Source organism: Micromonospora sp. NPDC093244, from assembly GCF_040683695.1.
GTDB lineage: Bacteria > Actinomycetota > Actinomycetes > Mycobacteriales > Micromonosporaceae > Micromonospora.
The window spans coordinates 452099-565421 of sequence record NZ_JBFBEO010000002.1 but is presented as its reverse complement, the minus strand read 5'-3'; the positions used below and the strand labels follow the sequence as shown (position 1 = coordinate 565421).

Here is a 113323-nt window from a genome sequence, read left to right as displayed (position 1 = left end):
GTCAGCGGCCTCAACGGCGTGCTCGCGGTCGATCCGACCGGGCGCACCGCCGACGTGCAGGGCATGTGCACGTACGAGGACCTGGTCGACGCGACCCTGCCGCACGGGCTGATGCCGCTGGTGGTGCCGCAGTTGCGCACCATCACGCTTGGCGGCGCGGTGACCGGCCTCGGGATCGAGTCGACCTCGTTCCGCAACGGCCTGCCGCACGAGTCGGTACGGGAGATGGACATCCTCACCGGCACCGGTGAGGTCGTCACCGCCCGTCCCGACGGGGAGCACGCCGACCTGTTCACCGCGTTCCCCAACTCGCTGGGCAGCCTCGGCTACGCCACCCGGCTGCGCATCGAGCTGCAACCCGTCGGCCGGTACGTGGCGTTGCGCAACATCCGGTTCACCCGGCTGGAGGCGCTCACCGACGCGATCGCCGAGGTGACCGCGTCCCGCTCCTGGGCCGGCGAGCCTGTCGACGCCATGGACGGGGTGATGTTCAGCCCCGGCGAGGCGTACCTGGTGCTCGCCACGTTCACCGACGCGGCCGGCCCGCCCAGCGACTACACCGGCCAGGCGATCTACTACCGGTCGCTGCGCCGGCGCACCCGCGACGTGCTCACGGCGTACGACTATCTCTGGCGCTGGGACACCGACTGGTTCTGGTGTTCGGCGGCGTTCGGCGCGCAGCACCCGGTGGTGCGCCGGTTCTGGCCGTCGCGGTACCGGCGCAGCGACTTCTACCACCGCCTGGTCCGGCTGGAGCACCGGCACCAGGTGGCGGCGCGGATCGACAGGCTGCGCGGCCAGCCGGCCCGGGAACGGGTCGTGCAGGACGTGGAGATCCCGCTGGAACGTACTGCCGACTTCCTGCGCTGGTTCGCGGGCAGCGTGGGGATGAACCCGGTGTGGCTGTGTCCGTTGCGGTTGCGCGAACCGGCGGGTCCCGGTTCCGCGCGGTCCTGGCCGCTGTATCCGCTCCGGCCGGGGCAGGACTACGTCAACATTGGGTTCTGGGGGAGCGTGCCGATCGCGCCGGGCGCCGCCGACGGCGACGTCAACCGCACGATCGAACGCATGGTGTCGGAGTCGGGGGGCCACAAGTCGCTCTACTCCGACGCGTACTACGACCGGGACGCCTTCTATCGCCTGTACGGCGGCGACACGTGGCGGGCGGTGAAGGACCGCTACGACCCGGACCACCGGCTGACGGGACTGTACGAAAAGGCGGTAGCACGAGCATGAGCCTGACCGACAGAGATCAGGGGGCGGCGAGCGTCCCCGCCACCCCGCCGGCGGGGGGCCGGCAGACGGGTCCGACCGTCGCCGACGTCGTCCGCGCGGTCACCGCCGGGCCGCTTCCGGTGCGGATCACGGGGTACGACGGCAGCGCCGTCGGCCCGTCCGACGCCGGCATCACCCTGGCGATCCGTTCCGAGCGGGGACTGTCGTACCTGCTCACCGCCCCCGGCGACCTGGGCATGGCCCGGGCGTACGTCAGCGGTGACCTGGCGTTGCAGGGGGTGCACCCGGGCGACCCGTACGAGGCGTTGCGGGTGCTCAAGGACGAGCTGCGGTTGCGGCCACCGTCGCTTACCGACGGGCTGGCGCTGGTCCGTGGGCTGGGCTGGGAGCGGCTGATGCCGCCGCCGGCTCCGCCGCAGGAGGCGCTGCCGCGCTGGAAGCGTGTGGTGAACGGGCTGCGGCACTCCCGGGTGCGGGACAGCACTGCCATCTCGCACCACTACGACGTCTCGAACGCCTTCTACGAGAAGGTGCTCGGCCCGTCGATGACGTACACCTGCGCGGTGTACAGGTCTCCGGACGACACGCTTGAGCAGGCCCAGGCGGCGAAGTACGACCTGGTCGCCGGCAAGTTGGCGCTCAAGCAGGGGATGCGGCTGCTGGACGTGGGTTGCGGCTGGGGTGGGATGGTGCGCCACGCCGCCCGCGAGTACGGGGTGAAGGCGCTCGGGGTGACCCTGTCGAAGGCGCAGGCGCAGTGGGCGCAGGCCGCGATCGAGCGGGAGGGGCTGACCGGGCTGGCCGAGGTGCGGCACCTGGACTACCGGGACGCGCCGGCGGAGCAGTTCGACGCGGTCTCGTCGATCGGGTTGACCGAGCACATCGGAGTGCGCAACTACCCGACGTACTTCGGGGCGCTGCGGGACCGGCTGCGACCGGGTGGGCGGCTGCTCAACCACTGCATCACCAGGGCGGACAATCGGGCGCCGCACCGCTCCGGGGCGTTCATCGACAGGTACGTCTTCCCGGACGGGGAGCTGGCCGGCCCGGGTCGGCTGATCAGCGAGGTGCACGACGCCGGGCTGGAGGTGCACCACGAGGAGAACCTGCGCCAGCACTACGCGCTGACGCTTGCCGCCTGGTGTCGCAACCTGGTCGAGCACTGGGACTTCTGCGTCTCCGAGGTGGGCGCGGGCACCGCCCGGGTGTGGGGGCTCTACATGGCCGGGTCGCGGATGGCGTTCGAGCGCAACGGCATCCAACTGCACCAGGTGCTGGCGACCCACAACGGCCCGGAAGGTGTGAACGGCTACCCGTTGCGGCCTGACTGGTTGCCCTGACCATCTACTGAACGCCGCCTGAAGCCGCGTCGAGAAAGTCGGCGCGGCTTCTCGCGAACCGATTGACAAACAAGTTTTGTACGTACAAACTGATTTTGCCATGAGAGACGTCCTGTACCTGGAGCAGATCGAGCAGGCCGAAGCCCTGCTCAAGCCGCAGCGCGTCGAGGTGCTGCGGCAACTTGCCGAACCGCGCACCTGCACCGAGGTCGCGGCCCGACTCGACCAGACGCCACAACGCGTCTACTACCACGTCAAGCAGCTCGTCGCGGCCGGTCTGGCCGAGCTGGTCAACGAGCGCAAGGTCCGCGGGATCACCGAGGGCATCTACCAGGCGGCCGCCCGGTCGTACTGGCTGTCCCCCCGGCTGGTCGGTCGGATCGGGCTGCGCAAGGCCCGCGACGAGCTGAGCCTGGGCTACCTGCTCGACCTGATGGAGGAGGTCCAGGCGGACATCGCCGCCCTGGACCGGGCCGCTCCCGAGCTGCCCTCGATCGGGGTCTCCGGCGAGATCCGGGTGCCCGCCGAGCAACGCCCCCAGTTCCTGCACGACCTGCAAACGGCACTTCAGGACCTGTTCACCCGCTACGGCGGCAGCGAAGGCGACGCCTTCAAGCTGGCCGTCGCCTGCTATCCGAAAGGGAACGACGATGAGTGAACCGTTGAAGCTGCAGGCCCGCCTGTCCGCGCCCGTCGGACGCGTCCGCGCGGCCCTGACCGACCCGGCTGAGCTGCGCGTCTGGCTGGCCGAACACGTCGAGGTCGAGCTGCCCCAGCGGTACGAGTTCTGGGGCCGCTACACGCCCGAGGGCGACGCCCCGCACCAGCGGCTGCTGCACGCCGACGACGACACGCTGCGCTTCAGCTGGCTGCTCGACGGGGTGGAGACCACCACCGAGTTCCAGCTGACCGCCGACGGCCCGGACAGCACAGTGCTGACCCTGACCCAGAGCCACTTCGACTTCGCCGAGGCGATGAGCGGCTCCAGCATCCGGGGTGTGCTCCAGACGTACTGGTCGCTGGGCATCGCCAACCTGGCCGCCCACCTGGAGGGCGCGCCGCTGCTGCCCCGCACCGACTTCACCTCCGCCGACCTGCGCGGTCAGCTGGTCATCGCCGCCCCCGCCGACAAGGTGTGGGAGTCGTTGACCGACTCCGAGCAGGCAAGCGCCTGGTTCGGCTACCCGATCGGCATCGAGCCCTGGGTCGGCGGCCGGTACGCCATGGGCGGCTTCGAGAACGGGTACGCCGCCAAGATCGTCGACCTGGAGCCGGGTCGCCGGATGTCCGTCGACTGGGGCCCCACCGGCGTCACGAACTGGGAGCTTGCCGAGTCCGGCGGCAAGACCACGCTGACCTTCGTGCAGAGCGGCTTCGACGAGACCAACCCCCCGTACGCGGCCTGGAGCGGGTCGGTGGCCGGGCTCGCCGAGCTGCGCCGCTTCCACGAGGTGCCGGCCTGGCAGCCGATCTGGCTCCCCTCCGAGGTGCCCGGTCTGGAGCCCGCCGGCTGATCCATCCCCACCGATCGCACCCGGCAGTCCGGCCTGATCCACACGATCTCGCCGGGCTGCGGGTGTGATCGGTGGGGCTGAACCTGTGACTTTTCGCTGTGGAATGGGTAATGGCGGGCGATGTTCTTCATCTTCGGTCTGCGTACCAAGGTCGACCGGTCCGGCGTCGTGCAGCAGGTCTGCCGACACTGCGGCAACCACGCCGCGCAGGTGATCACCCGCCGTTCGACGAAATTCTCCCTCTTCTTCATCCCGCTCATCCCGATCCGCACCAGGTACGCCCAGCAGTGCACGTTCTGCGGGGCGCAGTACGAGATCTCCCGGTCCGACGCCGAACGTCTCCCGGTCGGCTGAGCGTCGAATGGAGCGCTTCCTCTGCTGGCTGATCCGTCGGCCGCCGCCGTCCTCCGTCCCGCCGGTGCACACCGCCATACGCCCGCCCTGCACCCCCGGCCGGCGCAGGCGCCGTCGTGCCCGGCGTCCCCTGGCCGGCACCAGCCTGCCCCGCTCACCGTGGAACCGCTCCGCCGGCCGCTGACCACATCCGTCGCACATCCACGCCCACCGGTCCGGGCCATTCCCTTGTGGCCGGATCGGCCCGACGCGCGCGGCCTTCCGGACCTTGGCGGGCGCCGGGGAGCTGGCTAGGCTTTCGGGGTTTGCCGTGGACGGGTCCGCCGAGGGTGCACGCACGACGAAGAGCCGGAGCGGCCGTGTCGCGACAGGACGTGAAGCAGGCGGCGGGGGAGCCGACCCCTGCCGAGCCGACCCTTCCGGCACCGGCCCTGGGCGCGCCGGCCGTCGGGCAGCCCGGCGGCGGGCGGGCGGTCACCGCCGTCGCGCCGGCCAGACTGGGCCGCGCCGGGCCGGTCGCCGCGGGGTCGGTTGTTCTCCTGGAGGCGTTCTGGCTGGTCGCGGCGCTGCCCGGGGCCGCGCTTGTCAGCGACGTGGGCGGAATGCTTGTCGCCGGGTGGGCCACGGTCGCGTGCGCCCGGGTGGCCCGCCGGCATCCGGCCCCGCTGCGCCGGTTCTGGACGCTGCTCGCCGTCACCATGGCGCTCGCCGCGTGCGGCCGGGCGATCTGGACGGCGCAGCGACTCGTCGGCGGCGACCTGCCGCACACCCCGCTGGTCGGGGCGGTCTTCACCCTCGGCATCCTCACCGGCACCGCCGCGCTGCTCAGCTCCCCCTCCGCGCCGCGGACCGGGGTCGGGCGGGCCCGGACTTTGCTGGACGGGGTGATCGTCGCGCTGGCCCTGGTGCCGGTCGGCTGGGTGCTGGTGTTCCGGGGGGTGGCCGCCGCCGAACTGGCCGACCCGGCGCGCACATTGGGGCTGCTCTACCCGATGTTCGACCTGATGCAGCTCACCATCCTGGTGGCGGTCTCCGGCCCGGCCCGGCCGATGTGGCGTCCCATGAGCGTGCTCGCGGCGAGCCTCACCCTCCGGGTGGTCGCCGACGTCGTGTACGTCTCCCTGGTCGCCCGCGCCGACTACACCGCAGGGCATCCGATCGACCTGTGCTGGCCGTTGAGCTACCTGCTGATCGGTCTGGCCAGCAGGTACCCGCCGCCGCCGGACTGCGACGGCACGGACGAGACCGCCGAGTCACCGCCTCCGCCCTGGTGGCGGGTCGCCCTGCCGTACCTGCCTGTGGGCGGGGCGATCATCGCGGTGCTGCTGGCCCGGCGACCCACCGGGCAGACCCCCCAGCTGATCTTCGTGACGATGATGGTGCTGCTCGCCGCCCTCGCCGTACGGCAGGGTTTGGCCGCCAACGAGAACCTGCGTCTGGTGGTCCGGCTGCGCCGCCTCGCGTACGGCGACCAGCTCACCGGGCTGCCCAACCGCCTGCTGTTCAACCGGCTGCTGCGGCTGGCCCTGCGCGACAGGCGGCAGGTGGCCGTGCTGCTGCTCGACCTGGACGGGTTCAAGCAGGTCAACGACCGTTTCGGGCATGCCACAGGCGACACTCTGCTGACCGGGCTGGCGGCCCGGATGCGCGCCGCCGTGGACGACGACGGCACCATCGCCCGGCTGGGCGGGGACGAGTTCGCGGTGCTCGTGGACCGCGACCGGGGGGTGTCGCCGGAGCGGCTCGCGGAACGACTGCTGGACGCCCTGCGCCCCGTGGACGGCGCCGACGACGTGGGCGTGCACCCGTCGGCGAGCATCGGCATCGCCGAGTACGGCCCGCAGCACACCTCCCACACCGACCTGCTGCGGGACGCCGACATCGCCATGTACGCGGCGAAGGCGGCAGGCAAGTCGTCGTACCGGACGTGCACGTCGGGGCTGCGCGAGTCGGCCGTCTCCCGCGCCGAGCTGATCGCCGACCTGCGTCGGGCGGTGGACGAGGAGCAGTTGCACCTGGAGTTCCAGCCCATCGTCGACCTGTGCACCGGGGCGGTCCGCAGCGCTGAGGCGTTGGTGCGCTGGCGGCATCCGCGGCTCGGGATGCTGCCGCCGGCGAGGTTCCTGCCGCTGGCCGAGGAGACCGGGTTGATCCTGCCGATCGACAGGTGGGTGATCCACGAGGCGTGTCGGGCGGCGGCGACGTGGCGGGTACGTGCGCCGGAGGCCACGGTGGCGGTGAACATCGCCGCCGCGCACCTGCGCCGGCCGGATCTGATCGCCACAGTCACCGCGGCCACCGCGGGTGCCGGGCTGGCGCCGCGCGCGTTGACCCTGGAGTTGACCGAGTCGGCGCTGATCGAGGGCACCGACGCGGTGCTGGAGCGGCTGCACCAGCTCCGGGAGCTGGGCATGGCCATCGCCATCGACGACTTCGGCACCGGCTACTCGTCGCTGAGCTACCTGCACCGCATCCCGGCCACCGAGTTGAAGATCGACCGCTCGTTCGTGGCCCGGCTGGGGTCGGACGACCGGGCGTACGCCACGGTGGAGATGATCACCCGGCTGGCCGGCGCGTTCGACCTGACTGTGGTCGCCGAGGGGGTGGAGACCGAACGCCAGCACGAGGCGGTCACCGCGATCGGCTGCCCGCGCGGTCAGGGCTATCTGTACGGGCGGCCGGACGGCGCCGCGACTGTGGGTCAGAATCGGGCTTGACCCTCACGCGACGGCAGGCGGAAGCCTGGTTCCCGGAAGGGACGGGAACCATGGCGTACACGGTGGGTCAGGTGGCGAGGGTGGCCGGCGTCACGGTGCGGACGTTGCACCACTACGACGAGATCGGTCTGCTCTCGCCCAGCGGACGGACCGCGGCCGGTTACCGCCGCTACGACGACGCGGACCTGCAACGGCTGCAACTCGTTCTGTACTACCGGGAGCTGGGTTTCCCGCTTGAGGAGATCGCCTCGATCATCGACGACCCGGCGGCCGATCCGGCCGCGCACCTGCGCCGCCAGCACGAGCTGCTGACGGTACGGATCAAGCGGTTGCAGGAGATGGTGACGGCGATCGAGTTCGCGATGGAGGCGAGCAAGTTGAACATCCAACTCACTCCCGAGGAGCGGTTCGAGGTCTTCGGTGACTTCAGGCCGGAGGAGCACGAGGCCGAGGCGGAGCGGCGCTGGGGCGACACCGACGCGTACCGGGAGTCGAGCCGGCGGGCCTCGCGCTACAGCAGGGACGACTGGCTGCGGATCAAGGCGGAGAACGAGGACTGGGGCCGACGGATCGTCGCGGTGCTGGGCTCGAACGCTCCGGCGGACAGCCCGGAGGCCATGGAGCTGGCCGAGGAGCATCGGCAGATCATCGGTCGCTGGTTCTACGACTGCTCGTACGAGATGCACACCGGCCTGGCCGACATGTACCTGGCCGACGAGCGGTTCACCGCGCACTACGAGAGCATCGCCCCTGGGCTGGCGGCGTACCTGAACGAGGCGATCCACGCCAACGCGATCAGCCGCGCGTGACGCGGTGCGGTCCGGCTAGTCTGGCCGGACCGCACCCGCCCCCGGGGAGATGACAGTGCAGAAACCGAAGCTGATCGCCGCCGGTGCCGTCCTCGCCGTGGCGGCCGCCGCCGGGGTGTGGGCGCTTGTGGCGATGGGGGACGAACCCGGTGAGAGTCGCCCTGCGGCGTCGGCGGGCCCGACCGACCCGGTCGGTGTGCTCAGGGCCGCCGCCGGGAAGGTCGACCAGCAGACCTACAAGCTGGCGTTGAGCAGCGGCGGGACGACGGGCGCGGACGGCACAGTGGTGCTCTGGGACCCGAAGGCGAAGCGTGGTCTGGAGACCACGTCCCTGAAGGTGCCCACCGGCGAGGTGAAGATCGAACGACTCACCACCGGGCCGGATGTCTATGTGCGGGTCAGCGCCCCGGACCGGCGCATTCCGGTCTGGGACGGCAAGACCTGGTGGCATGTCGGTGCTCCGGGCTCACCCCCCGCCAAGCAGGGCCTGGACAACACCAAGTTGGCAGGCACGCTCAGCACGGCGACAGTCGTCCGGCAGACCGGCGCGCGGGAGTACGCGGGCACGTTGGACCTGCGTCAGAGCGGTGCGGTGCTGGGCGAAGGGGTCGGCGGTGTGCTCGGTGACCGGGCCGGTGCGGTGCCGTTCACCGCTGCCGTCGACGAGCAGGGGCGGCTGGTCCGCTACCGCATCGAGCTGGCCAGCGAGCAGTCGCAGACGGCCCAGCTCGACCTGACGTACTCGGACTTCGGGTTGTCGGTGACTGCCGACCCGCCGCCCGCGGACGTGGTCGGCGAGGACCCGCCGGCGAACATCCCCGGGGCCTGACGGTCCGTCATTCCTCGACGGCGCCCTCGGTGGGTGTGACCAGGAAGTCGTAGACGGTGCGGGCCATCCGGCGGACCGTCTCGTCGCCCGTGGCCATCGGGCCGGCGGTGAGGAACGCGACGGCGGTCTCGGTGCCGGGGATCAGGTAGTAGCCGACGTCGTGGGAGGCGTCGGGCAGGTCGCCGGTCTTGTGGGCGACAGGCACGCCGGGTGGCAGCGCCGCCGGGATCTTGGTGTTCAGGGTCTGCTCCCGCATGAAGCCGATCATCAGGTCGCGGGAGGCGGGAGTGAGGATCTCGCCGTCCCAGACCGCGCCGAGCAGGGACACCACGTCGTCCGGGCTCGTGTAGTTCTCCTCGCCGCGCTGGGCGGCGGCGCTGTCGAGCATCCGGCGGGCCAGGATGGTGGACCGCTGGTTCATCGAGTCGATCAGCGCGTTGACCGGGGCGAACCCGCCCAGGTAGGTGATCAGCACGTTCGCTGCGATGTTGTCGCTGTACTTGATCAGATATTTCGCGAGTCGGTGCAGGGTCACCACCTGCGGGAACGTCTCGTACTGGAGCTGGCCGGTGCCCCCGACCACATCGGCCGGGGTGACCAGCACGCCCTCGCCGAGCGACACCTGTCCACAGTCGACACGGCGGAGCAGCTCGACGAGGATCCACAGCTTGATGACGCTCGCGGCCTTGGGGCGAAGCGATCCGTTGACCGCGATCTGCTGGTCGCCGTACCGGCCGGACAGGTCGCGTACCGTCGCCCCGGCCGGGTTGAGGTTCGCGTCGCCGACCACCCGGGCGAGTTGCCCGCTGAGTGGGAACAGCCGGGCTCCGGCCACCGGGTCGGTGGGCGGCTGTGGGCTGGTGACCACCACGCCTGTCAGCTCCACCGGCTGTGCCTGCGGTCCGGAGACGATGAGCGCGCCCTCGGTGCGCCCGACCAGGGGCACCCGGTAGCGGAACCGTCGGCCGTCGACTGTCACCTCGCCGCTGGCCACGCCGGCGGCCACCCGCATGGTCGGGTCGGCGACCCGGCCGGTGTCGCCGTCGCAGGCGCGGTAGCGCACGGTGCGCCCGAGCGGATCCACCGCGAACGCCCCGCCGGGGAACGACAACCACGACACCTCGCTGGTCGGCGCCCGCTCCGGCGTCGGGTCCACACCGGGCTCGTCGCCCTGGTCGTCGCCGGGCTCACCGCCGTACCCCGGCTCGGTCTGCTGCGCCGGGTCCGTGCCGGGCCCGCGACCCGGGTCGTCGGCGGTGGCCGGCCCGGTCGTCGCGACGACAGCGAGCGCGATCGCCGCCGTCAGCAGCTTCAGCCGTACGCCGGAACTTTTGTCGCTTTTCCTCACGTTTGCACGATAAGAAGCGCGAGAGGCCGCTGAGGCCAGCGGGAACGCCGTCACCCGTCCGGGCGGCGATGTCCTCTCGGTGACATACCTCAGCGGTATAAATATGACTCCGCGGTATCAGGCGCATCAGCAATCACCCGACCCGAGGGACGCCCATGTTGATCATTGCCGGCAGTCTGCGTGTCGAGCCGGGCGCGCGCGACGACTACCTGGCCGGGTGTCACCAGGTCATCGCGCAGGCTCGGGCGACCCCCGGCTGTCTGGACTTCCTGCTCGCGGCCGACCCGCTCGACCCGGGCCGGATCCACGTCTACGAACGCTGGGAGTCGGCCGAGCAGTTGGCGGCGTTCCGGGGCTCCGGGCCGAGCGACCCGCAGACGGCGGCCATCCTCGACGCCGCCGTCAATCGCTACCTGATCTCCGGCGTCGAGGCGGCCTGACCCGGGCGCTACAACAGCAGGTCGAGCAGGAGTACGCCCAGGAAGCCGACCACGGAGATGATCGTCTCCATCACCGACCAGCTCTTGATGGTCTGCCCCACGGTCAGTCCGAAGTACTCCTTGACCAGCCAGAAACCGGCGTCGTTGACGTGCGAGAAGAACAGCGAGCCGCAGCCGATCGCCAGTGCCAGCAGGGCAACAGCCGGCCGGTCCATGCTCGCCGCGAGCGGCGCCACGATGCCCGCCGCCGTGATCGTGGCGACTGTCGCCGAGCCGGTGGCGACGCGGATGCCGACCGCGACGAGCCAGCCCAGCAGCAGCGGGGAGAGACTCGCGTCCTTGGCGGCGTCGGCGACCAGGTTGCCGACCCCGGCGTCCACAAGCACCTGCTTGAACCCGCCGCCGGCCGCCACGATCAGCAGGATGCCGGCGATCGGCGGCAGGGAACCGCCGATCACCGACGAGACCTGGGACCTGTTGAACCCCGCCTGGTAGCCGAGCGTGAACATCGCCAGGATCACCCCGGCGAGCAGCGCGACGATCGGCGTACCGACGATGTCCAGCGTCTTGCGCCCCGCCGTGTCCTCGCCAAGCGTCAGCTCGCCTATCGCCCGCAGCAGCATCAGCACCACCGGCAGCAGCACGGTGATCACCGCTGGCCAGAACGCAGGGGTGCGCCGGGCCGTCTCGGTGCCGCTGTCGTCCACCGGCGCGCCCGGCCGGCCCCCACCCGGGTTGACCAGGTCGTCGTCGGTGAGCAGGTCACCGTCCACATCGCGCTGCTCCGCCCCCGTCGCCGACCCGGATGTCCGGCCGGCGTCGCGGCGGGTCGGCAGCAGGGCGGCTGGCGCGGTCGCCGGCACGTACCGGGCGATGACGGAGCCGAACACCGGCCCGGCGATGATCACCGTGGGGATCGCCACGAGCAGGCCCAGCCCGAGCGTCAGACCCAGGTCGGCGTCGAGCGAGGAGATCGCCACAAGCGGGCCGGGGTGCGGCGGCACGAGGCCGTGCAGCACCGACAGGCCGGCCAGCGCCGGAATGCCGATCTTCATGAGTGGTACGTCGGTGCGCATCGACACGAGCAGCACGATCGGCACCAGCAGCACCACGCCGACCTCGAAGAAGAGCGGCAACCCGATGAGCGCGGCCACCCCGGCCATCGCCCAGGGCAGCGCCCGGCCGGAGACCCGGTTGACGATCCGGCCGACGATGCCGTCCGCGCCGCCGGACTCGGCGAGGAGGCCGCCGATCATCGCGCCGAGGGCGATCAGCAACCCCACACCGCCGACAGTCGAACCCACCCCGGCGGTGAACGAGGTGATCATCTTGTCGGGCGCGACGCTGGCGACCACGCCGAGCACCGCCGCGCCGAGGATCAGCGACAGGAACGGGTGCACCTTCGCCCAGGCGATCAGCAGCACCACTGCCGCGATACCGAGCAGGGCGGCGACGACGAGTTGGGCGTCACCGGCGGTGGTCACCGGTTCGGCAGGCGCGGCGAGGGTGGTCAACGGTGCGGCGAGGGCGGGGGCTGGGGGCACGGGGATCACGACCTTCGGGACGGGGTCGGCCCGAGGCGGGCCGGCCGAAGGATCACATCGGGGGGCCAGCTGAGGGTTCGGGCTCCGCGGGCAGGCCGGGTGCCAGCCGGCGCATCGAGGTGAAGGTGGGCACCAGCGCGTCGTACAGCTCGGCGAAGAGCGGCAGCAGCGACGCGTACGTGGCCGAGGCGGCGGGGTCGGGGTGGACCGTCTCCTCGATCCGGACGAGGTCGGCGGCGACGTCGATGCTGGGGATCAGGCCCAGCGCCTGCATGCCGAGCAGCGCCGCGCCGAAACTCGACCCCTCGTGGGCGGCCGGGAAGCTCACCGGAAGGCCGAGCACGTCGGTGAGGATCTGCCGCCACAGGCCGCTGCGGGCGAAGCCGCCACCGGCGCGGATCTCGCGAACCTCGTTGCCGGCCGCGCGTACCGAGGCGAGCACAAGCGCGAGCTGTTGGCAGACCCCCTCCAGTGCGGCCCGGATCAGGTGCTCGCGGCGGTGCCCGTGGGTCAACCCGACGTACGCGCCGCGCGGCAGCGCACTCCAGTGCGGCGCCCGCTCGCTGTGCAGGTACGGAAGCATGATGAGCCCACCCGAGCCCGCTGGCGCCCGGGCGGCGAGGGCGACCAGCTCTTCCTCGGAATGCTCGCCGAGGTCCGGGGCGAGCGCCTCGCCTGCCCACTTGAGCACGATGCCGCCGTTGTTGATGGCACCGCCGACCGCCCACCTGTCCTCGGTCAGCGCGTAGCAGAACACCCCGCCGAGCGGATCCACGCTCGGCTGCTCGACCATCACCCGCATCGCCCCGCTGGTGCCGATCGAGCAGGCCACCATGCCGGGGTGGACCGCGCCGAGGCCCAGGTTCGCGAGGGGCCCGTCGCCGGCGCCGACGACCACCGGGGTGCGTTGCGGCAGGCCGGTCACCGCCGCGGCCTGCGCGGTGAGACCGGGCAGGACCGCCGTGGTGCCGACCAGCTGGGGGAGTTGCTCCTCGGTGATGCCGGCGATGGTGAGCGCCTCGCTGTCCCACTCCAGCCGGTGGATGTCCATGAGGCCGGTGGCCGAGGCGACCGAGTGGTCGACGACAAGCGCCTCGCAGAGCCGCAGCAGCACCCAGTCCTTGATGCCGACCCAGTGCGCGACGCGTTCGAAGAGCTTCGGCTCCTGCTCGGCGAACCACAGCAGCTTGGGCAGCGGCGACATCGGGTGGATCGGGGTGCCGGTACGCCTGTGCAGCGCCAGACCGGACGGCACCGCCCGCAGTCGCTCGGCCTGTCGGGTCGACCGGGAGTCGGCCCAGGTGACCGACGGGGTGAGCGGGTTGCCGTCCGCGTCCAGGCCGATGAGGCTGTGCATCGCGGAGCTGAACGACAGCCCGGCCACCGGTTCGACCAGTTCCGCCACGACCATGCTTGTCGACTTGAGCACCGCGTCGAGGATGAGCTGCGGGTCCTGTTCGGCGTACCCGGGCTGCGGGTCGTTCAGGGGGTAGCCGACCGAGTGGCTGCCGAGCTCCCGGCCCTCGGTGTCGTACGCGACCGCCTTGGTGCTTGTAGTGCCGATGTCCACGCCTATGACAACGGCGGGCCGGGTGTCGTCAGGCACGACCCTCACCCCCTCGGTACGGCGGTGCGGCGGCGTCGCCACCCGGCTGCGGCTGACGTTACCGAGACGGGGACCGCTCCGCACGGCACGGCGAATCGACGCAGCAGTATCGGCCTATCGTGCTGGTTGCTCCACCGATCGGATATTTCGTCCGTTCTGGCGTGTCCGGGCGGCGCGCCGTTCCTGTTAACACTGTGACACCCCAGATTGGTGGCCTACGCGGCGAAGGAGTCGGCGTGGCAAAGACTGATTCGACGGGTTCCACGTGGCGGTACCGGTGGGCGCACCGGCAGAACGTGCGGCGGGTCAGCACGTACCGCGGCGCCGAGGCGGCCTGGCGCCGCCGGGACGACGAGTTACGGCGACTACGCGCCCTTGCCGCCGACTTCCAGGGCTCCGCCGCGGCCGGCGAGGGCCTGCCCCTGGAGCTGGCCGCCGACGAGGTGGTGCTGTGGGCGTTGCCCGCCGCGCAACTCGTCGAGGTGCGGCACACCACGGTCCTGCCCGCGCCGGATCTCACCGTCGCCCCACCGGACGCGCCGCTGCGTCCACGCCGGCCGGACGGCGTACGCGTCACCGACGCCGGCATGGCGGTCATCACCAGCCGCCGCCTGGTGCTGCTCGGCGGACGCGGAAGGCGTGACTGGGCGTACGGCCGGATGACCGGCCTGGCCCACGACCCGACGGCGCCTGTCACCCTGATCCAGGTGCTCGACCGGCGGCGCACCTCCGGGTTGCTGCTGCCCACCGACGCCGCGCCGGACTTCCGGTTCAAGCTGACGCTGGCGTTCGCCGACGCGATCGAACAGCGCGCCGCGGTGCTCGCCCAACTCGACGAGCTGATCGCGGAGCACGCCCAGCTCAAGCCGTTCCGGCCGGCCGTGGCCACGCCCGCGCAGGCCCGGCTGACCGCGCGGGTGCCAGGTGGGCGGCGGACCGTCGCGGTGGCCGCGGCCGTCGCGTTGCTGGTGCCGGCGGCGCTTATCGAGTCGGACCCGTCCGACCCGACCGGCGGCGCGGAGGTGGCCGCCGCCGCCACCCCGGCGCCCACGCCCAGCCTGGCCCCCGCGCTGATCCACCCGGCGACACCCAGGCGCAGCACCGCGCCGAAGCCGACGAAGTCACCACGCCCGTCGCCGAGCACCAGCCGCGACGCGCGCTGCGGAGCACCGGAGAACCCTCCGGGGTACGACTTCTGCGGCGGCACCCGGATCCGCCGGCCCGCCGCCGAGGTCTGCGACTGGTTCGACTGCGTGCCTGAGTTCTGGGCCGGTCGCGGCTACCTCGTGCAGTGCCGGGACGGTTCGGTGAGCCTGACCGGCGGCCGGTCCGACGCCTGCGCCGACCATCGAGGTGTACGCCGTACCATCTCGAAGTGATCGATTTGGGGACGAATGTCCCCTTCGGTCGGCGAGAATGATCGGGTGGAGATCCGGTCCGACGACGGTGCCCGGGTGAGGATCCGCCCGGTCGGCTACCAGCCCGGCATCGACCCGCCCGACGAGCCCGACCGGGCCGCGCCGGGCTGGCGGGACTGGCTGCTCATCGAGGTCGACGCGCGCACCGCCGACGGCCAGACCTGGTCGCACCACTACCCGAGCCTCATGGTCGAGGAGGCCCGGGCGCTCGGCGGCTGGCTGCACGGGCAGGCGTCGGCGGCGCTCGGGCCGGACTGTCCGCCGGCCACGGTCCGCTTCACCGAACCCAACCTGGCCCTGCGGACCCGGATGATCCGCCGCCGGCGGCTGGAGCTGACTGTCGAGTTCTCCGCCGAGTCGCTGCCGCCGTGGATGCGCCGCCCGGTCACAGCCGTCTACCCGCTGGTCCTCACCGTCTCCGCGGACGCCCTCGCCGTGGCCGCCGAGCAGTGGGTGGCGCACTGCGAGGCGTACCCGCCGCGCGTCCGGTCGCGGTTCCCGGCCCGGGGTCGGCTCCCCGACCGACTGAGCTAGAGTGATCGTCGTCAGCCGCAGAGGAGGTGAGCCCGATGACCACCGATCGTCATTCCCGGGCGCTCCTCTCCGCCGTCCCCCTCAGCTGACCTTCCGCGTCGGGGAGCGCCCTCCTTATCGGAGGACCAATGTCTCACTCCCCGTTCCGCATCAATGTGTCCGATGCGGTCCTCGACGACCTGCGTGCCCGTCTGGCCCGTACCCGTTTCACCCCCCGCGTCGGCGACCGGCCGTGGCAGGGCGGCGTCGACCCCGACTACCTGCGGGACCTGGTGTCGTACTGGCACGACGAATTCGACTGGCGAGCCCGCGAGGCCGAACTGAACGCGTACCCCCAGCACCTGGCCGTCGTCGGCGGCCGGAAGCTGCACTTCCTGCACGTCCGTGCCGACCGCCCGGCCGGTACGCCCGCACCGCCGCCGGTGCTCCTCAGCCATGGCTGGCCCAGCAGCTTCGTCGAGATGCTGCCCCTGGTCGACCGGCTGACCAGCCCTGCCGGCGGCGGGTTCGACGTGGTGGTGCCCTCGCTGCCCGGCTTCGGCTTCTCGGAGCTGCCCGACGGACCGGTGACCCGGGCGGTTCTCGCTCGGACGCTGCACGAGCTGATGACCGAGGTGCTCGGCTACGAGCGGTACGGCGCCTTCGGCGGCGACGTCGGTGGGGTGGTCACCGGCTGGCTCGGTGCCCTGTACCCGGACCAGGTGGCCGGCATCCACATGATCCATCCACCGTTCCCGGCGAGCTTCGACGCCCGTCCGCTGTCGCCGGCCGAGCGGGCGTTCCTGGACGCCGAGGCCGTGTACGACGAGACCGACGGCGGTTACAGCGCCATCATGGGAACCCGCCCGGACACCATCGCGGCGGCGCTCGCCGACTCGCCGGCGGGCCTGGCGGCCTGGCTCGTCGACAAGTACCGCGACTGGAGCGACAACCACGGCGACCTGGCGAACAGCTTCGACGCCGACACCCTGCTCACCATCATCACGCTGTACTGGGTCACCGGCACGATCGGCTCGTCGTTCCGGCAGTACGCCGACTTCGCGCACAACACCCCGCGGCCCGACATCACCGTGCCCGCCGCGTTCACGGTGAGCACCGAACCGGCGATGGCCAACTTCCCGCGCGAGATCGCCGAGCGGGCCTGCACCGACATCCGGCACTGGAGTGAGCCCGGCCGGGGCGGGCACTTCATGCCGCTGGAGGAGCCGGATCTGTTGGCCGGTGAGCTGAGGCAGTTCTTCACCTCGCTGTAGAGGTGATGTCCGGCGGCGGAGCCGATCCCGAGGTGGTCGGCTCCGCCGCCCGGCCCTGGTCGTCCCTCGATCCCTATTGCATCAAATCAATTTGATGTAATCTGCGACGGTGACGACAGAGGCACCCGGCACCATCGCGCCGCCCGGGTTCGTGACCGCCCTCGGGCACCCGGTGCGGTGGCGGCTGGTCAGCGAGCTGGCCCACAGTGACCTCGCCGTGCATGAGCTGGCGGCACTGCTCGGCCAACCTCAGAACCTCGTCTCGTATCACCTCGGCAAACTCCGCAAGGCCGAGCTGGTGACCGCGCGGCGCAGCAGCGCCGACGGCCGCGACACCTACTACTCGCTGGCCCTGGCCCACTGCGGCGACCTGCTGTCCGGCACCGGCGCCGCCCTGCATCCCGGGCTACGGCTCACCCCGCCCGCGCTGGTCACCCCGGTGACCGGACGAGTGCTGTTCCTGTGCACGGGCAACAGTTCCCGTTCGCAGATGGCCGAAGCGCTGCTGCGGGAACGCACCGCCGGTGCCGTGGCGGCCTACAGTGCCGGAAGCCGACCCAAGCCGATCCATCCCCACGCGATAACGACAATGGCGGCGCGCGGCATCGACCTGGTCACCGCGCGGCCCAAACACCAGGATGAGTTCACCGGTCAGCGGTTCGACGCCGTGATCACCTTGTGTGACCGGGTCAAGGAAGTCTGCCCCGACTTCCTCGGACATCCGCGGCTCATGCACTGGAGCATCGTGGACCCGGCGGCAGATCCCGACGGGCTGCCCGCCTTCGAGCGGGTCGCTGACGACCTCGCCCAGCGCATCGATTTCCTGCTGCACACGCTCTCCGCCAACGAGAGAAGGCATCATGACCAGCCCCATCGATGACAACACCGTCAGCGTGCGCTACCTCGTCGACGACGTCGCCGCCGCGATCGACTTCTACACCACCCACCTCGGGTTCACCTCGGCCAGCGCGTACCTGCCCGCGTTCGCCGACGTCCGACGCGGCAACCTGCGGCTGCTGCTGTCCGGCCCGGACAGCTCCGCGGGCCGGTCCATGCCCGACGGACGCCGTCCGCACCCCGGCGGCTGGAACCGCATCCATCTGATCGTCGCCGACATCGACGCGGAAGTCGCCCGGCTGCGCGCAGTCGGCGTCACCTTCCGCAGCGACGTCATCACAGGTCCGGGCGGCCAGCAGATCGTCTTGGACGACCCGGCCGGCAATCCCGTCGAGCTCTTCGCGCCCGCCCTCGCCTGACCCGCCCGTCAATTCTCTCCTTTCGGGACTAAAGGGGAGCATCGATCGCGTCCGCGTTGCCTGTCACGTACGTGAGCGGTTGTACCGCGTGTGACCGTGACCTCACTGGCATCGTCCCCATGGCGCATCGCGTGGGCCGAGCGCGAGAACGACAGGCGTCGGCGCGCGTACCGCGACGCCACCGACGCCTGGCTGCGCCGCCACGACCACCTGGTCCGGCTCCGCATCGAAGCCGCCGGCTTCCTCGGGTGTACGCGGCCCCGCGCCGGCCTCCCGGTCGACCTCGACCACGACGAACTCGTCTTCCGCGTCGTCCCCGTCGCCGAGCTGGTCGAGGCCGAGGCGCGGCACGTTCCTGGGCTGCCCACGCCCGGCCCGTGCTCCTTCACCGAGACGCCCGACGGCTCGCTGCCGGTGGGCCTGCGGGTCGTCGACGCCGGCATGGCCGTCGTGACCAGCCGCCGGGTGGCCTTCGCCGGCCGCGAGCACCGGCGCGAGTGGCGGTACGCCGACCTGGTCGGCGTGGCCCATCATCCCGACGTGCCGGTCACCCTGCTGCCCGACCACAGTCGACTGTCCGGGCTGCTGGTCCCGGCGAGTGCGGTGGTGAACTTCCGCTTCTACCTCACCCTCGCCGCCACCGACGATCGCGCCGCCCTCACCGCCCACGTCGACGCGCTGCTCGCCGCTCATCAGGTCGCGCGGCCCACACCGCTGCCGCTGGCGGGTCCGGAGGAGGCGCCGCCCACGGCGGTACGTCCCGACCGCCGGTTGACCGCCGCCGCCGCCGTCACGGCAGTGGTCATCGCGACACTGGGACCGGGTGCCTTCGGGCCGGGCGGGCGTTCTGCGGAGGCGATCGCGGTGGTGGGCGTGCCGGCGGCCGTGCATGTCGAGGTGCCGGCGCGCCCCATCGGCCCGGTCCTGCCCGGCGGGCCCGTTCTGCCCGGCGGGCCGGCCTCTCCTCTCGGGCCAGCCGTGCCGGTGGCACCGGTGCGGCCTTCGGCAGGGGTGGTGGGGCGTGCGGCACCGAGTGCGCCGGCCCGGCCGGTCGTCAGGGCGTCTCGCCCGGCGACTCCCGCTCCATCCGCCGTACCGCCGGCCCCACCGGTGCCGACCCCCGACCCGGCTCGGACGGCCTCGCCCTCACCGGCGCCCCCAACGCCCAGCGCATCGGTTACGCCGAGCCCGACGCCGTCCCCATCCGACTCCGCGATGTTGACGGTCTGCCTGGACCCCCGTCAGCTCCCGCTGGTGGCTGGGCTGCTGTGCCCGTCCGTGGAGCCGTGAGTCTGCTCGGTCCGCTGGACTCCCGTCAGGTGGTGGCGTTGAAGTCGGGGAGGGTCAGGGTGCCGTCCGGGCCGAGCTGGAAGCCCGGATTCCAGGCGATCTCCCACAGGTGGCCGTCCGGGTCGGTGAAGTAGCCGGCGTAGCCGCCGTAGAACGTCTCCCGCGCCGGTTGGGTCACCTCGGCCCCGGCCTTGCTCGCGGTGGCGATCACCTCGTCGACCTCCTCCCGCGAACGGACATTCTGGGCCAGGCTGATCGCGCCCGTACCCGGGCCCTGAATGCCGGCGTCGTCGGCCAGCTTGTCCCGGCCCCACAACACCACGGCCAGCCCTCCGGCCTGGAAGAAGACCGTCTCCTCGATCTCCTGGCCCCGCCAGCCGAGCTGCTCGTAGAACGCCTTCGCCCGTGCCACGTCCGTGACGCCCAGGGTGACCAGACTGATTCGCTGCTCCATGGTCGCAACCTAACGCGCGATCACTCGGGGGCGTGGCAGACGGCCTGGGACGTTGTTGCCGTCGACGTCACGGACGAACGCGGCGAAGTGCGTCGGGTGGTATTCCAGCCAGACCCGAGGCGCGTGCATCACCTCCGCGCCGACCCGCACGGAGGGGCGGTCAAACATCGTTAACTCCTCCTGGCCTGCTGACTGACGCCAAGTTAGCGACGGAGTGCGACAAGGTGTCTTGATTGCTGCGACACGCGTAGAAACGAAGACCGCCGGGAACGTGGCAACTCATAGCATCGATGCTATGAGTTGGGGTAGCGTGGAGCTGGAACCAGAGGTTCGAGAATGGCTGGAGGAACTACCTACTGCGGACTTCGCCCGAGCTGCGTTCTACATCGATCTGCTGGCCAGTCGAGGTGTGCTGCTTGGCGAGCCGCACAGCAGGCAGCTCGACGGCAAGTTGCGAGAGCTGCGATTTTATCTAGAGCGCGACGCGGTTCGTGTGACGTACTGGATAGCCTCCGACCGGAGGATCATCCTGCTCACGGTGTTTCGCAAGACGAGGATGCGGGAGGACCGGGAAGTCGAGCGTGCTCGCCGCGCATTCGAGCGATGCGTGACTGAGCGGCACATCGTGAACGAGGGGGCAGAGCGATGAGTGATCGCCTGGACTGGAACGACCTGCGTGAGCGTCGGATGGCGGAGCCAGGTGCGGCCGAGACTTACGAGGCCACCCGGATCGCCTTCGAGCTTGGTCAGGAGGTGCGTCACCTGCGGGAGGGGCACGGCTGGAGCCAGAGCCAGTTGGCGCGAGCCGCAGGGATGACCCAGTCCGCGGTGGCCCGCTTCGAGGCGGGCGGCACCGTGCCGACCCTGCCGGTCTTGGAACGCCTCGCGCGTGCACTCGACCAGAGGCTGGATGTCAGGTTCACGCCGAACGCAGACGCGGCCTGAACAGCCGAGGCTAGGCGGCGATCGTCCGGGCGGTGGCGTACACGTCGGCGGGTAGGGCGTGGTGGAGTCGCCACAGGATTCGCATGGGCCTGTCGCCGGTGTGCGACTCGTACGTCATGGTGCCGGCGTAGAGGTACGGCGGTGCGCCCAGGTCGCGGTCAGCGATGCGGGTTTCCCGAACGAAGAGATGGACTGTCGAGCCGCCCGATGTGTAGCGCTGCCCGGTCGCCGACGCCGCCGAGGTGGTGCTCTGCGACTCCCACTGGAACAGCGTGTCGGTGATGGCCCGGTCGGCGTACATGGTGGTGGGGGAGTAGTGCGCCTCGGACTTGACGAGGGTGACGAAGAACAGGTCGGCCCGGGCGTCGGGTAGCCATTTCACCCCCTCGCGCAGCGAGCCTGGGTTGACCATCCCGAAGGCGGCGCACGCCTCGTTACGGCTGTACCTGGCGTGCACCCGCAACGGCACCCCACCCGCTGCCACGGTCGGTGTGACCCGATGGATGCGGTCCCGCAACACCTCGGCGACCTGCCGCAACTCGGTGCAGCGCGCCGGCTCCTTCCACAGCCGCGCCAGCCGTTCGTCGCGTGTGGCCAGGGGTGCGTTCGGTCCCCAGAGGCTGAAGTGCAGCATGTCCAGGAGTCGGCTGTTGCCCGCGTACACCTGCTGACCTGGCGCGGGCGGTCCGGCCGCGACCCGGGTCAGCAGCTCCAGCCGGTCGGAATCGTCGGTGTGCAGCATGCGCCCGATGGCCCGGCCCAACTCCCGGTCGTCCGGGCCGGGCGCGGACGTCTCGATGCCGGCGAGCCGACGTAATCCCGTCCAGCCGCCGACGCTCGCCGACCGGTACACGTCCTCGATTTCCAGACCCGTCTCCCGCAGGAACGTCGTCAGGCTGACGTCGCCGAGTTGTCGGAGTTCGGAAACCAGGCCGGCCTTCGAGGTGGGGAGAGCCGACTTCAGGTTGGCGAGCACCACCTCCTTCGCCACCCGATCGAGCTCGACGTGGCAACCGCTGGGCAGGGTCGGGAAGTCGTCCCGGACGGCCTCGGTGATCGCCCGCCGGCTCACCCCGGTCAGGGCACGCCAGCGCAGGTCGAAGCGGAAGTTGGCGTTCTGCCCGCCGATGAAGTCGAGCACCGTGAGGCAGGGCTTGTCGTCGTCCAGGCGCAGGCCACGACCGAGCTGTTGGAGGAAGATCGTGGCGCTCTCGGTGGGCCGCAGCATCAGGATCGTGTCGACCATCGGCAGGTCGACCCCCTCGTTGAACAGGTCCACGGTGAAGAGCACCCGCAGGTTGCCCGCCTTGAACTCCCGCAACAGCCTGGCCCGGTCGGTGCCGGCCCGCGAAGTCACCGCCGCAGCCGGCACACCGTGCTCGTTGAACCAGTTGGCCATGAACTCGGCGTGCCCGATGCTCACGCAGAACCCGAGCGCTCGCATCCGCCCGACGTCCACCTTGTCGCTTACCGCGCGCAGCACCGACCGCGCCCGCGCGTGGTTGCCGGTGTAGACGACGTCCAGGTCCGCCGGGTCGTAGCCCTGGCCGCGCTTCCAGGCGAGGTGCGACAGATCCACGTCGTCGTGCAGCCCGAAATACTGGAACGGCGCCAACAACTGCCGCTCCAACGCGTCCCATAGATGCAGCTCAACGGCCGCCCGGCCGTCGAACCATCGCCGCACGTCGCCGCCGTCGGCCCGGTCGGGGGTCGCCGTCAGCCCCAGGAGTACGCGGGGACGCAGCCGCTCCAACAGCCGCGTGTACGTGGGTGCCTCCGCATGGTGGAACTCGTCGACGATCACCATGTCGTACGCCTCCGGGTCGACCTCCCGCCTGTGCAGCGACTGGATGGAGGCGAAGACGTGCTTCCAGCCGTTCGGCTTCTCGCCTGCCACGAGTGTTTCGCCGAAGCTACCGTCGCCCATCACCTGCCGGAACGTCGACAGGCTCTGCCGCAGGATCTGCTCCTGGTGGGCCACGAAGAGCAGGGAGTCTGCTCGTCCCGCCCTATTCAGCCGGCGATAGTCGAGGGCGGCCACCACGGTCTTGCCGGTGCCGGTCGCCATCACCACCAGGTTGCGCCAACGGCCGTGCACCAGACGCTCGGCGTCCAGGTCGGCCAGGATTTCCGCCTGATACGGGTACGGGCGCACGTCCAGGTTCGAAATCTCGGTCGGCGACTGATCGCGGCGCTCTCCGCTGAGTGCCTGCCGTAGCCGCTCGGCGTCTCTCGCCGTGTCGTACGTCTCGAACGCCGGATCGTTCCAGTAGTCCTCGAACGTCGCAGTGAACGTGTCGATGACGTGCGGCTGCTCGATGTTCGAGATGCGTACGTTCCACTCCACGCCGTCCACAAGCGCGGTCCTCGACAGATTCGACGAGCCGACGTACGCGGTGGTGGTGCCGTTGGACCGGCGGAACAGCCATGCCTTCGCGTGCAGCCGGGTGGTCCTCGTTTCGTACGACACCTTGATCTCGGCGCCCAGTTCGGCGAGCCGGTCAAGCGCTCGCTGGTCGGTCGCCCCGAGGTACGTGGTGGTGATGATCCGGATTTTGCCGCCTCGGGCGATCAGCTCGCGGATGGCCGACTCGACGACTCGCAGGCCGTACCACTTGATGAACGCGCAGAGCAGATCGACGCTCTCGGCCGACGCCATCTCGTGGTTGACCTCGTGGCCGATGCGGGGCTGGTGACGGCCGTTGACCAGCAGGGCGCCGGTGGAGAGCGGAGTGGTGGGGCGGTCGGGGAAGGCTGGCAACGCGGGTGGGGTCGGCGGGGCGGCGATGGCGTGCAGCAGGTGCCTGGCATCAGTCACCTGATCCTGCTCCGTCGCCGCCTTCGGGCTTAGGGCCGCGATGGCATCGGCGATCCGATTCGCCATCTCGACCTGCTGGTGCAGCCTGTCGTCGCCGTTCGGGACCGACCCGAGGGCGCGGGCCGTGAGGGTGGCGATATGGCGGGCGAGGGCCTTGTGCGCGTCAGCGGGGTCGAGCTTGTGATGTTGGATCAGGGCGGGGTCGACGTGTTGGAGGCGGGTGGCCAGCTCACCGGTGATCAGGTGCTCGTAGACGCCGCGCGCAAGATCCGTCATTCCGCAACCTAACTACACGACCCGCCTACCCGCGGGGCATGGCGTCCGGTCACATGGGCGGAAGTCGCCGCGCAACTGTCAAGGTCACCTCACCCGAATGGCGGCTCACGCAACGGGGAGTGCGGGTAGAAGTGTGACCGAGTGCAGACGCTCGTAGGCCAACTCGATATGCGCGGCCGTGAAGAGTCGAGCTTTGCGGCCACTCCACGAACGCACCCGCTCGATCAGCTCACTAAGGTCGTCGGTGGGCGGATGCGAGGCGGCCGCGTAATGCACTGTGGCTAGCAGCTCCAGGCTGTACGGTGCCTCGAACCCATCGGTCAGCCTGGCAAGGTGTTCCAAGGTCTCGGTCGCTGCCTCGCCATGCGCTTGAGACCAGTTCGCGACGGCTTCGGCTGTGCCCGGCGTCAGCCTGATGGGCTGCAACTCCTCGACTCGTGCCGAACGGTCGCCGAAGCCGGTTAGGTAGTGCCCCTCGAGACGGTCTAGTACGTGGTTGAGGCTTTCGGCGTACGGGCCGTATCTGCCGCGCGTGAACTCTAGGCGCAGTGGCTGCCCCAGCGCCTGGAGAAAATAAGCGATCTTCTGAATCTCCAGGAGGGTGACACCGTCGCGTGGCTCGAGTCGTCGAGCTCGGTTCAGGTAGCCGTCGATGGCCTGCATGAGGGTGACGCGCCCAGGGGTCAGCGCCGGTCGTTCTGTCGCAACCAGCATGTCGGCCGGGTCGGGTGCCCCTTCCGGGGGAAAGAGCAAGACCCGTACCTCGGGGGTCTCGGCGAAGGCACCCTCGATGAGGGGCCGGACGATGTCCCAGCTGAGTCCACCGTTGCCGCAACCTAAAGCGGGCACTGCCACAGAAGTGATCTCGCGCTCGTGGATCACGCGGACGAGGTCGGCCAGCCCGGCCTGAATGTCCTCAAGCCTCGAGTTGGCCCGCCAGTGACCCTTGGTAGGAAAGTTGATCACGTACCTGCGTGGCCCGAGACGTGCAGAGTCGAAAACAAACATTCGTCCCAGTTCGACACGGTTCTCGCGGCACGCAGTGCGGTAGGCAGCGTAGTTCGCCGGGTAGGCGCGCTTGAACTGAAGAGCGATGCCCTTGCCCATGACTCCGACTGTGTTGACTGTGTTGACAAGCGCGTCCGCTTCGGCGGTCAGCAGGTTGCCCTGGCTGATGATGATCATTCGCGCACCTCCCCCCGTGTATACCCGTAGTACCAGCTCGGTCTGACGGCAACGTACGGCTCGATCATGCCAGCGTCGCGGAACACCTGCCTCACCTGCTCCTGCCGGTCCGTCGTTCGTACGGCGTAACCGGTGAGCAGGCCAAGAGGGAACTCGCGGTGCACGAGGAACTCGGCCGCACGTCGACGCATGCGGTCCATGTCGTCGGGGACGTCTTTCCAAATCTTGGCACGCAGCAGGGGCCAGTCCACCAGCGTGGTGAGCTCGGACAGTTCGGCCGAGAACCGGGTAAGGCCGACTGCGCAATTCCCGTCGCTCGCCACCCAGTCGACTCGGGCCTCGTGCACCCGCTCGACAGAGCTCACCAGGTACACGAGGGGGTCGTCTCCTCCCGGATAGCAACCCGGCTTCCCTACGAGGTGGTCGCAGGCTATCCGGAACATCATGGGTGAACGTGGAGCGAAATAGAACGGCACGTAATCCGCTACTACGCCGCCAGGTTGGCACGGGATGACCCGCTCTCGCCGCCGTGCCTTGATCTCGACCGAACCCACGTTTGTGGCGAGTTGGGCTCCTACGCCGTTGTCCGCGAGCAGCCGGCCCGCCTTGACAACCCTCGGCAGATTGTCGATATGAGTGAAATGCATGATCAGCGTAGGTATCGGCCGTGCGATTGGATCCATCACAGATCAGTCACTCCGATGGGCGGGTGCGGATCAGGACGCCGAAGATCGATGCATTCTCCAGCTCGGCCTAAGCCTAACCACCGTGGTCGATCCTCAGGGGTGGCACGGCCCGCGTGAGCGGCAGCATTCTCGGGTGGATCAATAGCGTGGTTGCGGCCTTCGACGGCTCCGTCCAATTCGCATCGTGAGCCTATCCCTCGGACCGCCGCGTGGGAGTGCGGCAGACGACGCCCAGATACCGGTGAGATCGACTGGGCGTCAGTTCCGTCGGACCGAGCGCAGAGCCTCAATGACCACGGCCCACCGTTGCGGCCCAGGCGGCGGACTCAGCGGCTTCCCGTCCGCCACCACGACACCGGCCGCGCGCAGCACCGCCACATGCCCCGCATACGCCGGGTGCCCCGCCAACTCCGTCTTGACGTGCGGGAACGCGAGGATCGGCAGGCCCGCGCCCAGCGACTCGTTGAGCACGCCGAGCGCCAAAGTGTCGTTGATGCCCAGCGCCCACTTCGCCATCGTGTTGAACGTGACGGGCGCGGCCACCACCACATCGGCCGGCGGGTGCGGTTCCGGGTCGCCGGGCATGCGCCACTCGACGCGTACGAGATAACCGGTCTTGTCTTGCAACGCGGCCCGGTCGAGCCAGGTCGCGGCGGTCGGGCTGACGATCAGGCATACCCGCCACCCGTCGGCGATCAGCAGGTCGACCAGCTCGTGAATGTGTTCCGCCGGACCTGCGGCGCAGACGACCAGATAGAGCACCCGACGTTCCGTCATGCCCGCAGTCTGCCCGACTCGGCGATCTCGCAGTCGAGCCTTGCCCGGCGACGGATGCGCGCGGACGGGATCCCGTCCGCGCGCATCCGTCTGCCCGAGGGCTGTGCCGCAGGACTAGCCGAGAGTCACCTTGAGGATCTTCTCGTTGCTGTTGTTCGGGGTGCTGTCCTTGTCTCCGCCGGTGCTGGTGGTGAGCCACAGGTTGCCGTCGAGGGTCGGCTCGACGGTGCGCAGCCGGAAGTACGTGCCGACGAAGTACTGCTGGACGTCGGTGAGGGTGGTGCCGCTGATCACCGCGCGGTACATCCGGTTGCCGCGCAGGCAGGCGGTGTAGAGCACGTCCCGCACGATCGCGATGCCACTGCACGAGGCCTCGGCGACCGGGTACGTGTGGATCGGGGCCGTGAAGGTCGGGTTCGCGCAGTCGCCGACGGTGCCCTCGCAGGCGGGCCAGCCGTAGTTGCCGCCCCGGACGATGATGTTCGTCTCGTCCTGGACGTTGTTGCCGAACTCCTGCTCGAAGAGCCGGCCCTGGGAGTCGAACGCCAGCCCCTGCGGGTTGCGGTGGCCGTAGCTCCACACGTGGTTGCCGAAGGGGTTGTCCGGCGGCACCGTGCCGTCCGGGTTGAGGCGCAGCACCTTGCCGCCCAGGTCGTTGACGTCCTGTGCCCGGTCCGGGCTCTGACCGTCGCCGGTGGCGGCGTAGAGCTTGCCGTCGGGGCCGAAGCGCAGCCGGCCGCCGTTGTGGTACTTGTTGCGCGGGATGCCTGTGACGAGCACCTGCGTGGTTTCGGTGCGCAGCGTGGTGTCGTAGCGGATGCGCACGATCCGGTTGTCGGTGGTGGTGGTGTGGTAGATGTACAGCCACCTGTCGGCGGCGAAGTCCTGCGACACGGCGAGCCCGAGTACGCCACCTTCACCGTTGGTGCCGGCGACGTTCGGCACGGCGCCGATGCTGTGCTTGCCTGTGCCGTCGGGATTCATGGCGACGATGTCGAACAGGTCGCGCCGCCCGTACAGCACGCTGCCGTCCGGTAGCTGTACGAGCCCCCAGGGCAGGTCCCGTTCGGTGGTGACCACTGTGGTGCCGCAGACGGCGCTCGTGCAGGCAGCTCCGGTCCGTACGGTCACCGCGGTGCTCGCCGCCGAGCTGTTGTTCTGGGCGTCGCGGGCGACGACCGTGTACCGGAAGCTCGTGTTGGCGGCCAGCCCGGTGTCGGTGAACGAGGTGGCTGGTGGCTTCGTGGCCGTGCCGGCGGTGGAGCCGACAGCCGTACCGTCGCGCAGGATGGTGTAGCCGGTGACCGCGACGTTGTCGCTCGCGGCCGACCAGGTGAGGGTCACGTCCGTGCCGTTCACGGTGGCGGCGAGATTGGTGGGCGTGGTGGGCCGCTGGGTGTCGCGCTGGCAGAACGGCGGCGTGATGGTCAGGGTGGCGCTGGCCTGGGACACGTTGCCGGCGGCGTCGCGGGCGTTGACGTACCAGCCCCAGGTGCTGCCCTGCACGGCAGTGAGGGTGGCGGTCAGGGTGCTGCCGCTGACCGAGGTGACCAGCTGACCGTCGTGGTAGATGTCGTAGAACGCGACGCCCACGTTGTCCCGGGACGCGTACCAGGCCAGCGTGACGGACTGGCATGTCGTCCGGGTGCTGCGCAGGTTGGTAGGTGGGGTGGGTGGCGTGGTGTCCGCGGCGAGCCGGGCGAGCCCCGGGCTCGCGGTGGCGGGCCCGGCGGCGTTGGCGGGGGCGCCGGCCAGGAGGGTGCCGGCGCACGCCAGCAGGGTGAGTGACGCCAGATGTCTGAACTGGCGAGATCTGGTCCGCACGGGAGATGTCCCTTTCCGAAAGTCCTGATCAGTACGGGTAGCCGGGGATGTTGAGCCGCACGCTGTACAGGCCTGAGTCGTTCCTCGGGCCCGAGGTGACGAAGAGGGTCTGCCGGTCGGGGCCGCCGAACGCCACGTTCGTCGTACCGGTGGTGCCGGAGCGGATCGTGCCGAGCTGGGTGCCGGTGGGGGAGTAGACGTGGATCAGGGAATCCGAGCCCGACGCCCAGTACACGTTGCCGGCGCAGTCGATCGTGCCGCCGTCCGGGCCGCCGATGTAGTTCACGAAGACGCTGCGCGCGCCGGTGCTGCCGTCCGGCTGGACGGCGTACTTGTAGATCTTGTTCTCGGAGTAGGCGCCCACGTACAGGGTGGTCCCGTCCGGCGACAGCGAGATGCCGTTGGGCTGACGCAACCGGTCGTCCACGAGCGACACCTGGCCGCCCGCGACGCGGAAGACGCTGGTACGTCCGCTCATCTGGTCCGGGCGGTTGCCGCGCTGGAAGTTGGGGTCGGTGAAGTAGACGACCCCGTCCGAGCGGACCGCGACGTCGTTTGGTGAGTTGAACGCCCGGCCCTGGTAGTTCGCCGCGACGGTGTCGCGGGCCCGGTCGCTGAGCCGGTACGACGACACGTTGCGCTGGTCGTGGGTGGCCGCGACGATCTGCTGGCCGTCGGCGCTGAGCGCCAGGCCGTTGCTGCCGGCGTTGGCGATGAAGGTGTCGAACGTCGCCGGTGGAATGAAGCGGCGGATCGTGGACGGCTGGACGTTGTACGGCCCGGTGCCGGCGGCCATGTCGGAGAAGAGCAGATAGCCGCCGTCGGCAATCCAGACCGGCCCTTCGAGGAACGAGAATCCACCCTGGATCTTCGTGGCCGTCACGGAACTGGCCGGCAGCGGTGGGCCGTAGCCGGTCCCCGTCGGGCAGGCCCCGGGCGGTGTGCCGGGCGGGTTGGCGGCCGCAGCGTGAGCGCTAACATCCGCAGCGCGCGGCGGTGCGTCGGCGGCGGCGGGCAGGGGTGCGGTGCTGAGCGCGAGGCACAGTCCGGCCAGGGCGGCGGTGGTGGTGGGACGCCAGGTCATCGAATGCTCCAATCGGCGTCGGCGGTTGCGTGGGCCGGCGGAGGCGCGTGGTCGCGAGGCCGGCACGGCGTGGGGGCAGCCGTCGATGTGGTCGTTCGGGAGCCTAGGTGACCCACCGTCGACACGCATTGTTTTCCGGAACATTTCGCAAAGACTCTGGTCAATGCAAATCAGCGCGGTGGAATGTGTTTCGAGGGTGCCCGGTGGGCGCGTCAGGCGTACGTGTCGCCGAACTCGCGCATCCCGTCGACATCCAGCGTGATCTTGTCGTTCCCGGTCCACTGGCCGGTGGCGGCGAGCCAGCTCGGGTCGTCGCGTTCGTCGATGTCACTCCAGCCGTGCCGATGGTGGCGGAGCTGGATCGGCCCGGTCGACGCGCCGGGTGCGAGCACCCCGTCGGTGAAGGTCAGCTCGACCCAGCCGGGGACGGGCGTGCCCGGCGGCGGATAGGGCGGCGCTGGCGTCGACAACGCCGATGGCGCGCCCGGCGGGATGAAGAACTGCACGGTCTGCCGGATCGTGCCGCAGCCCAGTGCGGCCCAGTCGCAGTTCGGCACCAGCGACGTGTTGCCGCCCTCGAACCGCAGGTGGTAGCGCACCCGTACCGTCGTCAGGTCGAGCGGCCCGGTGCCGGTGTTGGTGACCCGCAGGACGTGCTGGATCTGGTTGTTCGTCGGGGACCAGTCGAGGTTGAGGTAGCTGACCGTCGCGCGGCCGTCGGCGGTCCGCACGGTGGCGGCGGGCGAGGTGTCGGAATAGCCGCCGAGCGCGCGGGCGGCAACAGCGATCCGGTACGTCGTGCCGGGCGCCAGGTCGGTGAGGGTGATCGTGGTGTCGGTAGTGGTACCGAGCCAGCGGTACGTGTTCGGGCCCAGCGGGACCTGTACCTCGTAGTTGATCGGCTGCTCGGCGGCCGGATCGCCGATCCAGGTGGAGGGCGTCCAGGCGAGCGTGAGCCGGTGTGGCTCGTTGGCCACCACCGCCGGGCTGCCAGGGGTGCTGATCGCCGGGCCGTCGGCGCGGGCGGCGGTGATCGCGAGCAGGCTCGCCAGCGCGGCGACGGTGACAGCGGCGGTGACGCGACGAGCGGACATACGCGAATGCTAGGGCGACGCGGACCACAGCCATAGGGAGGTGTCAATATGTGGTCAATGCGAACAGGCCCGCGTCACCGCGCGTTCGCCAGACGACTACACCCCCTGACCGGTCGGCTCAGGAGCTGCCCTGGCGCTGGATCCGCCCGTCCCCCGAGACCTTGGCGCGGCCCTGGTCCCTTTCGGTGCCGGCCGGGCCGGTCGCGGTACGGCGGTGCCGTTGGTCGGGCGAGTGCTCCACGGGCGAACCCTGGCGCCCCCGGGCGCCGCTGCCCGGATGTCGCCGGCCTCGCGCCGACTCGCCTCCGCTGTCGTGCTTGTTCGGCTTGTGACTACCCATGCGTCGGGCATACCCGGTCGCCGGGCGGCTAGTCCTGAGCACCACTCCGGCTCGATACCGCGATATGGCGTCGGCGGACGGTGCGGGGGAGCGCCCGTCCGTAGCGTCCGAACCGCAGGCACGCGACTGAGGAGGGCGACCGTGGTGTTGTCGGAGGAGGAGGCGCCGGTCACCGTGCGCGTCGACCGCTGGCGGGCAGGGCTGCCACCGGACGCGTGGCCTGACACGCTTCCGGCGAGCGGCGTCATCGCGCGCCGGGACGTCTTCGCGGTGGCCGACGCGTACCGGGCCGGATCGGCGAGCGCGCGGCAACTGCTGACCGCCGTGCTGGTCTGGGCTTACGGCCCCATCGGGTACGGCCCGTGGCGCGCCGCCAGGTCGCTCGACGCCGACCCGGCCGGCAACCGCCTGGCGTACGCGCTCGAGGAGTCAGCGTCCAACGAGGACGCGCTGCGTACGGCGTACCGCCGTTTGCGCGACCCCGACCAGGCGCGGCTGCCGTGGTTGGGGCCGGGCCTGTTCACGAAGGTCCTCTACTTCGCCGGCTATCGGCGCGGGGCCGGTGGTGTGCAGCCACTGATCCTCGACCGCGTGGTCGCCAGCCGCCTCCCCGCGGAGGCCGGCGTCCGCCGCCGCAACGGTTGGTCGGTCGAGGAGTGGCTGGCGTACCTGCGTTGGGCGTCCGAGCGGGCGCGCGCCGAGGGTGTCGAACCGGACGCGGTGGAGATGGCGTTACGACGCGGCCCGCAGGCGGTCGTCGAGCGCGTCGAGGTCGCTGACGAACCAGATGTGTCCGGCCTTGTTCGACTCGTGCACCAGGGCGCGTAGCGCCGAACTCTCCGACAGCTGCGCCGAGATGTCGCCGACGACGGCGAGTCGCAGCCGGTAGTTGACGAACTTCTGCATGACATCGCCGGCGAAGCGGGTGCCCAGCGAGAAGAAGCGTTCGTCGAGCCGGTTGGCAGGTACGGCGACCACCTGGGCGCCGAGAAAGGCCGCGCCGATCAGGTCCAGCGCGTCCTGTTCGGTGGCGACGGTCGGGCCGGCCGGGTCGCAGACCAGCACCTGCACGCCCGCGCGTTCCTGGATCTCGTCAGACATCGTGGACCTCCCGGTCGATCAGGCCGTTGTCGGCGTTGAGGACGGCGTCGAGCAGGTGCAGCAGCTCGGCGGTGGCAGCCGGATCACCCAGGATGATGATCTTCATGCGGTGGCGTTCCTCGTCGTGCACCGTCTGCACCCGCAACGGGTTGGCCTGGTCGTGGCCGGTGTTGGCGCTGGTGAGGACGAGCGTGCCGAGCCGGTCGGCGGCGGCCCGGTCGACGCCGTCGATCTGCACGATGCTCGACACCTCCGCCTGCCCGACGACGCTGGTCGCCGTCCGGGTCCGCCCGGTGAACGCGTCGAGATCATTGGCGGCGATCCGGTACTGCTTGCCGATCCGCACCGCCCGCAACCGGCCGGAGCGGATGTAGCCGCGCACCGTGCGTACGTGCAGGCCGAGCTGGTCGGCGACCTGCTCGACCGAGTACATGTCATCCTTCATCGTTCCCTACCGTACCTCAAGTAGGGAAGTTTAGATAACGATGCGACCCTGGTGCTTCTGCGGTATCGGTGCCCCTGGCGCGATAACCGATCCGCGCTGTCGGACGGGTCCAGTAGCGTCTGGAAACCATGGACGCGCGGCTCGGCGACGCCATCATCGGGCGGGATCACCCCGCGGGTCTGTTGCGCGCCGAGCTCGACCGGGCGGCCACCAGCCACGGCGGCCTCGTCCTGGTCACCGGCGAGCCGGGCATCGGCAAGACGACACTCGTCACGTCGGCGGCCCGGGAGGCCCGCCAGCGCGGGGCGCTCATCCTCGGTGCCGCCTGCTGGGATTCCGACAGCGCCCCCGGCTACTGGCCGTGGGTGCAGGTGCTACGCGCCCTGCGCCGCTCCGCCGACGACTGGGCGGTCGCCCGGCCGGACGCCGAACCCGCCCTCGCGGCCCTGCTCGGTGAGAGTGGCACCGGTGACGTGCCCAGCCTCGCCGCCGCCTGGACGGCCGAGGGTGGCGGCCGGGACGTCGCCGACCAGGAGGCGTTCGCCCTGTACGACAGGGTGACCGCCGCGCTTGTCGCCGTCTCCCAACGCCGGCCGGTAGTGGTCGTGCTCGACGACCTGCACTGGGCCGACCCGGCGTCGCTGCGGCTGCTCGGGTTCGCCGCCCAACACACCTGGTTCGAGCGGCTGTTGCTGATCGGCACCTACCGCGACGCGGAGGTCGAGTCGGGCGAGCACCCGCTGCGCCCCCTGCTGATGCCGCTTGTCGCGAAATCCTCGATGATCACCCTCACCGGCCTGACCCGCGACGACGTGGCCGCGCTGATGACCCGGACCGCCGGGCGGCAGCCCGACGCCGACCTCGTCGACGAGGTGCACCGACGCACCGGCGGCAACCCGTTCTTCGTCGAGCAGACCGCCCGCCTGTGGCACGCCGACGGGACCACCGGCACCATCGCGCCCGGCGTACGCGAGGCGGTGCGGCGCCGGCTGGCCCAACTGCCCGCCGCGGTCGTCGAGACGCTTACCGTCGCCGCGGTGCTGGGCCGCGAGTTCCACAGGCAGGTCCTCGCGGCCAGCGCCAGCGCCCCGGCGGCACAGGTCGACCGGCTGCTCGACCGTGCGGTTGCCGCCCGGCTGGTGACCGCCCGCGGTGGCGGCCGGTTCGCGTTCGCCCACGACCTGGTGCGGGAGACCCTGTACGACGGGCTCACCGACGACGACCGGCAGGCCCGGCACGCAGCGATCGTCCGGGCGGTCGACGACCTACGGGAACTCACCGACCGGCTGATCCCGGCCGACCTGGCCAGGCACGCCTACCTGGCCGGCCCGGCGCTCGGCCGGGCACGGGTCGCCGAGCTGCTTGTCGCCGCCGGGCGGCACGCGTTCGGCCGGATGGCCATCGACGAGGCGGCTGTGCACTTCCGCCGGGCGCTGGAGGTCGTCGAGGACCGGACGCAGCGGGTGCGGATCCTGGTCGAGTTCGGTGAGGTGCAGTACCACCACGCCGGACGGGACGACGCCGCGCAACTGCTCACCGAGGCCGCGACGCTGGCCCGCACGCTCGACGACCCGCTGCCGCTGGCCCGGGTCGCGCTCATCGCGTACCGCTCCCGCCAGGTGGAGACCGTGCGCTCGGTGGAGTCGACGGAACTGGTGCGCGAGGCGTACCGGCGGCTCATCGGCGAGCCCGACGCCGACGCGTCGGTCGGCACCCTGATCGCCGACCTGATCACCGCCACCGAGACGATCGCCCGTCGCGGTCGGGACGACGAGGCGCTCACCTTCAGCCTCTGGGCCCGCCACGACACCACCTGGGGTCTGGGTACCGCCGCCGCCCGCGCCGAGCTGACCACCGAGATCCGAGCCGTGGCCCGGCGAACGGGCGACCGGGAAACCGAGCTGTGGGCCACCTCGCTGCGTTGGGTGGCGTTGCTGGAGCTGGGCGACCCCCGATTCGTCGAGGAGTTCCGCGCCTTCGTGGCCGCCAACGAGCAGGGCGACCTCGCCCGGCACCGGATGGCAGCCACCGTCGACAGCGGAATCATCGCGGCCTTCCGGGGTGACTTCGCCGAGGCCGATGCGCAGTTCGTCGTCCTCACCGACGTCGCCGACCCGAGCCACGCCGAGTTCGCCTTCATGGGCCACCACCTGTTCTGGTCCCGACTGCTGCTCCAGGGCCGGTTCGCCGAGGTCGACGCGCTGCTGGACAAGCTGGCCCCCAGCGACTACCCCTACCGGGAGCTGCTGCTGGCGATCAGCGCGGCCGAACGCGGCGACGACGAGACCGCCGTCCGGTTGACCGCCGGCATCGAGGCTTCCGGCATCCGCTATCCGCGTCCGGTGTCGTCGCTCTGGGCGCGGCTGAGCGCGCAGGCCGCCGCCGCGTCCGGCGACCCGGACCGCTGTGACGCCGCGCGGGCCGCGCTCGCCCCGCACCGTGGCCAGTGGGCGGTGGGCCTCTTCGGCTGCGACATCAGCGGCCCTATCGACCACTGGCTCGCGGTGATCGACGCCGCCCAGGGCCGCTGGGACGACGCCGTCGCCGGTTTCACGGCCGCCCGGGACAGCGCCGCCCGGCTGGGCTCGCGCCCCTGGTCGCTCCTCGCCAGCGCCGGCCTCGCGAACGCCCTGGCCGGTCGAGGCCACCCCGACGACGCCGCGACCCTCGCCGCGCTGCACGGCGCAACGGCCCGGGAGGCGACAACCCTGGGCATGACGCAGGTGCTCGACAGGCTCCCGGCCGCACCGCCGGCCGACGTCGGCAAGCCGGTTCAGGCCGTCCCGCCCGCCACCGACGGGTACGAGTTCCGCCGCGACGGCCCGGTCTGGCAGCTCGCGTACGCCGGAACCGTGGTGCACCTGCCCGATGCGAAAGGGCTGCACGACCTGTACCTGCTGCTCAGCCGCCCGGGCCGCGACGTGCCGGCGGTGGAACTGCTCGACCCGGCGGCCGGTCCGGAGCTGGTGGCCGCCCGTCGGATGGGTGGCGACCAGCTCCTCGACGACGAGGCCAAGGTCCGCTACCGGCGGCACCTGGCACGCCTCGACGAGGAGATCGACCGGGCCGCCGCCCGCGACGACGACCGGAAGGTGGCAGCGCTGGACGCCGAGCGGGGGGCGCTGCTGGACGAGCTGCGGGCCGCGGCGGGGCTGGCCGGCCGGAGCCGCCGCCTCGGCGACGAGGGCGAGCGCGCCCGTAAGACGGTGACCGCGCGGATCCGGGACACGCTGCGCAAGCTCGACGAGCGGCACCCGGCCCTCGCCAACCACCTTCGCGACTCCGTCTCGACCGGCAGCACGTGCCGATACCTGCCGACCGAGCCGCTGCCCTGGCGGCTCTGAACCAACGGCCGCCGTGGGCCCCGCTTCAGCCCTTGAGGTCGGGCGTGGGATCCAGGACCCGGGCGAGCCAGCCCGCCTGCGCGCGCCGGGCCGCGTCCGAGACGCGGACCTGCGGAAACAGCGCCGAGAAGCCGTGGAAGCCGCCCGCCCAGAGGTGCAACTCCGCCTGGCCGCCGGCGGCCCAGATGCCTGTCGCGTAGGCCACGTCCTCGTCGCGGAAGACCTCGGCCGTCCCGGCGTCGATGTAGGTGGTCGGAAGGCCGGACAGGTCGTCCGCCAGCGCGGGTGAGACGTACGGGGAGACGTTCTCGTCGGGGTGCCCGCCGAGGACGCTGCGCCACCCGAACTCGTTCATCTCGCGGGTCCACACGCCGTCCGGCCCGCCGTACTGGTGGCTGGAGACGGTGTCGTTGCGGTGGTCGAGCATCGGGCACGACAGCAACTGGGCGGCGATGGCCGGGGTGCCGAGGTCGCGGGCCATGAGCGTGACCCCTGCCGCGAGGCCACCTCCGGCGCTGGCGCCGGCCACGACGATCCGGTCCGGGTCGATGCCGAGGTCTGCGGCGTTCTCGGCCACCCAGAGCAGGCCCCGGTAGCAGTCGTCCACAAGTGTCGTGCCTGTTGCTTCCGGCGCGAGCCGGTAGTCCACCGTGATCACGACGGCACCGAACCGGTCGAGCCATTCCAGCGGGACGTCGATGTTCGAGAAGCGATCACCCCACATCATTCCGCCGCCGTGGATCCAGTAGATGCCTGGCGCTCCTGCGGCGCTGTCGGTGGGGCTGAAGATGGACAGCGGGATCGGGGTTCCGTCGTTGGCCGGGACGGTGACCTCGCGTCGCTCGACCGCGCGGCCCTCCAGGTGACTCTCGATCGGCGGCTGGGGAAAGTGGCGCAGCAGTTCGATCACTTCGGGGCCGAGGGGCGGCAGGGGCGGCAACTCGGCCAGGGGCGCGAGCAGCTCGGGGTCGATGGCAGGTCGGGCGAGGTTCATCGGGATCCTTTCGGGGTGATGGGCCGGGGATGGCTGGTTCAGAAACTCGCCTTGCCGCCGACCGGCACCGCGTCGGTGTACGCGGACTCGCCGGCCAGCAGCGGCTGAAGCTTCGCGACAAGGGCCTGGGCCTGTTCGCCTGCGAAGAACGCGCGGTGCGCCTCGGCGCTGGTCCAGCCTTCGACGATGTGGACGACGTCGGGGTCGGAGGCCGAGCGGGACACCAGGAAGACGACGCAGTCGTCGTGGGGCATCGAGGGCGCGTCGAGCAGCAGCTGGATCAGCTCGTCCGCCCGGCCCGGGTGGGCGGTCATGGTGGCCTGGAATCCGTGCTGAACAGTCATCGAGGAGGCTCCTGGTCGTTTGGGTGGCGCTTCACCGCCGGGAAACTGACACTCCAATGGAAGCATCGCCACCAGCAGAATCGTTAGAAGGATGCTCGCGGCTTCTTGCCTGATCCTCTCGCTGGCAGGAGAATCGTCCCTGTGCTTCAATCGGGGCCGTGGACCTCGACGAGTTGCGGGCGCTGCTGGCCCGGCACGCCCGGCCGGACATGAGCACCGCCATCGACGGGGTGCTGATCTCGAAGGTCGAGCAGCGGACCCCACCGACCACGTCGATGTCGGGCACGGTGCTGGCACTCATCGCCCAGGGCGCCAAGCGGATGGCATTGGGCGACCGCGTGTACGAGTACCGCGCCGGCCAGTACCTCGTCGCGTCGGTCGACCTGCCGGTCACCGGCTACTTCACCCAGGCCAGCGCTGACACTCCGGCTCTCGGGTTCGGGCTGGTGCTGCACCCGGCCACCGTCGCGGAGCTGCTGTTGCAGGCGGCACCTGGCGATCTGCCGCCCCTCGCCGGGCCGACACCGTCCGGGATGGTGGTAAGCGACGCCCCCGACGAGCTCGGTGACGCGGTGATCCGGCTGCTCCGGCTCCTGGACCGGCCCCGGGACGTCACGGTGCTCGCGCCCCTGATCAAGAAGGAGATCCTGTGGCTGCTGCTCACCGGGGAGCAGGGCGCGGCCGTCCGGCAGCTCGGTCTGGCCGACAGCAGCCTCAGTCACATCGCCCGGGCGGTGCGGTGGATCCGCGACCACTACGCGCAGCCGTTCCGGGTGGAGGATCTGGCGCGACTGTCCGGGATGAGCGTGTCGGCGTTCTACCGCAACTTCCAGGCGGTGACCGCGATGAGCCCGATCCAGTTCCAGAAGCAGATCCGGTTGCAGGAGGCGCGGCTCCTTCTCGCCACCCACCCCAACGACGTGACGGGGGTGGGGATCCGCGTCGGCTACGAGAGCCCGTCGCAGTTCAGCCGCGAATACCGTCGCCAGTTCGGCGTGCCGCCCAGCCAGGACGCCACCCGCCTGCGCGGCGTCACCCGGGCCGAGGTGCCGGCGGTCGTCTGACCGCCGACGGACACGCCAACGACGGACGGGCGCCGCCACGGTCGTGGCGGCGCCCGTCGCAGGGGTCAGCGGCGGTTGTACCTGTACATGGTCAGGGTGCCGAAGACGAGCACGAACCCGGCGCTCCACACCAGCAGCCACATCGTGGCCGACGGGTCCGACTCGCCGCTCATCGTTCCGCGGATCGCCGCCACCAGCTGGGTCACCGGGTTGACCTTCACGAACGCCTGGAGCCAGCCCGGCATGGTGCTCGGGTCGACGAAGACGTTGCTGAGGAACGTCAGCGGGAACAGCACCATCATGCTGACGCCCATCACGGACTTCTCGCTGCGCAGGATCAGCCCGAAGAACGTCCACACCCAGGAGAAGGCGAACGAGAAGACGACCAGCAGCCCGATCCCGGCGGCGACACCTACCACCCCGCCTGCGGGCCGGAACCCGAGCACCAGCCCGAGGCTGAGGATGACCAGGGCGGCGAGGATGTAGCGCAGCACGTCGCCGAAAATCATGCCGACCAGGGCGGACGGGCGCCACACCGGCAGCGTCCGGAACCGGTCGAAGATGCCCTTCTCGATGTCGGTGTTGAGGCCGACACCTGTGTACATCGTGATCATCACGACGCTCGTCACCATGATGCCCGGCAGGAAGAACTGGAGGTATTCGCGCGGGCTGCCGGCGAGGGCCCCGCCGAACAGGTACGTGAACATCAGCACCATGATCACCGGGAACGCGGTCACGTCGAAGAGCTGCTCCGGCACATGCTTGATCTTCAGCAGGGCCCGCCAGCCGAAGGTGAGCGACGCGCCCAGCGCGGTCGGCCGGGGCGGTCGGGCGCCTGGCGCGAGGACCGTCGCCAGCGCCTCGGCGGAGGGGACGTAGACCGACGGGGCCCGTTCGGTGGTGGTGGTCGTGGTGTCGGTCATCGGGCTGCCTCCAGCTCGTCGTCGCGCTCGTCCGCCGGCACGGCGGGATGGTCGGTCAGAGCCAGGAAGACCTCGTCGAGGCTTGGCTGGCCGAGGGAGAAGTTGTCCACCACGATGCCGGCCCGGGCCAGCTCGCCGAGCGCCCGAGAGGCCTGGGCGCTGGCGTCGAGGTCGGTGCCGGCCTCGCCGACCCGGGCGGTCAACGCCACCGGATCGGCGGCGAGCTGCACCGGCACGTTCAGCGCCTCACGCAGCACCTTCTCCGCCTGGGGCCGCTGCCCGGGGTCGCGCAGTCGCAGGTGGACGGTGCCGGAGCCGACCGACGACTTCAACTCGCCAGGGGTGCCCTCCGCGATCACCCGGCCGTGGTCGACGACAGCAATCCGCCCGGCGAGCTGGTCGGCCTCGTCGAGGTACTGGGTGGTCAGCAGCACAGTCGTGCCGTGCGACACCACTGCCCGGACGATCTCCCACACCTGGTTGCGGCTGCGCGGATCGAGACCTGTGGTCGGTTCGTCGAGGAAGAGCAGATCGGGCGTGTTGAGGATGCTCGCGGCGATGTCGATGCGCCGCCGCATCCCGCCCGAGTACTTCTTCACCTGGCGGTCACTCGCCTCGGTCAGGCCGAACGCGGCGAGCAGGGCCGCCGCGCGGTCCCGCGCGGCAGGCTTGCGCAGGCCGAGCAGGCGGGCCAGGAGCACCAGGTTCTCCGTACCCGTCAGATCCTCATCGACAGACGCGTACTGGCCGGTGAGGCTGACCCGGCTGCGGACCTTGTCGGCCTCGGTGACCACGTCGTGGCCGAAGACCCGCGCGGTGCCCCCGTCGGGGCGCAGCAGGGTGGCGAGCACCCGGACCGCTGTGGTCTTGCCCGCCCCGTTCGGGCCGAGCAGGCCGTAGACGGTGCCGGCGGGCACCTGGAGGTCCATCCCCGCCAGCGCGCGGGTCTCCCCGAACGAGCGGGTGAGCCCTTCGGCCTCGATGGCCAGGCCGGTGGTGCGTCTACTCATGATCCTTACCTTTCGTCTGTCGTGTTCAGGAGACGTAGGGGCGTGCCGCGCGACCGTCGCGCAACGCCAGGCCCCACCAGCGGAGCTGGTCGAGCAGGACGTCGCTGTCGTGGCGCAGCTCGTCGGTGCGTAACGGTGTCGGCTCGCCGGCGAGCAGGTCGATGCCGACGACGTCGCGCACGGTCATGGCGTGCAGGGCGGTGAAGACCGTGCGCAGGTGATCGACCGCGTGCAGTCCGGTGGACCGGCAGCCGTACGACACGAAGCCGACCGGCTTGGCCTGCCACTCGTCGTACGCATAGTCGATCGCCTGTTTCAGGGGTGCCGGGAAGCTGTGGTTGTACTCGGGGGTGACCACGACGAACGCGTCCGCCCGGCCCACCTCACGCGCGAAGGCCTGGATGGACGCGGTAGACGCGGCCGGGTAGCTGGCCGGGAAGTCGTACTCGCTGAGGTCAACGACCGTCACCGCCAGGTCGTCGTGCCGCCTCGCCCGCTCGACGAACCACTCGGCGACCCGGTCGCCGGCCCGCCCCTCCCGGGTGCTGCCGACGATCACGGCGATCCGTAACTGTGTCATCGCCACCCCCTCCCATTCTCAGGGCGCGAGGTGACGACGGGCGCCCGCTAGATCGGATCTAGCGGGCGGTGTTCCGGGGCGGAATGTCGGTGCGATCGGTTTGACTGGGGTCGACGAACGAAGGAGTCGGATGGCACAGGTACGCATCGAGCCGTGGAGCGAGGACGACCTCGACCTGCTGCGGCAGCTCAACTCACCTGACACACGCAGGCACACAGGCGGTCCGGAGACCGACGAGCAGGTGCTGGCCCGGCACGACAGGTACGTGCACTTCGCCGACACCGGGCAGGGGTGCATGTTCACGGTGGCGCTGCCGGACGGCGCGCGGGTGGGCAGCGTCGGCTACTGGGCCCGCGAGTGGCGCGACCAACAGGTGTACGAGCTGGGCTGGGCGGTGCTGCCCGCGTACCGGGGGCAGGGGCTGGCGAGCGCCGCGGTGCGCGCGGCGCTGGACGTGGTGCGCGCCCGGCGGGACCGGCGCTATGCGCACGCGTACCCGTCGGTCGACAACCCCGCCTCGAACGCGGTCTGCCGCAAGGTGGGCTTCACGCTGCTGGGCGAGACTGGTTTCGAATATCCGCCGGGGCAGATGATGCGTGCCAACGACTGGCAGCTCGACCTGACCGCCCCGCCGACCGAAAGCTGAGGTCGGCGGGGCGGCCCGTGCCAGGTCACCAGGTGGTGTCGAGACGGTGCCGCTGCTCGGCGGTCAACTCCAGGTCCACCGCGGCGAGGCTCTCGTCCAGTTGGGCCACCGAGGAGGCGCCCACCAGCGGGATCGACGGCAGGTCACCGCCCAGCAACCAGGCGAGCACCACCTGGTTGACAGTCGCGCCGGTCTGCCCCGCGACCTCGCGCAGCGCGGCCAGCCGCCGTGGCGCGCTCGGCAGGTCGTACGCGGCGCTGAGCGGTTTGTCCGCCCGGGTGAACGCCCCCTTGAGCAGCGGCGAGTACGCCACCAGGGTCAGCGTGGGCTCGGCGCGCAGGTAGCTGAGCAGGTCGCCGCCGACACCGCCCGGCTCGCCGTCCGGGTCCAGCGAGGTGGCCAGGTCGGTGCGGTTGGGCAGGTAGCTGCGGTGGTACTGGAGCACCTCGTACCCCGGCAGGCCGGAGGCGGCGGCCAGCGCGCGGGCTCGCTCCACCCGCCACGCGCGGTGGTTGCTCGCGCCCAGCAGGCCCACCGTGCCCTCGGCGACCAGCTCGGCGAAGCCCTCCACGGTCTCCGCGAGTGGCACCGTGCGGTCCTCGATGTGCGCGTAGAGCAGGTCCAGCCGATCCACGCCGAGGCGGTCGCGGCTGCGCTGCGCCGACTCGCGGATCACCTTCGCCGACAGTCCCTCGGCGTTGTCCAGGTAGCTGGTGCCCGGGGCCAGCGGCCGGGCGCCCAGTTTCGTGGCGATGACGATCTCGGGACCGACGCCCCGGCTGCGCTGCCACCGCCCGAGCAGCTCCTCACTCTGCCCGCCCTGTGAGCCGTCGACCCAGAACGCGTAGTTGTCCGAGGTGTCGATGAACGTGCCGCCCGCCTCGACGTACCTGTCGAGGATCGCGTACGAGGTGGCCTCGTCGGTGGCGCTGCCGAACAGCATGGCGCCGAGGCTGAGCACGCTTACCTCGCGCCGGGTCGCCGGGTCGGCGCCGATCGTGCGGTACCGCATGAGGGCTCTCCTTCCGTGCGCCCTACCGGTGGGCGCCCACCGGTCACCCTGCCGGTTGGAGCGCACTCCAGGTCAAGCGTCGGTCACCAGGGCAGCACTCCGTACCCGGCGGCGACGTTCTCCTGGAAACCCCAGAGCAGCCCGCTCGGCCCGTCGGCCGGCAGCGTCGCCAGGTGCACGCTCACCTCGGCGCCCTGCTCGGGCGTGCGGAAGCCGTTGTTGCCGTTCAGGTCGGTGGCGCAGTACCCCGGGTTCGCCGCGTTCACCTTGATCGGGGTGTCCCGCAGTTCCTTGGCGTACATGGCGGTGACCATGTTCAGCGCTGCCTTCGACGACGGGTACGGCACGGAGACCAGGCCGGCCAGGGCACCTGTCGGGTCGGTCATCGCGGTGATCGAGCCGACCTCACTGGAGACGTTGACGATCCGCGCCGCAGGCGCCCGGCGCAGCAGCGGCAGCAGCGCGTTGGTCACCGCCACCGGTCCGAAGACGTTCGTCTCGTACACCCGGCGCAACGTGGCCAGAGTGGTCTCGCTGGGCAGCGCTCCCGGCCCGTCGCCGAGCACGATGCCGGCGTTGTTGACAAGTACGTCCAGCCTGCCGTGTTCGGCCTCCACCCGTTTCGCGGCGGCGGCCACCGACTCGGCGTCCGTCACGTCCAGGGGTACGAACGCCGCGTCCACGCCGCCGTCGCGCAGCTCCCGTTCCGCGGCCCGTCCCCGCTCGGCGTCCCGCGCGCCCACCAGCACGGTCATGCCGAGGCTGCCGAGCTGTCGGGCGGTGGCGAAGCCGATGCCCTTGTTGGCCCCGGTGATCAGGGCGGTCTTGTTCGTCATGCCGTCGAGCCTGTCCCCGCCGGCTGCCCCCGGGGAGGGACCGGCCGAGGCTGGGACCGGTGGTGCCACCCTGGCCGGTCCGGCCCGGGGCATGCTGGAGGGCATGACGAGCAGCGGCCTGCGGCGCGACGAACTGGCGGCGTTCCTGCGTACCCGCCGCGCCCGCCTGAGTCCCGCCGAGGTCGGGCTCCCCGAGGGTGAACGCCGACGCACGCCCGGGCTGCGCCGGCAGGAGGTCGCCCAGCTCGCCGGGATGTCGATCGACTACTACATCCGGCTGGAGCAGGGTCGCGGGCCGCACCCGTCGCGGCAGGTGCTCGCGTCGATGGCCCGGGCACTGATGTTGAGCCGGGATGAGCGGGAGTACCTGTTCCGGCTCGCCGGGGAGAATGCACCGCCGACCCGTGGGCCGAGCCGGGAGGTGTCGCCCGGCCTGCGGCACCTGCTCGACGCGATGACCGACACTCCGGCGTACCTGGTCGACGCCGCGTACCACGTGCTTGCCTGGAACCACCTGGCCACGCAATTCGTGGGGGACCTCGCGGCCGTGCCGGACGCGGACCGCAACATGATCCGCTGGACGTTCCGGCAGCCGATGACGAGCGGCCACTGGAACGACGCCGAGGTACGTCGGTTCGTCAGCAGCACCGTCGCGGATCTGCGGGCCGCCTACGGCCGTTTCCCGGACGATCCGGCGATCCGCGAGCTGGTCACCGAGCTGCTCGGCACCTCGCCCTGGTTCGCCCGGCTCTGGGCCGAGCACGACGTCGAGGAGCGCCGTCCCGTCGTCAAACGGGTGTCGCACCCTGAGCTGGGGCCGTTGGAGTTCGAGTGCCGGGTGTTGCTGGTGCCGGAGACCGAGCAGCGGTTGATCGTCTACGTCCCCGAGCCCGACTCGGCGACCCAGGCGGTGTTCCGCCGGATCGCCGAGCGGGTCGGTTCCTGAACCGGCACCGGGACGGGTTAGGTCAGCGGGGGACGTAGTCGAAGGTGTCCGGGTTCGCGCCCTGCCGCCCCGCCTCGCCCCTGTCCAGGCCGGTGATCCGCTCCATCGCCGTGTCGTCCAGCTCGAAGTCGAAGATCCGGGTGTTCTCCTCGATCCGCTTCGGGGTGGTCGACTTCGGGAAGATGATGTCGCCGCGCTGCACGTGCCAGCGCAGCACCACCTGGGCGGGGGTGCGGTCGAGCTGTTCGGCGATGTCCACCACCGTCGGGTCGTCGAGCACCTTGCCCTGCGCGATCGGCGACCACGCCTCGGTGAGGATGTTGTGCTCGCGGCCGTACGCGCGCACCTCCTCGTTGCCGAAGTACGGGTGCGCCTCGACCTGGTTGACCGCCGGCACCACGCCCGCCTCGTCGGCGAGCCGGCGCAGGTGCGGCACCTGGAAGTTCGACACGCCGATCGAGCGGGCCCGACCGTCGCGCTGGAACTCCTCGAGCACCTTCCAGGTCGACACGAAGTCGCCGTCGTAGAGGGTCGGCAGCGGCCAGTGGATCAGGAACAGGTCGATGTGGTCCATCTTCAGCGCCGCGAGGGTCGAGTCGAACGCCTTGCGGGCGTCGTCCGGGCGGTGGAAGCCGTTGTTGAGCTTGCTTGTCACGTAGACCGAGTCCCGGTCGAGGCCGGACCTGCGGACCGCCTCGCCGACCTCGGCCTCGTTGCCGTACATCTCGGCGGTGTCGATGTGCCGGTAGCCCACCTCGAGGGCGGTGCTCACCGCCGCGACGGTGTCCTTCGGCTCGATCTGGAACACCCCGAAGCCGAGCTGCGGGATGGTGGTGCCGTCGTTCAGGCTGATATTGGGAATCGTGAGTGCCACTGCGGCTCCTTCGCCTCTTCGTCTACCCGTCATCCATACCCGGGCGGGTGGGCGATTCACCGCCCGACACGGGTGACGAGCGCGACGGCGGACCGGATCACCCTGTCGTGTCGAAGAGCACAGGCCACGGCCGCTGCGCCGGCGCCGGTGCGGGCGCGGCCGGGGCGGGGTCGGCGGCGGCGAGCACCTCGGCGGCGAGCTGCCCGACCATCGGCGCCGCCGGGTGCGCCGACCGGTCCGGCCAGGCCGCCGACGTCCGCTTCACCAGCGGTGTGTCGGCGATCGGCCGCCAGGCGATCCGGGGTTCCCTACGGGCGACAGTGGCCGGCTCGACGGCCGCCGCGCCGCCGGCCAGCACCAACCCGAACAGGAACTCCGGATTGCGGGCCGGCCGGACCCGCGCCGGCCGCCAGCCCTGCCGGCGGCACACCGCCAGCAGGTGGTCGTGCCAGCCCGGTGTGGTGGCGCGGGGCGCTGCCACCAGGTCCAGGCCGGCCAGCGCGGCCAGCGGCACCTCCCGGTCGCGGGCCAGCGGCGAGGTGCGCGGCAGCAACACCCCCAGCGGTACGTCGACAGGGGCGCCGAAGCGCAGCCCTTCCGCCGTCACCGGGTGGTGCACCAGCCCCACGTCCAGGGTCCGCTCGGCGAGCATCCGTACCTGCTCGGCGGTGGTCAGCTCGTGCAGCTCCACGTCGAGGCCGGGCGCCCGGGTGGTGAGCTGGTCCAGCAGCGCGCGCAGCGTCACGGCCGGTGTCTCCGGCGGCACACCGGCCCGCAGTACGCCCAACTCACCCGCCCGCACCTGGCCCATGAGGTTGCGCAGCCGGCCCTCAGCGGCGAGCAGGTCCTCCGCCTCGCCGAGCAGCAGTTCACCGGCGGTGGTGAGGCGTACCTGCCGGCGGGACCTGTCGAACAGCTCGACTGCCAGTTCCCGTTCCAGCCGCTGGATCGACTGGCTCAGCGGCGGCTGGGCCATCCCGAGCAGCTCGGCGGCCCGCCCGAAGTGCAGCTCGTGTGCGACCACCACGAAGTGCCGCAGGTGTCGGAGCAGGTCCACGGCCGGACCCTACGCCCACGCCGGCGGCGCCCCGCTGGATACCGTGCGGAGGTGGACGTGGGGGAACGCATCGAGGCCGTCTTCGCCGACGCCGGCGTGACGGCAAGCCTGCACGCCGTGGACCTGGACGCCGTGGACCGGGAGGTCGGGGTACGGGCCGACGAGCAGGTGGTCATCGCGTCGATCTTCAAGATCCTGCTGGTGCTGGAGTTCGCCCGGCAGGTCGAGGCAGGCCAGCTCGACCCCACCGAACGCGTCCTGGTCACCGCCGCCGACCGGCTCGGCGGGTGGGGTCTGGCCGGCTGCGCGGACGACGCCGAGGTGTCGCTGCGTGACCTCGCGTACTTCGCCATGTCGGTGAGCGACAACACCGCCGCCGACCTGCTGCTGCGCCGCGTCGGCCCGGACCTGCTGCCGATGCTCGCCACCGAGCTGGGGCTGACGCGTACCCGGGTTCTCGGTGGCCCCCGGCAGCTGGTGGAGCTGATGCTCGCCGACGTGGGGGCACGGACCGAGGCGGAGTTCGCCCGGATCTTCCCGACCCTTCCGGCGCACCGGGTCCGGGCCATGCGGGTCTTCGACCCCGAGCACACCACCTCCAGTACGCCCCGGGAGATCACCCGGCTGCTCGCGCTGATCTGGCGGGACGAGGCCGGCCCGGCGGCGGCGTGCGCGATGGTCCGCACCTGGATGGCGCGGCAGATCTTCTGGACCCGGCTGGCCGCCGGTTTCCCGGCGGGCGTCCGCGTCTCCGGAAAGACCGGCACGCTACCCGGACTGCACCTGGAGGCAGGCGTCGCCGAATACCCCGACGGTGGCCGGTACGCCATCGCCGTCTTCGCCCGCGCCGACCAGTTGGCCCCGCGCCGGATCGACGTGGACCTGGCGATGGGGCAGGCCGCCCGTACGGCGGTCGAGGCGCTGCGCGGGGAGTGAATTTCCGCCCCCGGCGGTCGCCGGCCCGGCGGCGTTGAGCTGGCCCGATATGCGGTGAGGTATCGGCGACCGCGTTCACCGATCTTGGACGGGGGTGGGTCGGCGCTGGTTGGCTCCTGTCGACCGATCGTCCGACCACGGGGAGTGGAACCGCATGCCCAGTCTCGACCGCCGTCGCTTCCTGCGCGACGCCGCCGCCACCACCGCACTCGTCTCCGCCGGAGGCCTCGCCGCAGGCGCGGCCACCCCGGCCCAGGCCGCGCCACCCGTCGCCGCGCCCACCCCGACCACCCGCCGCACCGGCGCGGTCAGCTTCCGCTGGTGGGGCACCGCCGGCTGGCGCGTCGACATCGGCGATCGGACCGTCCTCGTCGACCCGTACCTCAGCCGCATCGACACCGGCCTGTTCACCGGTGCGTTCACGACCGACACCCCGTTGACCGTGCGGCCCGACGTGATCGATCCGCGCGTCGACCGGGCCATGACGGTGCTTGTCACGCACACCCACTGGGACCACTTCATGGACGTGCCGTACATCGCCGGGCGCACCGGCGCGCGGGTGTTCGGCACGCTCACCGCGTACCACCTGGGGTTGGCCTACGGGGTGCCGTCGACGCAGCTCAGCTCCGTGAAGGGTGGCGAGGTGCTGGACTTCGGCGACCACACGGTCGAGGTGGTCGGCTCGCTGCACAGCCGCAACCCGTCGTACTCCCTCGCCTTTCCAGGGGTGCGGGTGAGCCAGCCGCCGCGACCGGCGACCATCGCGGACCTGCCCGAGGGCGACACGCTCGGCTACCTGCTGCGGGTCGAGCGCGGCCCGTCGGTCTACTTCACCGGCGCCAGCGACGTCGCCGAGCGGAATCTCACGGGCCTGGCACCCGACGTGGCGATGGTCGCCATGCAGAACGCCACCACCACAGGCGACTACCTGCCCCGGCTGCTGGCCGGCCTGGACTACCCGAAGGTCGTGGTGCCTGTGCACTTCGACAACTTCGAGACGCCGCTGGAGAACCCGCCGCCGGTCGCCCCGACCGATCGCGCCCGGCTGGACGACATGATCGCGGCGGTACGCCGGATCTCGCCGCGCAGCCGGGTGCTGGTGCCCGAGTACGAGACCGCGTACCACTTCTGACCGGCCTCGGGTGGGGGCGGTGGAGCCCCCACCCGGTCAGCCGGCGGCCATCTCGGTTAGGGCGCGTACCGACTTCCAGTTGCGGGTGGTGGCCACCACTGCCAGCTTCTTCTCCAGGTACGCGTTTGTGAACTTCGTCCGGCCGTAGCCACCGTCGGGGAAGTGCAGGAAGATCTCCCGGCCGGTGACGGTGAACGACACGTTCTCGCCGCCGGGTACGACGAGCGCGTCCACACTGGACGTCGCCGGCGCAGAGCGCAGGAACGCCACGAGCAGCCTCGCGGGGTCGTCCTCGATCTCGGCGTACGGGTTGCCGCCGGCCACCGCCGCCATCTCGCGGCCGCTGCGCACCAGCACCGGCACTGTCAACGCCAGCTCGTCGGCGAGCGCCCGCTCGATTCCGGCGGCCAGCTTCTCCGCGTCGCGCACGGTGCTGTCGAAGGCCACGTTGCCGCTCTGCAGGTACGTCTTGACGTCCTCGTGCCCGAGGTCGGTGACGATCCGGCGCAGGTCGGCCATCGCGAGGCGGGTGCTGCCGACGTTGACCCCGCGCAGCAGGGCGACGTACCGGGCCATGGCTCCTCCTCGGGTGCGGGCCGACCGGCTCAGCCTAGGCCGCCCGGCCGGCTCACTCGACGACCGGAAGCACTACCTCGTTGCGGCGCAGGAACCACGGCTTCCACGGCGGGTCGAACCGGGCGTACCGGATCGCCCCGGTGGGTTGCAGGCCGGCCGCGGTGACCGACCGGCCGAGCATGGTGGCCCGCTGGCCGAACGCCCGCTCGGTCCACCGACCGGAGAAGCGCATCGCTGCCGCGAGCTGCGGCGGGATCTCCCGGATCCGCACCCGGGGGTCCACCGGATCGGGCACTGTCGCGGCGGTGAAGGCGGCCGGCATGACGAACTGGATCAGGTACGCCCCCGGCCGCTCGCCCTCCTCCTGCACCACCGGGACGGTCATCGCGATCTTCGTCGTGCCGGATGCCTGCGGCGTCGTCGGGGCGGTCGTCCCGAGCGGCCGCCGAACCCGGTTGGCGCCCCCGAGGTAGCCGGCCAGCGGCCGGAACGCCTCGATCGGCGCCCGGGTGAACGACGACTGGATCCGCACCTCGGCGACCAGGTGGGCCGGGTACCGGCGCAGCTCGAAGCCGGGATGTCGGGCCACCACCCGGTACGGCTGCTGTTCGGTCATCGCGCGGCTCCCAGGTTCTCCTGGGACCGACGCTACCGCCCGCCCGGCTCCCACTCGGGCGAAGTCGGGCGGCCCGTACCCGGGACGACTACCCGCCAGTACTGCCGCTTGCCCTCGTCGCGCACCACCACCCCGATCCGGCCGAGTTCGCGGCGCAGCTCCCGCACGTCGTCGCGGCGATCCCTGTCGAGTGCCCGTTCGCGGGCCCGCAGCAGGGCGTCCGCGCCGCCGGGCAACCCGGGAAGGTCGGGCACCCACAGCCGGTACGCCGGCCGGTGCGGATCGGCGTCCGCCCAGCCCCAGCCGTGGGCCCGGAACGCCGCCGCGAGCCGGTCGGACGGCAGGTCGGTGGCCTCCCGGACCAGCTCCGCGCCGTCGGCGTCGAGCAGCACGAGGTGACCGTCGTCGACGAACACAGCCCGGGTCTCCGCCCGAGCGACGGCCTGGTCGGCGTCGGCGCGGCGCAGCCGGACCTGCGCCGCGTCGACGGTGACGATCAGCCGTTCGGCGGTGCCGATCCCGGCGATGACCAGACCCGCCAGGACGCCCACCGCGATCGTGCCGATGGTTGCCTGCGGCTCGGGCAGCCGGTCCAGCCACTCGACCAGGCCCCGGAACGGCACCCAGGGCAGCCGGACGAGCCAGCCCGTCGCCGCCGCGAGGAGCCATCCGGCACCCGCGCCGAGCAGCGGGAAGCCTCCCCACATGACGGCCAGCTCGAGCGGGCCACCGCTGACCACGGTGCGGGGTCGGTAGCCGGCCGGATCCATGGTCAGGACACCTCCCGGCGCAAGGTCCGGACCAGGCCGACGGCCAGTGGGAGGACCAGCCAGACCAGCAGGGACACCGCCAGTCGGGCCCACTGACCGCCCGTGACGTCGCTTGTGAACAGCGGCCCCATGGTCCGGCTGGTGTCCAGCCAGTCGGCCGGGCCGTTCAGGGGCCGGACCACCTCGCCGAGCACCGTCCAGATGGTCGGTAGCAGCAGGTAGCCGACGATGGCCAGCGGTGGGTTGAGCAGCAGCAGGCCGAAGGCGGCACCCATCAGCGCGCTGGCGACCTGGGCGATCGCCGTGTGCAGGATCAGCGGTGCGTCGATGTCCCAGGTGCCCGCGCCGCCGGTGGCCGACGCCACAAGCGTCCCGACGGCGGCGACGGCAAGGCTGACCAGCAGCGAGGCGAGCGCGGCAAGCACCACCGCGATCAACTTCGCGGCCACCACCCGCTGCCGCCGGGGCACCAGCGCGTACGTGGTGAGGGCGGTGCGCTGGGACCACTCACTGGTGATCGACAGGATGCCCAGCACCGGCAGGAGCACGTTGACCGGCAGCAGCGACGGAACGAAGAAGGTGACGAAGGTTAGCTCGTCATCCGCGCCGTAGATCAGCAGGAGGGTGACGATCGCGACGACGACCAGACCGATGGTGATCAGCAGCCAGCGGCCGGCCCGGGTGTCGACGAGCTTGCGCAGCTCCACGGAGGTGAGGCGGAGCAGCGACGGGCGGCGTACCGGAGTGTGGTGCCGGGGCGTCACGGCGCCCGCGGCGGGCGCGGTGGTGGTGGTCATCGGACAGCCTCCTTTGTCGATTCGCCGGCGGTCAGGGTGAGGAAGAGCTGTTCGAGGCCACCGCCGCCGGCCGGGCGCAACTCGGCCAGCGCGACACCGGCGTCGGCGGCGGCCTGGCCGACCGTCTCGGCGTCGGCCTGCACGAGCAGCCCCTCCGAACTGTCGGCGGCGCTCAGGTCGGCCGCGTCGAGCGCCCGGCGCAGCGCCGCGACGTCGCGGGCCCGGACCACCGTGCCGCCGCCGGCCAGCAGTTCGTCCTTGTCGCCCTGGGCCACGATCCGGCCGCCCCCGATCACCACCAGCCGGTCCGCGACCGCCTCCACCTCGCGCAGCAGGTGGGAGGAGAGCAGCACGGTGCCGCCCCGGTCGGCGAAGTCGCGCAGCAGCCCGCGCATCCAGAAGATCCCCTCCGGGTCCAGGCCGTTCGCCGGCTCGTCGAGGATCAACACCCGGGGCTCACCGAGCAGCGCGTGTGCCAGCCCGAGCCGCTGCCGCATCCCCAGGGAGTACGCCTTGACCCGTCGCTTGGCGGCCACCGCGTTCAACCCGACCAGGTCGAGCTTCGCGGCGACCTCGCGCCTGTCCAACCCCATGGTGTACGCGGACAGCGTCAACGCCTCGCGGCCGGTGCGCCCGGCGTGCTGGGCGGAGGCGTCCAGCAGCACCCCGACCTCGCGCCCCGGGTTGGGCAGTTCCCGGTACGGGTGCCCGGCGACGGTGGCGCGACCGGCGGTCGGTGCGGTGAGTCCGCAGATCATGCGCATGGTGGTGGACTTGCCGGCGCCGTTGGGCCCGAGGAAGCCGGTGACGGTGCCCGGCTCGCAGTGGAACGACACGTCGTCCACCGCCGGGTGTGGTCCGTACCGTTTGGTGAGGTTCTCCACGGTGATCATGTCGTCGAGCCTGCCCGCGCCGCCCGGCCATCCGCTGCGGCCACCTGTCGGTGTCGCACCGACCTTGGTCGACAAGGAGGTCTCGACTTTGGTAGCTGGTTGCCGGTGCCTGTCGCTGCCTAGCATTGGCGCGTGACAAGCATCGCCGTACCCGAACACCCCTGGTTGCTGCCGGGGGAGCTGGTGGTGCCGGTGGAGCCCGAGCGCGCGCGTCCGCGTCGCACCACCCGCGACTGGGTGGTGGACAGCCTCGCGTTCCTCTCCGGGCTGGTCTGGGTGCTGTACGTCACCGCGGACGCGCTGTCGCCCGACCCGCAGACGGCGGTTCCGCTGCCGCACGACTGGATGGTCGGCGCGGACGCGCTCATCGGTCTGGTCTGCTGCGGGCTGCTCTGGGTGCGGCGGCGGTGGCCGCTCGGGCTGGCGGTGGCGACGCTGCCGCTGAACCTGTTCTCGATGGCCGCGGCCATCCCGCTGTTGATCTTCTATTTCACAGTCGTGGTGCACCGGCGGACCGCCGTCGCGGTGGCGGTGACAGGTGTCGGTTTCCTCACCAACCTGGTCTTCAGCTGGACCCGTCCGGATCCGGCCATGTCGTACTGGGTCACCGTGAGCTGGGGCATGGTGCTCACCCTCGCCGTGCTGGCCTGGGGGATGTTCGTCCGCGCCCGACGACAGTTGATCGTGTCGCTGCGCGAGCGCGCCGAGCGGGCCGAGGCCGAGCAGCAGCTCCGGGTCGCCCAGGCCCGCCACCTCGAACGCACCCGGATCGCCCGGGAGATGCACGACGTGCTGGCCCACCGGATCTCCCTGCTCAGCCTGCACGCAGGGGCACTGGAGTTCCGCCCGGACGCGCCGGCCGACGAGGTGGCCCGCGCCGCCGGAGTGATCCGGGGCAGCGCCCACGCCGCCCTCCAGGACCTGCGCGAGGTCATCGGAGTGCTCCGGGCCGAGGGCGACGGGGAGGCCCCCGAGCCACCGCAACCCACACTCGCCGACCTGCCGGCCCTGATCGCCGAGTCGCGGGCCGCCGGGGTGCGGGTGAACGTGAACGACAGCGTCGGCAGGCCGCAGGAGGTGCCGGCGGCGCTGGGCCGGGCCGCGTACCGGATCGTGCAGGAGGGGCTGACCAACGCGCGCAAGCACGCGGCCGGCGCGGCTGTGACCCTGGACGTGTCCGGCGGGCCGGGGATCGGGCTGACCGTGGCGATCGGCAACCGGTGGCCGGTCGGTACGCCGGCCGGCGGCACGCTGCCGGGCGCGGGCACCGGCCTGGTCGGCATCAGCGAACGCGTCACTCTCGCCGGCGGCCGGCTCGCCTACGGTCGGGACGACGCGGGCGACTTCCGGCTGGCCGCCTGGCTGCCGTGGCCGGCGTGACCGGGGCCGGGTCGGCCGGGCCGCCGGTGCGCGTGCTGATCGTCGACGACGACGCGCTGGTCCGCGCCGGGCTGTCGATGATCCTCGGCGGCCTGCCGGACCTGGCCGTGGTGGGTGAGGCGGCCGACGGCGCCGAGGTGCCGGAGGCGGTGGCCGCGTACGCCCCGGACGTGGTGCTGATGGACATCCGGATGCCACGGGTGGACGGGTTGACCGCCACCGAGGCGCTGCGTGCCCAGCCGCACCCGCCGGAGGTGCTGGTGCTGACCACCTTCGACGCCGACGAGCAGGTGTTGCGGGCGCTGCGCGCCGGGGCGGCCGGGTTCCTGCTCAAGGACACCCCGCCCGCGGAGATCGTGCACGCGGTACGTCGGGTCGCGGCCGGCGAGGCGACGCTCTCCCCGACGGTGACCAGGAAACTGATCGCCCACGTCACCTCCGACCTCGGCCCGACCGGCCCCGACCGCAGGCAGGAGCGCGCGTTGCGGCTGCTCACCGGGCTCAGCGAGCGGGAGCGGCAGGTCGCCGTCGCGCTGGGCCGGGGGCGCACCAACGCGGAGATCGCGGGGGAGTTGTTCATGAGTGTGGCGACCGTGAAGGCGTACGTCTCGCGGCTGTTGACCCGGCTGGAGCTGAACAACCGGGTCCAGGTGGCCCTGCTCGTGCACGACGCCGGCCTGGTCTGACGACCTCGTCCACGTGCTGCCGGCGGAGGATCCGCTTACCGCGTACCAGAATTGAACTTTCGTCAGGTGCCGGCCGTACCCATGGCCGAGGATGTCGGTGCGGTGGGTCCGCCGTACCGCTGCCGAGCTGCGGGAGGCCTGCCGTGCGAGTTGGTGAGCAGTCGACGGATCCCATCGACCTGGTACTGGGTGAGGTGCCGGTGCCGGCGCCGCTGACCCCCGAGGATGTCCGGCTCGCGGTCCGGGCGGTGGTCGTGCACACAGCCGAGGAGTGGCCCACCGGGCCGCTGTGCCGCAACGACGGCGCGTCCTACCCGTGCCGCCTGCACCGCTGGGGACGGCGGGTGCTGGAGACACACGGGCTCAACGAGCGGCAGATCGACGCGTTGATCCGGCACGGCAATCCGTTCGTGCACGTGCCGTTCCCGTTCACGGCGACCGGGCCGTCGCGGCAGCAGGCCGCGCGGGTCGTCCCGCCGGGGGTACGCCCCACCGCTGCTGGCCGGCCGGTGACTCCCCCCGTCACCGCGCCGCGCTGGCCCCGGGCGAGCTGAGCGCGGCACCCCTTCGCCGCCCGTCCCGGGGCACACACGACGTCGGCCCGCCGCGAAGTTCCCCCTCCGCGTCGGGCCGACGTCGTTCCGGCTGCCCGCTCAGTCGTTGCCGGCGCCGATCCCGCAGTCCGGCGCGGACCAGCTCGTCGTGTTCGAGCTGCGGTCGTTGTTGTTCTCCCGCCGCGAGTCGACGTGCACGTGGTCGTCGTGGTCGGGGTAGCCCGGCCCGTAGAGGCCGCTGAAGCCGTTGTTCCGGGCGTTGCGGGCCACCTGGCACAGCGACGACGTCCGCGAGGTGACGTCCGCCGCGTTGCCGTACAGGTGCTGGCTGTCCGACGCGCCGCCGACCTGGTTGTTGCAGGCGCGGCTGCGGTAGCCGCTCGACACCCGCAGCGGCTTGTCGCCGAGGCTCCTGCGCAGCGCCTCCAACTTCCACATGGTGCGCAGCGCGTTCTGCTTGGTCTGGTTGGCCGAGAGCGGGCCGCCGCTCCACCCACTTCCACCACACCCGTTGTCCAGCTCGCTGTAGCTGAAGTGCGCGGGCGTGCAGTCGTTGTCCTGTAGCTGGTACAGCTTGGCGAAGGTCTGCGGACCGGCGATCCCGTCGGCGCGCAGCCCGTACGCCTGCTGGAACCGCTTGACGGCGGCGGCGGTCTTGGGCCCGTACCGGCCGTCGTTCTCGACGATGTCCCGGTAGCCGGCCCAACCGGCGACCCGGATTTGCAACTGGCGGACGTCGTCGCCCGAGCGTCCCTGGGCCAGGGTGCGGTTCCACGTGTAGCAGCCGTCCGCATGGGCCGCGGGTGCGGCGACGACCGCGGCGATCGCTGCCCCGGGCAGCGCCAGGGCGAATGCGACGGCGGCTCGCTTCCAGGTGTTTACGCGCACAGAAGTCCTCCCGATAGGAGAGCGAATGGGGTGGCTTCGGGACATCGACCGAGGCGTCCCGTGATTTCCACCCTCGCACTGATCGGTGCGGTTGGCGGCAATTAACGAGAATTGTCCTCACGATCTGTGGTCCCTGGGCCTTGGCTGTGAATTCGACTGATTTGCGAAACAGCCATGTACTCCCGATCGCCCCCGGGACGGACCAAGCGCGACCGAACGTCGCAATCGACCCCACCGTGGGTGATGTTGCCCGGACCCCGTGGGGCGGTAACGTCAGCCCGGGCGGTGGACTGGCGGAGGTGCGCGTGGCACGCGGTGGCGTCTTCTGTGTCGAGGGTCAGTGGCACCGCGACCTCAACGAGCGGGGCTCCGTGCTTCCCACCCTCGAACTGCTGGAGCGGCTCGGCAAGATCCGTTTCATCCACAAGGACGCGGCGACCCGCGACGAGCTGTTCTACTTCCTGGACCGCTGGCTGCTCAAGCAGTACGCGGACCACCGGGTCGGCTTCTTCGCCATGCACGGCGAGCCGAGCCGACTCTGCCTCACCGACTGGCAGTCGGTGGAGCTGAACGAGGTGGCCGACCTGATGGCCGGCCGCGCCGAGGGGCGGCGACTCTATTTCGGCAGCTGTTCTGTCCTGCGCGCCTCCGACGCCGTGCTGCGCGAGTTCCTGGAAGTCACCGGAGCCGCCCTGATCTGCGGTTTCACCAGGGAAGTGGACTGGGTCGAATCGGCGGCCTTCGAAACAGTTCTCCTCGACGTACTGGCCAACGGGCAACGACACAATGCCGCCGAACTGCGGATGGGCTCGGCCCACTGGGCGCCGCTCGCGTCGTACCTCGGCTTCCGGGTGATCTACGCCAACGGCCGAGCCTGGCGCCCCACCGGCCGCCCCCGGGTGCCCACCCAGGCGGTGCACCGCACCGTGACCCGCCCCCGCTGACCCGCCGCCCCCGCGTCGCCGTCACCCTGGTAGGAACGGGGCATGGCGCGCAGCATCGCGAAGAACACCCGGGTCGACCGGGACACCCTGCTCGACTTCCTCCGGCCGCGACACCGGGTCGTGCTGATGACCACCAGGCCCGACGGCCGCCCGCAGTCGTCCCCGGTCTCCGCCGGCATCGACGGGCAGGGCCGGCTGGTCGTCTCCACCTACCCCGAGCGGGCCAAGGTGACGAACATCCGCCGCGATCCGCGGGTGTCGGCCTGCGTGCTCAGCGACGACTGGAACGGCCCCTGGGTGCAGATCGACGGCACCGCCGAGGTGCTGGACCTGCCCGACGCGTTGGAGCCGCTCGTCGAGTACTTCCGCAGCATCTCCGGCGAGCACCCGGACTGGGACGACTACCGGGCCGCCATGGTGCGCCAGGGCAAGTCGCTGATCCGGGTCACCATCGACGCCTGGGGGCCGATCGCCACCGGCGGCTTCCCCGCCCGCCTCGCCGACTGACCGTCCGCCCGACTCAGTACGCGGCGGTGAAGCGCGCGTTGCGGTGCCGGGGCTGCTCGATCTCGTCGACGATCGCCACCGCCAGGTCCTCGTACGTCAGCACCGAGCGGCCCTGCTCGTCGGTGACCGGCTCGTCGCCACCGGTGCGGTAGTGCCCGGTGCGCTCGCCCGGGTGGAACTCCAGCGGCGGCGGCGACACGTACGTCCAGGTAACCCCGTCGGCCGAGGTGCGGTAGTAGTCAAGCGCGTCGGCCTGGCCCAGCGCCGAATCCCGGTACTCCGCCGGGAAGTCCGGCTCGTCGAGGTAGCGGGTGCCCTTCGGGGTGAGCAGCGTCGACCCGCCGCCGAGATGGATGATGCGCGGCGCGGCCGGCATCCCACGCAGCGTGGTCACAAGTGTCTCCGCCGCGGTGCGCCACAGGTCGCGTCCGCCCCCGCCGATCGCCACCACCAGCGCGTCCGCGTCCGGCGCCACCTCCCTGACGCTCCGCTCGCTCGTGGCATCGCCGGTGACCGTCCGCACCCCGTCCGGCAGGTACGAGGTGGCCTCCGGACGACGCACGGCGGCGATCACCAGGTGCCCCCGGTCGACCGCCTCGGCGGTGATCCGCGACCCGGCGGTCCCGCCCGCGCCAAACACGACGATGGTGCTCACCACCCCAGGCTAGGGACCTGACGTGCCACCCATCGGCGGAACGGCGATCCCGGTCAGTCGACCAGGGCGGCGTAGACGAGCTGGCGCAGCTGGGAGCGCAGCGGGTAGGTGCTCGACGGCATCAGCTGGGTGAACAGCAGCGCGGTGATCTCCTCGACCGGGTCCACCCAGAACGCGGTGCTCGCCACCCCACCCCAGTAGTACTCGCCGACGCTGCTCGGCACCCGGCTGGGGATCGGGTCGTCGACAACCGCGAAGCCGAGACCGAAGCCGATCCCGTCGAGGGTGCTCTCGGCGAAGCCGCCGGTGGACAGGGCGCCGAGGTCCCGACCCTCGGGCAGGTGGTTGCGGGTCATGAACCGCACGGTGCGGGGCCCGAGCAGGCGGGCCCCGTCCAGCTCGCCGCCGCGCAGCAGCATCTGCGTGAAGCGGTGGTAGTCGGCGGCGCTGGAGATCAGGCCGCCGCCACCGGAGAGCAGGTTGGGCCTGCGGTACGCGAGAGCGCCGAGCCTGTCGTACCGGACCGCCCGGCCGCTGCGCGGGTCCGGTGCGTAGAGCGCGGCCAGCCGCTCGGCCTCGGCGCCCTCCACCCACCACCTGGTGTCGGTCATGCCGAGCGGGCCGAAGATCCGGTCGGCGAAGAACGCGTCGAGGCTCTGCCCGGAGACCACCTCGACGAGCCGGCCGAGCACGTCGGTGGCGACCGAGTAGCCCCACGCGGTACCCGGCTGGAACAGCAGCGGCAGCTCGCCGAACGCCGCGCAGGCGCCGGTCAGGTCGACGTCCGCCGGCGGATACAGGTCGTAGCCGGCGGCCCGGTACAACCCGTCGACCACCGAGGTCTGCATGAAGCCGTACGTCAGGCCGGCGGTGTGGGTGAGCAGGTGCCACACCCGGATCGGCTCGGTCGCCGGCACCGTGTACGGCTTGAGCGTCGACCCCTTGGAGTAGACGCGCAGGTCGGCGAACTCCGGCAGCCAGCGGCTGATCTCGTCGGTCAGCTCGAAGCGGCCCTCCTCCCACAGGATCATCGCCGCGACCGAGGTGACAGGTTTGGTCATCGAGTAGATCCGCCAGAGCGTGTCGGTCTCGACAGGTGCGCCCGACTCGGTGTCCCGCAGCCCGTACGTCGACGAGTGCGCCACCTCACCGCGCCTGGTGACCACCACCTGCCAGCCGGCCAGCCGGCCGTCGTCGACGTACCTGCCGAAGTGCTCGTCGATCCGCGCCAACCGCGCCGGGTCGAAACCGATCTGGTCCGGGTCCTTGCTCCGAGCGACACTCACGTCGCCGAACCTACTAGCCGGTATGCCGGTGCCGGAAGGGCGGCCACCCCGACGTCGGTGGCTGGCACTAGCCTGACCAGATGCCGGAATTGACCGAGGATGTGACCTACCGCCACGAGGACTGGTACGGCGAGGAGCTGGCCGACCGGCACTTCGTGGGGTGTGAGTTCTTCCAGGTGGACCTGACCGAGGCGGTGAGCCGGGGCGCGGTGTTCACCGGCTGCACGTTCGGCAACGTGCAGTTCAACGCCTCCCGGCACGTCGACTCGGCCTTCACCCGCTGCGTCTTCAAGCGGTGCAACTTCTTCGAGGCCGAGTTCACCGGCTGCAAGCTGGTCGGCAGCACCTTCGCACAGTGCGACATGCGTCCGCTGCGGGTGGACGGCGGCGACTGGTCCTTCGTCGCGCTGCCGGGCGCGGATCTGCGCGGCGTCCACCTCACCGACGTACGGATGCGCGAAGCTGACCTGTCCGGGGCCAACCTCACCGGGGCGACGGTGACCGGCGTCGACCTCTCCGGCGCGCAGCTGCAGCATGTCCGGCTCGGGGGCGCCGACCTGCGCCGCAGCGATCTGACGGCACTCGACCCGACGACGGTGGAGCGGGCCGGCGCGATCGTCGACGCCGAACAGGCGCTGCTGATCACGCAGGCGCTCGGCTTCCGGATCGGCTGACGGCACGGGTGTTCGCGGCCGGCCCGGGACCGGCGGGTTGTCCGATACCTCCGGTTCCGGACTGGACAGGCCCACCGGTCCGGATCTAGCGTGTCGTCCACGCCAGTGCAAACGTGAAACGGCCCACAGTGGACGGTGTGATCCGCGACGGTCGATGGTGGCCGGGCGGTGGAGGTGGAGGGTCGGTGGCGGACGAAGACCGCATGCGGGCGGATTCCCGGGCCGGTGGCGGGTCGTCCGAAGCGCCGACGTCGCATCGACGGCCCGGTGTCACCGCCGGGCAGCCGCGCCTCGCGTTACGCCGATTCGCCGACGACTACCGGCGTCGGCGTTGGGCGGTGACGGGGCTGGCCGTGCTCGCCTGCGTCGTGGGGCTGGGCGCGTACCTCGTCACCCGGAACGGTCCGGAGTCCGGCGACCTGGCGGGTCGTCCGGGCGTGCCAGTCGGGGCGTCCCGGCCGACCGGCTTTCCCGGCGTCGAGGGGCGTACCGGCGACGTCGGACCGGCGACGCCGGGCCTGCGCCCCCGGCAGCGCCCTCCGTCGCCCGAGCCGACCCCGTCGGTCAGCGCGCCCGCCGTGCCGCCGGCTCCGTCGGTCCCGCCCGCCCTGTCGGTGACCCGGTCGGAGGCGCCCGGCGAGATCGACCTCACCGCCGTGGGGCACCGGGACTGGATGCACTGGGGGCTGCACGGCACGTCGGTGGTGCGCAAACGCGGCGGGTCCGGGGAGATCGTCGACGCGGGAGGGCGCGGTTCCAGAGTCGGTTGGGGCGGCAACCAGGAACTCGTGAGCTGGCGCGACGGCACACCCGAGCGGTCGGTGCGGGGCAGTGCGAACGGTGTCTACGCCTGCGGCGCCGGCAACGGTTTCAGCCTCGCGATCGCCGGCAGCGGTGAGCCGCGTACGGTCCAGATCTACGCCGGGACGTGGATGGCGCGGGGCCGGCTCGACGTGCGGCTCTCCACCGGTGGCCCGGCCAGCACGGTGCGTCTGGAGGACCCGTACACCAGCAAGAGCGCCCAGTTCACCATCCAGTTCCAACTGCCCAGGGGTGCCCGGCTGCTGGTGAACTGGACAGTCGAGAAGGTCTTCACCCGGCATTGCGGAAACGTCGGCCTCCAGGCCGTGGCCGTGCGCTGACCGACTGCCGCTCGGGACAGTTTGTCCGTCGCGCACAGTCGATGGCATCGTAACTTTCTGCTGTCCCCGTCCGACCATCCTGTGTGGAGGCAGCGCAGATGAGCAGCAGTACCGCCCACCGCGTCCGTCCCGTCGGCCCGTCCGGCGCCAGTGAAGCGTCCGGGGAGGTGCTCCGCGACATCCCCCTGCCGCCGTACGTCACTGTGGAGGACGCCCAGTTCGCGGTGCGGGCGGTGGTGGTGCACGCGCCCCGGCGCTGGTCCGGCGGTGTGGTTTGCCGCAACGACGCCAGCCCGCACCCGTGTCGACTGCACCGCTGGGGCACCCGCGTGCTGGCATTGCGCGGGCTGCACGCCGCCGAGATCGCCGCGCTCATCGAACGCGGCGACCCCACGGCTGTCGTCCCCCGACCGGACCGTCCGGCCTGAGCCGCGCCCCCGGTCAGCAGGTGATCGGCTTCACCCAGGAGCACTCCAGCCCCTCCGGCGTACGGGGCGTCTCCGGTACCGCCGGCGGCGCCATCCGGGCCGTCGTCGTGGCACCCTCCCGATAGCCGGCCAGCGCCACCGCGATCTGGTCCTCAAGCCCCTTGACGGACGCGGTCAGGTAGTTGTTGAGCAGGATCGAGAACGCCAGCAGATGGCCGTCGGCGCTTGTCACGTACCCGGACAGACCGGAGACGCCGGTCAGGCTGCCGGTCTTGGCGTGCACGTTGCCCGCCGCCGGGGTGCCGGCCATCCGGCTGCGCAGGGTGCCACCCACGAACCGGTCGGGCTGCCCGGCGATCGGTAGCGCCTCGTACCAGGTGCCGAACCACGGTTCGGCGCGGACGGCGGCCAGCAGGTCGACGAACTCGGTCGCCGGGACGAGGTTGCGCCGGGACAGGCCGGAGCCGTCGCGTTGCCGCAGAGTCCCGGTGTCCATGCCGGTGTCCGCCACGTACTCGCTGATCGCGGTGAGCCCGGCGGGCCAGGTGCCCGCGCCGGACAGCACCCGGCCGATCTCCTTGGTCAACACCTCGGCGTGGCCGTTGTTGGAGAGCTTGAGGAACGGCGTCATCAGCTCGCCCAGGCTCATCGAGTCGTGTCGGGCCACCGGGTTGGCCGCCTCCGGGGTGGGCTGGCCGAGCACGGTCCGGCCGAGCACCCGGACGCCGTGCCGGTGCAGCGCTGCGCGGAACACGTCGGCCGCGTAGCCGGTGGGTTCCCAGACGGTCACCCAGTCGCTCGCCGGCGCGTCGCCGACCGCGATCTGGCCGGTCACCACTACCGTGTTGCCGCCGTGCTCGCGCTCGATCGAGATCGACGTCTCGCCCTCGGCGACCGTCTGGGCCCGGTTGTCGATCCGGACGTACCCGGTGGGCGGGGTCGTGCTGACCACCGCCGGGGCACCGGCCCTGGTGGCCGGTGCGGCGTGCACGATCACGGTGCCCGCGTCGTAGTCGGTGTCCGGCGCGACGGTGAGCGCGGAGACCTGCGCGGCGTAGTAGTAGGGCTCGTCGTCCCACGTCCAGTCGGGGCCCAGCCGGGTGCGGTCGTAGCGGGTGTCGTCGGCGATCAGGTTGCCGGTCACGACCCGGACGCCGTCAGCGGCCACCTGCGCGGCGAGCGCGTCGTAGTCGGCCGCGAGCATGGTCGGGTCGCCGCCGCCGCGCAGGTAGAGATTGCCGGACAGCAGGCCGGCGCGACGTTTGCCTGTGGTGCGGACGTCGGTGGTGAAGCGGTGTCCGGGGCTGAGCAGCGCCAGGGCGGCGGTCGAGGTCAGCAGCTTGGTGTTGGAGGCCGGGATCAGTCGTCGGTCCCCGTTGCGGTCGTAGAGGGTCTGCCCGGTGCTGGTGTCGACCACGACGACGGAGGCCTGCGCGCCGTCCAGCCGGGTGTCGCCGAGGATCCGGTCGATGGTGGCGCGTAGCTGGGTCGTCGCGGGGGTGGGCGACTCGGCTGTGGCTCCGGGTGCGCCGGCGGTGGCCGCGGCGGCGACCAGGGCGAGCAGCGCGAGCGCCCGGGGAAAGAGACGACGATGCATGGGCTGATGCTGCCATGAAGATATTCGCCGGAGAAGAGGCTCGGGCGAAGGTTAATGCCGTTCGCGCTACGTCGGCCGCCCGACGGACCTGTCGTGTCCGCCCCAGTAGTGCCGCTGCGCTCCCATCACCAGGGGTGCCACAAGTGCGGCGAGCGCCCCGCCGAGCAGCGGGAAGACGATAAACAGCCACAGTTGACGCAGGGCTACGCCACCCTCGAAGACGGCGGGCCCGAAGGCGCGGGCCGGGTTGACGGCGGCGCCGGTGAGCGTCACGCCTACCAGTTGGGTCGCGGCCAGGGCCAGCCCGATGGCCACCCCGGCGGTGCCCGGATTCTCGCTGCGGCTCGTCACCACGAGCACGACCAGGACGAAGAGGAAGGTCAACAAAAGTTCCAGCACGGCCGCGCCGCCCCGGTTGATGTGCGCGCCGTACCCGTTGGCGCCCAGCGCACCGGTCTGGTCCGCCATGTCGCCCCAGCGGGTCAGCGCCCAGAGCACGAAGCTGGCCACCGTCGCGCCGGCGAACTGGGCGATCCAGTACGCCACCGCGCCGACGACCGTGATCTTCCCGGAGAGCAGTACGCCGAGCGTCACCGCGGGGTTGACGTGACTGCCGGAGAGCGGGCCGATCGTGTAGACCAGAGCGAGCATGACGAAGCCGAAGGCGAGCGCGACCACCACCACGCCGCCCTGCACGCGTGCCGCGACGGCGGCCCCGACGCCGAAGAACACCAGCAGCAGGGTGCCGAGGAATTCGCCGGCGGCTCGACGGGCATCTTCCATCCACCCAGCCTAGGTGCAATTCGGGTGATCGGATGCGAAACGCCGTCTGTGATCGACGCGACGGCCGGCGCGGGCAGAGCCCGTGAGCATCAGGGGTTGCACCTCGTGTGGACACCCACTCCGCCGACGTCGTGGTGATCGGAGCCGGTCAGGCCGGCCTGAGCGCCGCCTACCACCTGCGCCGCACCGGCTTCGCCCCGGGCAGCGGCTTCGTCGTGCTCGACGGCGAGAACGGCCCGGGTGGGGCCTGGCAGCACCGCTGGCCGACGCTCGTCTTCGACCGGGTGCACGGCTTCTACGACCTTCCCGGCATGGCGTTCCCCACCCCCGACCCGCGGCGTCCGGCAGCCGAACAGGTGAGCGCCTACTTCGCCGCGTACGAGAGAGCCTTCGACCTGCCGGTACGACGGCCGGTTCGGGTCCGCGCGGTGCGCTCCCGCCCGGACGGGCGGCTCGACGTGCACACCGACCACGGCCTGTGGACGACGCGGGCGCTGATCAACGCGACAGGCACGTGGACGAGGCCGTTCTGGCCGCACTACCCGGGTCGGTCGTCCTTTCGCGGTCGACAGTTGCACACGGCCGACTACCGGGGGCCTGACGAGTTCGCCGGGTTGCGGGTGGTGGTGGTCGGTGGCGGCACGTCCGCCGTGCAGCTGCTCGGCGAGGTCTCCACGGTCGCGGCGGCCACCACCTGGGTGACCCGCCGGCCGCCGCTGTTCCGGGAGGAGGAGTTCGGCCCCGACCTCGGCCGGGCCGCTGTGGCCCGGGTGGACGAGGCGGTCCGCGCCGGTCGCCCACCCGGCAGTGTCGTGGGCGTGACCGGGCTGCCGGTCACCCCGGAGCTGCGCCAGCTGCGCGAGCGTGGCGTCCTGCACCGGCTACCCATGTTCGACCGGATCACACCCGACGGGGTCGCCTGGTCCGACGGCCGGTCCGTTCCGGCGGACGTGATCCTCTGGTGCACCGGTTTCCGCGCGGCCCTGGACCACCTCGCGCCGCTGGGACTGCGCGCGCCGGGCGGCGGCATCACCATGGACGGCACCCGCGTGGTCGCCGACCAGCGCATCCACCTTGTCGGGTACGGCCCCTCGGCCAGCACCATCGGCGCCAACCGGGCCGGCCGCGCGGCGGTCGGCGAGATCCGCGCATTGCTCGCCCCCGTCGCCGCACTCGACTGACCCCGCTCTATTTGACGGATCGCCCGGCAGCGGGCACCGTTGGCCAGGACGGGGCCTCTCAGCTGCCCCGACGCGATGCGACGGCGACGACGTTCGCCCCTGCATGTCGCCTCCCACGTGTGCTCGTACGCGGGCCGCCGTACCGGTCTGCGCGGTAACCGACCGCGAGCCGAGAATCCACGAGGAGTTCCGCAAATGCTCACCATGACCGACAACGCCGTGCTCGTCATCAGGGACCTCGCCAACCAGCAGGACGTCGCCCAGGACGGTGGCGTGCGGATCGCCGCCGACGCCGAGGCCGGCTCTCTCACCGTGGAACTGGTGCCCGAGCCGGAGCAGGGCGACCGGGTGGTCGACAACCAGGGTGCCCGGATCTTCCTCGACGAGGACGCCGCCGAACTGCTCGGCGACGCCTCCGTGGACGCCACAGTCGACGACGAGGGCATCATCCAGTTCGGCTTCACCGAGCGGCAGTAGCCCGCTCAGCCCGCCCGGCGGGCCGTGCCGCCACGCGGACGACCCCGCTGCGGTGGTCCCGGCCGGGTCTGCCATCCGGTGTCACCGGCCGGGCGTCGCCTGGCGGTCAGCACGTGCGCCAGGTGGTGGGACGTGCTCCACGCCGCCCAGTTGGCGGCCGACCCCGCGCCGGCTCCCCGTCGAGCCCGGCGCAGCAACTCGTGGTCGCCCCAGGAGAAGGCCGCCCCGGTGGCCGGCCAGTGCGGGGCCGACACCAACGTGCGGCACAGGTCGGCGAACCGCTCGTCACCCCGCCCGCCCCGCCGCGACCAGCGGTAGACCCACCAGTCGCCGTCGGCGGTGTACCGCACCGTGGGCAGCCGGTCGTCGGAGCCTCCGTCGGTGCCCGGCACGGCCGCCCCGACGCCGTAGTCGCCGTAACCCACCCCGGCGTCGCCCAGCCGCTGCCAGAGTTGCCAGTCCCAGCGGTCGAGTCGGACCGGCTCGTCGGTGGGCAGCCGGGCCAGCGTCGGCGGCATCGCGCCCGCCGCCACGGTCACCGACCGCCAGGCGTGCCGGCGTGCCCACCCCAGCAGCCGTCGTACCCGGGGCTCGGCGAGGCGCACGTCCGCCCGGCAGCACACGTCCGCCGCGTCCACAAGCAGGTCGCACTCTTCCGGCGCCAGCGCGGTGCACCGCCAGATCCGCTCCACGGCGGTGGTGCTCGCGTCCGGCCCGGCCCGGTCCCGTCCGGCCCGGAGCCGGACCAGCGCCCGCCGGCCGTACGCCCGCGCCGCCGCGCCGTGCGCGGCCAGCCGCCTGTCGCTCTCCGCGAGCCCCACCACCGGCACCAGGGGTACGTCCCACCGCAGCACGTCGCTGCCGGGGTCCTCGGGCAGGGCGGTGGTGTCGACGGCAGTCAGGAGTCCGGCGGGCAACCGGCGCAGCACGTCGATCGTGGATCGGTCCGCCGAGCCGACCTCCAGGATCGGGGCGAGCAGCGGGACCGCCGCGGGTTCGAGGTGGTTCAGCGCCTCCAGTTCGCCGCGTCGACAGGCGAGGATGGGGCGGTAGACCGGTTCCGCCGCGCGGCCCCCGTGTGCGGGCCTCATACTTCAGCCTAGCCAGGCATGTGCATATGTCCCAGGTCGTCGAGGCGAAAACCGGCTGCTGGGCTGTCGGGTCGGCGACTACGCTCGCGCGATGCCCACACCACCCCATCGCTACCGATCCGACGACGAGGACAGCGGCCGGTGGATGGGCTTCCCGTACCGGGCCGGCGACATCGTGATCAGCACCCGGTCCAAGAGCGGTACGACGTGGATGCAGATGATCTGCGCCCTGCTGGTGCTGGGCACCCCGGAGTTGCCGGCGCCGCTGAACCACCTGTCGCCGTGGCTGGACTGGCTGGCCGAGCCACGGGACGTGGTGTACCGCCGGTTGGCGGCGCAACAGCACAGACGCTTCATCAAGACGCACACCCCGCTGGACGGCGTACCGCTGGACCCGCGGGTGCACTACGTGGTGGTGGCACGGCACCCGCTGGACATGGCGGTCTCCCTCTACCACCAGGCGGGCAACCTGGACCGGGCGCGACTGGCCGAGCTGACCGGTCAGGCGGCGCCCGCCGGGCCGGCGAGGGAGCGCCTGCCTGTCGAGCGGTGGCTGGCGAGCTGGATCGACAGGGAGACGGACCCGCGCGCCGAGCTGGATTCGCTCCCCGGCGTGCTCCTGCATCTGAACGACGCCTGGGCCCGGCGGCACGAGCCGAACGTCGAACTGGTGCACTACGACGACCTGCTGGCCGACCTGGAGGGCGAGATGCGGCGGCTCGCGGGTCGGTGGGGTCTTGAGGTGCCCGTCGAACGGTGGCCCGAGCTGGTGGAGGCGGCCACGTTCGGCCGGATGCGCGAGCGCGCCGACCGCCTCGCGCCGGACACGCTCGGTGTGCTGCGCGATCGCCGGGCGTTCTTCCGGCAGGGCCGCTCGGGGCAGGGGCGGCATCTGCTCGACGCGTCCGGGCTGGCCCGCTACCACCGGCGCACGGCCGCCCTGGCTCCACCCGACCTGCTCGCCTGGTTGCACCGCTGAGCCGTCGCGCCGCACACGAGCGCGCGGCGCCGCTTCGACAGGTGTCGGAACGTCGCCGCGCTCTGGCCGTCTCCCACCACCGCAGCCGTTCGGCGGTACGCCGGCGGGGACCTGGCTCGACCGGCCGCTCGCGCCGGTCAGCTTTGTCGATCCCCGGTCGGCCCGGTTCCAAACCCCCAGACCGTGGGGAATTCCACCATCTGCGAGTCCCGGCGTGGCGGGCCACCGATCGGGGTATGACCGCGGGCATGGAGCATTTCACGATCGCAACCGTGGCCGAGAAGAGTCCCGACTTCCGGCGGGTGCTGTGGACAGGTGAGCACACCCAGCTGGTCATCATGACCATTCCGCCGGGCGGGGAGATCGGCGAGGAGGTGCACGAGGGCATCGACCAGATCCTGACCTTCGTCAGCGGCACCGGCGAGGCCCGGGTGGCGGGCGAGAAGCGGGAGGTCGTCTCCGGCGACCTGGTCGTCGTACCGGCCGGCACGAAGCACAACTTCGTCAACACGGGCCCCAACCCGCTGGTGCTGTACACCGTCTACGGGCCGCCGGAGCACGCCGACCAGGCCGTCCACCACACCAAGGAGGAGGCCGACGCGGCCGAGGCCGCCGGTGAGGACGAACCGCCGACCGAGTGACGCTCCGGGCGGCGGCCTGATCGGGGCCGATCCGGGTACCCGCGACGGGTGGAGCAGCAGCCGCCGATCGCCGACTACGGTTTCCTCTCGGACTCCCGCTCCGGCGCGCTGGTCGGCAGGAACGGCTCGATCGACTGGTGGTGCCCGTCGCGGTTCGACGGCCCCTCCGTGTTCGGACGGCTGCTCGACCCGCGCTCCGGGCACTTCCAGGTGGCGCCGGTCGGTGTGGGTGGCCCGGGGTACCGGGTCGAGCGCGCGTACCGGCCGGACACTCTCGTGCTGCGCACGGTGCACCACACGCCGCACGGCAGCGTGGCGGTGACCGACGCGCTCGCCGCCGAGATCGGCGCCCGCGGCCACCAGTTGGGCATGAACTCGCCTGCCGTGCTGATCCGGGTGGTCGAGGGGTTGTCCGGGCGGGTCCGGATGGGCTTGGACTTCGCGCCCCGCCCGGAGAACGGCCTGCTCACGCCGTACCTGCACGAGCAGGCAGACGGTGGGGTCCTGGCCAACGGCGGCTCGGTGAACCTCATGCTGCGGGCCGGCGGGCTGCGGCTGCGGGCCGGCCGGGACCGGGTGACCCACGAGTTCGAGGTCTCCGCCCGTCAGGTGGTCGGCATCGACGTGGCGTTCGGCCAGGCGTACGGCGATCCGCCCGCCCGCCTGGACCCGCTCGCCACCCTCGCCGCGACGGCGCGGGCGTGGGAGGGGTACCGGGAGACGCACGGCTACTCCGGCCGGTACGCCAAGCTGGTCCGGCACAGCGCGACGGTCCTGGCCGGCCTCACGTACGCCCGCAGCGGCGCGGTGGTGGCGGCGTTGACGTCCTCGTTGCCGGAGCAGGTCGGCGGCGACCGCAACTACGACTACCGCTACTCGTGGCTGCGGGACTTCTCGCTGACCATGCGCGCCCTCTGGGTGGCGGCGTGTCCCGACGAGGCGTCGCGGTTGTTCGCCTGGGTCACCCGGTCGATCGGCCGGTTCGGCGAGGAGCCGGTACCTGTGCTCTTCGGTGTGGAGGGCGAGCGGGACCTGTCCGAGCATCACTGCTACCACCTGCGTGGATACCGCGACAGTCGACCGGTCCGGGTCGGCAACGACGCCTGGCGGCAGCGGCAGCTCGACGTGCCGGGTGAGGTGATCGGTGCGGTGTGGCGGCTGCGGGACTACCTCGGTGAGACGTTCGACGACGAGTTGCGGGAGATGGTGCTCGGGTTGACCGAGCAGGTGGCCGCTACGTGGCACCTGCCGGACCGGGGGATCTGGGAGACCCGGGACGAGGAGCGGCACTACGTCTCGTCGAAGGTGTCCTGCTGGCTGACGATGGACCGGGCGGTGGGGCTCGCCGACCGGCTGGGCGAGCGGGCCGACAAGCGCCGCTGGGCAGTCGTGCGGGACGAGATCCGCGAGGCGGTGCTGCGCGAGGGGTGGAACGACCGGATCGGCGCGTTCGCCGGCGCGTTCGGGTCGGCGGAGCTGGACGCCTCGGTGCTCGCCCTTCCGGTGGCGCACTTCCTGCCGGCGACCGATCCACGGATGCGCTCGACGATCGCCATGGTGGAGCGGGAGCTGGGCACCGACGACGGACTGCTGCGGCGGTGGACGACGGATCCGGCCGGGTTCCTGCTGTGTTCGTTCTGGCTTGTGGAGTGTCTCGCGATGGCGGGTGAGCTACGGCGGGCCGAGGAGCTGTTCGAGCGCGTGGCGGGGTACTCCAACGACGTGGGCCTGTTCAGTGAGCAGATCGACCTGACCACGGGCGCGCAGCTCGGCAACACCCCGCAGGCGCTGTCGCACATCGGGTTGATCAACGCGGCCTGGCGGTTGACCGAGCCGGGCAGCTACTGAGCGGCCGGCTGGAATCCTGCAACAGACCTGCAAACCCCAGGCATTGACGCTGGTAGTTGGACAGTCCTAGCCTCGAAGGAGCGGGAAAGCCCTTTCCCACGGCTTTGATCCCGCTTCACCCCGCTTCGGGCCCGGCCATCCGACGGGGGCACACCGATCCCAGGTCACGACAGCACGCCGTGCCGGCACACGTGCCCAGGGGATCGCCACCACACGCGTCAAGGAGGACACCTGTGCAGGAGAGACGACTCCCCGGCCGACGACCACTGCTGCTGGCGGTGGGCGCCGGCGTGACAGTGGCGGCCCTGGCGGCCGGCATGACCTCGGCCTTCGCGGCCACCGTGTTCAGCGACGACTTCAGCGACGGCGACACCTCGGGCTGGTCCAAGTCCGGCGGCACCTGGACGGTCGGCTCGGGGGTGCTCAACCAGTCCAACGCCGGCAGCGAACTGGCCAGGCAGTTCGCCGGCCAGACCAGCTGGACCGACTACTCGGTGCAGGCCCGTGTCCGGCCGGCGAGCTTCGGCTCGTCAAGCGCACTGGTCGGGCTCGCCGCCCGATCCACCAGCAGCACGAAGATGTACCGGCTGGCCCTGCTCGGCTCCGGCCGGGCCGAACTCCAGGCCGTCAACGGCAGCAGCATCACCGCGATCGGCTCCGCGTCGACAGGCGTCAGCACCGGCACCTGGTACACGCTGCGCATCGAGACCAGCGGCAACACCATCCGCGGCTTCGTCAACGGCACCCAGATCGCCTCCGGCAGCAACAGCCTGGCCGGCGCCGGCCGGATCGGCCTGGTCACCGCGTACGCGAGCGGCGGCTTCGACGACGTGGTCGTCGACTCCTCAGGCGGAGGCAACCCGACCACGCCGCCACCCACCGCGCCGGGCCCGACCACACCTCCGCCGGCCGGCTGGCCCACGCCCACCAGCAGCCAGAAGGTGGACGACACGATCGCCGTCTCCGGCACGTTCGACGGTGGACTCAGGCGCTACTACGGCATCGGTGACGGCGGGCAGAGCGAGAGCCAGGACCCGATGTTCGAGCTGGCCGCCGGCGCCACACTGCGCAACGTGATCATCGGCGCCCCGGCCGGCGACGGCGTGCACTGCGAGGGCAACTGCACCCTGGTCAACGTCTGGTGGGAGGACGTCGGCGAGGACGCGGCCACCTTCCGGGGCGGCACCACGTACACCGTCGACGGCGGTGGCGCCCGCTCGGCGAGCGACAAGGTCTTCCAGCACAACGGCTCGGGCACCGTCTACATCAGGAACTTCCGGGTGGAGAACGCCGGGAAGCTCTACCGGGCCTGCGGCAACTGCTCCACGTCGTACCAGCGGCACGTGGTGATCGACAACGTGGTCGTCCGGGACACGGACGCGATCGCCGGCATCAACACCAACTGGGGTGACACGGCCCGGTTCAGCCGCATCACGATCGTCGACGACCCGGACCGGGAGACCTCGATCTGCGTGAAGTACAAGGGAGTCCCCAAGGGCAGTGAGCCCACCGAGATCGGCGAGGGCGCCGACGGCGTCAACTGCCTCTACTCACCCTCCGACATCACCTACCAGTAGACCGCCCGAGCAGGCGGGCGCTGCCGGGCGCCCGCCTGCTCAGGTCAGCACCGGTACGTCCGACACGTCGACCGTGTCCGGATACTTCAGGCCCGCGCCCGTGTTGAGCACCACCACCCGTTCGCCGGCCCGGATCCAACCTCCGGCGCGCAGGTGCCGCGCCGCGGTCAGGCAGGCCGCCCCCTCCGGGCAGAGCAGCAGCCCTTCGCGCCCGGCGAAGTCCCGCAGGTCCGCCAGGATCTCCGCGTCGTCGACGGCGACAGCGGTGCCGGAGGACTCCCGCAGCGCCGCCAGGATCAGCTCGTCGCCGAGCGGCGCCGGCACGGTGATGCCGAACGCCACTGTGTGCGCGTCGGCCCACGGCTCGGCCCGATCCTCGCCGGCGGCGAACGCCCGCACGATCGGCGCGCAGCCGGTCGACTGCACCGCCACCAGCCGGGGCAGCTTGTCGCCGATCCAGCCCAGCTCCCGCAGCTCGTGAAGCGCCTTGTGGATGCCGATCAGACCGACACCGCCACCCGTCGGGTAGATGATCACATCGGGGACCTGCCAGCCGAGCTGCTCGACGATCTCGTACCCCATCGTCTTCTTGCCCTCCAGCCGATAGGGCTCACGCAGCGTGCCGGCGTCGAAGATCGCCCCGTTCGACTCCGCTACCAACTCGGCCACCCGCCGGCCGGCGTCGCCGATCAGCCCGTCGATCAGGCGCAGATCGGCGCCTGCGGCCACGCACTCGCGCCGGCAGATGCTCGGCGCCTCCAACGGCATGACGATCGTCGCGCCCATCCCGGCCCGCGCCGCGTACGTCGCCCAGGCCGACCCGGCGTTGCCGTTGGTGGGCATCGCGATCCGCTCGACGCCCAGCTCGCGGGCCCGGCTCACACCGACCGCCGCGCCGCGCGCCTTGAACGAACCCGTCGGGATCAGCCCCTCGTCCTTGACCATCAGGTCCGCGATGCCGATCTCGGCGCCGTACGCCGGCGCGCGCAGCAGCGGCGTCCAACCCTCGCCGAGCGTCGTGACGTACCGCAGGTCGTCGACCGGCAGCAGCTCCCGGTAGCGCCACAGGTCGGCCGGACGCAGCGGAAAGCGTTCCGGGGTGACCGCCTTCGCCACCGCCGGCAGGTCGTAACGGGCCAGTAGCGGAGACCCGCACTCGCAGAGGTTCTGTAACCGGTCGGCGGCGTACTCCCTGCCGCAGCGCGGGCAGTCCAGGTGGGTCAGGTACACGTCGCTCCTCGCCGTCAGACCGCGTCGACGCTCAGCCAGCGTCGACTGCGCCGCCCCGGCTCGTAGACCGAGTCCAGCCGCTTGGCGACCACACCGGGCAGGCCCTGTTCCCGCCCGGCACGCAGGGCCTCGTCGCCCGCGCCGGGGAACCACGGCGGAGTCTGCCAGTGCGGTCCGGCCAAGGCCAGCCCATGGAGCAGTTCCCGGCGTTGCGCGTACGGCACGTCGACGCTGCCCACCCCCTCCAGCCAGAGCAGGTCGACGAGCAGGTACTGGGCACCGGCCGGGACCCGGCTGCCGGTGGCCGGGCGGACCGGGCGGACCCGACCCGCGCCGTCGATGCGGACCAGCACGCCGTCGAGCACCGCCTCGGTGGGAGCGAGCGCCTCGGCCATCGCGCGCAGCCACGGGTACCCGCCGGTGATCTCCTCGTCGGTCTCCGAGAGCAGCCGCAACCGCCCGCCGGAGACGTACGCCATCGCCCGCACCCCGTCCCAGCGCAGCTCGTACCCCCACTCGTCGCGGTCGCGGGGGAGCCTGGCGGCGGGAGTGGCGTGCATCGGCCGGACCAGCTCGGGCATCGGGGTCCAGCCCGGCGGCGCGGGATCGGTGCGCCGGACCATCCAATCCCGACCGCCGGTGGCGAACAGGACGTACCGGCCGGCCGTGCGGTCACCCGTGAGCGTCACGATGACCTCGTCGTCGCGCCACTTCTCGCACCGGTAGGTGCCCCGGTCGTGGATCAGCATCCGGCCGCCGCCGTACTCGCCGGCGGGGATCTCACCGGCGAAGTCCAGGTACTCCATCGGGTGGTCCTCGGTGTGGACGGCGAGATGGTTGCGACCCGGATCGCGGGGCAGACCGCGCGGCACCGCCCAGGACGCGAGCACCCCGTCGTGCTCCAGGCGCAGGTCCCAGTGCAGGCTGCGCGCGTGGTGCTGCTGGATGACGAAGCGGGCGCTGTCGCCGTCACCGTCGGCCGCCGTGGGGCTCCCGGACGGCACGGGCTCGGGTGTACGGGCCGCGTCCCGCCGTCGCCGGTACTCCTGGAGCCGGTCGGTCACATCCGCATTCTCCGGCAAACCGGACCGTCGCGCTGGATGCCGGAGTGTCCGGTTCACTCGGCGGCCGGGGGCGTGGCGGGGTAGAACGGACCTCATGGACCACACCGACCAGCCCGCCGTCCTGCTCCCGGGTGACGTGCGGATGCCCCTGCTCGGCTTCGGCACCTGGCAGGCCACCGGCCAGGCGGGTTACGACGCCGTGCTGGCCGCGCTCGACACCGGCTACCGGCACCTCGACACCGCCACCATGTACGGCAACGAGCGGGAGGTCGGCCGAGCGGTCCAGGAGAGCGGTCTGCGTCGCGAGGACGTCTTCATCACCACGAAGCTCCCGCCGGACCGGGGCGGCCGGGAGCGCGAGACGTTGGAGGCCAGCCTGGAGGCGCTCGGCGTCGACCAGGTGGACCTCTGGTTGATCCACTGGCCGCCGTCGTCGCCTGCGGACAACATCCCGATGTGGCGGGAGTTGCTGGCCGCCCGGGACGACAACCTGACCCGGGCCGTCGGGGTCAGCAACTACAGCACCGGCGAGATCGACGAGCTGATCCAGTCGACCGAGGAGAACCCGGCGGTCAACCAGATCCGGTGGAGCCCGTCGCTGTACGACAGGCAGCGGCACGCCGAGCACCGGGACCGGGGTGTGGTGCTGGAGGGGTACAGCCCGTTCAAGACGAGCGACCTGAGTGACCCGGTGCTGACCCGGATCGCCGCCGCGCACAACGTCTCCCCGGCGCAGGTCGTGCTGCGGTGGCACATCGACCACGAGATCGTGGTGATCCCGAAGTCGGTGACCCCGGAGCGGATCACCGCGAACTTCGACGTCTTCCACTTCTCGTTGACGGCGGAGGAGATGCGCGACATCGACGCGCTCGGCGAGGTCTGATCCGGCGGTTTCCTTCAGCCCGTGACTCGGCGATGAAGGGTATCGACATCGACGCCCATGACGGTATACCGTGCCCGTCATCACGTTCGTCGATGCGTTCGAACCCGCCCTCGCTGGAGGATCGCCATGGCCCGAACACCGTCCATCCGTCTGCGCCGCCGAGGGGTGCTCGGCATCCCCGCCCTGGTGGTCGCCGCGCTGACAGTCGTCGCCCGACCCGGGGCGGCGAGCGCCGCGCCGAAGGCCGAGTGCCTCGCCGACCTGCTCCAGGACGCCTGATGGCGACGATTCCCTGGCTGGTGGACGTGCTGCGCGGCGCCGGGGTCCAGGTCGTCGTCGAGGGTGACTGGCTCAACCGGATGCGGCCCGGGTCCTTCGACCCCATCGGGGTGCTCTGGCACCACACCGCCGCGACCTCCAGCGCCAGCAACCCGCACCCGGCGCTCAACATCTGCATAAACGGCCGGTCGGATCTGGCCGGTCCGCTCTGCCAGGCGCTCGTCGACTACAACGGCGTCTTCCACGTCATCTCGGCCGGCCGGTGCAACCACGCGGGGGCCAGCGGCGGCAGTGGGCCGATCCCGGCCGGGGACGGCAACACCCTGATGATCGGGTGGGAGATCGACTACAACGGCGTCAACCAGGAAATGACCGCCGCGCAGTACAACGCCTCGATCGCCGCCACCGCCGCCGTGCTCACCCGGCTGGGCCGCGACAGCAGCTACGCCCGGGGGCACCGGGAGACGAGCACCTCCGGCAAGATCGACCCGTCGTTCATCGACCTGAACGTCATGCGCGCCGACGTCGCGGCGAAGATGGCCGGCGGGAACCCTCCGGCGTGGTCCTCCATCGTGGACAACACCACCTCCGGCCGGTTCACCGCCAGCGCCAACTGGGGTGTGTCGACGTACTCGGCGCAGCGGTACGGCGCCGACTACAGGTACGCGGAGCCGGTCGCGGCCAGTGACGCCGCCTGGTACAAGTTCAACGTCCCGGCCACCGCCAACTACCGGGTCGACGCCTGGTGGCCGGCAACCTCCGGATACAACGGTGCCACCCCGTACATCGTCGCCACGACCACCGGCAACCGGACGATCGTCGTCGACCAGCGGGCCACCGGCGGGCAGTGGCGGTCCCTCGGCACGTTCACGCTGCCCGCCGGGGACGCCAACCGGGTGGCGGTGAGCCGGTGGAGCAGCGCCGCCGGTCTGATCGTCGCCGACGCCGTACGCCTCACCCGGGTCTGAGCTGACCGTACGACAGCGGGGGCGTGGCCAGGTGGTCACGCCCCCGCTGCCGGTGGCTCAGGTACGGGAGCAGGTGGCCCCGTTGAGCGAGAAGCTCGTGGGGGACGAGTACGACCCGCTCAGGGTGCCCTGGTAGCCGAAGCTGGCCGATCCTCCGGGTGCGATCGACCCGTTGTGGCTGACGTTGCGGGCGGTCACCGTGGAGCCGCTCTGGCTCACCGTGGCGTTCCAGGCGCTGGTGACCTGCTGCCCGCCGGGCAGGCTGTAGGTGAGCGTCCAGCCGTTGATCGCGCTGGAGCCGGTGTTCGTCACCTGCACGTCGGCGGTGAAGCCGTTGTTCCACGAGTTCGCCGTGTACTTCACCGCGCAGCTCGCGCCACCGCTCGGCGGCGGGGTGGTCGGCGGTGGGGTGGTGGGGTTGCCGCCGCCGTTGACGTTCGCCGAGAACGAGGTCACCGCGAGGCCGACGCCACCCTGCCAGGGCTCGAAGCCGGCCTGGATGCTGGTCAGGTACCAGGAGTTGGTGATCGCGCCCCGGTTGCGCACGTCGTTGATGAAGTCCAGCACGCTGAAGTTCAGGCTGGAGATCGCCGACGGCGCGACGTAGGAGATGACGTTGTTGGAGCCGTTGCTGCCCCGCCACACCTCCCAGGTCCGGCCGGCCAGGTTGGCGGTGCCGACGACCGAGCCGATGGGCTGGATCGGGCCCTGCCGGTTGAGCCAGATCATGATCTCCATCTGGTTCACCCCGTCCCGCTTGGGCGACGGGTCCAGCCAGATGTCGTACGACGCGTTGTAGGTGGCGCCGCTGACGTACCGGTAGGAGATGCTGCTGGTGGCGCTGCTGATCTGCGACACCTGGATTGGCAGGTTCGTGCCGGGCGAGCAGTTGGTGTAGTGACAACCGAAGAACACCGAGGGGTACGCCGTGGGCGCCCCGTTGGTGGGGCTGCTGCCGTTCAGGGTGGTGATCTCGAAGCCGCTGCTGGTGACGTTGATGCACTGCTGGGCGGTGGTGCCCCAGCGGTTGTTCTGCACCACGTACCGGCCCTGGATGGTGGTCGAGCCGTACTGCTCGCAGATCTGGGTGTCGGCGGAGGCGTTGCCGCCGAGAGCCACGGCGACAAGCGAGCCTGCGAGCAGCAGACCGGTGGCGACCAGGGCCCGAAGTGGACGTTTCATGACGCTCCTTGACTGCGGCGCGTGCCCGGGCGCCGGGATGGGGACGGGCGGATGCGGGAGCGCTCCCACGCTCAACGACACATTCACATGTCTGAAACTACCGCGCAACCGGACGCGTCAAACTGGTGAAATGTGAGGATTGCCACGCCCCCGCCGGACGGGTGTCTACGGACCGCCAGCTAAGCGACGCGCGCCGCCGACGAGCGTCGTCGGGCAGCCCGATCGGCCCTGGTGTGCGGCAATAGCTCCGAGTAGCGTGTTGCCTCCAACGCGTGCCGTTCCCCCTCCGGAGGCGTACACCACAATGGGTGGCACCCCCCTGCGCATTCTCGTCGTCGGCGCGGGCATCGCCGGTCTGGCCGTCGCCCGGGCGCTGCGCATGGCGGGCTTCCGACCCGACGTCACCGAGAAGCTGCCACCGGGGGAGTCCACCGAGACGGGCCTCTACCTGCCGGGCAACGCCGCCCGCGCACTGCGCCGGCTGGACCTGCACGACCCGGTCCGCCCGCTCGGGCAGGTGATCCGCCGGCAGCGCTTCTTCGACGCCGCCGGCGCCCCGCTGTGCGAGGTCGACCTCGACGCCCTGTGGGCAGGCGTCGGGGAGTGCCGGGCGCTGCCCCGGGCCGACCTGCACCGCGTGCTGCTCAGCGGCGCCGGCGGCGCCGTCCGCCACGGCGCGGAGGTCCGCACCCTGGACCTGCTCCCGGGCGCGGTAGGCGTCACCTTCACCGACGGCACCACAGGCGAGTACGACCTGGTCATCGGCGCCGACGGCCCCCGCTCCTCGGTCCGCGCGCTGGCCGCTCTCGGCGGACCACCCCGCCCGGTCGGGCAGGTGGTCTACCGGGCCGTCCTGCGCGACGGCCCACCGGTCACCGAGTGGACCGCCCTGCTCGGCCAGCGCTCCGGGTTCCTCATGGTGCCGATCGGCGCCGGGCGACTGCACCTGTACGCCGACGAGGCCGGCACCGAGGCGCCCACCGACCCCCTCGCGCGGCTGCGGGACCTCTTCGCCGACTACCGGGGGCCGGTGCCCGAGGTGCTTGCCGCGCTCGACTCCGTGCACGTCGGGATCACCGACGAGGTGGAACTGGGACGCTGGTACCGGGGTCGGGTGCTGCTCGTCGGCGACGCCGCGCACGCCACCGCGCCGACCCTGTCCCAGGGGGCGGCCATGGCCCTGGAGGACGCCGTGGTGCTGGCCGAGTCGCTGCGCGCCGCCGGCAGCGTGGACGCGGCGCTCGTGGCGTACGAGAGTCGTCGCCGTCCGCGTACCCGATGGGTGCGCGACCGGACCCGCGACCGCAACCGGACCCGGGACGTGCCGCCGGCGCTGCGCGACCCGTTGTTGCGCGGACGCGGCGGCCGCATCTTCGGGGAGCACTACCGGCTCCTGCTCGGCCCGCTGTAGACCCGTGGCAGATCGTGTCACGCCACCCCACGCGGCGCTGCGACCTGCCGGGGACTATCCTCCTTGCGGATGACGGCCCGCCGATAACCAGCGTGTGCCGAGCGGGACAACCGAGAACCGGAGGCCACTCGTGACCACCGTCGCACCCAAGCCGGTCGTGACCCGGCCCTGGCCGGTCCGGGAGCCGGTCAAGGGGTCGGCCATCGCGCGGCTGCTGCGAACCACGGACGCGAAGCAAATCGGGATCATGTACATGGTCACCGCGTTCGTGTTCTTCATGATCGGTGGCCTGATGGCCCTGGTCATGCGTGCTGAGCTGGCTCGACCGGGGCTTCAGTTCCTGTCGCCGGAGCAGTACAACCAGCTCTTCACGATGCACGGCACGATCATGTTGCTGTTCTTCGCGACGCCTATCGTGTTCGCCTTCGCGAACTACATCGTGCCGATCCAGATCGGCGCGCCCGACGTCTCCTTCCCCCGACTGAACAGCTTCGCCTACTGGCTGTACCTGTTCGGCGGCACGATGGCGACCGCCGGGTTCATCACCCCGGGTGGCGCCGCCGACTTCGGTTGGTTCGCGTACGCGCCGCTGAGCAGCGTCGAGCACTCGCCAGGCGTCGGCGCCAACATGTGGATCATGGGTCTGGCCATCTCCGGCCTGGGCACCATCCTCGGCGCGGTGAACATGATCACCACCGTGCTGACGCTGCGCGCGCCCGGCATGACGATGTTCCGGATGCCGATCTTCACGTGGAACATCCTGGTCACCAGCCTTCTGGTGATCCTGGTCTTCCCGCTGCTGGCCGCCGCGCTGTTCGCGCTCGCCGCGGACCGCATCCTCGGCGCGCACGTGTACGACCCCGCCACCGGCGGGCCGATGCTCTGGCAGCACCTGTTCTGGTTCTTCGGCCACCCCGAGGTGTACATCGTCGCGCTGCCGTTCTTCGGCATCATCAGCGAGGTCATCCCGGTCTTCTCCCGCAAGCCGATCTTCGGCTACAAGGGCCTGGTCGCCGCGACAGTGGCGATCGCCGCGCTCTCCATGAGCGTCTGGGCGCACCACATGTTCGCCACCGGTCAGGTGCTGCTGCCGTTCTTCAGCTTCCTGAGCTACCTGATCGCCGTGCCGACCGGTATGAAGTTCTTCAACTGGATCGGCACCATGTGGCGGGGCCAGATCAGCTTCGAGACGCCTATGCTCTGGGCGGTCGGCTTCCTGGTCACCTTCCTCTTCGGTGGTCTCACCGGTGTGCTGCTGGCCAGCCCGCCTATCGACTTCCACGTGTCCGACTCGTACTTCGTGGTGGCGCACTTCCACTACGTGCTCTTCGGCACCATCGTGTTCGCGGTGTTCTCCGGCATCTACTTCTGGTTCCCGAAGATGTTCGGCCGGATGCTCGACGAGCGCCTGGGCAAGATTCACTTCTGGCTCACCATGATCGGTTTCCACACCACGTTCCTGGTGCAGCACTGGCTCGGCAACGAGGGCATGCCCCGTCGGTACGCCGACTACCTGCCCAGCGACGGCTTCACCACGTTGAACACGATCTCCACGATCGGCGCGTTCATCACGGGTATCTCGACGCTGCCGTTCATCTGGAACTGCTGGAAGTCGTACAAGACCGGCCCGGTGGTCGAGGTCAACGACCCCTGGGGTCACGGCAACTCGCTGGAGTGGGCGACCAGCAGCCCGCCGCCGCTGCGCAACTTCGACCGGATGCCCCGCATCCGCTCCGAGCGGCCGGCGTTCGACGCGAAGTTCCCCGAGCTGGCCGCCGGCCAGAGCGTGGCCGGCCCGCCGGAGGGTGGCGCCAAGCCGCTCACCAGCGAGTCGGACGGTGGGGCCAGCTACAACGAGGACACCGCCAGCGACGTCGACAGGCACTGACGCTCGACTACGCCGTACGACGGGCGCCGCCCCCGGGACACCGGGAGCGGCGCCCGTCGCCATGTCCGGCCGGCCCTGCTCGCCCTGCCCCGCTCTGCTCGGCCTTTCCTGCTTTGCTCGGCGTGGCCCGGCGGCCCGTGTGTGGCCCAACCTCAGCCCCGGCGGCCGGCGTGTGGCCCAACCTCAGCCCCGGCGGCCGGCGTGTGGCCCAACCTCAGCCCCGGCGGCCCGTGTGTGGCCCAACCTCAGCGGGTAGCGGTGGCGAGGTCCGTCTCGGTGGGCGCCGGCAGGGTCGGCCCCGCGTCGTTGCGGCGGCGGCGCAGCTCGATCGGGAGCACCACGAGGGTGACCAGCGCGCCGAGCGCACCTGTCACCACGAAGCCCCACAGCGGCGCGCTGGCGTCGATCACGGCGCCGGCGAGCGGCGCGCCGACCGCGATGCCGACGGTGACGGCGGAGCCGTGCAGGCCCATTGCCTCGCCGCGTACCTCGGCCGGGACGAGCCGGCTTACCGCGTCGGACGAGGCCGCGATGGTGGGCGCGCAGAGCGCGCCGGCCGGGATCAGCGCCAGGCAGAGCAGCCACCAGTGCGCGCCGCCCAGCCCGACCGGGATGGTGCACACGGCCAGCGCCGCGGTCAGGACCAGTGGCGAGAACGAGCGGTGCACGGCCCCGTAGGCGAAGCCGCCGGCCAGCGACGCGACCGCCCAGATGGCAAGCACCGCGCCGGTCCAGCCGACCTCTCCGCTGGCCCGCAGGACGGCGACCACGGCCACGTCGGTGCCGCCGAGCACCAGGGTCGCGGCGGTGCTGAGCGCCAACACGGCGAGCAGCCGGGGGGTCAGCCACTCCCGGCGCGGCACCCGGCGCGGCGGGCCGCTGGGCTCGGTGGCGCCACGGATCGGCGGGTTGACCACCCACAGGGCGATGCCGGCCGCGACGATGCCGCCGCCGACGAGGTACATGGTGGTCTGGGCGGAGATCGCGGTGACCAGCGCCACCGCCAACGCCGGGCCGATCATGAAGGACAGCTCCACCGACATCGAGTCCAGCGCGTACGCCGGGCGGCGTTGGTCCTCCGGGACCAGCGCGGCGATCGACTGGCGGACCACCGAGAAGATGGGCAGGGCCAGCGAGCCGGCCACGAACGCGGTCGGCAGCAGCACGGGGTACGGCAGCGTGGGCGCGGTGGACCAGAAGATCGCCTCGGCGATGGCGGTGAGCACCAGCACCGGACGCAGGCCACGCCGGTCCACCAGCCGGCCGAGCAGCGGCCCGCCGATCGCCGCGCCCACGGTGACCGCCGCGCCCACCAGGCCGGCGGCCCCGTAACCACGGTCGAGGTCGAGCACCACATGGAAGGTGAGCGTCACACCTGTCGCGGTGAGCGGGATGCGGGCGAGGACGGCTACCAGCAGCAACGGCCGCAGGCCGGGCAGGGCGAGCGCTGTCCGGTAAGGCTTCATGTTCACGTCGGTCCGTACCTCCGGCGACATCCTCGACCGGCGGCGGTCCGAAGGCCAACCATTTACCGCCTCATGCGGCAGTGATCACAGGCTCTCCGTGCAGGGTCACCCCGGCGCCGTCCATCGCGCGCAGGGCCACGTCTGTGGTGTCCGGGGCGACGGCCGCAGTCAGCTCCAGCAGCACGGTGGTCGCGAAACCCTCGCGGGCGGCGTCCAGCGCGGTCGCCCGGACGCAGTGATCGGTGGCGATCCCGACCAGGTCGACCCGGTCCACGTCGTGCCGGCGCAGCCAGTCGGCCAGGCACTCGCCGTCGTCGGCGTGCCCCTCGAACCCGGAGTACGCGGCGGCGTGCTCGCCCTTGTGGAAGATCGCCTCGACCCGGCCCGTGTCGAGCTCGGGGTGGAACTCCGAGCCGGTGGTGCCCACCACGCAGTGCCGGGGCCAGGAGTCCACGAAGTCCGGCGGATCGCCGAAGTGCGCACCCGGGTCGACGTGGTAGTCCTTGGTGGCGACCACGTGCGACCACCGGTCCGGCTCGGCGGCGAGCAGGCGGGAGATGCCGGCGGCCACGCCCGCCCCGCCCGCGACGGCCAGCGAACCGCCCTCGCAGAAGTCGTTCTGCACGTCCACGATGATCAGCGCGTTTGCCATGGGTCTCCCTCTCGGTCAGGTCAGCTGGCGGGTACGACGGTGACCGGCACGGCCGGGTCTCCGGCGGAGAGCTTCAGCCCCTCCCACGGGATGGAGATCAGACATTCGCGCAGGTGCTCGCGGGACTGGTCGAGGGTGGGCAGCGCCACCGGTTCGCCGTCGACCACGTACGAGCGCTGGAGCATCCGGTCGTTGGGCTGCCGGTCCGGCACGCCCTGCGGGACGATGATCTCCTCGGTGGCGGTGCCGGTCGGCTTGTGCCGGCGCACTGCCACCTTCCGGCCGCCGATTGTCGCCTTGTGCTCGGAACGCTTCACCACCGGCCGGCCCTCGACCTCGACGAGCTTGTAGACCAATCCGGCGGTCGGTGCCCCGGAGCCGGTGACGACTGCCGTCCCCGCGCCGTACATGTCGACAGGTTCGGCGGCCAGCGCGGCGATCGAGTACTCGTCGAGGTCACCCGAAACGATGATCTTGGTTTCGGTGGCGCCCAGCGAGTCCAGCAACTCCCGCGACTGCTGCGCGATGACCGCCAGGTCACCCGAGTCGATCCGGACCGCACGCAGCTCCGGCCCGGCCACCGCGATGGCGTTGCGGATGCCCTGGCTGATGTCGTACGTGTCGACGAGAAGCGTGGTGTCCTTGCCGAGCGTGGCCACCTGCGACGCGAACGCGGCCCGCTCGTCGTCGTGCAGCAGCGTGAACGCGTGCGCGGCCGTACCCGCCGTGGGGATGCCGTAGCGCGCGCCGGCCGCCAGGTTCGAGGTGAACCGGAACCCGGCCAGGTACGCGGCCCGAGCCGCGGCCACCGCTGACTCCTCGTGCGCCCGACGCGACCCCATCTCGATCAGCGTCCGGCCCCGCGCCGCGGTCACCATCCGCGCTGCCGCGGCGGCCACTGCGCAGTCGTAGTTGAGCACCGAGAGCGCCAGCGTCTCCAGCACCACGCACTCGGCGAAACCGCCGGAGACCGTCAGGATCGGCGAGCCGGGGAAGAACAGCTCACCCTCGGCGTACCCGTCGATGTCACCTGTGAAGCGGTAGTCCGCCAGCCAGGCCGCCGCCGCCTCGTCGACCACCCCGGTCCGGCGCAGGAAGTCGATCTCCGCCTCGTCGAAGCGGAAGTCGCGGATCATCTCGATCAGCCGGGCCGTGCCGGCGACCACGCCGTAGCGGCGGCCGGACGGCAGTCGACGGGTGAAGACCTCGAAGACGCAGCGGCGGTCGGCGGTGCCGTCCTTCAGTGCCGCGCTGACCATGGTCAGCTCGTAGTGGTCGGTCAGCAGCGCGGGGCGAAGGGTGCTCACCGCCCCAGCCTAAGGTTCAGCCGACGTCGCCGCCCTCGTGGCCCGGGATCGACCGCAGCGCCGCCCACAGCTCCGTCCGCCCGGTCACGCCGAGCTTGGTGTAGATCCGCTGGAGGTGGTTCTCCACGGTGCGCGCGGAGAGGTAGAGCCGTTCGGCGATGGCCCGGCTGGGCGCACCGTGCGCGGCGAGGCGGGCCACCTGCCACTCGCGCTCGGTGAGCACCGGCACACCGGCGTTCAGCGCCGGCGTACGGATGAGGTCGCAGCGGCCGAGCAGGCCCGCCAGCCGCTCCCGGGCGTCGTTGGCCGCGGCCGACTGCTGCCGGCGCAGCCGCTGCGCGGCTTGGGCGGTGGCCTCGGCGGCGAACACGGTCAGCTCCAGCGCCGCGTAGTCGTCGGCGGCCGCGAGCAGGTCGGTGGTGGAGTCGGTCGCGGCGGCCCGGGCGTGCCGGGCCAGCAGCGGCGGCAGCACCCCGTCGACCCGTTCGGAGAGTTCGGCGAGGCGCTGCGCGACGGTACGCCGGCCGCCGTCCGAGCAGGTGGGCCCGACAGGCATCGAGGCCTGGTCCAGTCGTACCAGGTCGTGCAGGACGTGCACCTCGTGCCCGGCGAAGTTGTCCGCGCGCAGCCGGTCCACCAGGTCGCCGAGGTGTTTGACGGCGCCCGGCAGGTCGCCCGACGCGGCGAGCGTCGCGCCTCGGGCCTGCTCCAGCCACGGGTAGAGCACCGCCATGCCCGGTGCGTGGGTGCGGTCCGCCTCGGCCATCGCGGCGGCGGCCTGCGTCGCGTCGCCGCGCAGCGCCGCCGACTGGGCCCGTTCGGCCTGGGCCAGCCCGGCGTAGACGCGGCTGGTGGCCAGCACCGCGCAGGCGCCCAGCGACGTCCGCATCGCCCCGTCGCTCTGCCCGCGAAGACGTGCCGCGTACGCCTGGAGGATGGCCAGGTAGCCGGTGCCGAGCCGGAAGTCGCCGGCGCCCGCGAGGTCGGCGAACTCGTCGGCCACGATCGCGTCGATCCCGGCCAGGTCGCCGGTGAGCATGAGCCGGGTGCCCCGGGCCAGCTCCAACGCCAGTTGCAGGTACGGCATGTCGGTGCGCCAACTGGCCGCCGCGGAGTGCACCTGGGCGATCGCCGCGCCGCTGCGGGTCAGCTCGCCCTGGGCGGCCTGGACGTACGCGATTGTGGAGCGGGCCAACTCCCGGGCGGCGACGCCGGCGGCCGGCCGGTCCAGGACGCGTTGGCTGAGCCGCACCGCTGCCGTCGTGTCCAGGCGGTGCAGGCGCATGATCGCCTCGAAGGCGTGCACCCGGGCGCGGTCGGCGGAGTCGCTGATCCGCTCCGCCCGGCGCGCGATCTCCTCCACCGTGGACTCCTGGCTCAACCCCCAGTAGCTGACCATTCCCCGTACCGTCAGCCAGCGGCAGAGCCGCCGCTCGTCGCCGGGCTCGGGAGTAACCGCGTCGAGGACGTCGATGGCCTCGTTCGGACGGTCGGCGAACATCAGGATCGTGGCCAGCAGCTCGGCGGCGTCCGTACCGCCGTCGGCGTCCAGCGCGGCGCGGGCCAGGCGGGTCGCCAGCGGTACGTCGTAGCGGGTGAACGCCTGCACCGCGGCGTCCACCAGCAGGGCCGGGTCCTGTGCGGTGCCGGAGTCCAGGCGCCAGACCGCCACCCGCAGGAGATCGTCGCGGCGGCGCTTGCCGACGTGCTCCAGCAGCTCCGCGAGGCGGGCCTGGAGGCGCCGGGTGCGGCTGACCGGGCAGCGGCGGCGCAGCACCTCGCCGTAGAGCGGATGGGCCAGCCGGACGTTTGTGCGTCGGTCGTGCTGCACGACTGTGATCAGGCCGCGCTCCTCGGCCATCTCCACGTCCGCCTGGTCGGCGGCCTGGTTGAGTAGGTGTAGGCCGAGGGGCTCGCCGAAGGCGACCAGCTCACCCACGGTGCGGACGCCGTCGGTGAGCTGCCCGACCCGGGTGTCGATCAGGTCGGTCAGGTTGGGTGCCAGCTCCAGCCGCCCGGTCCACTTCCAGATCCCGTAGGTGCGCTTGAGCTCCTCGCTGCCGGTGGCGGCGTGCACCAGCTCGCGCAGCAGCAGCGGGTTGCCGGACGAGAGTCGGCCCAGCCGGTCGGCGGAGCCGGCGTCGACCGGGCCGCCCAGCATCTCCGCCAGCAGGCCGGCGGTCTCCGCCGGTGGCATCGGTGTCAGCTCGACGTGCTCGACCAGGTCGTCGGTCCACAGCGCACGGATCGGCAGGGGGATCTGCTCACCGTCGCGCAACGTGCCGACCACAGTGGCGTTCTCGGTGCGTGCGACCAGGTGCACGAGGGCGGCGGACGGGGGGTCGAGCAGGTGCGCGTCGTCGATGGCCAGCACGATCCGCCGGCCGGCGGCCTGCTGTTGCAGAACGTCGAGCGCCCAGCGGAGAATGCCGGCGGGGGAGAGGCCCTGCGGCTGCTCGGCGGGGAGGACCTGCACCAGACCGCCGAACGGCAGCGCCGCAGTGGTGGCGCTCGCCGCGATGGACCAGATGGCGTACCTGTCGCTGGGCAGGGTGGCGACACCTTCGCGCAGCAGACGGCTCTTGCCGATGCCGGCGCTGCCGCTGAAGAAGAGCCCCTGCCCGGCCTCACCGGTCACCGCCGCCAGCAGGCGGTTGAGTTCATCGGTGCGGCCGACGAACTTCCACGGACTCATCCGCGCAGCATATCCATCGAGACCTGTCCGCGCCCGTACCGTCACGCACCGAAGTTGAGTAGTCCCGCGATTACCGGTAAGTACCTGACGTGTTCCGCCGGGTCGCCGGTCCGCCCGTACGCTTCCGACATCCGGGTAGCGTCGCCCGGAGTTGCCACGTGACTGGTTCCCCGGTCACCTGCCCTGGGAGGCCACCCGATGAAGCAGGGCCCTCTCCCCTCGGTCGACTCGTCCGACGACGTGTCCGGCCACACCGAACTGCCCAGCTGCGGCCCGCTGCCCATCCGCACGGGCGTGACCGGTCCGACCCCCGAGGAGCCGCTCGGCGTGGTCGCCGTCGGCCCGGCCGGCGCCGAGCGGCGTACCGTGCTCGCCACCCTGCTCGGCCTCGACCCGGTCATGCTCACCGTGCCGGCGGGCAGTTGGCTGGTGGTGCGGCACGCCAAGGTGCCGACCCGGGCGGCGTTCGTCCCCGGCTACCGCCAGCCCTACTCGTACGGGGCGGACCGTGACGCGGCCGGGCCGGCGCTGGCCCGCCCGCCCCGACGGGTCGAGTTGAGTGTGGCCGAGCCGCTGCTGCGGCACTTCACGCTTGTCGACACACCAGACACGGGCACGCTCGGCGTGGCAGGCGTCCGGGTTCTGCTGGACGCGGTGGGCAGGGCCGGCGCGCTGCTCTTCGTGATCGCGGCCGACCAGGCGTTCACCGCCACGGAGCTGAATCTGCTCGCCGAGGTCGCCCCGACCGGCGTGGAGGTGACCTTCGCGGTCACCCCTGGCGCGGCGGGCTGGGGTCCGTCGGGCGAGTGCGCGGCGTCGGCGGGGACGTTCGCCTCGCCGGACGAGGTGGATCCGGTGGCGGTGACAGTGGAGGCGCACCGTGCGGCGCTCCTGGCCGCCGTGCCGGCGTTGGCCGGCGCGCGCTGGTTCCCGGTCGCCGACGCCGCCTCCGCCGCCGACCTGCGCCGGGCCCTGGTGGGCTGGTCCGCGCGTGAGGGCCTGCAACGCGCCAGCGCCGATCCTCCGGTGCTGCCCGGCCAGCACGACCGGGTGGCCGTCGTCGCCGATCCGGGGGACTGGGCCGAGCAACTCGACCGGCAGACCCGCTCCTGCTCGCAGCGCATCCGTCAGCATCTCGCCCTGGAGTTGGCAAACATCCACCTGCGGGCCGTTCAGGAGATCGTCTTCGGGGTCGGCTGCCCCGGCCTGCCCGACCTGCTGGACCGGGAGATGGCCGCCCTGTCTTTGCTCGCCACCACGCAGTGCGACCACGCGGTACGCGGCATCCTGTCCGACGCGGCGGCCCGGGTGCTCGGCGCCCCACCCGCCGAGGGTGTGCGCCGCCGGATCGCCACCGCCGTGCAGTACGGCCTGACCGACCACCGCAACGGCGGCGACCTGGACCGGGTGTTGTTGATCACCAGCACGGCCGGGGTGGCAAACCTGACCGGCACGGACGCGATCGACGCGCTCGCCGGCTATCCGGCGTCGTCCCGCGACGAGGTGCTCCCGCCGGTGGCGGTGGCGCTCTCCGGCGGGTGCTGGCAGCAGTGGCGTACGCCCGGCAACGCCGACCACAACGCGGCGCGGGCCTGGTCCCAGCGGGCGTTGCGGGAGGTCGAGCTGGGGTTGTCCCGGGAGATCTCCCGGCGATTCGAGGTGATCCGTCTCTCGCTCGGCGCGGTGCTCTCCGATGCGGTCGACCACGGCATCCTGCTCGCCTGACGGCGTGGTCGACCCACCGTCAGGGCTCGCCCCACCCTTCGCGGCCGACGACGTCCCCGGCGGGTCCGGCGCGGCCGGAGTGGGCGATCCTCGCCGGGCCGGCGTTCCGGTTCCTCGGTTCCGGGAAACCGGTGGCACGATGGGGGGCATGGCGGCTCCACAGGTTGCACCGGTCGAGACGCCGGACACTGACGAGGTGCCGGCGGCTGACCGGCAATGGGTGACGATCGTGTGGGACGACCCGGTCAACCTGATGACGTACGTGACCTGGGTCTTCCAGAAGCTCTTCGGCTACAGCCGGGAGAGGGCCGAGCAGCTCATGCTTGACGTGCACCACAAGGGCCGGGCGGTGGTCTCCACCGGCGCGCGGGAGCGGATGGAGCACGACGCGTCGCAGCTGCACGCGTACGGGCTGTGGGCGACGGTGGACAAGTCGTGAGCATGTTCCGTCGCCAGGCCGGCTGCTATGTCGCCACCTTCGCCGTCGACGAGGTGCGGGTGCTGCGCAAGGTGGCCTCCGAGGTGGTCGGCCTGCTCACCGATGGCTTCGACCACACCGACCCGGTCGTCGGCCGGCTCTTCCCGGCGGTCTACCCGGAGGACGTGGCGGGCTCCGCCGAGTTCCGCCGCTACACCGAGGGCGACCTGAAGACCGCCAAGATCGATCAGGCGGGCGCGATCCTGGCCGCGTTGCCGGACGAGGCCGGTGGTGAGGTGCGGCTGGACGCCGAGGCGGCCGAGGCGTGGCTGCGGGCGTTGAACGACGCGCGGCTGGCGATGGGTGTCCGCCTGGAGATCAAGGACGGCACCGACCTGGGCGAGGAGCTGGACGACGCGGTCACCGAGGACCCGGGCTCCAGCCGGGTGTTCCAGCTGTCGGTCTACGCGTATCTCGGGTATCTACAGGAGTCGCTGCTCAACGCCTTGATCGACTAGGCGTGACCGGCACCACTTCAGCCCCCGTCCGACAGGGGTTAGGCTGGTGCACGTGCTGAGCATCGACCGGTCGATCATCGACGCGATCGTCGCCCACGCGCGCCGGGACCACCCCGACGAGGCGTGCGGCGTCGTCGCCGGTCCCGTCGGCGGCGACACCCCGACCCGGCACATCCCGATGGACAACGCGGCGCGTTCGATGACCTTCTACGAGTTCGACTCGATGGAGCATCTGCGCGTGTGGCGGGAGATGGACGACCGCGACGAGGAGCCGGTGGTCATCTACCACTCGCACACCGCCACCGAGGCGTACCCGTCCCGGACCGACGTCTCCTTCGCCGGCGAGCCGGGCGCGCACTACCTGCTCGTCTCGACCCGCGAGCCCGACTCGGAGGAGATCCGGTCGTTCCGGATCGTCGACGGCGTGGTGACCGAGGAGCCGGTCCAGATCGTGGAGGCCGCCGTCGACCCGCACGCCGTCCAGTCGTACATGTTCGGGCAGAGCCCGGCGACGGTCGACTACGAGTGTTCCGGCCGCTGATCCGTCAGCGTCCGCACCCGTTTCGTCCCGTCACCCAGGCACACCTGAACGAGGAGCACGACATCATGGCTATCGAGGTTCGCATCCCCACCATCCTGCGCAGCTACACCGGCGGCGCCAAGGTCGTCGACGGCGCCGGCGACACCCTCGGCGACCTGCTCACCGACCTGGACTCCCGGCACGCCGGGCTGCGGGGCCGGCTGGTCACCGAGGCCGGCGCCCTGCACCGCTTCGTCAACGTCTACGTCAACGACGAGGACGTCCGGTTCCTCGGCGCGTTGGACGCCAAGCTCTCCGACGGTGACAGCGTCACCATCCTGCCGGCGGTGGCCGGCGGCGCGTTCGGCTTCGCGGCCGCTGCCGCGATCAGCCAGCACGCCGTCGCTGCTCGCTGAGGACGGCCGCCATGGCGCGGTACGACAGCCTGCTCGACGCGTGCGGGGGCACACCGCTCGTCGGTCTGCCCCGGCTCTCGCCGACGGTGCCCGAGGGTGCTCCGCCGGTGCGGCTCTGGGCCAAACTGGAGGACCGGAACCCGACAGGCAGCATCAAGGACCGGGCCGCGCTGTTCATGGTCCGTGCCGCTGAGGAGGCTGGCCGGCTCCGCGCGGGTGACACCATCCTCGAACCGACGAGCGGCAACACGGGCATCTCGCTGGCGATGGTGGCGAAGCTGCGCGGCTACCGGCTGGTCTGTGTGATGCCGGAGAACGTCTCGACCGAGCGGGTGCAGTTGCTGCGCATGTACGGCGCCGAGATCATCTTCTCGCCGGCGGCGGGCGGGTCGAACCAGGCCGTGGCCACCGCGAAGCAGATCTCCGCCGAGCATCCCGACTGGGTGATGCTCTACCAGTACGGCAACGAGGCGAACGCCCGGGCCCACTACGAGACGACCGGGCCGGAGTTGCTGCACGACCTGCCCACCATCACGCACTTCGTGGCCGGGCTGGGCACGACGGGCACTCTCATGGGCACCGGTCGCTATCTGCGGGAGAAGGTCGACGGCATCCAGGTCGTGGCCGCCGAGCCGCGTTACGGCGAGCTGGTCTACGGGCTGCGCAACATCGACGAGGGGTACGTGCCGGAGCTGTACGACGCCTCGGTGCTGTCCCGGCGGTTCTCGGTGGGCACCCGGGACGCGGTGCTGCGCACCCGGCAGCTCGTCGAGGTGGAGGGCATCTTCGCCGGGTTCTCCACAGGGGCGATCCTGCATGCCGCGCTCGCGGTGGCGCACGAGGCGGTCCGCGACGGTCGCCGGGCCGACGTGGCGTTCGTGGTCTGCGACGGCGGTTGGAAGTACCTGTCCACCGGCGCGTACGGCGGGACGCTGGCCGACGCCGAGGACGCCCTGGAGGGCCAGCTCTGGGCCTGACCGGAATGGTCGTTGGGTACGGGCCGTCGACGTCTGCGTCGGCGGCCCGAACGCTGCCGGCACCACTGTGAGCAGGTGTCACGTTCGTGACAAGTTCCAGCGGATGATTCTTGCCTTCGGGTCCCTCAGCGTAGGCTGCCCAGCGTGGCGTACGCGTCGGTAGAGATCATGTCTGGAGCGACGGCCGGCACCAATACTACTGACAGTGACAGTGGGACGACCAGATGCGACTGACCGTCCTGGGTTGTGCCGGCAGCTTTCCCGGCCCCGAGTCCCCGTGCTCGGCGTACCTCGTCGAGGCCGAGGGCTTCCGACTCCTTGTCGACTTCGGTTCCGGGTCGCTGTCCAGCCTCCAGCGGTACGCGGGGCTGCACGCCCCCGACGCGATCCTGCTGACCCACCTGCACTGCGACCACATCCTCGACGCCGTCACGTACGTGGTCGTCCGCCGGTACGCCCCGGAGGGTCCCTATCCGGCCCTGCCGATGTACGCGCCCGCCGGCGCCCCCGACCAGCTCAGCGCCGCGTACCACGACGACGGCACGGTGGAGGACGTCTACCAGTTCTACGCGCTGGAGCCGGGCACGTTCCCGATCGGCCCGTTCACGGTCACCGTCGACCGGGTCAACCATCCGGTCGAGACGTACGGGGTGCGGCTGGAGCACGACGGCAGGTCGCTGTGCTACTCGTCGGACACCGCGCCGTGCGACGCGCTGCTGCGGCTGGCCCAGAACGTCGACGCCTTCCTCTGCGAGGCGAGCTTCCTCGACGGGGTGGACAATCCTCCGGATCTGCACCTGACCGGCCGGGAGGCCGGCGAGACGGCGACCAAGGCTGTGGTGGGTCGGCTGCTGCTCACCCACCTGGTGGCGGCCTGGGGCAGCGAGGCGCACACGTTGGAGTCGGCCGCCTCCGCGTACACCGGGCCGATCGACGTGGTCCGGCCCGGCGCCAGCTACGACATCTGACCTCGCACACGCCCGAGGTGGTAGGCGCCGGCCGCGGTCGCCGGAATCTCCGGATGCGCGACGCGGACACCGGTCGGGACACCGCGGCGGAGGTGGATCACCGCACCGCATAGGGTGCAGGCATGGCGCGACCTGACGGGCGAGGGCCCTCTCAACTTCGACCGGTGACCCTGACGCGGGGCTGGAGCACCCACCCGGAGGGCTCGGTGCTCGTCGAGTTCGGCGGCACCCGGGTGCTCTGCACGGCGAGCGTCACCGAGGGGGTGCCCCGCTGGCGCAAGGGCTCCGGGCTCGGCTGGGTGACCGCCGAGTACGCGATGCTGCCCCGGGCCACCAACACCCGCTCCGACCGGGAGAGCGTCAAGGGTCGGGTCGGTGGCCGGACCCACGAGATCTCCCGCCTGATCGGCCGCAGCCTGCGCGCGTGCATCGACCTCAAGGCGCTCGGCGAGAACTCGGTGGTCCTCGACTGCGACGTGCTCCAGGCCGACGGCGGCACCCGCACCGCCGCGATCACCGGCGCGTACGTCGCGCTGCACGACGCGGTCAGCTGGCTGGCCGCCCGCAAGTCGCTCGCCGGCAAGCCGGAGAAGGTCATGCACCGTTCGGTGGCCGCGGTCAGCGTGGGAATCATCGCCGGCGAGCCGCGCCTCGACCTCTGCTACGAGGAGGACGTCGCCGCCGAGGTGGACATGAACGTGGTGTGCACGGGCGCGGGCGACTTCGTCGAGGTGCAGGGCACCGGTGAGGCTGGCGTGTTCGCCCGGGACCAGCTCGACAGCCTGCTCGACCTGGCCGTGGCCGGGTGCGCCGAATTGGCCGAAGCCCAGCGAAAGGCACTGCTGTGAACAAGGTCCTGCTGGCCACGCGCAACCAGAAGAAGCTTGTGGAACTCCAGCGCATCCTGGACGCCGCGCTCGGCGCGCACCGGGTCGCCCTGCTCGGGCTGGACGACGTCGAGGACTATCCGGAGCTGCCCGAGTCCGGTCTCACCTTCGGCGAGAACGCGCTGATCAAGGCCCGGGAGGGCTGCCGGCGCACGGGGCTGCCGACGATCGCCGACGACTCCGGTCTCGCCGTCGACGCGCTCAACGGGATGCCTGGGGTGCTCAGCGCCCGCTGGGCGGGCAGGCACGGGGACGACCGCGCCAACCTCGAACTGGTGCTGGACCAGATCGCCGACCTGCCCGACGACCAGCGGTCCGCCTCCTTCGTCTGCACCGTGGCCCTGGTGCTGCCCGGCGGCAAGGAGCACCTGGTCGATGGCCGGCAGTCAGGTCGCCTGCTGCGTACCCCGCGCGGTGACGGCGGGTTCGGCTACGACCCGATCTTCCTGGGCGACGGGCAGGACCGGACCAACGCCGAGTTGACCCCGGCGGAGAAGGACGCGATCAGCCACCGTGGCAAGGCACTGCGGGAGCTGGCCAAGCTGGTCGCGAAGGTGCTGCCGCCCGCCGCCTGACGTGCGCGAGGTGCTGCCGCCCGCCGCCTGACGTGCGGCGGACGACAGCGACCGGGCGGAGGTCAGCCCAGCGGGCCGATCTCCCGTTCGATGGCGGCGCGCAGCTGCGGGCCGGCCACCACCGCGCGGGCCGCCTCCATGACGGGGGCGAGGAACACGTCCGGGCCGGGTTCGCCCGCCGCCCCGCCCAGGGCGGCGACGGCGGCCCGACCGGCCGGCGACGGCACCAGCGGCGCACGCAGTTGGAGCCCGCGTACGCCGGCCAGCAGCTCCACCGCGAGCAGACTGGTCAGGTTGTCCAGGACTGTGCGCAGCTTCTTGGCCGCCGCCCAGCCCATCGAGACGTGGTCCTCCTGCATGCCGCTTGTGGGAAGCGAGTCCACCGACGCGGGGGAGGCCAGACGCCGGTTCTCCGCGACGATCCCGGCCGCCGTGTACTGGGCGATCATCAGCCCGGAGTTCACCCCGGCGTCGGGGGAGAGGAACGCGGGCAGTTCCCGGGACCGGGTGACGTCGAGCAGCCGGTCGACCCGCCGCTCGGCGATCGCCCCCACCTCGGCGGCGGCGATGGCGAGGAAGTCCGCGGCGAAGCCGAGCGGCGCGCCGTGGAAGTTGCCTGTCGACTCGACCCGGCCGTCGGGCAGCACCACCGGGTTGTCCACTACCGACACCAGCTCCCGGCCGGCGACGGTGCGGACGAAGTCCAGGGTGTCCCGGGCCGCGCCGGCGACCTGCGGGGCACACCGCATCGAGTACGCGTCCTGCACGGCGTGCGCCAGGTCGTCGCGGTGCGAGTCCATCACCCGGGAGTCCTGCAACAGGCGGTGGATGTTCGCCGCCGACGTCGCCTGACCGGGGTGCGGGCGGATCGCGTGCAGCTCGGGCAGGAACGGCCGCTCCGAACCGAGCATCGCCTCGATGGCCAGCGCGGCAGTCACGTCGGCCATGGCGAACAGGTGCGCCGCGTCGTGGATGGCCAGCAGCAGCATGCCGAGCATGCCGTCGGTGCCGTTGATCAGCGCCAGCCCCTCCTTGGCGGCCAGCTCGATCGGCTTGAGCCCGGCGGCGGCGAGCACGTCGGCCGCGTCGCGCCGCTCGCCGGCCGGCCCGAGCACCCAGCCCTCGCCGAGCAGCACCAGCGCGCAGTGCGCCAGCGGCGCCAGGTCACCTGACGCGCCGAGCGAGCCGTGCTCCGGCACCCACGGGGTGATGTCGTGGTTGAGCAGGTCGACGAGCGCCTCGGCGACAAGCGGGCGGACGCCGGAGCGGCCCAGCGCGAGCGACCGGACGCGCAGCAGCATCATGGCCCGGACCACCTCGCGGGGCATGGGCGCGCCCACCCCTGCGGCGTGCGAGCGGATCAGCGCGTGTTGCAGCTCGGCCCGCCGCTCCGGCGCGACGAAGGTGTTCGCCAGCGCCCCGAACCCGGTCGACACGCCGTACACGGGCCGTCCGGCGGCCTCGATGCCGTCCACGATGGTGCGGCTGGTCGCCATGGCCTCCCGGGTGGCCGGGTCGAGGACCACCGTGGCGGTGCCGCGGGCCACCGCGAGGACGTCGTCGGCGGAGATCCCGGTGGGCTGGATTGTCACGTTCGTCATTGCGGAACTCCGTTGAGCAGAACCTTGCGGATCAGCGGGACACCGGGCCGGTAGGCCAGGTGCAGGTAGGACGGCGCGTCCAGGACGACGAGGTCGGCCCGCGCGCCGGGGGTGAGCACGCCGACGTCGTCGCGGCGCAGCGCCCGCGCGCCGCCGACGGTCGCGGCCCGGACCGCCTCCGCCGGGGTCATCCGCATCTCGCGGACCGCGAGGGCGATGCAGAAGGGCATCGACGAGGTGTACGACGAGCCGGGGTTGCAGTCCGTCGCCAGCGCGACTGTGACACCGGCGTCGAGCAGCCGGCGGGCGTCGGGGTAGGGCGAGCGGGTGGAGAACTCGGCGCCGGGCAGCAGGGTGGCGACGGTGGTGGTGTGCGCGCCCGCGAGCGCGTCGACGTCGGCGTCGGACAGGTGGGTGCAGTGGTCCACGCTCGCCGCCCCCAGCTCCACTCCGAGTTGCACGCCCGGGCCGGGGCCGAGCTGGTTGGCGTGCAGTCGTACGCCCAGCCCCACGGCCTGCCCGCAGGCGAGGATGGCCCGGGCGTGGTCGACGTCGAAGGCGCCCCGCTCGCAGAACACGTCGATCCACTTCGCGTGCGGCGCGGCGGCGGCAAGCATCGGCCCACAGACGAGGCCGACGTAGTCGTCGGGACGGTCGGCGTACTCGGCGGGCACCACGTGCGCCCCGAGGAAGGTGGTCTCGGTGCTGGTCTCGGCGGCGATCCGCAGCGAGCGGGCCTCGTCGGCGACTGTCAGCCCGTACCCACTCTTGATCTCCATGGTCGTGGTGCCCTGGCGCAGGGCCTCCCCGCGCAGTCGGCGCACGGTGGCCCGCAGGTCGTCGTCGCTGGCGGCCCGGGTCGCGCCGACAGTGGTGCGGATCCCGCCGCCGGTGTACGGCTCGCCGGCCATCCGGGCGGCGAACTCGGCGGCCCGGTCCCCGGCGAAGACCAGGTGGGCGTGGCTGTCCACGAAGCCGGGCAGCACGGCCGCCCCGCCGGCGTCCACCCGCCGGTCGGCGGCCGGCGCGTAAGCGGCCGCGCCGACCCAGGCCACCCGGCCCTCCTCGACAAGCACTGCCGCGTCGCGGCGGATGCCCAGCGGGCCCTCGCCGAGACCGTTGGTGACCAGCTCGCCGATGTTGTCGACAAGCAGGCTGCCGCTCATGACGGCGTCACCGCCTCGATCGACGCCGCCAGTTCGGCTGGCACGTCGACGCTCAGGTGCCGGCCCTCGGCCACCACCACCCGACCGTCCACCACCACCTGGTCGACGTCCGCAGCCCCGGCCGCGAAGAACGCGCCCACCGGCGGGACCCCGGCGGTGCGGGCGCTGTCCAGCCGTATCGTCACCAGGTCGGCACGGGCGCCGACGGCGATCCGCCCGGCGTCGGCCCAGCCCAGCGCCGCGTGCCCGGTGGCGCTGGCGGCGGTCAGCAGGTCGACGGGGCTGAAGTGGCCGCGCCGGCGGGTACGCAGCCGCTCGTCCAGCTCCACGGCCCGGGCCTCCTCGAACAGGTCGATCACGGCGTGGCTGTCGCTGCCGAGGCTCAACCGGATGCCCGCCTCGGCCATGAGCCGGGCCGGGCCGATGCCGTCGGCGAGGTCGCGTTCGGTGGTCGGGCAGAGGCACACCCCGGTCCGACTGTCAGCGAGCACCGAGAGGTCGGCGCTCGTCGGGTGGGTGGCGTGCACGGCTGTCGTGCCCGGCCCGAGGACGCCGTGTTCGGCGAGCAGAGCGGTGGGGGTACGCCCGTGCACGGCCCGGCACTCGTCGTTCTCGGCGGGCTGCTCGGAAAGGTGCACGTGCAGGGGCGCCTGCCGGTCCCGGGCCCAGTCGGCGACCGTGCGGAGCTGGTCGGCGGGGACCGCCCGCACCGAGTGCACGGCCGCGCCGACCCGGGCGTGGCCGTCGGTGGGCCGGAACGCCGTCGCCCGCTCGGCCCACCGCGTCGCGTCCCCGTCACCGAATCGCCGCTGCGGCCCGGCGAGGGGACGGCCGTCCACGCCCGCGCTCAGGTAGCAGGTGTCCAGCAGGGTGAGCCGGATCCCGGCGTGCGCGGCGGCCTCGACAAGCGCCACGCCCATCGCGTTCGGGTCGTCGTACGCGCCGCCGTCGGGCCTGTGGTGCAGGTAGTGGAACTCGCCGACGCACGTGATGCCCGCGAGGGCCATCTCGGCGTAGACGGCGCGCGCCAGGGCGAGGTAGGTGTCCGGGTCCAGCCGGTCCGCGACGGCGTACATCCGGTCACGCCAGCTGAAGAAGTCACCCCGGCCGCCGTGGGTACGCCCCCGCAGCGCCCTGTGGAACGCGTGCGAGTGCGCGTTGGCCAGCCCGGGCAGGGTCAGACCGGGAAGCGGCACGGCGTCGGCGTACACCTCCACCCCGGCCGGTGGCCGGCTTCCGGGGGTCAGCGGCGTCACGGCGCTGATCCGGCCGTCCTCGACCTCGATCAGCACGTCGGGCGTGGGTTCGGCGTGCTCGGGCAGCCAGGCGTACTCGGCGAGCCAGCGGGTGGAGGTCATGCTCCCAGCCTCCCTTCGGTGCGACCCTCCGGCGGGCACACCACGTCGATCAGCCGCATGTCAGCTCCTCCAGCACGCGGGCCAGCGCGCGCACCCCAGCGGCGCAGTCCTCGTCGGTGGCCGCCTCGAAGGGGGAGTGCGACACCCCTGTCGGATTGCGCACGAAGAGCATCGCGGTGGGCAGGTGCGCGGCGAGCACCCCCGCGTCGTGTCCCGCACCGGTGGGCAGCACCGGGGCGTCGAGCAGCGTGGCCAGCCGCTTGGCCAGCCCACCGTCGAACGCGACGAGCGGGGTCACCGACTCCTCTGTGACTGTCACCTCCGTACCGTCGCGGCGGGCCCGCTCGGCGAGCTTGCCGCGCACCGCGTCGACCAGCCCGGTAAGCGTCTCCGGGTCGGCGGCGCGCGCGTCCAGCCAGCCGGTCACCTTCGACGGGATGGCGTTCGTGGCGTTGGGTTCCACGGCGACCCGGCCGACTGTGGCGTGCGCGCCGCGCAGCCGGGCCTCCTTGTTCGCCGCCAGCACCGTGAACGCGTAGGTGAGCATCGGGTCGCGGCGGTCGGCCATCCGGGTGGTACCCGCGTGGTTTCCCTCGCCGACCACCTCGAAGCGCCAGCGGCCGTGCGGCCAGATCGCGCTCGCCACCCCGACCGGCGTGTCCGCGTCGACAAGCGCGCGGCCCTGCTCGACGTGCAGCTCCACGAAGGCGCCGAACCGGGCCAGCAGGTCCGGCCGGGCACCGGCCGGCCGGTCGCCGAGCGCCTCGGCGAAACCCACCCCGGCCGCGTCGCGCAGGCCGGCGGCGCGGTCGGCCGCAAGCGCGCCGGTGAGCAGCCGCGACCCCAGACACGGTACGCCGAAGCGCGCCCCCTCCTCCTCCACGAACGCGGCGAGCACCAGCGGTCGGGTCGGGGTGACCCCCGCGGCGCGCAGCTCGTCCACGGCCAGGAACGCGCTGACGATGCCGAGCGGCCCGTCGTACGCCCCGCCGTGCGGCACCGAGTCGAAGTGACTGCCGGTCAGCACCGCGTCGGAGCCCTCCGGGTTACCCCAGTGCGCGAAGAGGTTGCCGTTGCCGTCCCCGGTGACCGGCAGGCCGCGCCGCTGCGCCTGGGAGCGGAACCAGGCACGCAACTCCAGCTCGGTCTCCGTCAGGGCGTAGCGCAGGTAGCCGCCGCTGCCGGCGTCCCGCCCGACCGGCGCGATCTCGTCCCACAGAGCCCGGAACCGGCTCGACAGGTCGTCGCTCACGCGCCGCCACCCTCCGCCATCGGCACCCGCACGCCGGTCCGCGCGGCGACGTCGCGGGCGATGTCGTAGCCGGCGTCGACGTGCCTGATGACGCCCATCGCCGGGTCGTTGGTGAGGACCCGCTCGATCTTCTGGCCGGCGAGGGCGGTGCCGTCGGCGACGCAGACCTGACCGGCGTGGATCGACCGTCCGATGCCGACACCGCCGCCGTGGTGGATGGACACCCAGGAGGCGCCGCTCGCCGTGTTGACAAGCGCGTTCAGCAGCGGCCAGTCGGCGATCGCGTCGGAGCCGTCGGCCATCCCCTCGGTCTCCCGGTAGGGGCTGGCGACGCTTCCGGTGTCCAGGTGGTCCCGGCCGATGACGACAGGGGCGGAGAGTTCACCGGAGGCGACCATGTCGTTGAACCGCACACCCGCCCGGTCCCGCTCGCCCTGACCGAGCCAGCAGATCCGGGCCGGTAGGCCCTGGAAGGCGACCCGCTCACCGGCCAGCTTGATCCACCGCGCGAGGGACTCGTTCTCCGGGAACAGATCCAGGATGGCCCGGTCGGTGGCGGCGATGTCGGCCGGGTCGCCGGAGAGCGCCGCCCAGCGGAACGGGCCCCTGCCCTCGCAGAACAACGGCCGGATGTACGCGGGCACGAAGCCGGGGAAGTCGAAGGCGCGCTCGTACCCACCGAGCTGCGCCTCACCCCGGATCGAGTTGCCGTAGTCGAACACCTCGGCGCCGGCGTCGAGGAAGCCGACCATCGCCTCGACGTGCCTCGCCATCGACGCCCGCGCCCGATCGGTGAACTCGGCGGGTTTCGCCGCCGCGTAGTCGCGGCCGTCGGCCAGCTCCACGCCCACCGGCAGGTACGCCAGTGGGTCGTGCGCGCTTGTCTGGTCGGTCACGATGTCGATCTCCACGCCCCGGCTGAGCAGGTCGGGGAAGACCTCGGCGGCGTTGCCCACCACGCCGACGCTCAGCGCCCGCCGGTCCCGCTTCGCGGCGAGGACCCGCTCGACCGCGTCGTCGAGGGAGTCCGCGACCTCGTCCAGGTAACGGTCGTGCACCCGCCGGTCGAGGCGGGTCCGGTCCACGTCCACGATCAGGCAGACGCCGTCGTTCATGGTGACGGCGAGGGGCTGCGCGCCGCCCATCCCGCCGCAGCCGGCGGTGAGCGTCAGCGTGCCCGCCAGGCTGCCCCCGAACCGTTTGGTGGCCACCGCCGCGAACGTCTCGTAGGTGCCCTGGAGGATGCCCTGGGTGCCGATGTAGATCCACGAACCGGCTGTCATCTGCCCGTACATGGTGAGGCCGAGCTGTTCGAGGCGGCGGAACTCCGGCCAGGTCGCCCAGTCGCCGACCAGGTTCGAGTTGGCCAGCAGCACGCGGGGCGCCCACTCGTGCGTGCGCATGACACCCACCGGGCGGCCCGACTGCACAAGCATCGTCTCGTCCTCGCGCAGGTCGGTGAGCGTACGGACCAACGCGTGGTACGACGGCCAGTCCCGCGCGGCCCTGCCGGTGCCTCCGTAGACGACCAGGTCGTCGGGGCGTTCGGCCACCTCGGGGTCGAGGTTGTTCATCAGCATCCGCAGGGCGGCCTCCTGCGGCCAGCCCCGGGCGGTGAGCTGGCTGCCCCGTGCGGCACGGACAGGCTGGGTCATCTCTGGTCTCCTCCGGTCATCCGAGGAACAACTGTCGGCGGGCCGCGGAGGCTTCGAACGCCTCCAGTCGGCGTTGGGTGTCGGCCGGCGCGGCGTCGCAGATCGCCTGCAACAGCACCATGGCAAGGGTCATCGGGGCGGTGTGCAGGTCGAAGACGAGCTGCGCGCCGACAGCCGCGGGCAGCACCACGTCGGCGTGCTCGGTGGCCGGGCTCACCGGGGAGTCGGTGATCGCCACCACTGTCAGCCCGGCGGCGCGCGCCTCGCGCAGCGCGTCGAGCGTTTCCCGGGGATAACGGGGCAGCACGAAGGCGAGCACTGCGGACGCGCCTGCCTCAGCGGCCTGCTCCAGGCGGTCGGTGAGCAGGCTGCCGCCGTCGTCGAGGACCCGTACGTCCGGGTGGACCTTGGCGGCGAAGTAGGCGAAGTACGCGGCCAGCGGCGCGGCGGCGCGCAGGCCGAGCACCGGAAGCGGACGGCTGGCGGCGAGCAGCCGACCGGTCTCGGCGATCCGGTCCCGGTCGGCGAGCTGGCCGGCCAGCCGGTCCAGGTTGCCCATCTCGGCGCGTACCGCCTGCTGGAGCTCGTTGCCGGCGTCCGCCGGCGGGCCGGCGGCGGCGGTCAGGTCGCGCAGCCGACGGCGCAGCGCCGGGTAGCCGTCGTGCCCGAGCGCGACGGCGAACCGGGTGACCGAGGGCTGGCTGACCCCTGCCAGTTCGGCGACCTCGGCCGCCGACAGGTACGCCACTGCCGGCGCGTGCTGCACGAGGCAGTGGGCGATCCGCCGCTGGGTGGGGGTGAGCCGCACTCCGTCGAACAGGTCCAGCACCTGCTCGACCGACGCTCCTTCATTCACGCCGTGACTCTATGCATGAAAACTTTCAGGGGGCAAGGGTTCGCCCGTCCCACCACCCGCCACTCCGCCGACCGGCGGGGCGCTGGAATGGCACCGCCTCTGTAGGATCCACGGCGGTTGAGCTAAGGAGTGGCATGCAGCCGGAGAGCCCATACAGGTACACCCACATGTTGGGCGCGTGTCAGGTTGGTAAGGCCTGGGCCGCGGTGGACGGGCAGGGGCAGTTCGCCACCGTTGCCGTGCTGGACGGGGTCGCGGCGTCCGACGAGCGCTGGCGGGTGGCCTTCGGCAACGCGGCGAACGCGCTGGCCCAGGCGGCCGGCGGTCACCGCTACGCCGACGCCGACCTGACCGCCGCCCACCCGTGGGTCGCCTACCGGGCCGAGGAGGGGCACGCGCCGCAGCGGCTCTTCCAGAGCCTCGGCATGGACTACCAGCCGGTGCCCGACCCGCCGGTCTCCGCGCCGCCCACCTCGGCACCGCCCACGTCCGCGCCGCCCACCCCGCCCGTGTCGGGCGTGCCGCAGCAGGCCAGCGGGCCGCCGCAGTCCCAGACCCCCGAGCTGGTGTCGGAGAAGCCGCAGCTCCCGTGGGCGGTGCACATGTCCCCGGTCTCCGGCCAGCCGGTGTCGGCGTCCGCGCCGCCCGCGTCCGCCGCCCCGACCCCGGTCTCGGCCGCGCCGGCCTCGCCCGCGCCGACCACGCCCACACTGCCGCCGGTCTCGGCCGCGCCGCAGTCCCCGGCGTACGCCGACAGTGGCCCGTCGGTCCCGCCGTTCGACCCACTCTCCACCTCCGGCGGTCGGCGGATCGCCCCGGTGGCCCGTCCCCCGCGCAGTAGGACGGGCCTGTGGATCGGCGGCATCGTCCTGACCGCCGTCCTCGCCGCCGGCGCCGGCTTCTTCGGTGGCGGCGCCCGCGGTGGCGACACGCCCTCGGCGGACAAGTCGCCGGCCAGTCCGTCCACGCCGCTGTTCGAGAAGACCCAGTACGCCTTGAACAAGGCGAAGTTCGACCCAGACCTGGTGCCGCTCGCCGAGCCCTGGCTCGCCCGGATGGGCGACTGCGCGTCCGACCGGGAGGCCGGTGGCCCGAAGCTGCCGAAGGACGAGAAACGGCACGTCTTCTGCAGGTACGGCAACGTGTTCGTCCACTTCGCGCTCTTCGAGTCCACGACCACGAAGGATGCGGCGCGCGCCTACCGCGAGCAGCTCGCCTTCCTCGCCGGCACCCTCTCGCCGGGGATCCGGCAGGGGGCGCGCACCACCGGGGGTGCCAGCGGGGCCACCGGCAGCTACGTGGAGTACGCCGGCAACCCCGGTGACGGGCGTGTCATGTGCGGCATCTGGTGGGACCGGGACGACCGGCTGGGCGCCGTGTACTTCGAGACGCCGTGCGAGTCCGGTATCGGCGGCAACTGGGACGCGCTGCGCGACCTGTGGCACCGGAACAGCTGAGCGGCTGCCCTACCAGAACTCGTAGATGAGGAACGTGGCAGCCGGATAGCGGATCGTGGCCCGCAGCTTCAGGCAGGACTCGTTGATCTCGGTGCCAGTCACGAGGTACGTGACGCGGTTCTGCCGGAGGAAGGGGCCGCACGGCTCGGTGTTGACCAGGAAGTGGTCCGCCGCCGTGAGGGTGAAGGTCGTCGTCACCATCACGGCGGGGTTCCGGTCGAACGTGAACCAGACGTGCGCGTAGCGGTTGACGACGTACTCCTGCTGGTCCTGCACGGCGGCGCTCCGCCACAGCTGCGACTGCGGGTACGCGAAGACGCCGGACAGGGACGGGGCGCCGTTCATGGCGGCGAAGTTCTGGACGATGCCCACCTCCGCCGCCCATCTGGCGTCCGGATCGTCGGCGGTGATGGCCCGGATGGTCCGGGACAGCGGTGTCTGGGTCAGGATGGCCGTACCCCGGTAGAGCGGGTGGATGAAGGCCGTCATGGCGACCGAGAACGCCAGCAGGACCGACGCGGCCCAGGTGAAGCGGCGTCGGAGCGTCAGATACACCACAAACGGCACCGGAACGAGCGACAGGACGAAGCCGCCGAGGCCCAGGAAGCCGGGGAAGGCCCGCACCACGTGCAGGCTGAGGAGCGCCTGGACGAGCAGCAGCGCCAGCGTGTAGCCGATGACGACGGTACGACCCGGCAGCGCCGACCGCTTGTCGCGCAGCAGTCGGACGAACAGCACGAGCCCGATGAAGTTGAGCAGGCCGATGCCGATGAGCAGCCGCGTGTGCGGTACCCGGTCCAGGAACAGCAGCCGGCCCCACGCGTCCAGGTGGGACACGTACAGCCACGCGAGCGCCCCCAGGAACGCGAGGTTGACCAGCAGCAGCGGCCAGTCGACGACGCGCCTGCTCCGGTGTGACCGGTACAGCAGGTATAGACACGGCACGGTCAGGTACGGCAGGACGAGCAGGAAGTTGGAGTTCTCGCTCTGGTTGGTCAGGCCCTTGTCCGGGATGGTGTACTGCGCCGCCGAGCGGCTCGACTCCAGGCCCAGGCTGGTGTGTCCGGAGAACAGGTGGGCCAGGTCGAAGCCGCCGCTGCGGGTTAGCCGCTGGCCCGGGTAGGCGGTGTGCAGGACCGCGTTGATGGCGTCCAGCCGGGTGGTGACGAACAGGGCGACCAGGATGCCCGCGACCACGATCGACGCGGCGACGAGGCCCAGGTGACGCAGCAGGGGGTCACGCCGGGCGGTGTACCGCTCGACGAGGTGGCCCACGCAGAAGGCCGCCAGCGCCAGGACGCAGGGAATCTGGAAGGGCGGATAGAGGACGAGCGCGAAGCAGGTGAGCAGGTACGCCAGCAGCGCCGCCCAGGCGACGGTGGCGAGCAGCCGGGTCGACCGCAGCACGAGGACGAAGATTGTCGCGATGAACAGGGCGTAGTACAGCGGTCCGACGGTGATGTACTGGTACCACCACTGCACGAACGGGCTGAAGAAGAGCGTCAACGACAACCCGGCGGCGAGCCAGCGCTGGTCCGGTATCAGCACCAGCACGAAGAAGTAGCCACTCAGGATGAGCAGCACCGCCATGAGCCACCACTTGAACGCGAACGCGTAGTCGAGCGGGAGCACCAGGAACGCCAGATTGTGCGGCCGGAACGCGGCCGACCAGTCCTTGTACGGGACGTCCAGGACCACTGAGACGTCCGCGCCCTGCCCCATGTTGGGGTTGATCCGGGGGTATCCGGCGGCGTCCTGCGCGATGGTCAGCTGGGTGTTGACGATCCACTCGTCGGACCGGATCGGTTGTGGCTCGTTGGCCAGCAGGTTCGCGTCGTGCTGCGACCCGTAGAGCATCGACTGGTAGACGCCTATCGACGAGCCGCTGATCTGGAGGACGGTCAGCACCGTCAGCAGGACGGTGAGCAGGGCCGGGAAGAGCCAGATGCCGCGCAGGAAGGAGCGGCCGAGCCGCGCGACCCGGTCGCGGACCTCCGGTGGCGCTGCCCGGGGGAGCGGACCGTCGGCGGTGGTCACTGCCATCGGAGCCCCTCTCGTCATCGCGCGTCAGAGTCCTGGACCGCGGTCAGCGGCCGTTCGGGACGGGAGAGCCGACCAGACGGGCCGCCTGCCGGTGCCGGCGCGGCGCCGGTGGAAGCCCGGTCAGGAACTCCGGGAACATGCCGAAGAACGTCCGGGCGCTGCGCAGTTCAAGTGTGTGTGCCCGGGACCAGCGCAACGAGTTGGTCGCGCGGCCCCAGTGGTGTGTCCACCGCACGTCGCCGAGCAGCGCCACCGGATGTCCGCCGCGCCAGGCGCGCAGGCCGAGTTCGTGGTCCTCGTAGTAGAGGAAGAACTGTTCGTTCCAGCCGCCCAGGTCGATGAAGTCCCTGGTCCGTGCGGCGACCGCGGCGCCCATGACCCAGGCCACCCACACCGCCTCGCCGGGTGCGGCAGTCAACCGGTACGAGGCGTGCAACCGGGACAACGGCCAGATCTTCCGGTTGCCCAGTTTGGCGGTGGCGTAGGGGAAGCCGCGGCCGTTCGGTTGCGGTACGCCGTCCGCGGAGAGCAGTTGCGGCGCGGCCAGTCCGCCGTGCGCGTCGAGGTGTCCCTCCAGGACGGTGAACCCCTCGGTCGGGTTGATCTCCAGGTCCGGGTTGGCGAACAGGACGTACTCGCCCACCACCTCGCGGAGCCCGATGTTGTTGGCCCGGGAGAAGCCGACGTTCTCCGGTAGCCGGACGACCCGGGCGCCCAGCTCCTGCGCCACGGCCACCGAGTCGTCGGAGGAGCAGTTGTCCACGACGATCCACTCGTACGGTCTGGCCCCGCCCCGCCAGCAGGCGCGCAGCGTCCGCGCCGAGTTGTAGGTGACCGTCACGACACTCCAGCGTCGTCCCGTCATCACGCTCTCCGAACTCTCAGGTAGCTGATCAGGGTTGCGAAGCCGAACCGTTCGCCGGGCCACTGCCGACGGGCGCGCGGCCCGCCCCGCAGGCCCTCGCCCACCCCCCGCAGGAACGGTCGCAGCAGGCCCTGACGCACCCGGCGGACGGCCAGCGCGAGGTGCGCCAGGGCCAGCGCCGGGATCGCCACGAGCATCAGTGGCCAGGTGAAGGTGCGGGCCGCGACCAGGAGCCGGTTGCGGGCCAGCAGGAACGCGCGGAACGCCTGCAACGTGTGGTCACCCTCGACGCTGTGCCCGCCGGCGTGCGGCAGGACCAGCTCCGACCGGTGGGTGCGCACCCCGGACGCGTAGAGGCGGAAGGCCAGGTCGGCGTCCTCACCCCAGGCGAACAGGTGCTCGTAGAAGCCGCCGAACCGTCGGAACAGCTCGACCGGGAAGACGGCGGCTCCGCCCGACGGACCCAGCGGGCCTCTCGTCGCGGTGGCCGGCCGGTCGATGAACAGCGAGATCGGGTTGAGGTCGATGCCGACGTACTCGCCGCCGTGCATGGACAGACCGACCGCGATCGGCGCGCCGGTGACCTCGGCGATGGTCGCGCAGAGCGTCGCGAGGGCGCCCTCGGGCAGCCAGACGTCCGGGTTCAGCAGCAGGACGTGGCTCGTCGTCGTGCGCGCCACCGCCCGGTTGCAGCCGGTCGCGAAGCCCGGGTTCGCGGCGTCGGGCAGGTATTCGTAGCGGTCGTCGTCCAGGTGGTCGGCGATGATCTTCCGACAGCCGTCCTCCGGCGAGTTGTCGGCGAAGAGGAACCGCACGGGCAGGCCCTCGGCGCTGCGTACCCAGGTCGGCAGCGTCTCGGCGAGCATGCCGGCGGACCGGTAGAGCACCGTGACGATCGTCAGCGTTTCCACGTCGGCGTCACCAGCTTCGGCCAGGCCGGCAGCGCCAGCCTGGAGGGGTTGCTGACCAGGTAGAACGCGATGATCCCGGGGACGAGGGACAGCCAGAACGGCTGGATGACCGGGTAGAACTCGTAGACGCCGAAGGTGGCGTAGTAGATGAGGAACGCCCGCCCGATGTGGTGCGCCGGGCTGGGGACCTCGCTGAGCCGCCGTTCGGCGAAACCGACGATCAACCCGGTGAGGGCCAGCGCCACTCCCGCGCCGACCGGTCCGAAGTCCATCAGTGGCACCGCCACGAAGGTCGCTGTGTTCATGTAGAACGGCTGGCTGAGCCCACCGGTGATCTGGTAGAGGTCGACCGGCCCGAGGAGCCGCTCGCCGATCGAGCCGGTGAAGGTCAGCGAGTACCGCCCCCACGCCGGGTCGTACTCGTCCCGGTGCTCCCAGAGGCGACCGAACGTCTCCACCGACGAACTGAGCGACAGGTCGAGCGACCCGACACTTGTGGAGAGCGCGCTGCCGCCGTACTGAGCCCGGAACTGGTCCTCGAAGGTGCCGGTGCCGGCCAGGGTGCGCTGCCCACCCAGGTAGACGGCGCCGCCCACGACCCCGAGGCCGACCAGGACCACGACCAGGGCCGCGATCTGCCGGTGCCGGACACTCATGCCGCCCGACTCGCGTCGCGTGGAGAGCGCCGCGACGAGCGCCGGGACGATCCCGACCAGCACCGAGTTCTTGCTGGCGCCGAGTGCCGCCCCGAACGTGAAGACCACGACCAGCAGCAGGTACCGCCAGCGGCCCTCGGACCTGCCGTTGAGCACCCGCAGGAGGGAGATCGCCATGCCCAACGTCCACGCCTCCGCCAGCAGGCCCACGACGATGTTCGACCTGAGGCCCAGTTCGGCGCGGGCGACGTCCGGGTTGTCGGCGAAGAGCGGCGGCACCGCGCCGTGGAACTTCAGCGCACCCCCGATGACCGCGACGGCCAGCACGACGAGCAGGAAGGCCGTGAGGCGACGATCCGACGGCCACCGCAACGTGGGACGCGGCGACCGGCTCGCGGGGGCCGTCGTGGTGGCGGAGGGCCGGTCCTGGCCCGCCGGCTGGATCCACCACAGTGGAGGGGCCTTCGACGGCTCGGCGAGGGCGGGCCGACCACGGCCGGCCAGCCACCGACCGGCGTACCAGGCGGCGAGGAAGCAACCGACGAAGACACCGAGCACCGGGATGACGGCCCGGCCGGCCGGGGAGTCGTACGGGCCCGGAATCGTGATCACCGCGAGGAAGACGAGCGACCACGCGGCGGAGCACACCGCGAGCCACAGCGCGGACCGCACCGCGATGACCGCGACGGCCGCGAACGCCGCCACCGTTCCGGCTGCCGCGTCGACCAGGTAGATCGGTACGACGACGGCGACCGCGGCCACCCACAGCCCGGCGGTCAGGTACTTCTGGAAGATCATTCTGCGTTCCTCGTGAGGAGTGACCGGTACAGGCTCTGCCACCGCGTGACGCACCGGTCGAAGGCGTACTCCCTCGCGTACCGGTCCGCGACGGTGCGCCGCTGCTCGACGGTGGCCGTCGCGACGGCCTGGCGGATCGTGGCGGCGATCGACGAGGGGGTGAGGGCGCTCTGGAACGCCAGCGTTCCGGCCGCGTGCCGGGTCACCTCGGCGAGACCTCCCGCGCCGGAGTGGACCACCGGTACGCCGAGGGACAGCGCCTCCAGGGCGCTCAGGCCGAAGGCCTCGACCCGGGACGGCACGAGGAGACAGTCGATCCGGCGCAGGAAGTCGGCGGCGTCGACCCGGCCGACGGTTTCCACGTTCGGTCGGGCGGCCAGGGCCAGTGCCCCGGTGCCGGCGACGGTGAAGTCGGTGTCCGTCATGAGCGACGCGACGTCGGGTATCAGGTCGACGCCCTTCTCGGGCTCCAACCGGCCCAGGTAACCCACCACGGGCCGCCGGGACTCCGGTGGCGTCGGTGCCGGCGCGGGCCAGGCAGCCGGGAGGGGATTGGGGATCACGTGGACGTTCCGGACGTGGCCCCGGTTGCGCAGCTCGTCCGCCTCGAACTGGGACACGGCCACGCTCGCGTGCGGGCGCAGCCGGCGCATGAGCAGGTCGAGCGTGATGTTCGACTGGATGCTGGCCCGGCGCGCCACCGAGGGCGCCGTGTCGAGGAACTGCCACAGGCTGGTGTGCATGGTGACCACAAGTGGTGTGTCGCGGTGTGCGGTGGCCAGGGCGGCCCGCGAGTGCATCGCCGCGGACAGCAGGTGCGCGCAGACGACGTCCGGCCTGACCTCGTCGACGAGACGCCGAAGCGAACGGGCGTACCCCGGGTCGACCCGGCGGGCGGCGCCGAGGTTGACCCACGGAACTCCGGACTCCCGCAGGGAGGCGCCCACCTCGTCGTCGGAGGTGGCGGCGACGACGTCGACGCCGGTCCGCGCGTGCGCGGGGATGATCTCCGTCAGGATCCGCTCCGCGCCGCCGAACTGGCGCCGGCCGGACCCGCCGGTGGTGCAGACGAACAGCACCTTCATCGGGCACGCAGTCCTTCGACGGCGCCCCGTGCGATCGCCCGCCGTACCGGGCTCGGGCCGACGGCCGCGCGCAGCAGCACCCCGACCACGAAGGCGGCGCCGGCGATCTGACCCCGCCGGCCGGCCATCTGCCGGGTGGCCCGGATCAGCTCACGCGTCCGCCGCTGGGAGATCTCCTCCTCGGTCCAGCGCCGCCTGGCGGTGGCGTCGTCCTCGTGCATGATCACCGCGTCCGGCACGTACGCCAGGCGCAGGCCGCGCTGCTGCACCGCCCAGCACAGGCGCATGTCCTCGCCGTAGAAGAACGACGTCTCGTCGACGCCGCCGATCGCGTCGAGGGTGCTGCGCCGCAGCGCGACGAACGGCCCGGTCAGCCAGTCCGCCGTCGCCGGGTCGGCGATGATCCGCAGGTTCGGCAGGACCATGCTCAGACCGGTGGCGTGGGCGAGCCCGACGGGCACGCTCAGGAAGCGTCCGCCCTCCGTCCGTGGTTCGCCGGACGGGGCGACGACACCCGGGAAGGCGGCACCCACAGTGGGGTCGTCGAGTGCCCGCAGCAGACGCTCGACGGCCCCCTCGCGCACGATGATGTCGTTGTTCGACAGGATGACGTTCGCCCTGGTGGTGTGCCGGACACCCAGGTTCATCCCCCGGGCGTAGCCCAGGTTCGAGCCGGACTGGACGTAGCGGACGCCCTGCCGGGCGCAGAACTCCTCGAGTGCCTGGCGGATGTCGTCCGAGCTGCCGTTGTCGACCACGACGATCTCCGCCTCGCGGGGCAACGACAGCACACAGGCGCGCGTGCGGTCGTAGTCCTCCCAGGCGAGGACCACAATCGAGACATCCAACTCATACCGTCCCAGGGATCCGCGGCCGCGACCGTCGCAAGCTCGCACGAGAGATGAAGGCGTGTACGGCGTAGGCGAGCGACGAGGCCAGCGCCGCTCCGATCACCCCGCCCACCGGGATGACCCCGAAGTAGGCGGTGATCGCGACGACGAGGGTGATGACCGCCGCGACCGTCGTCGCCCTCTCGCCCCGCTTCTTCAACAGCAGGGAACTCCAGGTCTTGCCGGCCGCCGCGGCCAGCGTCCCCGGCAGGAGGCAGAGCCCCAGGACCCAGGCGAGCCGGTACTCCGGCCGCAGGAACCCCAGCACGGCCAACGCCGCCACGGCGGCCAGGGCCACCGGAACAGCCGACCGGACCACGGGCGCCGCCCGGTGCGCCGACGCGTCGACGTTCCGGTCGGCGAGGATCCGTTGGGCGCGCACCACGGCACCGGCCTGTGCGAACTCCAGCGCCGCGACCGCCAGGGCGTACACACCGAGCGGCCCGGCACCGACGAACCTGGCCACCAGAATCTGGTTGAACCGCAGCGTCATCATCTGCGCGAAGATCCCGGTGTGCAGGTTGCCGACCGCGCGCAGGTCGGAGCGGTAGTCAAGCGCGTCGGCCGTCGGTGCCGGCGCGGGCCCGGCCCGCCGGACCATCCCCAGCACCAGAGCGCACACGGCAAACGCGGTCACCCACTGGACGGCGAGCCAGACGACGCTCCACACACCGCCGTCGAGGTGCCCGGTGGTGAGCAGCGCCAGGTAACCACCGACCAGGACGGCGCCGCTCGCGGCGCGCATCGAGTAGACGGCGAGGAAACTCCGCTGCCGCAACGCGATCGACGAGACCGTGTTGGCGATGGTCAGACCGGCGGCGGAGCCCACACCGATCAGGTAGCTGCCGATCCCGCTCAGCGCCGTCAGCAGCGCGGCGGCGACCGCGGAGAGGAGCACCGAGGTCACGAACATCGCGAGGACCCACACCCGTCCACGGGAGAAGACCCAACCCGCCGGACGCGACAACAGGAAGGTGTCCAGCGACAGCCCGCCGACGGCCGCGCCCAGCGTGGCGCTGACCATGTTCGCGGACAGCTCACCGCGCTCGGCGGCGGGCAGGGCCACCGACACGACCGCCGCCAGGCCGGTCAGACCGAGGGCCGCGAGGTACAGGCGCTCCGGCGCGACGAGCCGCCGGAGGGGACCGGGCGCGGGAACGTCAGTGTCGTTCGGCGACGACCGACCGGCGTTGGACACCGACACGCTCTTCACTCGTCTCCCCCGGGTGGTGCGGCACACCGGCGGGGACGACGAGGTCCACACCGCTGGCACTGTCTACCCGAACGCTCCGGCACCCGCAACCACGTCGATGGCCGCACCGAGCGGGGCCGGTGCTGCGGATCAACGCCCGCCGCCACGGAACACCTCCGCGACCGTACGCAGCACCACCTTGACGTCCAACCACAGTGACCAGTTCTCGATGTAGTAGTTGTCGAACCGGGCCCGGTCCGAGATCGGAGTGTCGCCCCGCAGGCCGCTGACCTGGGCAAGGCCGGTGAGCCCGACGGGGACGCGGTGCCGTGCCGCGTACGTCGGGTACTCGGCGGAGAACTTCTCGACGAAGTACGGCCGCTCCGGCCGCGGCCCGACCACGCTCATGTCGCCGCGCAGGATGTTCCACAGCTGTGGCAACTCGTCGAGCGAGGTCCGGCGCAGGAACCGGCCGATCGGCCGGACCCGCTGGTCGTACGCGATGGACCAGTTGGTCTGCGACTCGTGGTTGTTCACCGGGTGCATGGTCCGGAACTTGATGACGTTGAATGGCTTGCCGTACCTGCCGATCCGCTCCTGGTGGAAGAAGATCCCCGGGCCGCCGTCGACGAACGTGGCGATCGTGCAGAGCAGCAGCAGCGGACTCAACAGGATGAGGGCGAACGCCGCGAACACGATGTCGGAAGCCCTCTTGATCGCCCAGCGGGGGCCGGTGAGCGCGATGTCCCTGATCTTGACAATCGGGAACGCTCCGATGTGGTCCGGGTAGCCGCTGTGCGAGCGGGACCCCCACAGGCGGGGCACCGCCCAGAGGTCGCATCGGGAGCTGCGGGGTCGCAGCAGGGTCTCCATCAGCGTGGACTCGTGGCAGTCCGGATCGGCGATGACGAGCACCTCGCACTCCAGCAACCGGACGAGGTGTTCGAGGTCGGAGAGGGTGCCGCTCAACGGCAGCACCGCTGTGTCCTGGCGGGACGGGGCGTCGACGCAGCCGACGAACCGCAGGCCGTACTGCGGGTAGCGGCGCAGCAGGCGGGCGAGTTCGACGCCGATCGGCCCACCGCCGACGATTATCGCGTTGTGCTCCGCCCAGCGGCGCTTGCGGGACAGGACGGTGAACGCCCGGCTGGCCGCCCGCCCGAGGATCACGAGGCCCGCCGACAGCGCGACACCCCGCATGAACCCGCCCACGTAGGTCACCGACGAGTGGCGCTCCGCCGCGATGATCGCCACGATCGCGGCGGAGGCCAGCAGGCGCCCGCAGAGGACTGGCAGCTCGTCCAGGATGCTCACGTGCCGGCGCGGCCGGTAGAGGCCCCCGGCCGCGAAGAGGGCCACCGTCAGCGCGGCGTTCGCCAGCGTGCCCTTCCAGTAGTCGTGGCTCAGCGCCAGCGGGGCGACGAGCGCGACGACGTCAACGGGCGCGGTCACCATCCATGCCCGCAGCCACCGGGTACGCGACGACGTGCGGGAACGGGCGTACGGCAGGACGGCCGTGGTGCTCAGGCCGGCCGGCTCCGCCCCGGTCTCCGGCTGCCGGGTCTGGGGCACGGGGGATGGGCTGGTCGTCGGCTGGCTTGACACTGTGAACCTCCCCGTGATCGCCCGTGTGGAGACCGCGACCAGAACGGCTACCGAACGTCAGCTCGGTCGGGACACGCCACCGTGGTCGGCGGGCACTACTTCGCGGCGGACAGAATCTCCGGCACGTTGTCGCTCCGGACCGCCTCGAAGACCCGTGCGGCCTTCTCCTTGTCGGCCAGGACCACGCTCTCGCCGCCGATCGTCCCGGTGCCCTTGGTGGGGCAGGTCAGGAACGTCAGGTTGCCGCTGCGCAGCCCTCGGAGATCGGAGGCGAGGTCCAGCATGTTGAGCGACTTGTCCACCGCCACCGCATCCGCCGTCGCCTGCACGAAGGAGTTGAGCTTGGCCGGGTTGGCGAGCGTGCCGCCGGACGCCGCCTTGTCGAGAATCGCCTTGATCACCTGCTGCTGGTGCTGGATCCGGGCGAAGTCGCCTTCGGGGAAGGCGTGGCGCTCCCGGGCGTAGTCGAGAGCAGCGGCGCCGTCCATCCGCTGCCGGCCGGCGGCGAACGTCCGGCTGCCGTTGAGGGCGTACAGCGTGGTGAAGCCCTTCTCGACGTCCACGTCGATGCCGCCGAGGGCGTCCACGATCTCCTTGAAACCGCCGAAGTCGACCATCGTCACGTGGTCGACCCGCACGCCTGTGAACTTCTCGACCGTCTGCACCATCAGTGGAACGCCGCCCCAGGCGAACGACGCATTGATCTTCGCGTCCCGGCC

The 113323-nt window shown here is 71.7% G+C and carries 109 protein-coding genes and 1 pseudogene (2 of these 110 cut by a window edge); 53 read left to right on the top strand and 57 right to left on the bottom strand.

All coding sequences use genetic code 11. The features are described 5' to 3' along the window. From AB0N27_RS12660 to AB0N27_RS12625, 8 genes are all read left to right on the top strand, one after another. Positions 1-1236: the 3' portion of an FAD-binding oxidoreductase gene (locus AB0N27_RS12660; RefSeq protein ID WP_364367611.1), read on the top strand. 162 nt of this gene lie to the left of the window's left edge; only the last 1236 of its 1398 coding nucleotides appear in the window; the start codon falls outside the window, past its left edge; the stop codon is at positions 1234-1236. Next, positions 1233-2576 carry a class I SAM-dependent methyltransferase gene (locus AB0N27_RS12655; RefSeq protein WP_364367608.1) on the top strand — a complete coding sequence of 448 codons (1344 nt, stop codon included), beginning with the start codon at positions 1233-1235 and terminating at the stop codon, positions 2574-2576. The genes AB0N27_RS12660 and AB0N27_RS12655 overlap by 4 nt, the downstream gene beginning before the upstream one ends. A gap of 100 nt (positions 2577-2676) precedes the next feature. Continuing rightward, positions 2677-3234, top strand: coding sequence for a helix-turn-helix domain-containing protein (locus AB0N27_RS12650; protein WP_364367605.1), 558 nt, complete (start codon positions 2677-2679; stop codon positions 3232-3234). Continuing rightward, on the top strand, positions 3227-4090 hold the full coding sequence (locus AB0N27_RS12645; RefSeq protein ID WP_364367602.1) for an SRPBCC family protein: 864 nt from the start codon (positions 3227-3229) through the stop codon (positions 4088-4090). The genes AB0N27_RS12650 and AB0N27_RS12645 overlap by 8 nt, the downstream gene beginning before the upstream one ends. Before the next feature lie 120 nt (positions 4091-4210). Beyond that, on the top strand, positions 4211-4444 hold the full coding sequence (locus tag AB0N27_RS12640) for a zinc-ribbon domain-containing protein (protein WP_354818008.1): 234 nt from the start codon (positions 4211-4213) through the stop codon (positions 4442-4444). Between the two features lie 359 nt (positions 4445-4803). Next, on the top strand, positions 4804-7161 hold the full coding sequence (locus tag AB0N27_RS12635; RefSeq protein WP_364367598.1) for an EAL domain-containing protein: 2358 nt from the start codon (positions 4804-4806) through the stop codon (positions 7159-7161). Between the two features lie 50 nt (positions 7162-7211). Continuing rightward, a complete protein-coding gene (locus AB0N27_RS12630) occupies positions 7212-7970 on the top strand; it encodes a MerR family transcriptional regulator (RefSeq protein WP_364367595.1) in 759 nt (252 codons plus the stop codon). 55 nt (positions 7971-8025) lie between these two features. Then, positions 8026-8799, top strand: coding sequence for a hypothetical protein (locus tag AB0N27_RS12625; RefSeq protein WP_364367592.1), 774 nt, complete (start codon positions 8026-8028; stop codon positions 8797-8799). 7 nt (positions 8800-8806) lie between these two features. Here AB0N27_RS12625 and AB0N27_RS12620 read toward each other — a convergent pair whose 3' ends face one another. Further along, on the bottom strand, positions 8807-10147 hold the full coding sequence (locus tag AB0N27_RS12620) for a serine hydrolase (protein WP_364367589.1): 1341 nt from the start codon (positions 10145-10147) through the stop codon (positions 8807-8809). Positions 10148-10302: 155 nt separating this feature from the next. Between AB0N27_RS12620 and AB0N27_RS12615 the strand changes: the two genes are divergently transcribed. Beyond that, on the top strand, positions 10303-10587 hold the full coding sequence (locus AB0N27_RS12615) for an antibiotic biosynthesis monooxygenase (protein WP_364367586.1): 285 nt from the start codon (positions 10303-10305) through the stop codon (positions 10585-10587). Positions 10588-10595: 8 nt separating this feature from the next. On the opposite strand, the gene AB0N27_RS12610 is transcribed toward AB0N27_RS12615, so the two are convergent. Both AB0N27_RS12610 and AB0N27_RS12605 read right to left on the bottom strand, forming a co-directional pair. Beyond that, positions 10596-12131, bottom strand: coding sequence for an SLC13 family permease (locus tag AB0N27_RS12610; RefSeq protein WP_364367583.1), 1536 nt, complete (start codon positions 12129-12131; stop codon positions 10596-10598). A gap of 52 nt (positions 12132-12183) precedes the next feature. Beyond that, positions 12184-13737, bottom strand: a complete 1554-nt coding sequence (locus AB0N27_RS12605) for a gluconokinase (RefSeq protein WP_364367580.1) — start codon at positions 13735-13737, stop codon at positions 12184-12186. A gap of 236 nt (positions 13738-13973) precedes the next feature. On the opposite strand from AB0N27_RS12605, the gene AB0N27_RS12600 reads away from it, so the two are divergent. The 6 genes from AB0N27_RS12600 (at position 13974) to AB0N27_RS12575 (ending at position 19488) form a co-directional block, all read left to right on the top strand. Further along, positions 13974-15116 carry a hypothetical protein gene (locus AB0N27_RS12600; RefSeq protein WP_364367577.1) on the top strand — a complete coding sequence of 381 codons (1143 nt, stop codon included), beginning with the start codon at positions 13974-13976 and terminating at the stop codon, positions 15114-15116. A gap of 45 nt (positions 15117-15161) precedes the next feature. Then, a complete protein-coding gene (locus tag AB0N27_RS12595) occupies positions 15162-15689 on the top strand; it encodes a hypothetical protein (protein ID WP_364367574.1) in 528 nt (175 codons plus the stop codon). Positions 15690-15817: 128 nt separating this feature from the next. Beyond that, the gene (locus AB0N27_RS12590) at positions 15818-16942 is read left to right on the top strand and encodes an epoxide hydrolase family protein (protein WP_364367571.1); all 1125 of its coding nucleotides are present in this window, start codon (positions 15818-15820) and stop codon (positions 16940-16942) included. Positions 16943-17051: 109 nt separating this feature from the next. After that, positions 17052-17822 (top strand): metalloregulator ArsR/SmtB family transcription factor, encoded by a 771-nt coding sequence (locus tag AB0N27_RS12585; RefSeq protein WP_364367568.1) that lies wholly within the window; start codon positions 17052-17054, stop codon positions 17820-17822. Continuing rightward, positions 17803-18198, top strand: a complete 396-nt coding sequence (locus AB0N27_RS12580; protein WP_364367565.1) for a VOC family protein — start codon at positions 17803-17805, stop codon at positions 18196-18198. The genes AB0N27_RS12585 and AB0N27_RS12580 overlap by 20 nt, the downstream gene beginning before the upstream one ends. Positions 18199-18294: 96 nt before the next feature. Next, positions 18295-19488, top strand: a complete 1194-nt coding sequence (locus AB0N27_RS12575) for a hypothetical protein (protein ID WP_364367562.1) — start codon at positions 18295-18297, stop codon at positions 19486-19488. Positions 19489-19513: 25 nt separating this feature from the next. Here AB0N27_RS12575 and AB0N27_RS12570 read toward each other — a convergent pair whose 3' ends face one another. After that, positions 19514-19942 carry a VOC family protein gene (locus tag AB0N27_RS12570; RefSeq protein WP_364367559.1) on the bottom strand — a complete coding sequence of 143 codons (429 nt, stop codon included), beginning with the start codon at positions 19940-19942 and terminating at the stop codon, positions 19514-19516. A 20-nt stretch (positions 19943-19962) separates the two neighbouring features. Further along, positions 19963-20083 (bottom strand): annotated as a pseudogene (locus tag AB0N27_RS12565) (VOC family protein); the annotation flags it as partial. 169 nt (positions 20084-20252) lie between these two features. On the opposite strand from AB0N27_RS12565, the gene AB0N27_RS12560 reads away from it, so the two are divergent. Then, on the top strand, positions 20253-20591 hold the full coding sequence (locus tag AB0N27_RS12560) for a type II toxin-antitoxin system RelE/ParE family toxin (protein ID WP_364367556.1): 339 nt from the start codon (positions 20253-20255) through the stop codon (positions 20589-20591). Next, positions 20588-20887, top strand: coding sequence for a helix-turn-helix transcriptional regulator (locus AB0N27_RS12555; protein WP_364367553.1), 300 nt, complete (start codon positions 20588-20590; stop codon positions 20885-20887). The genes AB0N27_RS12560 and AB0N27_RS12555 overlap by 4 nt, the downstream gene beginning before the upstream one ends. A gap of 10 nt (positions 20888-20897) precedes the next feature. Here the strand turns inward: AB0N27_RS12555 and AB0N27_RS12550 are convergent, their stop codons facing one another. The 8 genes from AB0N27_RS12550 to AB0N27_RS12515 form a co-directional block, all read right to left on the bottom strand. Beyond that, on the bottom strand, positions 20898-23981 hold the full coding sequence (locus AB0N27_RS12550; protein ID WP_364367550.1) for a DUF3427 domain-containing protein: 3084 nt from the start codon (positions 23979-23981) through the stop codon (positions 20898-20900). Between the two features lie 105 nt (positions 23982-24086). Then, positions 24087-25166: a macro domain-containing protein gene (locus AB0N27_RS12545; protein ID WP_364367547.1), complete on the bottom strand. Its 1080-nt coding sequence runs from the start codon at positions 25164-25166 to the stop codon at positions 24087-24089. Then, entirely contained in the window at positions 25163-25849 is a 687-nt protein-coding gene (locus AB0N27_RS12540; protein WP_364367544.1) for a DUF4433 domain-containing protein, read from the bottom strand. Before AB0N27_RS12540 ends, AB0N27_RS12545 begins: the two co-directional genes overlap by 4 nt. A gap of 261 nt (positions 25850-26110) precedes the next feature. Then, positions 26111-26629, bottom strand: a complete 519-nt coding sequence (locus AB0N27_RS12535; RefSeq protein ID WP_364367541.1) for a flavoprotein — start codon at positions 26627-26629, stop codon at positions 26111-26113. Between the two features lie 114 nt (positions 26630-26743). Further along, positions 26744-28453 (bottom strand): PQQ-dependent sugar dehydrogenase, encoded by a 1710-nt coding sequence (locus tag AB0N27_RS12530; RefSeq protein ID WP_364367538.1) that lies wholly within the window; start codon positions 28451-28453, stop codon positions 26744-26746. Between the two features lie 28 nt (positions 28454-28481). Beyond that, entirely contained in the window at positions 28482-29537 is a 1056-nt protein-coding gene (locus tag AB0N27_RS12525; protein ID WP_364367535.1) for an SMP-30/gluconolactonase/LRE family protein, read from the bottom strand. A 212-nt stretch (positions 29538-29749) separates the two neighbouring features. Beyond that, a complete protein-coding gene (locus tag AB0N27_RS12520; protein WP_364367532.1) occupies positions 29750-30631 on the bottom strand; it encodes a cellulose binding domain-containing protein in 882 nt (293 codons plus the stop codon). A gap of 118 nt (positions 30632-30749) precedes the next feature. Next, on the bottom strand, positions 30750-30872 hold the full coding sequence (locus AB0N27_RS12515) for a hypothetical protein (RefSeq protein WP_364367529.1): 123 nt from the start codon (positions 30870-30872) through the stop codon (positions 30750-30752). A 240-nt stretch (positions 30873-31112) separates the two neighbouring features. On the opposite strand from AB0N27_RS12515, the gene AB0N27_RS12510 reads away from it, so the two are divergent. Continuing rightward, positions 31113-31799, top strand: coding sequence for a hypothetical protein (locus tag AB0N27_RS12510; protein ID WP_364367527.1), 687 nt, complete (start codon positions 31113-31115; stop codon positions 31797-31799). On the opposite strand, the gene AB0N27_RS12505 is transcribed toward AB0N27_RS12510, so the two are convergent. After that, entirely contained in the window at positions 31704-32072 is a 369-nt protein-coding gene (locus AB0N27_RS12505; protein ID WP_364367524.1) for a DUF4180 domain-containing protein, read from the bottom strand. The two genes, AB0N27_RS12510 and AB0N27_RS12505, sit on opposite strands and share 96 nt — an antisense overlap. Beyond that, positions 32065-32517 (bottom strand): helix-turn-helix domain-containing protein, encoded by a 453-nt coding sequence (locus tag AB0N27_RS12500; RefSeq protein ID WP_364367521.1) that lies wholly within the window; start codon positions 32515-32517, stop codon positions 32065-32067. Before AB0N27_RS12500 ends, AB0N27_RS12505 begins: the two co-directional genes overlap by 8 nt. A 128-nt stretch (positions 32518-32645) precedes the next feature. Between AB0N27_RS12500 and AB0N27_RS12495 the strand changes: the two genes are divergently transcribed. After that, a complete protein-coding gene (locus AB0N27_RS12495; RefSeq protein ID WP_364367519.1) occupies positions 32646-35861 on the top strand; it encodes an AAA family ATPase in 3216 nt (1071 codons plus the stop codon). 25 nt (positions 35862-35886) lie between these two features. On the opposite strand, the gene AB0N27_RS12490 is transcribed toward AB0N27_RS12495, so the two are convergent. Both AB0N27_RS12490 and AB0N27_RS12485 read right to left on the bottom strand, forming a co-directional pair. Next, positions 35887-36855, bottom strand: coding sequence for an alpha/beta hydrolase (locus tag AB0N27_RS12490; RefSeq protein ID WP_364367516.1), 969 nt, complete (start codon positions 36853-36855; stop codon positions 35887-35889). A gap of 38 nt (positions 36856-36893) precedes the next feature. Beyond that, positions 36894-37199: an antibiotic biosynthesis monooxygenase gene (locus tag AB0N27_RS12485; protein WP_364367513.1), complete on the bottom strand. Its 306-nt coding sequence runs from the start codon at positions 37197-37199 to the stop codon at positions 36894-36896. A gap of 158 nt (positions 37200-37357) precedes the next feature. Here AB0N27_RS12485 and AB0N27_RS12480 point away from each other — a divergent pair, with 158 nt between their 5' ends. Then, the gene (locus AB0N27_RS12480; RefSeq protein ID WP_364367510.1) at positions 37358-38263 is read left to right on the top strand and encodes an AraC family transcriptional regulator; all 906 of its coding nucleotides are present in this window, start codon (positions 37358-37360) and stop codon (positions 38261-38263) included. 65 nt (positions 38264-38328) lie between these two features. On the opposite strand, the gene AB0N27_RS12475 is transcribed toward AB0N27_RS12480, so the two are convergent. Genes AB0N27_RS12475 through AB0N27_RS12465 form a run of 3 tightly spaced genes read right to left on the bottom strand, consistent with a single transcriptional unit; the run spans position 38329 to position 40776 of the window. Continuing rightward, positions 38329-39186 (bottom strand): ABC transporter permease, encoded by an 858-nt coding sequence (locus tag AB0N27_RS12475; protein ID WP_364367508.1) that lies wholly within the window; start codon positions 39184-39186, stop codon positions 38329-38331. Further along, a complete protein-coding gene (locus AB0N27_RS12470) occupies positions 39183-40196 on the bottom strand; it encodes an ATP-binding cassette domain-containing protein (protein WP_364367505.1) in 1014 nt (337 codons plus the stop codon). Before AB0N27_RS12470 ends, AB0N27_RS12475 begins: the two co-directional genes overlap by 4 nt. A 25-nt stretch (positions 40197-40221) precedes the next feature. Next, complete coding sequence (locus tag AB0N27_RS12465) at positions 40222-40776, bottom strand: NAD(P)H-dependent oxidoreductase (protein WP_364367503.1); 555 nt, start codon at positions 40774-40776, stop codon at positions 40222-40224. Positions 40777-40906: 130 nt separating this feature from the next. Between AB0N27_RS12465 and AB0N27_RS12460 the strand changes: the two genes are divergently transcribed. Next, complete coding sequence (locus AB0N27_RS12460) at positions 40907-41422, top strand: GNAT family N-acetyltransferase (RefSeq protein ID WP_364367500.1); 516 nt, start codon at positions 40907-40909, stop codon at positions 41420-41422. 25 nt (positions 41423-41447) lie between these two features. On the opposite strand, the gene AB0N27_RS12455 is transcribed toward AB0N27_RS12460, so the two are convergent. Both AB0N27_RS12455 and AB0N27_RS12450 read right to left on the bottom strand, forming a co-directional pair. Next, positions 41448-42434 (bottom strand): aldo/keto reductase, encoded by a 987-nt coding sequence (locus AB0N27_RS12455; protein ID WP_364367497.1) that lies wholly within the window; start codon positions 42432-42434, stop codon positions 41448-41450. A gap of 83 nt (positions 42435-42517) precedes the next feature. After that, on the bottom strand, positions 42518-43270 hold the full coding sequence (locus tag AB0N27_RS12450; protein WP_364367494.1) for an SDR family oxidoreductase: 753 nt from the start codon (positions 43268-43270) through the stop codon (positions 42518-42520). 103 nt (positions 43271-43373) lie between these two features. Here AB0N27_RS12450 and AB0N27_RS12445 point away from each other — a divergent pair, with 103 nt between their 5' ends. After that, positions 43374-44216, top strand: coding sequence for a helix-turn-helix transcriptional regulator (locus tag AB0N27_RS12445; RefSeq protein ID WP_364367491.1), 843 nt, complete (start codon positions 43374-43376; stop codon positions 44214-44216). Positions 44217-44238: 22 nt separating this feature from the next. Here the strand turns inward: AB0N27_RS12445 and AB0N27_RS12440 are convergent, their stop codons facing one another. Further along, on the bottom strand, positions 44239-45090 hold the full coding sequence (locus tag AB0N27_RS12440) for an aldo/keto reductase (protein ID WP_364367488.1): 852 nt from the start codon (positions 45088-45090) through the stop codon (positions 44239-44241). A gap of 97 nt (positions 45091-45187) precedes the next feature. Next, a complete protein-coding gene (locus tag AB0N27_RS12435) occupies positions 45188-46147 on the bottom strand; it encodes a LysR substrate-binding domain-containing protein (protein WP_364367485.1) in 960 nt (319 codons plus the stop codon). Between the two features lie 51 nt (positions 46148-46198). Between AB0N27_RS12435 and AB0N27_RS12430 the strand changes: the two genes are divergently transcribed. Beyond that, entirely contained in the window at positions 46199-47083 is an 885-nt protein-coding gene (locus AB0N27_RS12430) for a serine hydrolase (RefSeq protein WP_364367483.1), read from the top strand. Positions 47084-47237: 154 nt separating this feature from the next. Beyond that, the gene (locus AB0N27_RS12425; protein WP_364367480.1) at positions 47238-48215 is read left to right on the top strand and encodes an MBL fold metallo-hydrolase; all 978 of its coding nucleotides are present in this window, start codon (positions 47238-47240) and stop codon (positions 48213-48215) included. 36 nt (positions 48216-48251) lie between these two features. Here AB0N27_RS12425 and AB0N27_RS12420 read toward each other — a convergent pair whose 3' ends face one another. The 5 genes from AB0N27_RS12420 to AB0N27_RS12400 are packed head-to-tail and all read right to left on the bottom strand — an operon-like array spanning position 48252 to position 51867. Beyond that, complete coding sequence (locus tag AB0N27_RS12420; RefSeq protein ID WP_364367477.1) at positions 48252-48791, bottom strand: DUF1697 domain-containing protein; 540 nt, start codon at positions 48789-48791, stop codon at positions 48252-48254. A gap of 52 nt (positions 48792-48843) precedes the next feature. Beyond that, the gene (locus AB0N27_RS12415; RefSeq protein WP_364367474.1) at positions 48844-49407 is read right to left on the bottom strand and encodes a heme-binding protein; all 564 of its coding nucleotides are present in this window, start codon (positions 49405-49407) and stop codon (positions 48844-48846) included. Positions 49408-49439: 32 nt separating this feature from the next. Continuing rightward, the gene (locus AB0N27_RS12410; RefSeq protein ID WP_364367471.1) at positions 49440-50177 is read right to left on the bottom strand and encodes a hypothetical protein; all 738 of its coding nucleotides are present in this window, start codon (positions 50175-50177) and stop codon (positions 49440-49442) included. Between the two features lie 2 nt (positions 50178-50179). After that, a complete protein-coding gene (locus AB0N27_RS12405; protein ID WP_364367468.1) occupies positions 50180-50974 on the bottom strand; it encodes an ABC transporter permease in 795 nt (264 codons plus the stop codon). Further along, positions 50971-51867 carry an ATP-binding cassette domain-containing protein gene (locus tag AB0N27_RS12400; RefSeq protein WP_364367465.1) on the bottom strand — a complete coding sequence of 299 codons (897 nt, stop codon included), beginning with the start codon at positions 51865-51867 and terminating at the stop codon, positions 50971-50973. Before AB0N27_RS12400 ends, AB0N27_RS12405 begins: the two co-directional genes overlap by 4 nt. 132 nt (positions 51868-51999) lie before the next feature. Between AB0N27_RS12400 and AB0N27_RS12395 the strand changes: the two genes are divergently transcribed. The 3 genes from AB0N27_RS12395 to AB0N27_RS12385 all read left to right on the top strand — a co-directional run bounded on the left by AB0N27_RS12395 (position 52000) and on the right by AB0N27_RS12385 (position 54487). Further along, complete coding sequence (locus tag AB0N27_RS12395; protein ID WP_364367462.1) at positions 52000-53247, top strand: histidine kinase; 1248 nt, start codon at positions 52000-52002, stop codon at positions 53245-53247. Continuing rightward, positions 53235-53933, top strand: coding sequence for a response regulator transcription factor (locus AB0N27_RS12390; protein ID WP_364367459.1), 699 nt, complete (start codon positions 53235-53237; stop codon positions 53931-53933). Before AB0N27_RS12395 ends, AB0N27_RS12390 begins: the two co-directional genes overlap by 13 nt. Positions 53934-54076: 143 nt before the next feature. Then, positions 54077-54487 (top strand): hypothetical protein, encoded by a 411-nt coding sequence (locus tag AB0N27_RS12385; RefSeq protein WP_139586585.1) that lies wholly within the window; start codon positions 54077-54079, stop codon positions 54485-54487. A 99-nt stretch (positions 54488-54586) separates the two neighbouring features. Here the strand turns inward: AB0N27_RS12385 and AB0N27_RS12380 are convergent, their stop codons facing one another. Then, positions 54587-55375: a D-Ala-D-Ala carboxypeptidase family metallohydrolase gene (locus tag AB0N27_RS12380; RefSeq protein ID WP_364367455.1), complete on the bottom strand. Its 789-nt coding sequence runs from the start codon at positions 55373-55375 to the stop codon at positions 54587-54589. Positions 55376-55680: 305 nt separating this feature from the next. Between AB0N27_RS12380 and AB0N27_RS12375 the strand changes: the two genes are divergently transcribed. Both AB0N27_RS12375 and AB0N27_RS12370 read left to right on the top strand, forming a co-directional pair. Continuing rightward, positions 55681-56319: a hypothetical protein gene (locus AB0N27_RS12375; protein ID WP_357980402.1), complete on the top strand. Its 639-nt coding sequence runs from the start codon at positions 55681-55683 to the stop codon at positions 56317-56319. 42 nt (positions 56320-56361) lie between these two features. Then, positions 56362-56826: a PPOX class F420-dependent oxidoreductase gene (locus tag AB0N27_RS12370; RefSeq protein WP_139583222.1), complete on the top strand. Its 465-nt coding sequence runs from the start codon at positions 56362-56364 to the stop codon at positions 56824-56826. Between the two features lie 13 nt (positions 56827-56839). Here AB0N27_RS12370 and AB0N27_RS12365 read toward each other — a convergent pair whose 3' ends face one another. Together AB0N27_RS12365 and AB0N27_RS12360 are read right to left on the bottom strand one after the other, a co-directional pair. Beyond that, complete coding sequence (locus AB0N27_RS12365) at positions 56840-57481, bottom strand: NAD(P)H-binding protein (protein WP_364367450.1); 642 nt, start codon at positions 57479-57481, stop codon at positions 56840-56842. A gap of 53 nt (positions 57482-57534) precedes the next feature. Beyond that, a complete protein-coding gene (locus tag AB0N27_RS12360; protein WP_364367446.1) occupies positions 57535-58767 on the bottom strand; it encodes a serine hydrolase domain-containing protein in 1233 nt (410 codons plus the stop codon). Between the two features lie 80 nt (positions 58768-58847). Between AB0N27_RS12360 and AB0N27_RS12355 the strand changes: the two genes are divergently transcribed. The 3 genes from AB0N27_RS12355 (at position 58848) to AB0N27_RS12345 (ending at position 61011) form a co-directional block, all read left to right on the top strand. Further along, entirely contained in the window at positions 58848-59441 is a 594-nt protein-coding gene (locus AB0N27_RS12355) for a pentapeptide repeat-containing protein (RefSeq protein ID WP_364367443.1), read from the top strand. Between the two features lie 185 nt (positions 59442-59626). Beyond that, a complete protein-coding gene (locus AB0N27_RS12350) occupies positions 59627-60583 on the top strand; it encodes a hypothetical protein (protein WP_364367440.1) in 957 nt (318 codons plus the stop codon). Between the two features lie 98 nt (positions 60584-60681). After that, the gene (locus AB0N27_RS12345; RefSeq protein ID WP_364367437.1) at positions 60682-61011 is read left to right on the top strand and encodes a hypothetical protein; all 330 of its coding nucleotides are present in this window, start codon (positions 60682-60684) and stop codon (positions 61009-61011) included. Between the two features lie 13 nt (positions 61012-61024). Here the strand turns inward: AB0N27_RS12345 and dacB are convergent, their stop codons facing one another. Further along, a complete protein-coding gene (gene dacB / locus AB0N27_RS12340; RefSeq protein WP_364367434.1) occupies positions 61025-62608 on the bottom strand; it encodes a D-alanyl-D-alanine carboxypeptidase/D-alanyl-D-alanine-endopeptidase in 1584 nt (527 codons plus the stop codon). Between the two features lie 66 nt (positions 62609-62674). After that, positions 62675-63391, bottom strand: coding sequence for an aquaporin (locus AB0N27_RS12335; protein ID WP_364367431.1), 717 nt, complete (start codon positions 63389-63391; stop codon positions 62675-62677). A gap of 107 nt (positions 63392-63498) precedes the next feature. Between AB0N27_RS12335 and AB0N27_RS12330 the strand changes: the two genes are divergently transcribed. Together AB0N27_RS12330 and AB0N27_RS12325 are read left to right on the top strand one after the other, a co-directional pair. Then, entirely contained in the window at positions 63499-64572 is a 1074-nt protein-coding gene (locus AB0N27_RS12330) for an NAD(P)-binding domain-containing protein (RefSeq protein WP_364367428.1), read from the top strand. Positions 64573-64767: 195 nt separating this feature from the next. Then, a complete protein-coding gene (locus tag AB0N27_RS12325; protein WP_364367425.1) occupies positions 64768-65049 on the top strand; it encodes an adhesin in 282 nt (93 codons plus the stop codon). Between the two features lie 5 nt (positions 65050-65054). On the opposite strand, the gene AB0N27_RS12320 is transcribed toward AB0N27_RS12325, so the two are convergent. Then, the gene (locus AB0N27_RS12320) at positions 65055-66140 is read right to left on the bottom strand and encodes a hypothetical protein (protein WP_364367422.1); all 1086 of its coding nucleotides are present in this window, start codon (positions 66138-66140) and stop codon (positions 65055-65057) included. A gap of 91 nt (positions 66141-66231) precedes the next feature. On the opposite strand from AB0N27_RS12320, the gene AB0N27_RS12315 reads away from it, so the two are divergent. The 4 genes from AB0N27_RS12315 to AB0N27_RS12300 all read left to right on the top strand — a co-directional run bounded on the left by AB0N27_RS12315 (position 66232) and on the right by AB0N27_RS12300 (position 71185). Further along, positions 66232-67119 (top strand): sulfotransferase domain-containing protein, encoded by an 888-nt coding sequence (locus AB0N27_RS12315; protein WP_364367419.1) that lies wholly within the window; start codon positions 66232-66234, stop codon positions 67117-67119. Between the two features lie 236 nt (positions 67120-67355). Continuing rightward, positions 67356-67760 carry a cupin domain-containing protein gene (locus AB0N27_RS12310; protein WP_364367416.1) on the top strand — a complete coding sequence of 135 codons (405 nt, stop codon included), beginning with the start codon at positions 67356-67358 and terminating at the stop codon, positions 67758-67760. Between the two features lie 48 nt (positions 67761-67808). After that, positions 67809-69608 (top strand): glycoside hydrolase family 15 protein, encoded by a 1800-nt coding sequence (locus tag AB0N27_RS12305; protein WP_364367413.1) that lies wholly within the window; start codon positions 67809-67811, stop codon positions 69606-69608. Between the two features lie 233 nt (positions 69609-69841). Beyond that, entirely contained in the window at positions 69842-71185 is a 1344-nt protein-coding gene (locus tag AB0N27_RS12300) for a pectate lyase (protein WP_364367410.1), read from the top strand. A 39-nt stretch (positions 71186-71224) separates the two neighbouring features. Here AB0N27_RS12300 and AB0N27_RS12295 read toward each other — a convergent pair whose 3' ends face one another. Together AB0N27_RS12295 and AB0N27_RS12290 are read right to left on the bottom strand one after the other, a co-directional pair. Further along, the gene (locus tag AB0N27_RS12295; protein WP_364367407.1) at positions 71225-72415 is read right to left on the bottom strand and encodes a threonine synthase; all 1191 of its coding nucleotides are present in this window, start codon (positions 72413-72415) and stop codon (positions 71225-71227) included. 14 nt (positions 72416-72429) lie between these two features. Then, on the bottom strand, positions 72430-73479 hold the full coding sequence (locus tag AB0N27_RS12290) for a DNA polymerase ligase N-terminal domain-containing protein (RefSeq protein ID WP_364367404.1): 1050 nt from the start codon (positions 73477-73479) through the stop codon (positions 72430-72432). A 94-nt stretch (positions 73480-73573) separates the two neighbouring features. Here AB0N27_RS12290 and AB0N27_RS12285 point away from each other — a divergent pair, with 94 nt between their 5' ends. From AB0N27_RS12285 to AB0N27_RS12275, 3 genes are all read left to right on the top strand, one after another. Further along, positions 73574-74362: an aldo/keto reductase gene (locus AB0N27_RS12285; RefSeq protein ID WP_364367401.1), complete on the top strand. Its 789-nt coding sequence runs from the start codon at positions 73574-73576 to the stop codon at positions 74360-74362. Positions 74363-74488: 126 nt separating this feature from the next. Continuing rightward, positions 74489-74641: a hypothetical protein gene (locus AB0N27_RS12280; RefSeq protein ID WP_364367398.1), complete on the top strand. Its 153-nt coding sequence runs from the start codon at positions 74489-74491 to the stop codon at positions 74639-74641. Beyond that, entirely contained in the window at positions 74641-75609 is a 969-nt protein-coding gene (locus AB0N27_RS12275) for an N-acetylmuramoyl-L-alanine amidase (RefSeq protein WP_364367395.1), read from the top strand. The genes AB0N27_RS12280 and AB0N27_RS12275 overlap by 1 nt, the downstream gene beginning before the upstream one ends. Before the next feature lie 57 nt (positions 75610-75666). Here the strand turns inward: AB0N27_RS12275 and AB0N27_RS12270 are convergent, their stop codons facing one another. Further along, positions 75667-76791 (bottom strand): cellulose binding domain-containing protein, encoded by a 1125-nt coding sequence (locus AB0N27_RS12270; protein WP_364367392.1) that lies wholly within the window; start codon positions 76789-76791, stop codon positions 75667-75669. Positions 76792-77095: 304 nt separating this feature from the next. Here AB0N27_RS12270 and AB0N27_RS12265 point away from each other — a divergent pair, with 304 nt between their 5' ends. Both AB0N27_RS12265 and ctaD read left to right on the top strand, forming a co-directional pair. Beyond that, positions 77096-78202, top strand: a complete 1107-nt coding sequence (locus AB0N27_RS12265; RefSeq protein ID WP_364367389.1) for an FAD-dependent monooxygenase — start codon at positions 77096-77098, stop codon at positions 78200-78202. Between the two features lie 130 nt (positions 78203-78332). Beyond that, positions 78333-80090: a cytochrome c oxidase subunit I gene (gene ctaD, locus AB0N27_RS12260; protein WP_364367386.1), complete on the top strand. Its 1758-nt coding sequence runs from the start codon at positions 78333-78335 to the stop codon at positions 80088-80090. Between the two features lie 245 nt (positions 80091-80335). Here ctaD and AB0N27_RS12255 read toward each other — a convergent pair whose 3' ends face one another. Genes AB0N27_RS12255 through AB0N27_RS12240 form a run of 4 tightly spaced genes read right to left on the bottom strand, consistent with a single transcriptional unit; the run spans position 80336 to position 86210 of the window. Further along, entirely contained in the window at positions 80336-81586 is a 1251-nt protein-coding gene (locus AB0N27_RS12255; RefSeq protein ID WP_364367383.1) for an MFS transporter, read from the bottom strand. 40 nt (positions 81587-81626) lie between these two features. Beyond that, positions 81627-82208 (bottom strand): isochorismatase family protein, encoded by a 582-nt coding sequence (locus tag AB0N27_RS12250; RefSeq protein WP_364367380.1) that lies wholly within the window; start codon positions 82206-82208, stop codon positions 81627-81629. A gap of 20 nt (positions 82209-82228) precedes the next feature. Then, a complete protein-coding gene (locus AB0N27_RS12245) occupies positions 82229-83515 on the bottom strand; it encodes a nicotinate phosphoribosyltransferase (RefSeq protein WP_364367376.1) in 1287 nt (428 codons plus the stop codon). Between the two features lie 16 nt (positions 83516-83531). Then, complete coding sequence (locus AB0N27_RS12240; protein WP_364367373.1) at positions 83532-86210, bottom strand: LuxR C-terminal-related transcriptional regulator; 2679 nt, start codon at positions 86208-86210, stop codon at positions 83532-83534. A gap of 198 nt (positions 86211-86408) precedes the next feature. Between AB0N27_RS12240 and AB0N27_RS12235 the strand changes: the two genes are divergently transcribed. From AB0N27_RS12235 to rdgB, 9 genes are all read left to right on the top strand, one after another. Further along, the gene (locus AB0N27_RS12235; RefSeq protein WP_364367370.1) at positions 86409-87935 is read left to right on the top strand and encodes a hypothetical protein; all 1527 of its coding nucleotides are present in this window, start codon (positions 86409-86411) and stop codon (positions 87933-87935) included. Between the two features lie 148 nt (positions 87936-88083). After that, positions 88084-88374, top strand: coding sequence for an ATP-dependent Clp protease adapter ClpS (gene clpS / locus AB0N27_RS12230; RefSeq protein ID WP_139583456.1), 291 nt, complete (start codon positions 88084-88086; stop codon positions 88372-88374). Positions 88375-88376: 2 nt separating this feature from the next. Beyond that, the gene (locus AB0N27_RS12225; RefSeq protein WP_364370649.1) at positions 88377-88871 is read left to right on the top strand and encodes a DUF2017 domain-containing protein; all 495 of its coding nucleotides are present in this window, start codon (positions 88377-88379) and stop codon (positions 88869-88871) included. Between the two features lie 52 nt (positions 88872-88923). Further along, a complete protein-coding gene (locus AB0N27_RS12220; protein WP_364367367.1) occupies positions 88924-89412 on the top strand; it encodes a M67 family metallopeptidase in 489 nt (162 codons plus the stop codon). 65 nt (positions 89413-89477) lie between these two features. After that, positions 89478-89807, top strand: a complete 330-nt coding sequence (locus tag AB0N27_RS12215; protein ID WP_139583459.1) for a MoaD/ThiS family protein — start codon at positions 89478-89480, stop codon at positions 89805-89807. Positions 89808-89818: 11 nt separating this feature from the next. Beyond that, on the top strand, positions 89819-90784 hold the full coding sequence (locus AB0N27_RS12210) for a pyridoxal-phosphate dependent enzyme (protein ID WP_364367363.1): 966 nt from the start codon (positions 89819-89821) through the stop codon (positions 90782-90784). Positions 90785-91008: 224 nt separating this feature from the next. Further along, on the top strand, positions 91009-91752 hold the full coding sequence (locus AB0N27_RS12205; protein WP_364367360.1) for an MBL fold metallo-hydrolase: 744 nt from the start codon (positions 91009-91011) through the stop codon (positions 91750-91752). A 122-nt stretch (positions 91753-91874) separates the two neighbouring features. Continuing rightward, positions 91875-92600 (top strand): ribonuclease PH, encoded by a 726-nt coding sequence (gene rph / locus AB0N27_RS12200; protein ID WP_357980489.1) that lies wholly within the window; start codon positions 91875-91877, stop codon positions 92598-92600. Next, on the top strand, positions 92597-93214 hold the full coding sequence (gene rdgB / locus AB0N27_RS12195) for an RdgB/HAM1 family non-canonical purine NTP pyrophosphatase (protein ID WP_364367356.1): 618 nt from the start codon (positions 92597-92599) through the stop codon (positions 93212-93214). The genes rph and rdgB overlap by 4 nt, the downstream gene beginning before the upstream one ends. Before the next feature lie 62 nt (positions 93215-93276). On the opposite strand, the gene hutH is transcribed toward rdgB, so the two are convergent. From hutH to AB0N27_RS12165, 6 genes are read right to left on the bottom strand one after another with little or no spacing between them, the layout of a single operon-like run. Further along, the gene (hutH, locus tag AB0N27_RS12190; protein WP_364367353.1) at positions 93277-94815 is read right to left on the bottom strand and encodes a histidine ammonia-lyase; all 1539 of its coding nucleotides are present in this window, start codon (positions 94813-94815) and stop codon (positions 93277-93279) included. After that, a complete protein-coding gene (gene hutI / locus AB0N27_RS12185) occupies positions 94812-95981 on the bottom strand; it encodes an imidazolonepropionase (protein WP_364367349.1) in 1170 nt (389 codons plus the stop codon). The genes hutH and hutI overlap by 4 nt, the downstream gene beginning before the upstream one ends. Continuing rightward, positions 95978-97339, bottom strand: coding sequence for a formimidoylglutamate deiminase (locus tag AB0N27_RS12180; RefSeq protein ID WP_364367346.1), 1362 nt, complete (start codon positions 97337-97339; stop codon positions 95978-95980). The genes hutI and AB0N27_RS12180 overlap by 4 nt, the downstream gene beginning before the upstream one ends. Before the next feature lie 49 nt (positions 97340-97388). Beyond that, positions 97389-98591 (bottom strand): allantoate amidohydrolase, encoded by a 1203-nt coding sequence (locus AB0N27_RS12175; RefSeq protein WP_364367343.1) that lies wholly within the window; start codon positions 98589-98591, stop codon positions 97389-97391. Beyond that, on the bottom strand, positions 98588-100246 hold the full coding sequence (gene hutU, locus AB0N27_RS12170) for a urocanate hydratase (RefSeq protein ID WP_364367340.1): 1659 nt from the start codon (positions 100244-100246) through the stop codon (positions 98588-98590). Before hutU ends, AB0N27_RS12175 begins: the two co-directional genes overlap by 4 nt. Before the next feature lie 16 nt (positions 100247-100262). After that, positions 100263-101102 (bottom strand): MurR/RpiR family transcriptional regulator, encoded by an 840-nt coding sequence (locus AB0N27_RS12165; RefSeq protein ID WP_364367337.1) that lies wholly within the window; start codon positions 101100-101102, stop codon positions 100263-100265. A 134-nt stretch (positions 101103-101236) separates the two neighbouring features. Here AB0N27_RS12165 and AB0N27_RS12160 point away from each other — a divergent pair, with 134 nt between their 5' ends. Then, positions 101237-102559: a hypothetical protein gene (locus AB0N27_RS12160; RefSeq protein ID WP_364367334.1), complete on the top strand. Its 1323-nt coding sequence runs from the start codon at positions 101237-101239 to the stop codon at positions 102557-102559. Positions 102560-102568: 9 nt separating this feature from the next. Here the strand turns inward: AB0N27_RS12160 and AB0N27_RS12155 are convergent, their stop codons facing one another. The 9 genes from AB0N27_RS12155 to AB0N27_RS12115 form a co-directional block, all read right to left on the bottom strand. Next, positions 102569-104602 (bottom strand): hypothetical protein, encoded by a 2034-nt coding sequence (locus AB0N27_RS12155; protein ID WP_364367331.1) that lies wholly within the window; start codon positions 104600-104602, stop codon positions 102569-102571. A 43-nt stretch (positions 104603-104645) separates the two neighbouring features. Next, positions 104646-105467: a glycosyltransferase gene (locus AB0N27_RS12150; protein WP_364367329.1), complete on the bottom strand. Its 822-nt coding sequence runs from the start codon at positions 105465-105467 to the stop codon at positions 104646-104648. Beyond that, on the bottom strand, positions 105467-106378 hold the full coding sequence (locus AB0N27_RS12145) for a glycosyltransferase (RefSeq protein WP_364367326.1): 912 nt from the start codon (positions 106376-106378) through the stop codon (positions 105467-105469). The genes AB0N27_RS12150 and AB0N27_RS12145 overlap by 1 nt, the downstream gene beginning before the upstream one ends. Further along, entirely contained in the window at positions 106366-107832 is a 1467-nt protein-coding gene (locus AB0N27_RS12140) for a hypothetical protein (RefSeq protein ID WP_364367323.1), read from the bottom strand. Before AB0N27_RS12140 ends, AB0N27_RS12145 begins: the two co-directional genes overlap by 13 nt. Continuing rightward, a complete protein-coding gene (locus tag AB0N27_RS12135) occupies positions 107829-108917 on the bottom strand; it encodes a glycosyltransferase family 4 protein (protein ID WP_364367320.1) in 1089 nt (362 codons plus the stop codon). Before AB0N27_RS12135 ends, AB0N27_RS12140 begins: the two co-directional genes overlap by 4 nt. Beyond that, the gene (locus tag AB0N27_RS12130; protein ID WP_364367317.1) at positions 108914-109765 is read right to left on the bottom strand and encodes a glycosyltransferase; all 852 of its coding nucleotides are present in this window, start codon (positions 109763-109765) and stop codon (positions 108914-108916) included. The genes AB0N27_RS12135 and AB0N27_RS12130 overlap by 4 nt, the downstream gene beginning before the upstream one ends. 1 nt (position 109766) lies before the next feature. Further along, positions 109767-111020 carry a hypothetical protein gene (locus tag AB0N27_RS12125; protein WP_364367314.1) on the bottom strand — a complete coding sequence of 418 codons (1254 nt, stop codon included), beginning with the start codon at positions 111018-111020 and terminating at the stop codon, positions 109767-109769. A gap of 129 nt (positions 111021-111149) precedes the next feature. Further along, complete coding sequence (locus AB0N27_RS12120; protein WP_364370646.1) at positions 111150-112454, bottom strand: sugar transferase; 1305 nt, start codon at positions 112452-112454, stop codon at positions 111150-111152. 245 nt (positions 112455-112699) lie between these two features. After that, positions 112700-113323, bottom strand: the 3' portion of a protein-coding gene (locus tag AB0N27_RS12115; protein ID WP_364367312.1) for an LCP family protein. 444 nt of this gene lie beyond the right edge of the window; the window shows 624 of its 1068 coding nt (coding positions 445-1068); the start codon falls outside the window, past its right edge; the stop codon is at positions 112700-112702.

Excerpts from the sequence above, each read along its gene's own strand:
- AB0N27_RS12475 (WP_364367508.1), bottom strand. The coding sequence starts at position 39,186 with ATGACCGACACCACGACCACCACCACCGAACGGGCCCCGTCGGTCTAC.
- AB0N27_RS12500 (WP_364367521.1), bottom strand. The coding sequence starts at position 32,517 with ATGAAGGATGACATGTACTCGGTCGAGCAGGTCGCCGACCAGCTCGGC.
- AB0N27_RS12355 (WP_364367443.1), top strand. The coding sequence starts at position 58,848 with ATGCCGGAATTGACCGAGGATGTGACCTACCGCCACGAGGACTGGTAC.
- AB0N27_RS12555 (WP_364367553.1), top strand. The coding sequence starts at position 20,588 with ATGAGTGATCGCCTGGACTGGAACGACCTGCGTGAGCGTCGGATGGCG.
- AB0N27_RS12135 (WP_364367320.1), bottom strand. The coding sequence starts at position 108,917 with ATGAAGGTGCTGTTCGTCTGCACCACCGGCGGGTCCGGCCGGCGCCAG.
- AB0N27_RS12410 (WP_364367471.1), bottom strand. The coding sequence starts at position 50,177 with ATGGATCCGGCCGGCTACCGACCCCGCACCGTGGTCAGCGGTGGCCCG.
- AB0N27_RS12445 (WP_364367491.1), top strand. The coding sequence starts at position 43,374 with ATGACGAGCAGCGGCCTGCGGCGCGACGAACTGGCGGCGTTCCTGCGT.
- AB0N27_RS12630 (WP_364367595.1), top strand. The coding sequence starts at position 7,212 with ATGGCGTACACGGTGGGTCAGGTGGCGAGGGTGGCCGGCGTCACGGTG.
- AB0N27_RS12485 (WP_364367513.1), bottom strand. The coding sequence starts at position 37,199 with ATGACTGTTCAGCACGGATTCCAGGCCACCATGACCGCCCACCCGGGC.
- hutU (WP_364367340.1), bottom strand. The coding sequence starts at position 100,246 with ATGACCCAGCCTGTCCGTGCCGCACGGGGCAGCCAGCTCACCGCCCGG.
- AB0N27_RS12520 (WP_364367532.1), bottom strand. The coding sequence starts at position 30,631 with ATGTCCGCTCGTCGCGTCACCGCCGCTGTCACCGTCGCCGCGCTGGCG.
- AB0N27_RS12315 (WP_364367419.1), top strand. The coding sequence starts at position 66,232 with ATGCCCACACCACCCCATCGCTACCGATCCGACGACGAGGACAGCGGC.
- rph (WP_357980489.1), top strand. The coding sequence starts at position 91,875 with ATGGCGCGACCTGACGGGCGAGGGCCCTCTCAACTTCGACCGGTGACC.
- AB0N27_RS12235 (WP_364367370.1), top strand. The coding sequence starts at position 86,409 with ATGAAGCAGGGCCCTCTCCCCTCGGTCGACTCGTCCGACGACGTGTCC.
- AB0N27_RS12465 (WP_364367503.1), bottom strand. The coding sequence starts at position 40,776 with ATGACACAGTTACGGATCGCCGTGATCGTCGGCAGCACCCGGGAGGGG.
- AB0N27_RS12205 (WP_364367360.1), top strand. The coding sequence starts at position 91,009 with ATGCGACTGACCGTCCTGGGTTGTGCCGGCAGCTTTCCCGGCCCCGAG.
- AB0N27_RS12255 (WP_364367383.1), bottom strand. The coding sequence starts at position 81,586 with ATGTCGCCGGAGGTACGGACCGACGTGAACATGAAGCCTTACCGGACA.
- AB0N27_RS12285 (WP_364367401.1), top strand. The coding sequence starts at position 73,574 with ATGGACCACACCGACCAGCCCGCCGTCCTGCTCCCGGGTGACGTGCGG.
- AB0N27_RS12535 (WP_364367541.1), bottom strand. The coding sequence starts at position 26,629 with ATGACGGAACGTCGGGTGCTCTATCTGGTCGTCTGCGCCGCAGGTCCG.
- AB0N27_RS12415 (WP_364367474.1), bottom strand. The coding sequence starts at position 49,407 with ATGACCGAACAGCAGCCGTACCGGGTGGTGGCCCGACATCCCGGCTTC.
- AB0N27_RS12495 (WP_364367519.1), top strand. The coding sequence starts at position 32,646 with ATGGACGCGCGGCTCGGCGACGCCATCATCGGGCGGGATCACCCCGCG.
- AB0N27_RS12180 (WP_364367346.1), bottom strand. The coding sequence starts at position 97,339 with ATGACCTCCACCCGCTGGCTCGCCGAGTACGCCTGGCTGCCCGAGCAC.
- AB0N27_RS12490 (WP_364367516.1), bottom strand. The coding sequence starts at position 36,855 with ATGAACCTCGCCCGACCTGCCATCGACCCCGAGCTGCTCGCGCCCCTG.
- AB0N27_RS12250 (WP_364367380.1), bottom strand. The coding sequence starts at position 82,208 with ATGGCAAACGCGCTGATCATCGTGGACGTGCAGAACGACTTCTGCGAG.
- AB0N27_RS12505 (WP_364367524.1), bottom strand. The coding sequence starts at position 32,072 with ATGTCTGACGAGATCCAGGAACGCGCGGGCGTGCAGGTGCTGGTCTGC.
- AB0N27_RS12270 (WP_364367392.1), bottom strand. The coding sequence starts at position 76,791 with ATGAAACGTCCACTTCGGGCCCTGGTCGCCACCGGTCTGCTGCTCGCA.
- clpS (WP_139583456.1), top strand. The coding sequence starts at position 88,084 with ATGGCGGCTCCACAGGTTGCACCGGTCGAGACGCCGGACACTGACGAG.
- AB0N27_RS12140 (WP_364367323.1), bottom strand. The coding sequence starts at position 107,832 with ATGATCTTCCAGAAGTACCTGACCGCCGGGCTGTGGGTGGCCGCGGTC.
- AB0N27_RS12550 (WP_364367550.1), bottom strand. The coding sequence starts at position 23,981 with ATGACGGATCTTGCGCGCGGCGTCTACGAGCACCTGATCACCGGTGAG.
- AB0N27_RS12470 (WP_364367505.1), bottom strand. The coding sequence starts at position 40,196 with ATGAGTAGACGCACCACCGGCCTGGCCATCGAGGCCGAAGGGCTCACC.
- AB0N27_RS12370 (WP_139583222.1), top strand. The coding sequence starts at position 56,362 with ATGGCGCGCAGCATCGCGAAGAACACCCGGGTCGACCGGGACACCCTG.
- AB0N27_RS12450 (WP_364367494.1), bottom strand. The coding sequence starts at position 43,270 with ATGACGAACAAGACCGCCCTGATCACCGGGGCCAACAAGGGCATCGGC.
- AB0N27_RS12590 (WP_364367571.1), top strand. The coding sequence starts at position 15,818 with ATGTCTCACTCCCCGTTCCGCATCAATGTGTCCGATGCGGTCCTCGAC.
- AB0N27_RS12400 (WP_364367465.1), bottom strand. The coding sequence starts at position 51,867 with ATGATCACCGTGGAGAACCTCACCAAACGGTACGGACCACACCCGGCG.
- AB0N27_RS12275 (WP_364367395.1), top strand. The coding sequence starts at position 74,641 with ATGGCGACGATTCCCTGGCTGGTGGACGTGCTGCGCGGCGCCGGGGTC.
- AB0N27_RS12580 (WP_364367565.1), top strand. The coding sequence starts at position 17,803 with ATGACCAGCCCCATCGATGACAACACCGTCAGCGTGCGCTACCTCGTC.
- AB0N27_RS12150 (WP_364367329.1), bottom strand. The coding sequence starts at position 105,467 with ATGACGGGACGACGCTGGAGTGTCGTGACGGTCACCTACAACTCGGCG.
- AB0N27_RS12320 (WP_364367422.1), bottom strand. The coding sequence starts at position 66,140 with ATGAGGCCCGCACACGGGGGCCGCGCGGCGGAACCGGTCTACCGCCCC.
- AB0N27_RS12325 (WP_364367425.1), top strand. The coding sequence starts at position 64,768 with ATGCTCACCATGACCGACAACGCCGTGCTCGTCATCAGGGACCTCGCC.
- AB0N27_RS12420 (WP_364367477.1), bottom strand. The coding sequence starts at position 48,791 with ATGGCCCGGTACGTCGCCCTGCTGCGCGGGGTCAACGTCGGCAGCACC.
- hutH (WP_364367353.1), bottom strand. The coding sequence starts at position 94,815 with ATGACGAACGTGACAATCCAGCCCACCGGGATCTCCGCCGACGACGTC.
- dacB (WP_364367434.1), bottom strand. The coding sequence starts at position 62,608 with ATGCATCGTCGTCTCTTTCCCCGGGCGCTCGCGCTGCTCGCCCTGGTC.
- AB0N27_RS12645 (WP_364367602.1), top strand. The coding sequence starts at position 3,227 with ATGAGTGAACCGTTGAAGCTGCAGGCCCGCCTGTCCGCGCCCGTCGGA.
- AB0N27_RS12280 (WP_364367398.1), top strand. The coding sequence starts at position 74,489 with ATGGCCCGAACACCGTCCATCCGTCTGCGCCGCCGAGGGGTGCTCGGC.
- AB0N27_RS12570 (WP_364367559.1), bottom strand. The coding sequence starts at position 19,942 with ATGGAGCAGCGAATCAGTCTGGTCACCCTGGGCGTCACGGACGTGGCA.
- AB0N27_RS12265 (WP_364367389.1), top strand. The coding sequence starts at position 77,096 with ATGGGTGGCACCCCCCTGCGCATTCTCGTCGTCGGCGCGGGCATCGCC.
- AB0N27_RS12460 (WP_364367500.1), top strand. The coding sequence starts at position 40,907 with ATGGCACAGGTACGCATCGAGCCGTGGAGCGAGGACGACCTCGACCTG.
- AB0N27_RS12310 (WP_364367416.1), top strand. The coding sequence starts at position 67,356 with ATGACCGCGGGCATGGAGCATTTCACGATCGCAACCGTGGCCGAGAAG.
- AB0N27_RS12335 (WP_364367431.1), bottom strand. The coding sequence starts at position 63,391 with ATGGAAGATGCCCGTCGAGCCGCCGGCGAATTCCTCGGCACCCTGCTG.
- AB0N27_RS12650 (WP_364367605.1), top strand. The coding sequence starts at position 2,677 with ATGAGAGACGTCCTGTACCTGGAGCAGATCGAGCAGGCCGAAGCCCTG.
- AB0N27_RS12545 (WP_364367547.1), bottom strand. The coding sequence starts at position 25,166 with ATGATCATCATCAGCCAGGGCAACCTGCTGACCGCCGAAGCGGACGCG.
- AB0N27_RS12640 (WP_354818008.1), top strand. The coding sequence starts at position 4,211 with ATGTTCTTCATCTTCGGTCTGCGTACCAAGGTCGACCGGTCCGGCGTC.
- AB0N27_RS12540 (WP_364367544.1), bottom strand. The coding sequence starts at position 25,849 with ATGGATCCAATCGCACGGCCGATACCTACGCTGATCATGCATTTCACT.
- AB0N27_RS12225 (WP_364370649.1), top strand. The coding sequence starts at position 88,377 with ATGTTCCGTCGCCAGGCCGGCTGCTATGTCGCCACCTTCGCCGTCGAC.
- AB0N27_RS12155 (WP_364367331.1), bottom strand. The coding sequence starts at position 104,602 with ATGGCAGTGACCACCGCCGACGGTCCGCTCCCCCGGGCAGCGCCACCG.
- AB0N27_RS12525 (WP_364367535.1), bottom strand. The coding sequence starts at position 29,537 with ATGACCTGGCGTCCCACCACCACCGCCGCCCTGGCCGGACTGTGCCTC.
- AB0N27_RS12345 (WP_364367437.1), top strand. The coding sequence starts at position 60,682 with ATGAGCAGCAGTACCGCCCACCGCGTCCGTCCCGTCGGCCCGTCCGGC.
- AB0N27_RS12425 (WP_364367480.1), top strand. The coding sequence starts at position 47,238 with ATGCCCAGTCTCGACCGCCGTCGCTTCCTGCGCGACGCCGCCGCCACC.
- AB0N27_RS12405 (WP_364367468.1), bottom strand. The coding sequence starts at position 50,974 with ATGACCACCACCACCGCGCCCGCCGCGGGCGCCGTGACGCCCCGGCAC.
- AB0N27_RS12120 (WP_364370646.1), bottom strand. The coding sequence starts at position 112,454 with ATGGTGACCGCGCCCGTTGACGTCGTCGCGCTCGTCGCCCCGCTGGCG.
- AB0N27_RS12210 (WP_364367363.1), top strand. The coding sequence starts at position 89,819 with ATGGCGCGGTACGACAGCCTGCTCGACGCGTGCGGGGGCACACCGCTC.
- hutI (WP_364367349.1), bottom strand. The coding sequence starts at position 95,981 with ATGAGCGGCAGCCTGCTTGTCGACAACATCGGCGAGCTGGTCACCAAC.
- AB0N27_RS12160 (WP_364367334.1), top strand. The coding sequence starts at position 101,237 with ATGCAGCCGGAGAGCCCATACAGGTACACCCACATGTTGGGCGCGTGT.
- AB0N27_RS12240 (WP_364367373.1), bottom strand. The coding sequence starts at position 86,210 with ATGAGTCCGTGGAAGTTCGTCGGCCGCACCGATGAACTCAACCGCCTG.
- AB0N27_RS12455 (WP_364367497.1), bottom strand. The coding sequence starts at position 42,434 with ATGCGGTACCGCACGATCGGCGCCGACCCGGCGACCCGGCGCGAGGTA.
- AB0N27_RS12655 (WP_364367608.1), top strand. The coding sequence starts at position 1,233 with ATGAGCCTGACCGACAGAGATCAGGGGGCGGCGAGCGTCCCCGCCACC.
- AB0N27_RS12215 (WP_139583459.1), top strand. The coding sequence starts at position 89,478 with ATGGCTATCGAGGTTCGCATCCCCACCATCCTGCGCAGCTACACCGGC.
- AB0N27_RS12615 (WP_364367586.1), top strand. The coding sequence starts at position 10,303 with ATGTTGATCATTGCCGGCAGTCTGCGTGTCGAGCCGGGCGCGCGCGAC.